The sequence below is a fragment of the Actinoplanes sp. NPDC051470 genome (assembly GCF_040682035.1).
In the GTDB taxonomy this organism is placed as follows: domain Bacteria; phylum Actinomycetota; class Actinomycetes; order Mycobacteriales; family Micromonosporaceae; genus Actinoplanes.
The window spans coordinates 323,487-406,061 of record NZ_JBFBAA010000005.1; the positions used below are offsets into that span (position 1 = coordinate 323,487).

The 82,575-nt window shown below is 68.2% G+C and carries 73 protein-coding genes, 1 tRNA gene, 1 rRNA gene and 1 pseudogene (1 of these 76 cut by a window edge); 35 read left to right on the forward strand and 41 right to left on the reverse strand.

Translation table 11 applies throughout. From position 1 onward, the window contains the following. The 7 genes from dndD to AB0M54_RS12630 all read left to right on the forward strand — a co-directional run. Window positions 1-208: the final stretch of a DNA sulfur modification protein DndD gene (gene dndD / locus AB0M54_RS12600; protein WP_364470722.1), read on the forward strand. It extends 1,808 nt beyond the left edge of the window; 208 of the gene's 2,016 nt are visible here — the last part of the coding sequence; its start codon lies beyond the left edge, outside the window; its stop codon occupies window positions 206-208. After that, complete coding sequence (gene dndE, locus AB0M54_RS12605; protein ID WP_364470724.1) at window positions 205-621, forward strand: DNA sulfur modification protein DndE; 417 nt, start codon at window positions 205-207, stop codon at window positions 619-621. The genes dndD and dndE overlap by 4 nt, the downstream gene beginning before the upstream one ends. A gap of 228 nt (window positions 622-849) precedes the next feature. Next, entirely contained in the window at window positions 850-1,227 is a 378-nt protein-coding gene (locus AB0M54_RS12610; RefSeq protein WP_364470726.1) for a hypothetical protein, read from the forward strand. A 198-nt stretch (window positions 1,228-1,425) separates the two neighbouring features. Then, window positions 1,426-3,444: a DEAD/DEAH box helicase family protein gene (locus AB0M54_RS12615; RefSeq protein ID WP_364470728.1), complete on the forward strand. Its 2,019-nt coding sequence runs from the start codon at window positions 1,426-1,428 to the stop codon at window positions 3,442-3,444. Further along, window positions 3,441-3,626 carry a hypothetical protein gene (locus AB0M54_RS12620; protein ID WP_364470730.1) on the forward strand — a complete coding sequence of 62 codons (186 nt, stop codon included), beginning with the start codon at window positions 3,441-3,443 and terminating at the stop codon, window positions 3,624-3,626. Before AB0M54_RS12615 ends, AB0M54_RS12620 begins: the two co-directional genes overlap by 4 nt. Continuing rightward, the gene (locus AB0M54_RS12625; RefSeq protein WP_364470732.1) at window positions 3,623-5,752 is read left to right on the forward strand and encodes an AAA family ATPase; all 2,130 of its coding nucleotides are present in this window, start codon (window positions 3,623-3,625) and stop codon (window positions 5,750-5,752) included. The genes AB0M54_RS12620 and AB0M54_RS12625 overlap by 4 nt, the downstream gene beginning before the upstream one ends. A 120-nt stretch (window positions 5,753-5,872) precedes the next feature. Then, a complete protein-coding gene (locus tag AB0M54_RS12630) occupies window positions 5,873-6,316 on the forward strand; it encodes a hypothetical protein (protein WP_364470734.1) in 444 nt (147 codons plus the stop codon). Between the two features lie 33 nt (window positions 6,317-6,349). Here the strand turns inward: AB0M54_RS12630 and AB0M54_RS12635 are convergent, their stop codons facing one another. The 14 genes from AB0M54_RS12635 to AB0M54_RS12700 form a co-directional block, all read right to left on the reverse strand. Then, window positions 6,350-7,006 carry a Sua5/YciO/YrdC/YwlC family protein gene (locus AB0M54_RS12635; protein ID WP_364470736.1) on the reverse strand — a complete coding sequence of 219 codons (657 nt, stop codon included), beginning with the start codon at window positions 7,004-7,006 and terminating at the stop codon, window positions 6,350-6,352. 8 nt (window positions 7,007-7,014) lie between these two features. Beyond that, window positions 7,015-8,094 (reverse strand): hypothetical protein, encoded by a 1,080-nt coding sequence (locus tag AB0M54_RS12640; protein WP_364470738.1) that lies wholly within the window; start codon window positions 8,092-8,094, stop codon window positions 7,015-7,017. Between the two features lie 162 nt (window positions 8,095-8,256). After that, window positions 8,257-9,012 carry a phytanoyl-CoA dioxygenase family protein gene (locus AB0M54_RS12645; RefSeq protein ID WP_364470740.1) on the reverse strand — a complete coding sequence of 252 codons (756 nt, stop codon included), beginning with the start codon at window positions 9,010-9,012 and terminating at the stop codon, window positions 8,257-8,259. 22 nt (window positions 9,013-9,034) lie between these two features. Further along, window positions 9,035-9,820 carry a creatininase family protein gene (locus AB0M54_RS12650; protein ID WP_364470742.1) on the reverse strand — a complete coding sequence of 262 codons (786 nt, stop codon included), beginning with the start codon at window positions 9,818-9,820 and terminating at the stop codon, window positions 9,035-9,037. Then, window positions 9,817-10,611, reverse strand: a complete 795-nt coding sequence (locus tag AB0M54_RS12655) for a methyltransferase domain-containing protein (RefSeq protein ID WP_364470744.1) — start codon at window positions 10,609-10,611, stop codon at window positions 9,817-9,819. Before AB0M54_RS12655 ends, AB0M54_RS12650 begins: the two co-directional genes overlap by 4 nt. Further along, on the reverse strand, window positions 10,608-11,744 hold the full coding sequence (locus AB0M54_RS12660; RefSeq protein ID WP_364470746.1) for an HAD family hydrolase: 1,137 nt from the start codon (window positions 11,742-11,744) through the stop codon (window positions 10,608-10,610). The genes AB0M54_RS12655 and AB0M54_RS12660 overlap by 4 nt, the downstream gene beginning before the upstream one ends. Continuing rightward, complete coding sequence (locus AB0M54_RS12665) at window positions 11,744-12,793, reverse strand: enolase C-terminal domain-like protein (protein WP_364470748.1); 1,050 nt, start codon at window positions 12,791-12,793, stop codon at window positions 11,744-11,746. Before AB0M54_RS12665 ends, AB0M54_RS12660 begins: the two co-directional genes overlap by 1 nt. Continuing rightward, window positions 12,790-14,838, reverse strand: a complete 2,049-nt coding sequence (locus tag AB0M54_RS12670; protein ID WP_364470750.1) for a hypothetical protein — start codon at window positions 14,836-14,838, stop codon at window positions 12,790-12,792. The genes AB0M54_RS12665 and AB0M54_RS12670 overlap by 4 nt, the downstream gene beginning before the upstream one ends. Beyond that, the gene (locus tag AB0M54_RS12675; RefSeq protein ID WP_364470752.1) at window positions 14,835-15,959 is read right to left on the reverse strand and encodes a hypothetical protein; all 1,125 of its coding nucleotides are present in this window, start codon (window positions 15,957-15,959) and stop codon (window positions 14,835-14,837) included. Before AB0M54_RS12675 ends, AB0M54_RS12670 begins: the two co-directional genes overlap by 4 nt. A 163-nt stretch (window positions 15,960-16,122) precedes the next feature. Further along, the gene (locus AB0M54_RS12680; RefSeq protein ID WP_364470754.1) at window positions 16,123-16,971 is read right to left on the reverse strand and encodes an SAM-dependent methyltransferase; all 849 of its coding nucleotides are present in this window, start codon (window positions 16,969-16,971) and stop codon (window positions 16,123-16,125) included. Between the two features lie 89 nt (window positions 16,972-17,060). Further along, window positions 17,061-17,813 carry a GPP34 family phosphoprotein gene (locus AB0M54_RS12685; protein ID WP_364470756.1) on the reverse strand — a complete coding sequence of 251 codons (753 nt, stop codon included), beginning with the start codon at window positions 17,811-17,813 and terminating at the stop codon, window positions 17,061-17,063. A gap of 32 nt (window positions 17,814-17,845) precedes the next feature. Beyond that, window positions 17,846-18,865, reverse strand: coding sequence for an acetamidase/formamidase family protein (locus tag AB0M54_RS12690; protein WP_364470758.1), 1,020 nt, complete (start codon window positions 18,863-18,865; stop codon window positions 17,846-17,848). Between the two features lie 5 nt (window positions 18,866-18,870). Further along, entirely contained in the window at window positions 18,871-20,283 is a 1,413-nt protein-coding gene (locus AB0M54_RS12695) for an APC family permease (protein ID WP_364470760.1), read from the reverse strand. A 151-nt stretch (window positions 20,284-20,434) separates the two neighbouring features. Continuing rightward, a complete protein-coding gene (locus AB0M54_RS12700) occupies window positions 20,435-20,578 on the reverse strand; it encodes a hypothetical protein (RefSeq protein ID WP_364470762.1) in 144 nt (47 codons plus the stop codon). A gap of 829 nt (window positions 20,579-21,407) precedes the next feature. Between AB0M54_RS12700 and AB0M54_RS12705 the strand changes: the two genes are divergently transcribed. From AB0M54_RS12705 to AB0M54_RS12715, 3 genes are all read left to right on the forward strand, one after another. Continuing rightward, window positions 21,408-22,286, forward strand: coding sequence for a helix-turn-helix transcriptional regulator (locus AB0M54_RS12705; RefSeq protein ID WP_364470764.1), 879 nt, complete (start codon window positions 21,408-21,410; stop codon window positions 22,284-22,286). Then, window positions 22,286-22,486, forward strand: a complete 201-nt coding sequence (locus AB0M54_RS12710; RefSeq protein ID WP_364470766.1) for a DUF397 domain-containing protein — start codon at window positions 22,286-22,288, stop codon at window positions 22,484-22,486. The genes AB0M54_RS12705 and AB0M54_RS12710 overlap by 1 nt, the downstream gene beginning before the upstream one ends. A 207-nt stretch (window positions 22,487-22,693) precedes the next feature. Next, complete coding sequence (locus AB0M54_RS12715; protein ID WP_364470768.1) at window positions 22,694-23,980, forward strand: XRE family transcriptional regulator; 1,287 nt, start codon at window positions 22,694-22,696, stop codon at window positions 23,978-23,980. Between the two features lie 21 nt (window positions 23,981-24,001). Here AB0M54_RS12715 and AB0M54_RS12720 read toward each other — a convergent pair whose 3' ends face one another. Next, on the reverse strand, window positions 24,002-24,718 hold the full coding sequence (locus tag AB0M54_RS12720) for an HAD family hydrolase (RefSeq protein WP_364470770.1): 717 nt from the start codon (window positions 24,716-24,718) through the stop codon (window positions 24,002-24,004). A gap of 521 nt (window positions 24,719-25,239) precedes the next feature. Further along, complete coding sequence (locus tag AB0M54_RS12725; RefSeq protein ID WP_364470772.1) at window positions 25,240-26,184, reverse strand: hypothetical protein; 945 nt, start codon at window positions 26,182-26,184, stop codon at window positions 25,240-25,242. Window positions 26,185-26,680: 496 nt separating this feature from the next. On the opposite strand from AB0M54_RS12725, the gene AB0M54_RS12730 reads away from it, so the two are divergent. The 4 genes from AB0M54_RS12730 to AB0M54_RS12745 all read left to right on the forward strand — a co-directional run bounded on the left by AB0M54_RS12730 (window position 26,681) and on the right by AB0M54_RS12745 (window position 31,677). Continuing rightward, the gene (locus tag AB0M54_RS12730; protein WP_364470838.1) at window positions 26,681-27,460 is read left to right on the forward strand and encodes a DUF2637 domain-containing protein; all 780 of its coding nucleotides are present in this window, start codon (window positions 26,681-26,683) and stop codon (window positions 27,458-27,460) included. A 543-nt stretch (window positions 27,461-28,003) separates the two neighbouring features. Further along, window positions 28,004-28,894 (forward strand): replication-relaxation family protein, encoded by an 891-nt coding sequence (locus AB0M54_RS12735; RefSeq protein ID WP_364470774.1) that lies wholly within the window; start codon window positions 28,004-28,006, stop codon window positions 28,892-28,894. Then, complete coding sequence (locus tag AB0M54_RS12740; RefSeq protein ID WP_364470776.1) at window positions 28,894-29,541, forward strand: hypothetical protein; 648 nt, start codon at window positions 28,894-28,896, stop codon at window positions 29,539-29,541. The genes AB0M54_RS12735 and AB0M54_RS12740 overlap by 1 nt, the downstream gene beginning before the upstream one ends. A 504-nt stretch (window positions 29,542-30,045) precedes the next feature. Beyond that, on the forward strand, window positions 30,046-31,677 hold the full coding sequence (locus AB0M54_RS12745; RefSeq protein ID WP_364470778.1) for a recombinase family protein: 1,632 nt from the start codon (window positions 30,046-30,048) through the stop codon (window positions 31,675-31,677). On the opposite strand, the gene AB0M54_RS12750 is transcribed toward AB0M54_RS12745, so the two are convergent. The 3 genes from AB0M54_RS12750 to AB0M54_RS12760 form a co-directional block, all read right to left on the reverse strand. Further along, window positions 31,649-31,723, reverse strand: a tRNA-Lys gene (locus AB0M54_RS12750). The genes AB0M54_RS12745 and AB0M54_RS12750 overlap by 29 nt on opposite strands. Window positions 31,724-31,785: 62 nt before the next feature. Further along, a complete protein-coding gene (locus AB0M54_RS12755) occupies window positions 31,786-32,742 on the reverse strand; it encodes a hypothetical protein (protein WP_364334157.1) in 957 nt (318 codons plus the stop codon). 24 nt (window positions 32,743-32,766) lie between these two features. Beyond that, window positions 32,767-33,906 (reverse strand): hypothetical protein, encoded by a 1,140-nt coding sequence (locus AB0M54_RS12760; protein ID WP_364334160.1) that lies wholly within the window; start codon window positions 33,904-33,906, stop codon window positions 32,767-32,769. A gap of 46 nt (window positions 33,907-33,952) precedes the next feature. Between AB0M54_RS12760 and AB0M54_RS12765 the strand changes: the two genes are divergently transcribed. Together AB0M54_RS12765 and AB0M54_RS12770 are read left to right on the forward strand one after the other, a co-directional pair. Beyond that, on the forward strand, window positions 33,953-34,465 hold the full coding sequence (locus tag AB0M54_RS12765; protein ID WP_364334163.1) for a hypothetical protein: 513 nt from the start codon (window positions 33,953-33,955) through the stop codon (window positions 34,463-34,465). Window positions 34,466-34,580: 115 nt separating this feature from the next. Further along, the gene (locus AB0M54_RS12770) at window positions 34,581-35,138 is read left to right on the forward strand and encodes a sigma-70 family RNA polymerase sigma factor (RefSeq protein ID WP_364470780.1); all 558 of its coding nucleotides are present in this window, start codon (window positions 34,581-34,583) and stop codon (window positions 35,136-35,138) included. Here AB0M54_RS12770 and AB0M54_RS12775 read toward each other — a convergent pair. Beyond that, a complete protein-coding gene (locus tag AB0M54_RS12775; RefSeq protein ID WP_364470782.1) occupies window positions 35,120-35,593 on the reverse strand; it encodes a hypothetical protein in 474 nt (157 codons plus the stop codon). The two genes, AB0M54_RS12770 and AB0M54_RS12775, sit on opposite strands and share 19 nt — an antisense overlap. Window positions 35,594-35,685: 92 nt before the next feature. Between AB0M54_RS12775 and AB0M54_RS12780 the strand changes: the two genes are divergently transcribed. Both AB0M54_RS12780 and sthA read left to right on the forward strand, forming a co-directional pair. Next, window positions 35,686-36,618, forward strand: coding sequence for an AraC family transcriptional regulator (locus AB0M54_RS12780; RefSeq protein WP_364334172.1), 933 nt, complete (start codon window positions 35,686-35,688; stop codon window positions 36,616-36,618). Window positions 36,619-36,689: 71 nt separating this feature from the next. Beyond that, the gene (gene sthA / locus AB0M54_RS12785) at window positions 36,690-38,093 is read left to right on the forward strand and encodes a Si-specific NAD(P)(+) transhydrogenase (protein ID WP_364334175.1); all 1,404 of its coding nucleotides are present in this window, start codon (window positions 36,690-36,692) and stop codon (window positions 38,091-38,093) included. A gap of 86 nt (window positions 38,094-38,179) precedes the next feature. On the opposite strand, the gene AB0M54_RS12790 is transcribed toward sthA, so the two are convergent. Continuing rightward, window positions 38,180-39,016, reverse strand: coding sequence for a peptidoglycan-binding protein (locus tag AB0M54_RS12790; RefSeq protein WP_364470784.1), 837 nt, complete (start codon window positions 39,014-39,016; stop codon window positions 38,180-38,182). A gap of 179 nt (window positions 39,017-39,195) precedes the next feature. On the opposite strand from AB0M54_RS12790, the gene AB0M54_RS12795 reads away from it, so the two are divergent. Beyond that, the gene (locus tag AB0M54_RS12795) at window positions 39,196-39,828 is read left to right on the forward strand and encodes a CGNR zinc finger domain-containing protein (RefSeq protein ID WP_364334181.1); all 633 of its coding nucleotides are present in this window, start codon (window positions 39,196-39,198) and stop codon (window positions 39,826-39,828) included. A 92-nt stretch (window positions 39,829-39,920) separates the two neighbouring features. Next, on the forward strand, window positions 39,921-41,372 hold the full coding sequence (locus tag AB0M54_RS12800) for an SMI1/KNR4 family protein (RefSeq protein WP_364470786.1): 1,452 nt from the start codon (window positions 39,921-39,923) through the stop codon (window positions 41,370-41,372). Here the strand turns inward: AB0M54_RS12800 and AB0M54_RS12805 are convergent. Beyond that, the gene (locus AB0M54_RS12805; RefSeq protein ID WP_364470788.1) at window positions 41,297-43,228 is read right to left on the reverse strand and encodes a fibronectin type III domain-containing protein; all 1,932 of its coding nucleotides are present in this window, start codon (window positions 43,226-43,228) and stop codon (window positions 41,297-41,299) included. The two genes, AB0M54_RS12800 and AB0M54_RS12805, sit on opposite strands and share 76 nt — an antisense overlap. A 207-nt stretch (window positions 43,229-43,435) precedes the next feature. Between AB0M54_RS12805 and AB0M54_RS12810 the strand changes: the two genes are divergently transcribed. Together AB0M54_RS12810 and AB0M54_RS12815 are read left to right on the forward strand one after the other, a co-directional pair. Then, on the forward strand, window positions 43,436-44,170 hold the full coding sequence (locus AB0M54_RS12810; protein WP_364334190.1) for an SDR family oxidoreductase: 735 nt from the start codon (window positions 43,436-43,438) through the stop codon (window positions 44,168-44,170). A 5-nt stretch (window positions 44,171-44,175) separates the two neighbouring features. Continuing rightward, a complete protein-coding gene (locus tag AB0M54_RS12815; RefSeq protein ID WP_364470790.1) occupies window positions 44,176-45,120 on the forward strand; it encodes an SMP-30/gluconolactonase/LRE family protein in 945 nt (314 codons plus the stop codon). Window position 45,121: 1 nt separating this feature from the next. Here the strand turns inward: AB0M54_RS12815 and AB0M54_RS12820 are convergent, their stop codons facing one another. The 4 genes from AB0M54_RS12820 to AB0M54_RS12835 are packed head-to-tail and all read right to left on the reverse strand — an operon-like array spanning window position 45,122 to window position 48,377. Next, the gene (locus tag AB0M54_RS12820; RefSeq protein ID WP_364470792.1) at window positions 45,122-45,427 is read right to left on the reverse strand and encodes a hypothetical protein; all 306 of its coding nucleotides are present in this window, start codon (window positions 45,425-45,427) and stop codon (window positions 45,122-45,124) included. Between the two features lie 12 nt (window positions 45,428-45,439). Then, a complete protein-coding gene (locus AB0M54_RS12825; protein ID WP_364470794.1) occupies window positions 45,440-46,225 on the reverse strand; it encodes a maleylpyruvate isomerase family mycothiol-dependent enzyme in 786 nt (261 codons plus the stop codon). 23 nt (window positions 46,226-46,248) lie between these two features. After that, window positions 46,249-47,370: a glycosyltransferase gene (locus tag AB0M54_RS12830; protein WP_364470796.1), complete on the reverse strand. Its 1,122-nt coding sequence runs from the start codon at window positions 47,368-47,370 to the stop codon at window positions 46,249-46,251. Next, on the reverse strand, window positions 47,367-48,377 hold the full coding sequence (locus AB0M54_RS12835; protein WP_364334202.1) for a glucosyl-3-phosphoglycerate synthase: 1,011 nt from the start codon (window positions 48,375-48,377) through the stop codon (window positions 47,367-47,369). The genes AB0M54_RS12830 and AB0M54_RS12835 overlap by 4 nt, the downstream gene beginning before the upstream one ends. Window positions 48,378-48,529: 152 nt before the next feature. Between AB0M54_RS12835 and AB0M54_RS12840 the strand changes: the two genes are divergently transcribed. Continuing rightward, a complete protein-coding gene (locus AB0M54_RS12840) occupies window positions 48,530-49,498 on the forward strand; it encodes a Gfo/Idh/MocA family oxidoreductase (protein ID WP_364334204.1) in 969 nt (322 codons plus the stop codon). After that, entirely contained in the window at window positions 49,491-50,576 is a 1,086-nt protein-coding gene (locus AB0M54_RS12845) for a zinc-binding alcohol dehydrogenase (RefSeq protein WP_364470798.1), read from the forward strand. Before AB0M54_RS12840 ends, AB0M54_RS12845 begins: the two co-directional genes overlap by 8 nt. 4 nt (window positions 50,577-50,580) lie before the next feature. Here AB0M54_RS12845 and AB0M54_RS12850 read toward each other — a convergent pair whose 3' ends face one another. Continuing rightward, complete coding sequence (locus AB0M54_RS12850) at window positions 50,581-51,606, reverse strand: acyl-CoA desaturase (RefSeq protein WP_364334210.1); 1,026 nt, start codon at window positions 51,604-51,606, stop codon at window positions 50,581-50,583. Window positions 51,607-51,722: 116 nt separating this feature from the next. Between AB0M54_RS12850 and AB0M54_RS12855 the strand changes: the two genes are divergently transcribed. Together AB0M54_RS12855 and AB0M54_RS12860 are read left to right on the forward strand one after the other, a co-directional pair. Next, window positions 51,723-52,988 carry a sensor domain-containing protein gene (locus AB0M54_RS12855; RefSeq protein WP_364470800.1) on the forward strand — a complete coding sequence of 422 codons (1,266 nt, stop codon included), beginning with the start codon at window positions 51,723-51,725 and terminating at the stop codon, window positions 52,986-52,988. Continuing rightward, on the forward strand, window positions 52,961-53,596 hold the full coding sequence (locus AB0M54_RS12860) for a response regulator transcription factor (protein ID WP_364334216.1): 636 nt from the start codon (window positions 52,961-52,963) through the stop codon (window positions 53,594-53,596). Before AB0M54_RS12855 ends, AB0M54_RS12860 begins: the two co-directional genes overlap by 28 nt. Window positions 53,597-53,666: 70 nt before the next feature. Here AB0M54_RS12860 and AB0M54_RS12865 read toward each other — a convergent pair whose 3' ends face one another. From AB0M54_RS12865 to AB0M54_RS12890, 6 genes and pseudogenes are all read right to left on the reverse strand, one after another. Beyond that, on the reverse strand, window positions 53,667-53,870 hold the full coding sequence (locus AB0M54_RS12865) for a cold-shock protein (RefSeq protein ID WP_364334682.1): 204 nt from the start codon (window positions 53,868-53,870) through the stop codon (window positions 53,667-53,669). 466 nt (window positions 53,871-54,336) lie between these two features. Then, window positions 54,337-55,212: a hypothetical protein gene (locus AB0M54_RS12870; RefSeq protein ID WP_364470802.1), complete on the reverse strand. Its 876-nt coding sequence runs from the start codon at window positions 55,210-55,212 to the stop codon at window positions 54,337-54,339. 262 nt (window positions 55,213-55,474) lie between these two features. Further along, complete coding sequence (locus AB0M54_RS12875; protein WP_364470804.1) at window positions 55,475-55,855, reverse strand: NUDIX domain-containing protein; 381 nt, start codon at window positions 55,853-55,855, stop codon at window positions 55,475-55,477. Further along, window positions 55,852-56,513: pseudogene (locus AB0M54_RS12880) on the reverse strand (XRE family transcriptional regulator). The gene AB0M54_RS12875 and the pseudogene AB0M54_RS12880 overlap by 4 nt, the downstream one beginning before the upstream one ends. Window positions 56,514-56,616: 103 nt before the next feature. Then, window positions 56,617-56,973, reverse strand: coding sequence for a hypothetical protein (locus tag AB0M54_RS12885; RefSeq protein ID WP_364470806.1), 357 nt, complete (start codon window positions 56,971-56,973; stop codon window positions 56,617-56,619). Then, window positions 56,973-63,932: an RHS repeat-associated core domain-containing protein gene (locus AB0M54_RS12890; RefSeq protein ID WP_364470808.1), complete on the reverse strand. Its 6,960-nt coding sequence runs from the start codon at window positions 63,930-63,932 to the stop codon at window positions 56,973-56,975. The genes AB0M54_RS12885 and AB0M54_RS12890 overlap by 1 nt, the downstream gene beginning before the upstream one ends. A 171-nt stretch (window positions 63,933-64,103) precedes the next feature. Between AB0M54_RS12890 and AB0M54_RS12895 the strand changes: the two genes are divergently transcribed. After that, window positions 64,104-68,516: an FG-GAP-like repeat-containing protein gene (locus AB0M54_RS12895; protein ID WP_364470810.1), complete on the forward strand. Its 4,413-nt coding sequence runs from the start codon at window positions 64,104-64,106 to the stop codon at window positions 68,514-68,516. On the opposite strand, the gene AB0M54_RS12900 is transcribed toward AB0M54_RS12895, so the two are convergent. Next, window positions 68,509-69,150 (reverse strand): LuxR C-terminal-related transcriptional regulator, encoded by a 642-nt coding sequence (locus AB0M54_RS12900; protein ID WP_364470812.1) that lies wholly within the window; start codon window positions 69,148-69,150, stop codon window positions 68,509-68,511. The genes AB0M54_RS12895 and AB0M54_RS12900 overlap by 8 nt on opposite strands. A gap of 77 nt (window positions 69,151-69,227) precedes the next feature. Between AB0M54_RS12900 and AB0M54_RS12905 the strand changes: the two genes are divergently transcribed. Continuing rightward, entirely contained in the window at window positions 69,228-69,839 is a 612-nt protein-coding gene (locus tag AB0M54_RS12905) for a MarR family transcriptional regulator (RefSeq protein ID WP_364470814.1), read from the forward strand. An 83-nt stretch (window positions 69,840-69,922) separates the two neighbouring features. On the opposite strand, the gene AB0M54_RS12910 is transcribed toward AB0M54_RS12905, so the two are convergent. Then, entirely contained in the window at window positions 69,923-70,318 is a 396-nt protein-coding gene (locus AB0M54_RS12910) for a PPOX class F420-dependent oxidoreductase (RefSeq protein WP_364334668.1), read from the reverse strand. 11 nt (window positions 70,319-70,329) lie between these two features. Then, window positions 70,330-71,022 carry a TetR/AcrR family transcriptional regulator gene (locus AB0M54_RS12915; protein WP_364334666.1) on the reverse strand — a complete coding sequence of 231 codons (693 nt, stop codon included), beginning with the start codon at window positions 71,020-71,022 and terminating at the stop codon, window positions 70,330-70,332. 82 nt (window positions 71,023-71,104) lie between these two features. On the opposite strand from AB0M54_RS12915, the gene AB0M54_RS12920 reads away from it, so the two are divergent. From AB0M54_RS12920 to AB0M54_RS12945, 6 genes are all read left to right on the forward strand, one after another. After that, the gene (locus AB0M54_RS12920; RefSeq protein WP_364470816.1) at window positions 71,105-71,833 is read left to right on the forward strand and encodes an SDR family oxidoreductase; all 729 of its coding nucleotides are present in this window, start codon (window positions 71,105-71,107) and stop codon (window positions 71,831-71,833) included. Window positions 71,834-71,873: 40 nt separating this feature from the next. Beyond that, entirely contained in the window at window positions 71,874-72,107 is a 234-nt protein-coding gene (locus AB0M54_RS12925; RefSeq protein WP_364470818.1) for a hypothetical protein, read from the forward strand. After that, window positions 72,094-74,544 carry a transglycosylase domain-containing protein gene (locus AB0M54_RS12930; protein WP_364334657.1) on the forward strand — a complete coding sequence of 817 codons (2,451 nt, stop codon included), beginning with the start codon at window positions 72,094-72,096 and terminating at the stop codon, window positions 74,542-74,544. The genes AB0M54_RS12925 and AB0M54_RS12930 overlap by 14 nt, the downstream gene beginning before the upstream one ends. A gap of 103 nt (window positions 74,545-74,647) precedes the next feature. Next, window positions 74,648-75,091 (forward strand): MerR family transcriptional regulator, encoded by a 444-nt coding sequence (locus AB0M54_RS12935; RefSeq protein WP_364334654.1) that lies wholly within the window; start codon window positions 74,648-74,650, stop codon window positions 75,089-75,091. 98 nt (window positions 75,092-75,189) lie between these two features. Next, a complete protein-coding gene (locus tag AB0M54_RS12940) occupies window positions 75,190-76,392 on the forward strand; it encodes a serine hydrolase domain-containing protein (protein ID WP_364470820.1) in 1,203 nt (400 codons plus the stop codon). A gap of 76 nt (window positions 76,393-76,468) precedes the next feature. Then, window positions 76,469-77,215, forward strand: coding sequence for a zf-HC2 domain-containing protein (locus AB0M54_RS12945; RefSeq protein ID WP_364334648.1), 747 nt, complete (start codon window positions 76,469-76,471; stop codon window positions 77,213-77,215). Window positions 77,216-77,224: 9 nt separating this feature from the next. On the opposite strand, the gene AB0M54_RS12950 is transcribed toward AB0M54_RS12945, so the two are convergent. From AB0M54_RS12950 to AB0M54_RS12965, 4 genes are all read right to left on the reverse strand, one after another. Further along, a complete protein-coding gene (locus AB0M54_RS12950) occupies window positions 77,225-77,464 on the reverse strand; it encodes a hypothetical protein (protein ID WP_364334645.1) in 240 nt (79 codons plus the stop codon). A gap of 68 nt (window positions 77,465-77,532) precedes the next feature. After that, window positions 77,533-77,988: a large conductance mechanosensitive channel protein MscL gene (mscL, locus tag AB0M54_RS12955; RefSeq protein ID WP_364334642.1), complete on the reverse strand. Its 456-nt coding sequence runs from the start codon at window positions 77,986-77,988 to the stop codon at window positions 77,533-77,535. A gap of 66 nt (window positions 77,989-78,054) precedes the next feature. Further along, window positions 78,055-79,209, reverse strand: a complete 1,155-nt coding sequence (locus tag AB0M54_RS12960) for a glycosyltransferase (RefSeq protein WP_364334639.1) — start codon at window positions 79,207-79,209, stop codon at window positions 78,055-78,057. 65 nt (window positions 79,210-79,274) lie between these two features. Further along, complete coding sequence (locus tag AB0M54_RS12965) at window positions 79,275-80,411, reverse strand: glycosyltransferase family 1 protein (RefSeq protein ID WP_364470822.1); 1,137 nt, start codon at window positions 80,409-80,411, stop codon at window positions 79,275-79,277. Window positions 80,412-80,555: 144 nt separating this feature from the next. Here AB0M54_RS12965 and AB0M54_RS12970 point away from each other — a divergent pair, with 144 nt between their 5' ends. Continuing rightward, window positions 80,556-82,346 (forward strand): LamG-like jellyroll fold domain-containing protein, encoded by a 1,791-nt coding sequence (locus tag AB0M54_RS12970; protein ID WP_364470824.1) that lies wholly within the window; start codon window positions 80,556-80,558, stop codon window positions 82,344-82,346. A gap of 142 nt (window positions 82,347-82,488) precedes the next feature. Here AB0M54_RS12970 and rrf read toward each other — a convergent pair. Then, window positions 82,489-82,575 (reverse strand): 5S ribosomal RNA (rrf, locus tag AB0M54_RS12975); the annotation flags it as partial.

An 82,575-nucleotide genomic window follows, 5' to 3' on the forward strand; every position in this document is an offset into this window, starting at 1 on the left:
CCAGAGCTACCTGCCCAACGCGAGTCACCAGGTGGTCGTTCTATCAACGGATACCGAAATCACCCCTGACATACTTGATTCACTTGACGGCGTCGTCAGTCACACCATTCGCCTTGAACACGATCTCGAACGCCGCGCAACGCGCGCCGTGGAGGGCTACTTCTCCCGCCCCCTCCTACCCGACCAGCGTGAGGAGATAGCTCGATGACACCGGCGACTCAGAAAGTCACCGCCGGCAGAATGATCGTGGGGCCGCCAGAAACCGTCCGCATCGGCTCCGACGTTCGCGAGCAGCTCATCACCATGAAGCGACGAACAGGCGTTATGAACTGGAACGTCCTTTGTCGGTGGGCGCTGTGCCGATCACTAGCCGAACCCACAGCCCCCATGACGACGGCGCTGAGCAGTGACACCGCGGTCGAGATGACCTGGAAGACGTTCTCCGGAAGCGCTGGCGATCTCTACTGGTGGCTCGTCAAGCAACGAACCAAACAGCTACAACTCCCACTCGACGAACAGACGCTCAGCGTCCAGCTGCGCGCGCATATCGCGCGTGGTACGCAGTACCTGGTCGGTGATGCGAGCATGCGCGACACCCCGGACCTCATCGCGCTCATCTGACAGGGTGGAGACCACGGGCGGCCCCAGGCCCTGACCGCCGGCCTGTGACGACCACTCGTCGGAGCGAATGTTCTCGATGTAACGGTCCTTAGGACCGACCCCGAAGATCTAGGAGCCGAGCAGGGAGTAGGTGTGGTGTACAAGCAGGCCATCTCCGACGTCGCAGGTGCAGACCTCGGAGTCGCACGCCGACACGCGGCGGTCACTTGGGCCCAGACTCTCGCGTCCGTGGACGAACCGGTCACCCTCGCCACACTCCTCGGCGAGCCCGAATACGAGGAAACCGACATCAGCCCGTGGTGTCGTACCCGCCGGGCTCAACGCATTCTGGCCAAGAACGGCCTGGCACTACTCAGCCAACTGATGGCCACGAAAGTCAAGGATCTTCGAAGAATTCCGGACTGCGGCGCCGTGAGCCTTACAGATATTCTGGAGGCAACGTTGCTTGCTGTAGTCGACGGCGCCGATTCCGGGACACAAGGCATTCTCCCTCTACCTGGTCTTAGCGGCGGCGAAACTTTTCTCACGGCCTCAGCGCCGGCACAAAAGACTTCGCCCGACGGGCCGGTATCAGATCCCCTGCTCGACATACTCGAGAGTAGGTAAAGAGTGGACATACTGCCGTCGTGGGATCCCAACTGGAAGCGTCGGTACAACTCTCCGCCCGACGATCTAATCAGTGACTTCTACATACCAGCCTTCGCTCGGTCGACCTCTTATGACCGAGCCGTCGGATTCTTCTCAGCTAGACTCCTCGCCTCCATAGCACCCGCCATCGACAGGTTCGTGCTTAACGGCGGCCGCATGCGCCTTATCACCTCGCCCGCCCATCTCAGTGAGGAGGAACTCGATGCGATGGGGAAAGGGGAAGAACTTCGGAAGCGACTACAGGAGGATTTTGCTGCCGCTGTCGCGAAGCCTATTCCTAACCCCGTCCTCGCCGACCGCCTCAAGCTACTCACGTGGATGGTCGCCAACGGCAAACTCGACGTACGTGTCGCCCTGCGCAAGCATTCGCGGGGGTATGGCCTTTTCCACGAAAAGATCGGTGTCTTCGTCGATAGCGAAGGCGACTGGATGACGTTCACAGGAAGTCCCAACGAGACGCTCGGCGGCGCCCGACTGCACTCAGAGTCCTTCCCGCTGCACCGTAGCTGGGCCAATGACGAGCAGCGCGCTTATGCACAGGAAGAACGCGAGCGGTTCGACCAGGTCTGGGATGACCAGGTGGACGGTATCACGCTGTGGCGCGTGAACGAATGGATCGAAGATCCGATGAGATCCACATTTGGGATTCGCGAGCCGTCGGCTGCCCAGGCGAGAATGCATGAGTCGGGCGATATTGAGCGACTGTATATGTCGCTACCAGACGATGCCACGTTCGTTCCGTCCCTTCCCGAAGATCTCACCCTCCGCCAGTATCAGAGGAACGCGGTCAACGACTGGCTCAAGGCTGGTGGCAAGGGAACCTTCGCAATGGCGACGGGAACGGGCAAGACGCTCACGGCACTCGCTGCTGCAACTCAGGCGTCCATCTTTATTGCAAAATCAGAGCGGCCACTTCTGATCCTGGTTATCGTCCCGTCGATCGACTTGATTGGGCAGTGGATGTCTGATGCGGAGCGTTTCAACTTCCGCCCCGCCGTGTGTCATGGCAATTTGAGGAGGGGGCAGGAGGAACATCTCAAGTCTGTCTTCTCGGCAGCACGCTCGAGTCACGGACGACGCACCGAAATGGTTATCACGACCGCAGACAGCTTAACGCCTCGGAGCGGGGGGAACGAGTCTGGCTCGGATCATTTTCTGCAGCGCCAGATTGCCCGCCACCGAGGCCATCTTCTGGTTATCGGCGATGAAATGCACTCTCTGGGAACATCCGGCCGGCTAGCCGCGCTACCGACCCAGGCCACGATGAGACTGGGGTTGTCGGCAACGCCGAAGCGACACGGAGATGAACTCGGCACCGAGGCGCTACTGGATTACTTTGGAAAGCCGGTGCTTTCCATCAGCATCAAGCAAGCAATCTACCAATACCACGCTCTCGTACCCTACGACTACCACCCGCTGCCGATCGAGCTCACGGACGAGGAGGCCGCGCAGTACCGGATAATCTCGCAGAAGATTGCCAGGGCGTTCGCCGCCGAAGACGGCCAGGCTGCCGAGACACACATCCGGGCACGCACTCGACTGACTCAACACGCTGCGAACAAGCGGCTCCGCCTCCGCGCGCTCATGAACGAAGGTCTCAAGAAAGAGACTCACCAGATCATCTACGTGGCAGAGGGCAAGGATCCCGAGTCTGATTACCCCCAGCTCGACGAGACCGAGCGCATGTTGCGGTCCGAGTTCGGCATGCGCATCGAACGCTACTACGGCGAGACCGACCAGCGGCGCAGGGAGCTGCTCCAGGCACAGCTGGCCTCCGGTGAGATCCAAGCGCTTCTCGCGATGAAGTGCCTCGATGAGGGGGTGGACATCCCTTCGGCGAAGATCGGCGTGATCACCGCGTCCACCCAGAACCCTCGGCAGTTCGTCCAACGCCGCGGGCGCTTGCTGCGTCGGGATCCAGCCAATCCAAAGTCCCATGCGGTGATCTACGACTTCCTCGTCATGCCGCCACGCCCGGATGGTCCACCGTCCGACTCCGAGAAACGCCTGATCGCGGTCGAGTTGTCACGCGCAGCCGAGTTGGCCGATGCGGCGCGCAACAGCGAGGCTCTATCCTCGGTGATTGCCTGGGCCTACGAGTACGGCCTACGCCCCGCCGAGTACACGTGGATGGACCTCACCGCCGAGGGTGACATGGAGGAGTGGGCCAAGTGAGTGCCTTCGAGCACTACATGAAGGAGCTGGGAGCGGGGCTGAGTCCTGCCGCGCGCGAGGTCACCAAGTTCGTGATCGAAGCGGAGCATAGACGCAGGTTTTCCGACGACCGCAGCGATCTCCATGAGGAATTCGCCCTCCGCGCACTGCAGTCAGTGCGACAGGCAGGGGACGAACAGTGAAGTTGACATCGCTGAGAATGAAGAATTGGCGACCCTTCCACGGCTCGCATCGGATCGACTTCTCCACCGATCCAGACCAGCCTGTAACTCTGATTCTCGGCCCCAACGGCGCCGGGAAAACCGGTCTACTGAACGCCTTCACCTGGGCGCTGTATGGCGATTTCACAGAGGGCTTCGAAATGCCGGAAAGCCTCGTAAACTTCGAGGCGCTCAAGAACGACCCAGACTCCGAGGCTCGCGTCGAACTGGACCTTGAACACGCGGGCGACAACTACTGCGTGACACGAACCACCGACGCTCGGCGGCAGCAGGAAGGCGACTACCCCGTAACCGTCACCAAGAACGGTGAACTGACGGTCATGGATGAAATCTTCCGAATTTTGCCAAAGCCGCTGAAAGACCTGTTTTTCTTTCCTGCCGAGACGTTCAACAACGCCACCGTACTCCAAGGCGACAGGCCCGGAGAGGGTGCTTCACTGAATATCGGCTCAGCTATCAGAGCGTTGCTCGCTGGGGACATTTATGATCACGCGGCCGAAGACCTCCGAGGCGCTATCGCCAGCGATGCTCTTCGTCCCACGCAGAAATACACCGACGAAACAGTCGAGAACGCCCGGCGTGTTTGGGAGCAAGCACAGATCGAGCTCAACAGCGTCGAGGACCGGCGGGACAAACTGCCCGGGCTGCTTGCGCAGGCTCGCGATCAGGCGAGCAAGGCCAAAAAGGAAGCGGAGAAGTACAACCCCGACGAGATTAAGAAGTGGGAGCGTCGATACACTAAGCTGAAGACCGCAGTCACCGATGCCGAGTTTTTGGTCCAACGCGCCCACGGACTTTACCTCGCTCTGGCCCGACATGCTTACCTTCATTTCAGTCAGCGCGCGAGTGAGTCTGCCCTTCAGCGGCTGGACATAGCCGAGAAGGCTGGGCTCATGCCTCCTCGAATTCATGACTCAGTGCTTCAGCAATCTCTTGCCGACGATCGTTGCGCACTCTGCCGGACCCCGTTCACGAGCGTGACCCGCACCCGGGTCGAAGAACTCTTCTCACACGTTACCGAGCACGCGATTGCTGTGTTAGGGCTAGAAACAAGGACCGAACTGAAGAGCCACCTTAGCCATGTCGACCGGCAAGTCGCCGAACTGCGCACGCAGATCACGACACTGGCCGCTGATCTCGGAGTTGCCGGACCGACGCAGGATGCTGACATGAGGATGCTTCAATCCGTGTTGCGGATGTGCATCGAGGCGGCTGACCGGACACAGACCAAATCCAGACGCGAGCTCAAGGAGTTCACGGAGGAGCAGGATTCGCCGGCCACAACGCACGGCAACAGTCCTGTAGACATTGCGATGTTTAAGCAACAGGCTGTCGACCGTCTTGAGCGGGAGTTCCGCGAGATTGACTCCATCATCGAAAAGGCTACTGCCCTCGAACGCGACAAGATGGCTGACTACACCAAAAAGGCTGCCAAGTGGGACACCTACAAGCGCAAGACGGCGGCAATCGAAACTTTACAAGACGCTAAGAGGTTCTTCGATGAAGCGCGCAAGGGCCTAAGCAGGTTCGGTCGCGAGGACTTCGAGAAAGCAATTAACGCCACCTACGCGGACCTAGTCGCGAAACAATATGAAATCCGAGTCGGTGAAGACTTTAGCATATCAGTCAGCGCGCAAGGCCGCGAAGAAGCCATGCCACTGTCCCAGTCAGAGAAAGTTCTCCTCCTGATCGCCTTCCTCGGCGCCATCGCGCGACTTGCGCCAAAATATGCTGAGATCGCACGCCGGAACGAGCAGTTTCTACGCGCAGGGGATGTGGATACCTCGAGGAAGATCGGCTTCCCCGTGGTCCTCGATTCGCCGACAAGCCCGCTGGACGACGAATATGAGGCTGATGTAGTCAAAGCACTGCCCCAGCTCCTCCCGCAAATTTTAATAATTGTGTCGGCCAAGTCCGTGGAAGCGTGGGAAGAAATATCACCCACCATTGGCAGCGTCAATATTATGGAGCTCACGTCTCATAAGGCCAGCAATCGGCCCGTTCGATGGAAAGGCAGAGACTACACTTATAGCACGCAGGACGACGGCGTAGAACCCGCGCGTACTCGAATGACCAAGATTGGCTGAGGAGCGGCTGTGGCGAGTGTCTTTGTTTACCCTGTGCATCAGCCCCTCCTAGATTCACTAATCGCTACTGGAAAAGCGAAGTCGGTTGCAGCCGGCACAAAAACGGGCCCTTTCCGGGAGATGCGTGACGCCTACATCTTCGTGGCGTCACTTGCGCTCGCGATGAACCAACCCGCACGAGCTGACGAAATGCCGGATTCAAAGAAGGATGCTCTCGAGATCCAAGATCGTGTGTTCCTTCGGGCGGAGGGCGCGCGAGAACTCGCTGCCGCAGTCGTATTGACCAGTGCAGACGGCGGTGATGTTGAGAGGGAAACGCTCCGATCGGAGCTGAACTTGCTTTCTGAACAGATGAGCGCGGATCGCCTCACCCTGCTGGATCGTTACGCCTTCGCTGGGTTTGAATGGCTGCGTGAGCACCAAAACGACGAGAGCGGCGTACGGGATCTGGTCTTGTCGGCCATCGACAGTGTCGATTGCGTCCAGAGGCAGGTCGACGACGACTCCGCCGTCCAGGATCCGCTGTGGTCCATGTTGACCGGGCTCGAGTCTGAGTCGCTGTAGCCTCCCTTCTGGGAGCGTCAATGTGGATATCCGCTACCCGCTCGACGCGAAGCTAACTGTCTGATCCGCTTCGGCCCAGCCGATAACGGCGAAGACAGCGCGCCGGTGCACCACTCCTTCGCGAGTTATTTCGGTGCCGGCGGCGGAACAGCGGACGATTGTGAGGTGGTTGGCGATGGGGCAGACGCCACCGTCAACCACGATGGGGATGTCCGCCTCTGCGCTGGTGACGAAGTCAAGCACCTCCTGGAGAGTGATCGATGGCCCAGGGCGTTCTGTGGAGAGGTTCGCGGAGGTTGCTGCGATTGGGACAGCGGCGAGGGTTGCCAGCTCACCAAGGATGCCCGGAGCAATGGTGACGAGCGCCTCTGGTGTGCCTACCGCTTGGTGGCGCTCTCCTTCCGCAGCGTCGCGCCAAGGCAGGAGTAGGGCGAGGTCGCCTGGCCAGAATGCTGCGGCAAGAAGTTCTGCCTCCTTGGCCACGGAGAAGCGCTGACGCACAGCTTCCGGGGATGGCGCGACGAACAGGAGAGACTTGTCCGGCGGCCTCTTCTTGGTGCTGAAGATGCGGGCGCAGGCGCCGGGGTTCGAGGCATCGCAGCAGAGCATGTACCAGCGTTTGGTCGGGACGACCACGAGTTCGCCAGCTTCGATGGCGCGTGCCGCGAGATCAAGGTCACTTGACGTCACTATTCGCATTAATGGTCTCCAGCCGGGGCAAATTGCGTGATTGACACGAAGCTTTTACTTGCAAGGCATAGCCGGGCGAGCCTCAGCCAAGCCGCTGGATCGGACGTGCGCACTGCCGACGTGGACAGCTTTTCCTGAATGCTGCGATGCCTGTCATCCAAAAGGCGAATCACGGGTGTTTGAATGCGGCGCAGGGCGGTAGCGAGTTGGTCAAGCCGGACCATGAGGGGATGCCCGGCTGGCGGCCGACGCTCTCGAACCACCAGGTCGACGGCGGCGAGCGGGATAGTGTCATCGCAGATGTGATCCAGTACCGCGAAGCCCGCGCAGACTCGCGGGTTGATTTCGTGGACGGAATATGGATTGGCCGAGACGACACCATCGGTGCCGAATGCGCCGGCATAGTCGATTCGCTGCTGCAACCGGCGTGCCGCTGCCCGGACAGCCGAGCGGGAGGCAGCCTCCTGGTCGCCGAGTTGTACGGGGCGGATGACCCCGGGCGCGTAGAGACGCCAGCTACGACGATCCCAGTAGACAAGAGCCTCGAAAGGGCCGAAGTCGACTACGTGATCCGACGTGAGGAATCCGTAGTAGGTACATGGAAGGCCGGTGTTCAGGGGTGCCAGTATGAGATCGGCGCAATCCTCGGTGATACGGTCGAGCATCTGGCTGATCCTGCTGCGCGAGGCATCTGCTGGTAGGAGATATGTGTGACTGGCGCCGATCGCGAGGAGCCCGCGCGGTACGCCTTGGATAACGGCGGGGCCATGGGCGACCTGCTCGGTGATCGCGTGACGAACGTCGGTGTGGTTCTCGATTCTGAGTAGTTGACGGTCTGAAGTTTCTACTCCAAGTAGTCGATATTGGACGTCTTTTCGCTCGGCGGCGAAGTGGGACTCAAGTCGGTAGCCGAGCACCCGCCGTCCGCAGAAGCTGCGGACGGCGGTGTAGGAACCGGCATACACCAGTCCGCGGCCGTCACGGTCGAGATCGTCAACCCTCCGGACGAGGGCTGCCGGCGGATCTGCCAGTAGCTGTTCCCCGGCGGCCAGACGGGACGCGAGTGGCCCCGCAGCTTCGGGAAGCACGAACGGTGCACGGCGTCAGCGCCAGCGTCGGTGAAGAAGTCCTCCATCCCCTGGCTGGTGGCCGCGTTGCCGGTGAGAAGTACGACGTGACCGGAGACCAGAGGCCGCGCCATCTCCAGCGCTGCATTCCGCACAGCCCGACTCGCCAGGCCCATGGGGTGATCAGGCCGTGACGGTGCGGATGGCTGGGTATTCCAGCCAGAGGTCTCGGAGGGCCTCCAATCGTTGGCGTGCGTGCTGGGCGTGGCTGATCCGGAAGTAGGCCATGATGCGGGGCGTCGGTGAGGTGTTGCGGCCGACGGCGTGGGGCACGAGGTGGTGCATGAGCAGTACGTCCCCGGGCGAGCCGAGCAGCGGGGTGCCCTGTTCGGTGTCGATGCGTGGGGGCACTTGGTCGGTCATACCGATCGACCATTCGGTCCGGAACCATTCCGCCATGTCCACATGGCCACCTGGTACGTATCGCAGCGCGCCGCCATCGGAATCGGCGATCTCAGAGAGCACGACGCCGACCAGCAACGTGAAGGTCCGCAGTTCGCTGGGGTCGAGATGCGGGCAGGCTACGCCGTCGACGTGCATTGCCTTCTCTGGCTGGGTGATGCCGGTGTCTGACTCGGGGACGCGGATCTGGATCTGTGCTGTGACGACTGGCTCGATCTCGGGTACGAGCGAGGTCACCAGATCCGCGACGCCGGATTCGTGGAACAGGGCGAGGACGTCGTGGTCATTGCCGAGGTCGGGGGCGAATGTGCGCTGGGTGTAGGAGCTGATGAGGGCGGGATCCATCTTGGTGCGGTACCAGCCGTCAATACTCGATCGGACGCGGTCGACGAGGTGGCCGGGGACGAAGGCACGGCGAACGACGGCGCCGTCTTGGACGAAGGCGGCCGTCTCCTGCGGGGTCAGTGCGGTCTGCATGTGTCCTCCCGGGGGGCGCGGATCACGGATCAGGCTTGTTCAGGCGAGCCAGGATGTCGGGGCACCGGTCGAGGGCGCTGGCGATTATCTGTTCGCCGAGTTCGGCGGTCGCTCTCCTCGCGTTGCCGCCGATGATGCCGAGCTGGGACATGGAGGGGTTGTCGGAGTTCCATGGCCACGTGGTGCCTCGATCGAGGACGAGCCGGCGGGTGCCCTCGGCATGGTCAGGGTCCGGCTCGTAGCTGTCCGGCAGACGTTCCAGGTGGACGTCGTCGGAGGCGAGCGCCAGCATCACCGATGTCTCGCGGAGGCCGGCGTGGACTTCGGGTAGTTCGCTGTCTGCGCGTACGGTGGCCAGCGAACTGGGGTGGATCACGCAGACGTTGACGTCGTGCCGTCGGTGCAGGTCGTAGATGACGGCTTCGAGGATGCCGCGGTTGCCGCCGTGCCCGTTGACGATGAGCAGGTTGCGGGCGGGCGTGGATCGGACGTATTCGCCGCAGGTGGCTTCGATGAGTTCCGTGAGCACTCTGACGGGGAGGGTGATGGTGCCCGGTGCCCAGTCGTGCTCGGGCGACAGGCCGTACGGGATGGTGGGCAGCATCCACAGGTCGTGGCTGTCGCCGTACTGGTGGACGAGTCTGGTGGTGAATTGCTCGGCGATCACCGTGTCGGTGTGCAGGGGCAGGTGGGGTCCGTGCTGTTCGTACGAGCCGATCGGCAGGCAGAGAACCGATGCGGAGGTCAGCGCGTTGGTGATCTTGTCAGTGGTGAGCCGGCCGAATTGCCGGTCGAGGACGTGGCTCACGCCTGGCTCCGACGGCCGATGCGGATGAGGAACTCGTTCTCCTCATCGAAGGTGTCGGCGCTGCTGAATTCGGTCAGCGTGCGGGTGACGGTTGCCTCGAAGTCGGCGAGCCGATCCCCGAACAGGTGGGGAGCGGCGAACGAGGTGGAGTAGAGGTAGCCGAGGATGCTCTCGGTGGACCAGACCCGGTGGACAGGTACGCGGAATTCGTCGACCTGGTTGAAAGCAGACTCTTGCATGATTTCGCTGTAGGGGCGGTTGTGGTGGTTGAAGACGCCCGCGCCGGCGCGGCGTTGTTCGCCCAGGAAGTCCTGGATGACGGAGCGGACCGCGGTTTTCCAAGGGCTGGAGGCCACCCAGAAGCTGTTGTCGCCGAAGATCGCCACCGCACCGTCTTCGGCCACCTGGGAGGACAGCCGCTGCAGCACCGCGGCTTGGTCGAGCCAGTGGAACGCGCGGCAGATGGTGACCAGGTCGGCGTGCCAGTAGTCCTGCGGCGGCGTGAATTCCTCCGCGGAGAAGCGCTGCAGAACCATTCGCGTTCCTTCCGGAACCATGGGGCGCATGGCCGTCTCGGCGGACGCCAGCATGTCGGCGTCGTTGTCGATCGCGATGATGTCGTCGAACTGGGTGAGCAGCGCCTCGACGACTAGCCCGGTCCCGGTGCCGATGTCCAGCAGACGCCGGGGGTGCCGGTCGGGCACGGCGGCGGCGAGGATGTCGGCGACCTCCTGCGGGATTCCGGGGCGGTACTTGCGATAGTGCTCGACGGTTCCAGCAAAGGCGCTCATCGGTATCTCCCTGCACAGATTTTCCTGACGTATCCGGTGGCAGCGGCAAGATCGGTTGCCACCAGAACATTGGATTTGACGGCCTCGCTCGCTTCGGGCACGGGGCGCCCACCGGAGATCCAGATGGCGCGTGCCCCGACTCGAGTAGCCCCGAGGATGTCGCACTCCCAATCATCCCCAATATGCACTATCTGCGTAGGATCGATACGTCGCTGGGCGGCAACAGCCTCGAATACGCGGGGGTCGGGCTTGGCGTACCCGATCCTGCACGACGGGAAATGGTCGTCCACCCACGGCGCCAGGAGCCGCCTCAACTGCGGCAGGTCCGCCTCCACACACGTGACGTTCGACAGCGTCACCACCGGCAGCAGGACGCTGATCTGTTCGAGTGCGGCAGCCGCGAACGTGAACAGGCGTAGTGGCGTGGCGGTCGCATGGCGTGGAAACGCCGTGACCGGGATCCGTAGTGTCCGGCACACCTCTTCGACTACCTGATCGGTGATGGCGGGTGCCGTGTGCAGTCGTTCGCGCAGCAGCCGTACGGCGTCGCGGCGTGCCAGCGGCGTCGCGGCGACCAGGGCGGCCGTGATTCCGGGGCGATCCGTGGTGCCGATCGTGCCGCCGACGTCCACCGTGACGAGCGCTGGTGCGGCGGCCGAATGATCGCCGTCGTTGCTTTCAGGTTCTTCGGCGGCAGGGCTGTCCACTGAGGCGACGGCGTCCGCGATGACGGCAATGCGGGCTTGGCGGATTGTTTCGGTGGTGGCTTCTTCCAGGAACGTCAGCGCGTAGCGCAACTCTGCCTCGTCGAGTAAGTCGAGCGTGCGGTGCCGGCGGGAGACCTCCAAGGCGAGGTCTTCAGGAATCGGGCGGCGCCGCGACCCGTGCGACAGGTGCAGAACCCCGGAGTACGTGTCCGTGGCGCCGGCCAGGGCTGTTGCTTCCACAGGGCGCAAGACGGTCACGTCGTCGAGGGTGATGATTCGTACGGGGATTCGCTGCTGACCGATGTCCAGAACACCGGTAAGAAAGGTGTCGTATCCGACGAGCCGTTCGGTGAGCACGACCTGCGGGGTCCCGTCGCCGTCGCTGATGGATCCCTTGATCGGCAGGCTGTGGGCGGTTGCGGGCATCAGCGTCTCCGTGGGGTCGGGCCAAGCCCAGGTGCGCTCGGCACTACTACCTGCCCGCCCTCGCATTCGAGCGGGTCGGCGAACAGGAGCTGTCGGTGGGGTTCCCATTGCAGCTGGTACTCGACAGCGGCAATCGCCTCGGGGAACGCCGCCGCGAGGTGCACAGCCGGAAGTAGCGACCGACCGTGCGGATACACCGGCACGCTGGCCACTGCTGCCTCGGCCACCAGCCCAGCCGCGACGGTGAGACCGCCGCAGCCGACGACATCGATCGTGAGCGCGCCGAGGTTGGGCAACAACAGCTCTTTCGGGTCGTCGCCGAGACGAAGTCGCTCGCCGAGAGCGAGGGCCAGGTACGGGCATGCCGTCGCGATATCGCTGTATCCGGTGCCGTCGTAAGACGCGAGAGGTTCTTCCAGCCAGATCATCTTCGTGTGGTCGACTTGTTCGCTGAATCCGAGCGCGAGTGTCGGGTCCCAGGTCCAGAGAGCGTCGAAAGCGGCAGGTGATCCCGTTGCCTCGGCGACTTGGTGGACGACGCCGGCCATGCGCTTGGCGTCGTCCGCGACGGGAAGGCCACGGCTACGGCGCAGGCTCCACTTGGTGAACTGCCAGTCCTGGCCGGCCACCCGCCGGATCGTCTCTGCGTCAGCGAGTTGTACGTCCAAGGTGAGCCAGGACGCGTACGCCGGGACGTGGCTTCGTGCCGTGGTGGAGAGCAGGGTTGCGACGGGTCTTTGCTCGATCCGTGCACGTACGTCCCATACCGCGCAGTCGAGGGCGCCGATGGCCCAGGACGTGACGGCATCGCCTGGCTTCGCGGAAGCTCCGTGGAGCGCGGACAGCAGGCCCGAGTGGTCGGTGACGTCCGTGCCGATAGCCGAGGCCGCCAGGCTGCCGTCGAGCGCGGTGGCGGCGGCTACGCTGACCGGTCCGTACCAGCCGACCTGACCGGCAGCATGAACAGCGACGAGGTGGCCGTCGTCTCCGGGCCCCACCAGATCTGTGCAGTCGATGATCTCGACCTTGTCGATGTTCAAGTCGTTCATGTCCGCACCGCCTGGAGGCGGTCTGCCGCAGCGCACACACCGGCGACGTCCATCCCCATCGTCTCGGCCAACTCTCGCTGGCTCATCGGCCGCTCAGGCTCGTGCCATCCGATGACCTCGACCGGTCGCCGGAGCCGATTCTCGATCAGCCCCCAAACGGCGGCCGGGTGGCCGAGCGTGACGATCAGTAGCGGCGTTCCGGAGTCGAAGTAGCGATCGATCTCCTCGGTCGACAGGCCCGCCGGCCATCTGCTGGGTTGCCCGAGGACCGTCAGGTCATGCACGGCCACGACGCGAACGCGTGTCCCGTTACGGCGGCGAATCTCCGGAACAGCCTCGCTGACCACGGCGGCGGGTAGATCGCCGACTATCACCAGGGTCAGATCGGGTTTGTCGAGGTCGCTCAGGTGAGGCCAGACGGCGAGGCCGCGTTCGAGTTCTTCGTCGATCGTCTCCATCGGTCGATTCGTAGTGGTGTGTTTACCCGCGAGGATGACATTCAGCTTTCCGGTCGAGCAGAGTGCGTCGTCGACGGCCGCGGCCAGCCTGCCGGGGTCGGCGGGCGTCAGCACCCGCACCGCCGGGTCACCGGTTGCGAGCAGTGCGGTGATCAAGGAGGGGTCGCCGTGGGTGTAGACGTTGTTCCAGCCGTACGAGGTCAACAGCAGGTTCAGGCTCGGTCGGCTGGGCGATGATCCGTTGATGAGGCGGCGCTGTTTGAGTAGTTGGACGAGCCCGGTCGTCAGCAGGGGCGCGAACGCTTCATAGGAGATGAGCAGACCGCGTCGGCCCGTGGCGGTCCAGCCGGCCAGCCAGCCCAGGAGAACCTCTTCGGCGAGGATTTCGCTGACCCATGGTTCGTCAACGACTTCACTGAGCCGGTTGGATCCCATCTCGTCGGGACTGAATACGCGGAAATCACCGGTGGCAGCATGCCGCCGCAGGACCGTGGTCACCGCCTCGGAGAAGCTGCGGCCGTCCTGAAGGCTTACCGGCCTGGCTCTCGATACACGGGGGCGAACGACGCGAGGTTGGGTGTCACGCCGGATCAGGTTGAGGGCGTCGGCCAACATTTCCCTTGGCGTGCCGTCCGTGTTGAACAGTTCAGCGGGCCGGTACGAGAACAGCCAAGCGGTAAGCGCAGCGAACTGCTCGGGCCGGTGTCGCGGGTCGGTGATAGGCGTCTTGTGGGCATTCGGCGAGTTCAGGACGGGACGTCCGGATACTTCTGACGGCCCGCTCCATCCCTTGACGCATCGCAGGAAGATCACCGTGCGTGTGCCCGCGACGGTGGCTGCCGCGGCGGCCTGGAGTACGCGATGAAACTCTTGGTGCTCGTCGTAGCCGGCCGCGTCGACTCTCACCACGGCAGGTTTCCAGCCGAGCCCGCCCGCATATGCGCACAGACCGGCATCGTCCATGCGGCCGAGTTGCGACCTCCCGCCCATCCGATAGCCGTTGACGTGCACTACGGGCAGGACGGGGCATGGTCCGGGCAATGCCTGCGCAGCCAGCCAGGAGGCTGCGGTTGTCGGCGTCTCGCATTCGCCGTCGCCCAGAATCGGCATCACCACCCGGTCCGGAATGTCGAGCGTCATGCCTTGCGCGAACGCGAGTGCGCCTCCAAGCTGTCCGCCGAGATAGGACCCGGCCGGCAACAGCGGCGACACCTCGGCGCCGAGTCCGCCGACGTCGGGGAAGGAGCGCACCAACCGGCTGAGGCCATCGGCGTCAGGTGAGAACTGGGGCCGGATGGCGGCCAGTTCTCCCGTCAGCCAGGCCATCGCGATCTGGACGACACCCGCGTGGCCTGCGCCGAGAATGGGCATGATCTCGACGGAACCGCCGAGTGAGCCGATGGCGGCATGGCTCAGCGCGAAGGCGGTCCCGGGGACCGTTCCCCAGTGGCCAGCAGGACGGGTTTTGACCTGATCAGGTGCCAAGGGCTCCAGCAACAACGGGTTGGAGTTCAGATGAAGCTGAGCCACGCTCACGTAGGTGACGGCGCGCCACAAGGCGTCCGCGAACCGGGCGGCATCCCTCATCTCGCGCTACTAGCGGCGACATAGGTGATCAGCGGCTCGTCGCCGAACGTGAAGTACCACAGGGGCCGATAGCACTCCCAAGCTACGGGGCGCAGGCCGGTCGGTCCGACACTCGTTTCGATGGCCCGGCGAGCCTCCAGGTAGAAGGCGAGGTCATCGGCGGCCGGTGCCCGCAGACCCGCCATCATCGAGTTGTGGGCCTGGTAGACCTGGAAGTTCGGGAACTCGGTGATGTGCGGCGCAAGTGCGTCGATGCCTTCTGTCATTGTCGGCAGCGAATCCAGTCCGACGATGTAGGTGTAGGAAGTATCAAGGCCGGCGCGACGAGCCAGCGCCAACAGACCCGGCATCTGCTCCACGAGCAGGGTGGCTTTGCTCGCCTTCAGCATCAGGTCGCGTCGGGTGAAGCACTCGGCGGTCAGCCGCAGAACGAACGGCGCAACATCTGCGGCGATCTGCTCGAATGCCTCGCCACTGCGGATGACCGAGGTGAGGAATCCGATCCGGGCCGAAATCCGATGACGAGAGCAAGCTGCCCGCAGCGCGACCAGGTGCTCGACAGCTGCCTGCTCCCGCTCGAAGCAGCCGGTGGATACCGTCACCTCCGCCAGTTCGGCGAGGCTTCGTCGGGGATGCTGCTCAACGAGCGCCGTGAACAGTTCGTCCAGGGCTCTGTCCTCGGCCAGGCGCGGATCAGCTGCGGCTTCGAGCGTGTTGGGGCAGAAAGCGCAGCCTGTGCAACGACTGCGGGCGTTCGGGTTGAGCGTGGCCGCACGCCCACCGTCGCGGAAATAGCCTCCCACCGCCTCGTCGGCATCGATGCGCTCGACGTGCCCGATCAGCCGGCCCTGGATGACCAGGTCTTCGCCGGCCAGCTCGAACGGTGACTCCTGAGCGTTGAGCGGCACGATGACCTGCCAGGCGACGCTGGGCTCGCTGACGAGGCGCACCGCGACCCTCGCCCGGTGCCGATCCTGATCTGATGAGATTCCGTACAGGTTGATGGCGATCAGTAGCACGTCCTCAAGGGGCACCCGGTGCTTCATGGCGAGCCGTTCGATGTTTCGGATGTCAGCTACCGGGTTGCCGAGCGGTCGGAAGTTGCGTGTTACGGGCACCATCGCTGCTCCTCATCTAGTCGCGAACCGGCCGATTTCTTCGTAGATCCGAGCGGGCATCTTCTCTGGCGCCGGGAGGACGATCCCTAGTCCAGGCGACGCGATACTTGCAGGACAATTAATTTCGCTTTTCGCAGCACCATTCCCCCTTGAATTGACTGCGTGGTCAAATAATCCGAGCTATCGCTCCGTACATTGCGGTATCCGCCACCGAAGCGGCGGCTTGTGGTGATCTATCGGGGCGCCATCGCACGATCGGAACTACGCCGGGATCTATTAGGTCCAGTCCGTCTATGAAGCGCGCAACGTCAACTCGTGTACGTGGCCGGAAAGTGCCTTGGTCGCCGCCGGTGCCGGTGAGCGCGATCAGTTGCTCGATGACGTCTTCGGGAAGTGGGTCCAAGGTGGCGTGTGACAACGCGATGTAGCTGCCGCTGGGCAGAGCATCGACGAGCCGAGCTACGAGGTCGTGTGGGTTCTCGCTGTCGTCGAGGAAGTGCAGGACGGCGATGAGTAGCAGCCCTACCGGTTTGGTCAGGTCGATGGTTGCTCGAACGGCGGGGTCGGCGAGGATCGTGTCGGGTGTGCGCAGATCCGCTTGTATGCAGGTGGTGGTGCCCTGCGGTGAACTGGTCATCAAGCCCCGGGCGTGGCTTACTACCATGGGGTCGTTGTCCACGTAGACAACCCGAGACGCTGGAATTATCTTCTGGGTTACTTCGTGAACGTTGGGCGACGTTGGAAGACCAGCGCCGATGTCAAGAAACTGTTTTACTCCGGCTTCGGTGGACAGAAAGGCGACGGCTCGGCGTAGAAATCTGCGGTTCTCCTGCGCCGCTGTGCGGATCTGCGGAAATGCCTTGGCGATCCGATCGGCGGATTCGCGGTCGGCGGCGAAGTTGTCTTTCCCACCGAGCCAGTAGTCGTACCTTCTGGCAGGATGAGGTCGCGAGGTGTCTATCGCCGTCTGCGGCGTGCCGCCGTTGGCCAGAGCGCCGGACTCTCGCATCGTCATCTGGTTCTTCCTACGATCTCGTTGGTGCCGTTCCGGTGGAGATATCCAGCGGTTCTGAGCTACGGGTGTTACGAGCTGTGGTGTGGACGTCAGTGCATGGCGGCCACGGCCAGGTCACCGCGGCCTGCGTCGACGGCGCGTACTACGGCGCTGATGGCCTGGTTGTCGCTGTTGTCGGCAACGTGCTCGAGCCACGGGTTCAGATCGCGGACGGGCATGGCGTCGTACAGGAAGTCGGCCAGTTCCAGTGCTGCGACCAGGCCGCACAGGGCGGCGCATTCATCGCCGGGCGGGGTGGGCCGGTAGCGGGCGGTCTCGGCGTAATGGGCGACAGCGTCACGGATGTGAGCGCGCGCCCGTACGGCGAAGCCGTAGTGCACGGGTAGATGGGTTTCGGTCTTGACCAGTCCGGCCAGTCGGCGCCGCGTGGTTCGTTGAAGCAGTCCCACGGTGACCAGCGCGGCCCGGACCCGCTCGTACAGGTCAGCGGCGGCGAAGGAGCGGAGGACAGCGCGTAGCTGATCGGCGTCCCGATGGGTGCGGGTGACCTGCTCGACGGTAGTCAGCGCGGCATCCCACAGGGTGTTGGCGGTGGGGCCGGACTGGCAGAGCGTCAACCGGCCGGGCTGGCGTTGCCATTGACGGCGGAAGTCGTCGTAGTGATAGCCGACCGCGACGTACTCCTTGAACGCAAGTTCCAGCAGCAGGGCGCCGGCCAGACCGAATTCGAGGGACTGCTGGTTGATCAGCAGGTTGCTAGTGTCATCGTCGTGGGCGAGTAGATACAGCTCAGCGTGCAGAGGCAGGACGCCGCGTGGGTCGAGTCGAAAGGTGGTAGGCACGGGGTTGGCCTTGTCAGCAGTCGCGAACATGGTCATGGCGCGCCGGTCCCGGTGGCATCGGGGTGCGGCGTGGCGCGTAGCCGCTCGTGGGTACCGCCGTAGAGATCAGCGCCTCGGAGAAGGTGTTTGGGCAGGCTGGCGAGCATGGTGTAGTTCGGATCGACGACGTTGCCGACCGGTGCGGTGCCGGCCTGCGCGACGAGCTGGTAGGCGTCGAGGGCGTCGAGGCCGGTCAGTTGGGCGGTCCATCCGACCAGATCGTGTTGGCTGATCCGGAACGCGTCTTCCAGCGGGCGGGCGCAGCCGACGGACATGATCGCGTTGTCGGACTCGATCCGCGGCCACAGTGTCGGCACGTCTTTGATCACTTCGATGGCGATAGTGGTCGTCATGGCGACCTCGATCGCGACCCCGCTGGACTCTCCTTGTCCTTGGCGGGCGTGTCCGTCGCCGAGGCCGAGCATCGCTCCGTGCATGTTGACGCCGAGGTAAAGGGTCGTGCCGGCGCGTAGCTCCGGGGTGTCCATGTTCCCGCCGTGAGCGTCGCAGGTAATGGTGCTGCGGGCTTCGAAGGCGCCCGGGGCGACACCGACAGTGCCGTGCATCGCGTCCAGCGGCAGGTCCGCTGTGAAGTCTGAGTTGCGGGCGCGGTAGCGCACCAGTCCGGCCTCGGCGTCAATGTCGTAGAGCCAGACCCGCTCCTCCAACGGCGGTTGCAGGGTGGCCGTGTGGGCAGTGGACGTGAGCGCCCCGAAGTGCGGGAACGTGCTTGAGATCCCGGTCTTGCGGGCAGGCACGATCGACAGGAAATGGACGGCGAGGGTGTCCCCGGGTTCGGCGTCCTCGATGAAGAACGGTCCCGTGACCGGGTTCAGGTACGGAAACGTGCAGACCTGGCTCGGAAGGTCGTCGACGGTGGTGACGGCGCCGCCGAAGCAGTCCTCGGTGAACAGCGTCAGCACGTGGCCGGAGCGTAGGCTGGCCACAGGCGGGACTCCGCCGAACGTGTAAGCCAGGTCTTTTGCCGTCGGGGTGTACGTGTGTTCTCCCATGGGCGTCACACCTCCTGACGTGCCGGGGTCGCCGGCTGTGACACGGACGCGAAGCCGGATAGCTCCGGTCGACGCCCTGCCAGGTACAGACCGATGAGCACCAGGACGCCGAGGCCGATCCACACAAACCCGAGGCGCTGGGCCGCGACGTTCGCGTTCCAGACCACGAACCCGAGGATCGTCGCCCCGACCAGCGGCATCAGCAGATGGGCGACCAGGTTGCGGCTGCGCTTCCGGATGACGTGGTAGACGATCACCGACAGGTACAGCAGCAGGAACGCGGTCAACGCCCCGAAGTTGATCAGACTCGACAGCAGTGCGATCCCGTCGCCGCGCTGGTTCATGTAGAGGCCGAGCGCGAGCGAGACCGCGGCGACGAGCCAGATCGCGTTGCGCGGCACGTTGCGCTTGCGGGACACCTTCGCCAGAAACGCCGGGAGTTGCTTGTCGCGGGCCATCGCGTACAACAGGCGGGAGATCGCAACCTGCGCGACCATCGAGTCCGGTAGGCCCCAGGCGATGGCGGTCGCGACCGCGCACACGGTGGCCAGCCACGGTCCGGACGCCACCTCGGCGGCTGTGTAGAACGCCGTCCCCGCCGGATCTCCGTTGGTGATCAGCGCCTGCGGGTCGGGGGTCAGGATCGCCGCCACCCACGTTTGGGCGATGAAAAGTAGGCCGGCGACGAACAAGGCCCCGGCCATCGCCCGGCCGATCGCCTTCGAGCCGCCCTTGGCTTCCTCGGCGAGCATCGCGATGCCGTCGAAGCCCAGGAACGAGAGCACCGCCACCGAGGTCGCGCCGAGCAGTAGCGACCAGCCGAACGTGTTCGGGTTGTACAGCGGCTCCCAGGTCCACCGGCCCGCCCCGGTGAGGATCGCCCACACGCCGAAGCCGAGGAAGACGAACAGGACGATCAGTTCGCCGATGAGCATGATCCAGGTGAACCGGGCGGTCATCCGGATTCCCATCGAGTTCACGATGGTGTTCGCCGCGACGAATCCGATCAGCCACAGCCACACCGGGATCGCAGGGAGGGTGGCATTCATCGCGACTGCGGCGACCAGGTACAGCAGCGAGGGCACCAGGATGTAGTCGAGCATGATCGCCCACCCGGCCACGAAACCGACCGGGGCGCCGATCCCCCGGCCTACGTAGTTGTAGACCGACCCGGACAGCGGGAACGCCTTCACCATCTGTGCGTACGAGAACGCGGTGAAGACCAGTGCCACCACACCGATCGCATAGGCCCCGACCACCATGCCGCCGGAGGCGGAGAACACCGCCCCGAAGATCGCCATCGGCGCAATCGGCACCATGAAGATGAGGCCGTAGGCAAGCAGGTCACGAAACCGCAGCGCCCGCCGCAACTCCTGCTGATAACCGAACCGCTGTAACTCCTCGACCGGATACGACACCGGGGATGTCCCTTCACTGGCTCTGTATGGGGGTTAGTCCGCCATCGGGAGATCGGGCGGACGCTGGTTGCAGGGGCACGAGGGCCGAGTCACACCGGGGTGGGCCGCGCTACCCGCCGCCGCGCCCGATGGCAACGACGGCGGGCGCGGCCTACATGCGGCGGACGAATCGCACGTCGTCGACCGTCCCGCCGACCTCGATCCGGGAATACAGGTGGAACAGCGCCTCGGGCGGTTTCATCGACCCGCCCAGCGGGGCCGCGCCAGGAGCGCGAGAGACCGCCTCCGTACGCACGAGCCGCTCGATGTTGTCCGCGTCGAGCGGGCGGAGGCGGCATCCGCATACCGACCGGTACTCGCGCTTCGACGTCGGTGAACTCGAGCGACAAAACCGGGCACCGCAGCGGCAGAAGAGCAGGCCACAAAGCGGATAGGACCCGGTCGACCCGGCCACCCGCGTGATCTCGTCATTAGTAGCGCCCACAGTCGACTCCTTCGCTGCCGGCGCCAGCGCGTACCGATGAGGCACCTGGGGTTCACGGCCGCGCGGCTGATCGCGCCGGGCAAAGGCGGACCAACCGCGCGACCGGGTCCGGCCGTCGCGCTCGGGGGAAGGCTGTGACCGGACAAGAGGGGAGAACGCGGCGCCTGCAGCTGTGCACCGGCTGACTACCGCAACGTGCGGGCCGTTATTGCCGAAGCGCTGGGGCATGTCGTCGCCAGCCGGGTCGACGTCGGGTACGGCGGCACCGATACGACATGGGGTCGGTGCCGGTGACCCGCTGGCAGTCATCACGTCCTCCTCGGTGGCAACCGAATCTTGGTATGCGGTGCTGCGACAGTCCGGCGACTACTCACTCAACAAGCCATCGATATGTCGCGTGTGGTGTGCCTACGATCACCGACAGTCGGCAGACTCGGAACCCTGAATTATCGGGAGTTTTAGTAGGAGAGTTACCGGGAGAAAGGCCCCCTGAGCTGCCCGTTTACGGCATGGGTTAGACCCACTTAGCGCTCCTAGGCGCAAATCCAGGGTTACGCTCTGGCCACACCGGACGACGCCGCACGGCCCCGACAGTTCCAGTGTTGTTCACCTTGCTCAGTCCGCACCGGAGGAATCCTCGATGGTAAGCCCCTATGTTCGACGGCGTCGCCTCGCAGCTGAGCTGATCCAATTGCGCGAGGAACACGGCTACTCGACGGTCCGGCTCGCCTCGGCCGTCCGAATGCCTCGGCAACGCATCAGCCAGCTCCAGAACGGGCACGTCCGTCCGGCTGACGACGAGATCGCCCGCATCCTCGACGTCCTCCGAGTCGGCGAACGCCGCCGGGAACAAATCATGTCCATAGCCAGGGACGCCCGGGAACGTGGCTGGTGGGAGAAGTTCCGCGACGAGATGGGACCGCAGCAGGCTCTGTACGCCGACTTGGAAGCTGGCGCCCGCTCGATCGCCGAGTACCACCTGACGCTGCTGCCCGGCCTACTCCAGATTCCGGAGTTCACCGAGGTTCGCGCTCGCGCCAATCGCGGCATCCGCCCCGAGGCGTTCGACCCGACCCGCGCATTGGAAGCCCGCGCTGTCCGGCAACGCATCCTCGATCGAGCGGACGGGCCCAGCTACGAGGTCATCATCGATGAGCTTGCGATACGCCGGCCTGCGGCACCGCCTGGTGTGACCAGAGCCCAGCTTCTTCACCTCGCTCGGATGGGACGTGAGCGGCGGAAGGTCACCATCCGAGTCCTGCCGCTGCCGGCCGCCTTGCCTGGCTACGTCGTGCCCAAGTCGGCCTTCTTCACATATCGATTCCCGGACCCGAAGGATCCCACCGTTGTCGCCGTCGATACCGACGGCGAGGATCTGGTCCTCACCACACCGGCCCAGACCGGCCACCACGTCGACCTGTATCAGCGCCTTCAACAGGCGGCGCTGGACCCCACCAGCAGTCTTGATCTCCTCGCCGCAGCGGCCGAGGATCTGTCCGACCATGCAGGGAGCAGATAATGAGTCTCAGCAAATTCGCGAACTGGTTCAAAAGCAGCTACAGCGACGGCGCCAGCAACTGCGTCGAGGTGGCCTACGCCGATGACGGGGCGGTCGGCCTCCGCGATAGCAAGAACCGCAAAGGCCCCGTCCTCGAGTTCAACCGGGGCGAGTGGGCCGCATTTATCGAGGGAGTCCAATCCGGGGAGTTCGAGCGCTGACGGTCCCTGCGGCTCAGAGGGTTGATTGATTCACCTTGGAGCATAGGCAGCTACGTACCCGAGACCTGCCGGGCCTTCGACCACCGGCAGATAGGCCATCATGAGGGTGGGCGGCAGGAGCGTGCCGCCGTCCGTAGGCCAGCGCCCGATCTGAGTCACCCGAAGATCCCATCGGCTGTTTTTCGACGTGCGGAGGATGGTGTCACGGTGAACCAAGGCAAGCCAAAGCCCAATTCGCTGCTGATGCAGACGCGACGACGGCAGCCGTCTCCGTCCGGGTCAGGGCGGCCGATGTCGCGGCAGGAACTCGCCGAGGCCATCAACATCTACCTCTGGCAGCACCACCAGATCGTTCACCAGTGGGACGAGACAGACATCGGCCGGCTGGAGCGCGGCGAGAATCGCTGGCCCGGCAGGCGGCGCAGGGAGGCATTCCGCGCGGTCCTGCAGGTGGCAGCCGACCATGAGATCGGCTTTTACATCAGGCGTTCATCAGCCGCCACATCCGATGCCACGGCGGTCGACCAACTCGTCCTGGCACAGCTGGAGCCGTCCGCCGAGGAACTTCTGCACGGGAGCGGCGCGGGACGCGGCGAGTGGAGCAGTTTCGCCCTGGTGACCAGCATGCTGGCCCAGCAGCGGCAGGCAGTCCCGCCCTCGGCCTTGCTGAGTCTCGTTGAAGCGCACCGCGACTGCCTGCTGACCCTGTACCGCAAGGCAGGCTCCGACTCGATCAAAGCCGACATCGGCGCCGTGCTCGGCGAGGCATCGATCGTCGCGAGCCGACTGTGGAGCGCACAGGGCAACCACGCCATGGCTCTCGCCCACTGCGGCTACGCCCGCACGCTCGCCGACCGGTCTGGGGACGTCCGCCTCGCCGCTGTCGCCCGGATCTTCGAAAGCAACCTGCACTCCGGCGCATCCACGCTGATTCACGCCGACGGCGACATCATGACCGGCCTGCGCCTACTCGACGAGGCCAGCGCCGCCGGCCCGCAGTTGACGGCGGCAGCGCAAGCGAGAATCGCGGCGGAACAAGCCCAGGCGTACGCGGCCCTGCGCCTCCCGCGTCAGGCCAAGGCCGCTCTCGATCAGGCACGACAGCATGCCGCCGCGATCACCGACGACGACCGGACTGGACTGTTCAGCGATTGGAACACCACTCGCGTCCAGGTCTACGAAGGCACCTGCTACCTGCTGCTTGACGAACCCACAGTCGCCATCGAACATCTTGAAAACGCCGCCGCCGCCCTCGGTGAGGACGAAGGGAATCTCAACGTCGCCCTCGCCGCCCGTGTCGACCTCGCCGCCGCCTACGGACTCACCGGTCACCTCGACGCCGCATGCACCACCCTCGGCGACGCCTACGAACAGCTACGCCGCATCGGCAACCTTCGTGGGATCGCCCGCGCCCAGCGAGCCCGCGAAAGCCTCAGCCCCTGGAACAAGGAACCGGTAGTACGCGAAATGGATCAGCGCATCGCCGCAGCCTGAATCACGAAAGGTCGGTTCTCCTCAATCAGCCGACGTGAGGCCGGCGATCGTCGACACCAGCAAGTCAGGGTCCAATCGGTCGAGCACCGCGTCCGGCTCGTAGCCCGCCAGTTCCTCCCGGCTGGCCCGGTGAGCAACCACCACAGCCCGGAACCCCGCGTTCCGGGCGCAGGCGATGTCGTTCGGCGCGTCCCCCACTACTACGGTCCGCGCCGGAAGCAGCGGCGTGCCGTACTTGTCGCGGTAGCGACGCGCCACGACCGCCGTCAGCTGGAAGCGGTCCCGATCATCCGATCCGTACGCGCCGATGTCGAGGTCCAACTCGTCGCCCACGCCCAGCGAAGCGACCTTGACCTCGGCCGCGTGCCGCAGGTTCCCGGTCAGCACCGTCTGCACGAAACCACGCCGGTGCAGCGCGGCGATGCTCTCGACGACCCCTGGATACGGCGGCTGAACCCGGGCCAGCTCGTCGCGGCCAGCATCCATGACCTCAGCCAAGACCACACCGAACCGAGGCACACCGGCTTCCGCATCCGCCGCGTTGATGCCGGACGTGACAGCAGTGTCGACAACGATCGACTCGTCGGTGTAGCCGTGAACCTTCTTCTCCGGAAACTTCACAGCCGACTCGTCGATCCCGTACGTCCGAGCCACAGCGCGCCGCAACCAGCGAAGATCCGCCGGAATCAGAGTGCCATCGACATCCCACACCACCACGCCTGCGTCCAGACCATCCACCAGGCCATCGTGCCACGGAATAGACGAGACGGAGATTTGGGCTCGGCATCTCGTCGGTTCATCCGGCACCTAGCTGAGAGAAGCGCGCTCAGCCGTTAACCGATTGCTCAAGAGCGCGGCATCACAGGTGACGATTTGTCGCCGAGGACCGCTGGCTCACCGCTACCCAGCTCGGGCGAATGCTGGCAGTCTTGGTCAGGTGAGCGCCACGCCTATCGACTCCGGCAGCGGGCCTCTCGATGCCCGCGGTACTGCACCGTTCGCCGCTACGGGCACGGCGAACGACCGCGAGGGCACGGCGGCTTCCTTGGCCTCGGAGCTGCGGGACCTTCCGGCATCGGTGTGGCCGGTTCGGTCGCGGGGTGCGGCGTCGTCGTTCGTGGTGTTCATCGAGGATGAGATCGCGCTGGCGGAACTCGTGGCGACGCTGTGGGACATCGCGCGGTCGCGGCCGTTTCCACCGGAGGTGACCGTGCAAGCTGGTGTCGCGGGTGTGGTGGTGCTGGTGCACGGGCCGGATTTCAGTCTGGCGGGACGGTCGGGTGGTCCGGTGCTTGTGGTGTCGGATCGGATCCGTGGGGTGTTGCGGATCGATCGTGATCCGAGCTGGCAGCAGGAGCTGTCGGTCTTGATCGGCGAGTTGATCGCGGTGGGGCAGGGAGCGGAGCCGTTCGATGAGTCGGTGGTGCCGCCGCCTCCGCGGATGCCGTGGCATCGCGACCGGTAATCGCCTTTCCACGTGCCTTGGTGACCGGATCCTCGTCGTCTTCCCGGCCGGGCGCGGCGAAGTATCGCTGGAATCGTGCTTGGACGCGTTGGCGTCGTTTGTAGGCGGCTTCCAGACCGATGCCCAACTGGTCGGCCGCTTCCTTTATGCTGACCTGGTCGAACCCGGTGATGGTGAGCAGTTTGATGTCTCGCTCGGTGAGCGGCTTCCCGGCTTCGGCGAACGCGGCCAGAACCGTGTGGAACAGGGTGTTGACGTCCTCGTCGGGGGTGTCAGCGCTGACCGGTTCGGGTTCGGCTGCGGGTGACCGGATGGTCTTGGGGCGTCGACGTTGTTGGCCTTTGGCGTAGGTGACGCCGCTCTCGATGAGCTTCATGCCGAGGTTAGTGGCGCGGACGTCGATCGTTTTCAGTCGGTTCAGGAAGCCGTGGATGAGGTCGTGGTCGACGTCGGCGGTGTCGTCGCGGTGGGCCAGTTTGATGCGTTTACGGGCGGCCCGTAGTCCGCGGGCAGCGAGGCCGATCGCGAGGATCCGGTACGGCTCGGCGGTGGCGGGCCTGCGGGCGCCGGTGATGACGGCGGCCCAGATCTGATCGCGTTGCTGGTAGTCGGCGTCTTCGAGCAGGAACCGCTGGAGCATACGGGGACGCATGTCCCGAGGCGGCAGGCCTGGAGAGAGGTGGCCGGCCGGGATGGTCCAGTCGAGAAGGGCGAAGCGGTCCAGGAACCAGTCGAACAACGGTCCGTGCCGACTTGTCGTGCCGTCTCGGCTGCCCGGCAACGTGAGTGGCGTCAGGTCACGGAAGGCCAGCTCAGCGCTGTCCGATGGCGGTGTTGATCGGTTCGGCTGCACCACCAACCCCCGTCGCCGGTGTGAACGCTGCAAAAAATCTTGCTGGGCTCGTGTCCAGAACGGCGTACCGCCGTCCCTTTCTCCTGTAGCAAACCCGCAGTCTCTTGCGTGCTTGCCTGCTGCCGTCGCCGTCCTCACTGGGCCGCGACGGCTGCTTCGTTCATCCCCCGCTCCGCTTCCTGGGGCGGACTCGTCATCTTCTATGGAGAGTGAAGCCATGATTATCGATCACTGTCACGCTGTTTGGGGAGAGCACGATACGCGCTGGATCTGTCACCAGCGCCGGTCCGCGTCCGTTCGCGATCTGTCACGGTCTGTCACCGCGCACGGAATCTTTCCCACCGCCCGGCACGGCCGGGCCCCACCAGTGCGGGGGCCGCCGGTGAGTGAAGCCCGTAAGCCGCCCTTGGCCCGTGCGGACCGTGCCGCCAGGGTCGAGGGCGTCGTCCAGGTCGTCATCATGCTGGCGATCGGGGCGGCCGCGGCGGCGGCCTCATTCACGCACGTGCACGACGTCGCTCAAGCGCACGGCCAGCCGGGATGGCTGGCGTGGGCCGACGCCGTGGTGCTGGAGCTGATGTCCGTGGCCGGCGGCCTGGAACTACGGCGCCGTAAACGCCTCCGTGCTCATCTGCGGTTCCCGGCCGTCGTCCTGGTCGTCGCGGTGGTGCTGTCGCTGGGTGCCCAGGTCGTGGAGGCCGAGCCGTCGGTCATCGGCTGGCTCGCGGCAGCGCTACCGGCGGTCGGGTTCCTAGCCATGGTGAAGATCGCACTCGGACAGACAGGACCCGGCCCTGCCACCACGGTCCCGACCTCGGCGGCCGTCCCGGACGGTCCCGGACGTCCGCAACACCCTCCCACCATCGCGGACGACGGTCCGCCGCCTGGGACGGTCGATGGCGAGATCCGCGACCTGCTCCCCGTCGCCCGCAAGGTTGCGGGCGATCTGGCCCGCGAGGGGCGCCCGCTGTCGCGGGAAGCCTTGGCCGAGGTGCTACGCGGGCAGGGGTATGCGATGTCGAATGCGCGGGCGTCCGCGCTGGTCAAGCTGATCCGCGACCGGCCTACCCACGCGGAAGCGCCAACCGGAAGCAGCGACGAAACCCCGACAGCGGGGAGAGCCGACCTGCCGGTTGCCGCGGTCATTCGCTCGCCGCCATGACCGGCGCCGCCACGGTCCCAGTCCCGTGCCCGTCGGCGGCGCCGCGGTAGGCCGTGTCCCGTTCCTACCAACCAGAAGGAGTGTCCATGAACCGGCCGTTCTCTCATCGAGTACCGGTAGGCCTGCGGGGGTTACCTCCGCGCGCCTACCGGAGTCCGTACCCGCAGCACGCGGTCGATCTGTCAGAACCTGTCGCGCTCGCGGCCACGGGTTCGTCAGCGCCGTTGCTCGCCTCACCGGCACCCAACTGGTGCCCGGCACAGACAGCACGCCCCAGACCGCCGACTGCACCGCCGCCAGGTCGGCGGGCCGGAGCATCCCGGCCTCGGACCGGAACCACCACGACTCTCGGCACGGGTCGACCGGCCGGATGCGGTCGGGGTGTCGGTGCCAGGGTGCGTCCGGGTGTCGGTGTGGGAGTCGGTCTTGACACAGACCCCCACACAGACCCCATCGTCTGCCTGTCAGTGCAGGTCAGCCGCTATCCGGCGGTGACCGTCGGGTGCTGCGACAGACCCTTCTCTGGGGTCTCCCCTGGGGGTGATGCCTATCCGTACCAGCAATGAACAGCGCCTGCTGCGGGCGCAATCGGCCCTCACCGGCCGTGATCTGCGGCTGCTCGGCTGGCTCTACGACCACGGTGTGCTGACCACCGACCAGATCAACACCGCTTTGTACGGCTCGTTGACGTTCTGTCAGCGGCGGCTGCTCAAGCTCCTCGCCCTCGGCGTGGTAGCCCGGTTCCGGCCGCAACGCTGGCAGGGCGGCTCGTATCCGTACCACTACCTGCTCGATCAACTCGGCACCGAGATCGTCGCCGCCCAACGCGGCGACCCGCTACCACGCCGTGATCAGGCGCGGCAGCGACGCCAGCACCTCACCTCCCGGGCCAACCTGCCGCACCTGCTGGCCACCAACCAGTTCTTCGCCGACCTGGCCGCCCACGAGCGCACTCACCCCGGCAGCCGCCTCATCTCGTGGCGGCCTGCCTCCGCCCTGCAGGAGAGAGGAGCCTTCTTCCGTACCGGCGACGACCCGAGCCTGATGCTGCTCAAGAACCTGCCCCGCCCCGACGCCCACGGCGTCTGGGCCGAACACGGCCGGCAGGTGCCGTTCCTCCTGGAGATGGATCTCGGCACCGAAAGCCTGCCTGTCCTCGCCAACAAGATCGCCAACTACGCGCAGCTCGCGGATATGACCCGCTGGCGGTGGCCGGTGCTGTTCTGGCTGCCCTCCGCCCGCCGCGAGCTCAACCTGCACCAACTCCTGACCGGCACCGACGTCCCCAACCTGGTGGCCACCGCCGCCGGAGATCACGCCGCAGCGACCGGGCAGTCGCCTGCCAAGAACGTGTGGTGGCTGCACGGCCACCAAGGTCCCCGGCTACGCCTGTCCGAACTCCCGTACGACGACGAGACCACGGAGCACACCTGATGAACGCCCACCACAGCGAACCGGCCGAAGTCATCGAGAACACCGACACCCCCGCGGACCAGCACGCCGGCGACTCCGGTGTGCAGCCCGAGACCAATGAAGTAGGAGACAACGTGCACGCCACACGCTCCCTCGCCGAGCTGCTCGGCGAACCGGAACCGATCCGCCAACCTCACGACGTGCAGTGGTTCACCGCAACCCTGCTCGAGCACCCGCACAAAGCAGTCCAGAGCGCCCCGGTGATCGCCATGGTCGCCGAACTGCTTGACATCCTGCGCGACGAATACGTCAGCGACCAGCAAGCCCACCACGCCCTACGCCGAGCCGTCCGGTGGCTACGCATCTTCACCACGGAACCGCCCGGCCCGACCAATCGACACCACCCAGCCACCGACGGCCGCGACTACACGGTCTCCGCGACGGGCCTCGCCGCCGCAGCCGCCTCCCGGCAACTCGCCACCACCTGGCTACGCGGCACACCGCAAGCCGCCATCCGCACCGCCCCGGTCATCGGCGTCGTCGACCAACTGCACGCTGACCTGCAGTACTCCGTCAGCAACCGCGACGCCCAAACCCGGCTACGACACGCCGTCGCACTGCTCGACGTCTTCATCACCGACGACCAGACAGCCCCGCAAATCCCGTAGCACCCGCACGCCCTCACCATGGCCGGCACCCCATCGGGTTGCCGGCCACCGCTTTCCGTACACAGCCGCGCCAAAGCCGCAACTGCAACTCCGGAAATCGAAACGAGAAAGGAATCCGGACACATGATCCGTAACGCAAAACACTCAATCTTGCGCATCTCCTGTGGAGGCATATGCCGCACGACCCCGACCATTCAACGACAGAAATCGGGTATCATAAAAATGCGCCTACGCAAACCGGGTCGCGATCCGCGAATGACAGAAAATCACGGAACGCATCGGGCCGGGGACGGGCCGCAATCACCGAAATCCGTATCGCTCACGTGGAAACGACCCCCATGACCGCCACCGAATACACCGACGCCGTCGAAGCCCTCGCCGTACTCATCGCCCGCTACGAACGCCGCCACCCCGAAGAACCCACCGCCGCCTGACCGCATGCCGGGTGGACGACACCATCACCGGTGCCGTCCACCCGGCCATCACCCCTCGAAGGACCTCGCCGTGGCAGCCACACCCAGCAGAGCCAAGCGCCGCCGGACCCGCACCGGGTTCGGCGACACCCCGACCGGCACCCGCCGAGTAGCTCTCTACCTGCGCCGATCCACCGACGACGAACACCAGCCGTTCTCCATCGACGCCCAACTCGCCGCGCTGACCTCGTACGTCAACTCCCAACCCGGCTGGATCCTGGCCGCCGAACCCTTCACCGACGACGCGTCCGGAGCCACCACCGAACGCCCCGGCCTGCAACGCGCGCTACGCGCCGCGAAGGCCGGACGCTACGACATCCTGCTCGTCTACCGCGTCGACCGGTTCTCCCGCCGCCTGTCCGACCTGCTCGATCTGCTCAACGAACTCGACGACGCCGGAGTCGCGTTCGCCTCCGCCACCGAACCCTTCGATACCTCCACCTCCATTGGCCGCATGCTCGTCCAACTCCTCGGTGTCTTCGCCGAATTCGAACGAGAAACCATCATCGACCGCGTCATCAACGGCATGAACGCCAAAGCCGCCAAAGGAAGATGGGCCGGAGGAACCCGCCCCTACGGATATCTAATCGACCCCGCAACACAGAAACTCGTCCCCCACGAAAACGAATCACCGATCCTGCGGGAAATCGTACGGTTCTACACCGACCAACGTCTCGGCACACGTGCCATCGCCGCCGAACTCAACCGCCGCGGCATCACCAACCGCACCGGCAAGAAATGGTCCGGACTCACCATCGGCCGCATCCTCGACAACCCCGCCTACACCGGCGACATCGTCTACGGCGACACCCACGTCACCGACGCCCACCCCGCACTCATCGACCGCGAGACCTGGCGCCGCGTCCGCGACATCGCCGACGCCCGTTCCGACACCCACCACCAGCGAGCCATGAGCGACTCCGACTACCACCTCACCGGCCTGATCACCTGCCCGAGGTGCAAGAACAGATACATCGGCACCTCGGCCAAAGGCCGCACCCGCCGCTACCACTACTACACCTGCTACTCCCGCACCCGGTACGGCGCCGACGGCTGCACCAGCCCTCGCCTCGACGCCCCAGCCCTCGACGAAGCCGTCCTGCAGGCCCTGCACGACTTCTACCGCAACGCCGACACCCTCATCGCCGACGCCATCACCCGCGCCCAAGCCCACCACCGTGGCAGCAACACCGACCGCCAAGCCGAACTCGACGCCGTCGAAGCCGCCATCACGGCCAAAACCTCAGCCCGCGACAAATACCGCACCGCGTTCGAGAACGGCACCATGGATGAGGAAGACACCGGACCCCGGCTCCGCGAACTCCGGACCGAGATCGAAGCCCTCAAGGTCCGCCGCGCCGAGATCACCGATCTGATCAGCGACGAACCGACCGCACCCTCACCCAGCACCCTCGCCCGAATCCGCGATCACCTGCACCACGTCATCGCGGACGGCACCTCCGCCGAGCGCAAGGCCACCATCGAGAAACTCGTCGCCGAAGTCCGCATCACCGACAACGACGAGATCATCCCGGTGTTCCGGGTACCGGGCGACGTCCCGGTGGACGCGGATGACACCGCTACGTCCACCGGCGACGCCAGCGAACCGGATCCGGTTCGCGCAATGCTTCACCTGGTGGGCCGCCAGGGACTCGAACCCTGAACCTATGGATTAAAAGTCCACAGCTCTGCCATTGAGCTAGCGGCCCGCTGGCCCACAGGTTACCGGAGGCCCGGGCCGGACCGCCTCTGGCTTTGGCTGTGGCGCGGGCTACACCCGGGAGTCGACGATTGCGCAGGTCACGTCGATGTCGCCGGTGAAGCTGACGATCATGGTGGGGCCGATGGGGTCGGTGCAGAGGAGGTCGGCCAGGTTGGCGGTCAGGTCGCCGGCGAAGAGGTGGCCTGAGCGGTCGGCCAGGTTGAGGGGGGTGGCGGTCAGGCCGGCCCGGGTTACGCCGGCCACCAGGACGTTGGCGATCGCGGGGCGGACTCGGCTCAGCAGCACTGTGCGTACGGCAGAGGGGTTGAGGTTGGCGTCGGTGAGGGCGGCCTCGGCGGCGTCGCGGACGGCGGCTCGCAGCAGGAAGCCGGCGTGCGGGGCGGATTCGTCGGTCGGGCCGGCCGGCACGCCGGGGCGGAACGGGTTCCAGGCGGGGTAGTGGGCCTCGTTGGCGGGGCGGCCGCTGCTGGCCACGGCGAGGAGGGCCATCGGGCTGGGGCGGCGGGACAGCAGCATCGCGGTGGCGCCGTCGCCGTAGCCGAGGTACCAGCGCCGGGGCCAGTCCGCCCCGAGCGCGTCCGAGGTCACGACCAGGCAGTTCTCGGTGCGTGGCTCGGTCATCAGGTGGGCCGCGGCCAGTTGCAGGCCGACGCCGGCGCCGTTGCAGTTCTGCCGCAGGCCCAGGGCCACGGCTCGGTCCGCTCCTAGGAGGCGGGCCAGGCGAGGGGCCAGTTTCCATTCGTACGAGGTGTCGCCGACGCAGGCGTGCACCAGGAAACCGACGTCCTCGGGGCGGACGGCCGCCTCGCCGAGGGCACTGCCGGCGACGGCCAGCGCGAGCAGTTCGGTGCTCTCCGCGGGGGTGGCCACCGGCAGCTCGTCGACGGGAAAGGACGCGGCGTGTTCGGCGGTGACCAGCCCGCGCCCGACCGCCCGCCCGGCCGGCTCGCGCCCGGGTGGCAGCAGCACCTTGGCCGCGTTGACGAACAGGCCGTCGACTCGCATATGGCGATCAACGCGCGGAGCAGGTCAAAGTTCAGACGGCTCGGCGACCCAGGCGGAGAAGACCGGCAGGTCGTGCCAGGGTCCGGCGTCGTCGGGCGAGGCCACGGCGACCACCGCGTACGGGTGACCGAACCGCAGTTCGGCGACCCGCGCCGTGCCCTGCGGCTGCCACCGGGCCCCGGCCAGCGTCATGAAGCCGGTCACGGCCGCCGCCTCGAACCCGTACCGGTCGTAGCGGGCGGTGGCCGACTGCGCCGCCTTGAATCCGGCGGGCGGCACCCGCAGCAGCGGGGCGAGCACGTCGGCGGCCACCCCGAAGCCCAGCTCGGGCGCGTCCAGCTCGTGCTTGTTGGTGGCCGACCACGCGGGCAGGTAGGCGTGGTGGATCTCCCGTTCCGGCTGGTCGGTCTCTCGTTCCTGGATCCGCCACAGGTCGGTCTCGCCGAGCGGCAGGTCCCAGAGCGAGACGGGGGTGAGGTCTTCGTGGGCCGCGGCGAGGACCCGGTCCGGCGCGACCTCGGGGCCGGCCACCACCGACACCACGTCGAGCCCGCCCTCGGCCGCCGCGACGTGCACGGCGACCTGCCCGGCGCTTCGCGACTCGGCGATGAAGGCCCGGTGTTCCCGGGGGCTGCGGAGGATCTCCTTGACCTGGCCGGCCCACGGGCTGTGGGGGCCGAGCCGGGCCACCGAGTCTTGGTCGAACGGCTTCTGCCAGGTCACCTTGGTGGCCAGGGCGCTGCCGAGCACCAGGGCGACGTCGGGGGTGATGGTGATCGGGAAGCGGTCGATCAGGCCGTACGTGTGATCGGACGCCCACCGGTCGAGACCGGCCTGGTCGGGCAGCGCCGCGACCTCGGTGGCGCCGGGCAGCCGGTCGCGCCAGGACGCCAGGCGATCGGGCTTGACCCAGTGCGTGGACCAGACCGCGGTGGCCGCCGCGACCAGCGGATGTGGCTCCTTGAGCAGCGCCGCGGCGTGGTGTCTGGCCTCGCCGGGCGGCATCCCGAGGGCGTCGGCGAGCCGCTCGTCGCGGGGCGCGGCCGAGGCGGCGAGCGCCAGCAGGAGCCACGCGCCCAGCGGCGACGCGACGTGGTGCTCAGTCTCGACGGCGGCATGGAACCGCCCCGCATACCGGCCGATCGCGCCGCGCAGATCCGTCATCGGCCCAGATTACGCGGCCGGTCCCGGCCACGGCCGACCGTCCAGCGTGGATCGCGACTACAAAACGCTTATGCGTACGCCTCTCGTCATCGCCTGTTGCCTTGCCCTCACCGCATGTTCCGCGGCGCCGCAACCGAACGCCGAGCCCCCACAACCCGCGCCGTCGACAAGCGGGCCATCCAAGGCCACGCCATCTCCCGAGCCGTCTCCGACAAAGAGCTACAGCACGAACTTCAAGGACTGCGCCGACGGCACCTGCGAGGTCCTGCTGACCAGCTCCGGCGGCCTGACCCCGGCCAAGAAGTTCGGCATCGGGCGCATCACCCTCACCCACATCCCGCCCAACCGCCTCAACTTCACCGTCGTCCGCGCCAACGATTCGACGGTCACGGGTTATGTCGGCGGTGACGGCTACCTGAGCCTGTCGGCCGGCCCGACCATCACCATCGAGCGCCACGACGAGGACGGCGCCGTGCTCCGCTTCGAGCCCAAGGGCCGCGACCGCAAGAACGACACGGCCTCGGGCAGCGATGGCGTCAGCCTCTACAGCAAAGGCTGAGGCAGGAACGGCTGAGGAGAGGGCGCCTCTTGCGCGAATGGCACATCGTCGGTGAACCTTTCCAGCACGGCTTGCGTACCACCGCGCGGAGCAACCGACGAAGGGACCGGGGCCGATGCCCGAGCAGGACCTGACCGCGCTGGCGTTCGCCGCCGCGCGCGGCGATCGGGACGCTCTCACCGACCTGATCCGGGCCACCCAGCGGGACGTGCTGCGGTTCCTCGCCCCGCTGACCGACGCGGCCGACGTCGAGGACCTGGCGCAGGAGACATTCCTGCGGGCGGTGCGGGCGCTGCCCGACTTCGCCGGCCGGTCCTCCGTACGGACCTGGCTGTTCGCCATCGCCCGCCGGGTCGCCGCCGACGACGTACGCCGGGCCACCCGCCGCCCGCGGGTCGCCGCCTTGGCCGACTGGCAGTCCAGCGCCGAGTCGGCCGAGGCCGCCGTGCACACCCGTTTCGACGAGCAGCACGCCCTGCACGACCTGCTGGGCGGCCTCGCGCCGGAGCGGCGCGAGGCCTTCGTGATCACCCAGGTGTCGGGCCTGTCCTACGCCGAGGCGGCCGAGGTCTGCGGCTGCCCGGTCGGCACGATCCGATCACGCGTCGCGCGGGCCCGGGAAGACCTGGTCGAGGCCATGCGTGACTCGCGCCGCTACTCGCAGCCCGGGTAGCCGTCGCCGCGGAAGTGCTTCTTGACGTCGGCCGGAACGCCCTCGCAGTAGCCGCCGCTGCCGCCGACGAACATGTGCCACTCGCCGCCGGTGTAGCGGAAGGTCTCGACCTCGGTGTCGGCGTTCGGGTCGGCGGCCCGGCGGGTGGACATCGCGTAGTCCTGGTAGCAGCGGATCTTGCTCAGCTCCGAGGCGCCCCAGCCGGGGTGCTCCTTCTTGATCGCCGCCAGCAGGGTGGTCGCGGTGACCGGGCAGTTCGCCGCCGCGGCCCTGCCACCAGGCTTGCCACCGGGCGCGGTCGGGCTCGGGGTCACGGTCGCGCTGCTGGTTGAGGCTGCGGGTGGTGTGCCGACCGGCTGGGCGGCGCCGGTGGATTCGGTGGGACTGGTGCAGGCGGTCAGGGCCGCGATCAGGGCACCGCCGAGAACAAGAAATGAAACGGAACGCGTGGACATCCGGTCTGTCTCCCCCGTACGACATCAATGGTTCTCAAAAGGTATTCAGCCCGGAATCGCGTGTGCTCCCGCTTTCGTGCCAGCATCCGTGCATGGACGCGTTGTCCCACGTGCTGGCCGGGCCGAGCGCCCGGGGCGCCTTCGTGCTGCGCAGTTCCCTGGACCCGCCGTGGTCGATGCGGATCGAGGACGAGTCGCCCCTCTCGGTGATCACGATCTTGCGAGGCGAGGCGTACGTCTGCCCGGCCGACGCCGAGCCCGCCCTGATCCACGCCGGCGACGTGGCCATCGCCCGCGGCCCGCGGCACTACACCGTGGCCGACCAGCCGGCGACCGAGCCGCAGGTGCTGATCGGCCCGGGCCAGACCTGCACGATGCTTACCGGTGACGTCCCGCGGATGACCGACGTCGGCGTCCGCACCTGGGGCAACGCGACCGACGGCGCCACCCTCATGCTCACTGGCGCCTACGAGTCGCGGTCCATGGTCGGCCGCCGCCTGCTCGACACCCTGCCCGACCTGATCGTCGCCCCGCGCGACCACGTCCCGGTGGCGCTGGTCGACTACCTCGGGGTCCAGGCCACCGACGACGCCCCGGGTCAGGACGCGGTGCTCGACCGGATGCTCGACCTGATCCTGATCGCGGTCCTGCGCTGGTGGTTCGCTTCTCATCAAGCCGGGTGGTTCAAGGCGCAGACCGATCCGGTGATCGGGCGGGCGCTGCGTCTGATGCAGGACGCGCCGGCCGAGTCGTGGACGGTCGCCCGGCTGGGCAGTGAGACCGGTCTGTCCCGGGCCGCGTTCGCCCGCCGGTTCACCGAGCTGGTGGGCGAGCCGCCGATGGCGTTCCTGACCGGGTGGCGGCTGTCGCTGGCGGCCGATCTGCTGGGCGAGCCGGGCGCGACGGTGGCGTCGGTCGCACGGCGGGTGGGGTACGGAACGCCGTTCGCGTTCAGCACGGCATTCAAGAGGTTCCATACGGTCAGTCCCCAGCAGCACCGGGAGCGTACGTTATCCACAGGATGATCAACTTCCTGTGGACAGAGGTTAAGAGGGAAGGTCTGGCGCGGCGGCCGACATCTTGCGACGCTAAGCCGGTGTATGACTACGACCTGTTGGTAGTGGGCTCCGGGCCCAGTGGGCAGAAGGCCGCGATCGCCGCGTCCAAGCTCGGGCGGCGGGTCGGCATCGTCGACCGTCGCGACATGATCGGTGGGGTGTGCATCAACACCGGCACCGTCCCCTCCAAGACGTTGCGTGAGGCGGTCCTCTACCTGACCGGCCTCAGCCAGCGAGATCTGTACGGCAGCAGCTACCGGGTCAAGGACGAGATCACGGTGGCCGACCTGGCGGCGCGCACCGATCACGTGATCAGCCGGCAGACCGACGTGATCCGCAACCAGCTGTCCCGCAACCGCGTCTCGATGGTCACCGGGACCGGCCGCTTCGCCGACGCGCACTCGCTGTGGGTGGACGGCGGTGACGGCCGCGACCACAAGGTCACGGCCGACAAGATCATCATTGCCGCGGGTACGCGTCCCGCGCGGCCGGACAGCGTCGACTTCGACGACCGGACGATCGTCGACTCGGACGGCGTGATCAACCTGCAGTCGGTGCCACGGTCGATGGTCGTGGTCGGCGCCGGCGTGATCGGCATGGAGTACGCGTCCATGTTCGCCGCCCTCGGCACCAAGGTCACCGTGGTCGAGCGGCGCCCCCAGATGCTCGACTTCTGCGACGACGAGATCATCGAGTCGCTCAAGTACCACCTGCGCGACCTGTCCGTGGCGTTCCGCTTCGGCGAGGAGGTCGCCTCGGTCGAACGGCACCAGACCGCGGCGCTGTGCATCCTGAAGAGCGGCAAGAAGATCGTCGCCGACACGGTGATGTATTCGGCCGGCCGCCAGGGCCAGACCGAGGACCTCGCGCTCGAGGCGGCCGGGCTCGAGGCCGACAAGCGTGGCCGCATCAAGGTCGACGCGAACTTCCGCACCGCGGTCGACAACATCTACGCCGTCGGTGACGTGATCGGCTTCCCGGCGCTGGCCTCGACCTCGATGGAGCAGGGCCGGCTGGCCGCGCACCACGCGTGCAGCGAGCCCACCCGGGACATGGGCGCCCTCCAGCCGATCGGCATCTACACGATCCCGGAGATCAGCTTCGTCGGGAAGACCGAGGCCGAGCTCACCGACACCAACACGCCGTTCGAGGTCGGCATCGCGCGTTACCGCGAACTGGCCCGCGGGCAGATCGTCGGCGACTCGTACGGCATGCTCAAGCTGCTCGTCTCCCCCGAGGACGGCAAGCTGCTCGGCGTGCACATCTTCGGCACCGGCGCCACCGAGATCGTCCACATCGGCCAGGCCGTGATGGGCACCGGCGGCACGGTCGACTACCTGGTCGACACGGTCTTCAACTACCCGACCCTGTCGGAGGCGTACAAGGTCGCGGCCCTGGACGCCTCCAACAAGATCCGCAACATCTCCCGGATCGACGGGTAGAGCCCCATCGACGGGTAGAGCCCCTCAGCCTCGTTCCACATTCGCCGCCAGTGACATGCGCCCCGGAAGCGAAGGTGAAACGAGGCTCAGTACACCCAGACCTTGGTCTTGATCGGCATCTTGTCGTTCGACCACAGGTAGTTCATCGCGGAGATCGACAGGCGGGCGCAGCCGTGCGAGGCGGCGTACGGCGGAATGCTGTTCGCCCCGTGCACGGCGATGCCGCCGTTGAAGTACTTCGGCCGCCACAACATGCCGAGCGGGGCGTCGCGCCAGCCGTCGATCTGCCGGGACACGGTGAACTTGCCCTTCGGCGTGCTGGCGATCGCCGTGCCGCCGTCCTTGGTCTCGTACCGCTCGCCCGAGCCGGTCGACGTGTTGAAGACCAGCTGGACCTCGCCGTCCTTGACCAGCATCAGCAACTGCTTCTTCTTGTCGATCTCGACGACGTTCCCGTCGGAGCTCTTCGCCTTCGGGCGCACGCCGGACTCCAGCGCCTTCCTGGTCTTGCCGCCGACCACGCCGTCCCGGCCGAGACCCGCCGCCTTCTGCAGCGCGTACACCGCCTGCTGGGTGGTCCCGCCGAACTTGCCGTCGGCCTTGCCGTTCCAGTAGCCCAGCTCGGTCAGCCGCTGTTGCAGCGCGGTCACCTCGGCGCCCTTGGCTCCCTTGCGAAGCTTGTCATCCTTCGCGGGCTTCGTGGGCTTCGTAGGCGTTTTGCCGGGCTTGGCGGTTCCGGACGGTGCCGTGGACGGCTCGGCCGGGTCGGACGGCTCCGGCTCGGTGGTCGGTGCGCTGGCCGTGGTCGTGGGTACGACCGGCGCCGGCGCCGCCGTCTTGTCGCCGGAATCGGACCCACACCCCGCAACGAGCGTCACCGCCACGGCCAGTGCGGCCACCCAGCTTCCGGTTCTTCTGATCATCGGCCACCTCCCCGTGGCCCAGCTTGCCACCGCACCGCCACGGATAACCGGTGAAAAGCGCCTCAACGTTGCAACGACGCACATCGTTGCCGTCCGACTGCGGAGCGTCGGAACCGCATCACGCGAGGTCAGACTCCGGGCCGATGCGGCCGGCAAAAAGAATCAAGTAGGCTTCGGCTATGTCGTGGAAGGCCAGCGCCCGGCACGGCGTGCGGGAGGCGCCCGCCGGTCTCGCCCTCGTTCAGGAGCTGCTGAACACCCGGGCGACGATGACGTACGCCCCCGATCTGCTGGCCAATCCCGACGACGGCCAGCGCTGGATCACCGACACGCTGGCCACCTGGTCGCGGGTGGCTGGGCTCCCGGCGCCGGTGATCCTGCTGTCCTCCACCGACATGCGGTCGCTGCGCCGGCTGCGGACGACGTTCGAGAACGTGATCCTGGCCGGTGGCCGCAACCAGCCCGACGGCACCCTGCCGCCGGCCGACGTACCCGTCAGTCTGGTGCCAGACGCCGACGGCTGGGTCCGCATCGTCCCGGCCGGCCGGGGCACCCGCTGGCTGGCCTCCGCGCTCTGGGCCGAGGCCCTGCTGGCCCAGCAGGCGGGGCTGTGGCCGCGGCTCAAGCTGTGCCACAACGTCGACTGCCGGGCCGCCTTCTTCGACGCGTCCCGCAACAACAGCGGTGTCTGGCACGACGTCAGCACCTGCGGCAACACCGCCAACCTGCGCGCCTTCCGCGAGCGTCGGCGGCTCCTCGGCACCACCGGCGACCAGCAACGCTCCATGGTGGACCGCCCCGACCTTCAGTAGTTCGTCGCCTGTCGAGGGTCGCCCGCCGCTACCATCACCGAGGATGTCGGGGGTGTGCGGTGAGTCAGGATTGGCCGGACGGTGGTCCGTGGGTGCTTGTTCCCACCTCGGCCGCGGTGGGCTGGGAGGTCGTAGCCACGACGCTGGCGGCGGCCGCGGCGGTGCGGGTCGCCGTCGTCGCGCTGGGCGCTGAGGGTCCGCCCGGCGAGGGGCTGCTCGAACACCTGGCGACGTGGGCCGAGCTGCGCGACGGTGCGGCCGATCCGCTGAGCCTGGACGAGGCCACCGAACTGGTGTCCACTCTGGCCCGCACCCACGGCCTGGTGCTCGTGGCCGGGGCCAAGGGCCTGCTCGTGCCGGCCAGTCGCGCCGGATGGACGGTGGCCGACCTGGCCGTCGCCCTGGGCGCGCCGGTGGCGGTGATCGCCGGCGACGGACCCGACGCGGCCAACCACACCACGATGGCACTCGGCGTCCTCGACGCGCGTGGCCTGACCGGCGCGGTCATCAGCGTCGGCGCCGAGCCGGTCGACACGCCCCTGGAACCGGCGGGCCACATCCCGACCGGCGCCGCCCGGAAAGACGAAGGCGATCCCGCCGCCGCCGCGCGGGCGTTGCTTCACCCGATGTTGCACGCTTCCGCGGGCCGGCCCAAGTCGGCCAACCCGCCGCCCATGGCACCGCCGCCACCACCGACCGTCCCCGGGCCGGCCACCAGCGGCAAGCGCGTCATCCTCCTGCTCGGCGCCGTCTTCGTCACGATGTCCCTGGTGGTGACCGGTCTGGCGTTCTGCGAACGCTCGGCTCCCCGGGACGAGGCCACGATGGTCACCGGCTTCGACGCCCCCGCCCCCGCCAGGACGAGCTGGACCGGCCCGTTGCCCATGCCGCGGCCGCCCCGGCCACCGGCCGTCATCTGCCCCGAATACCGGACCGGCGTCACCCCGGCCAAGCCCGTCCCGGCCGCCACCGCCCGCGTCGACGCCGCGTGGCGACGCATCGAGAAGTGGCTCGCCGCGAAGGCGCCGGCCGCCCGCAACTCGCTCCGGCCACCCGCTTCCGCCGAGGCCGTCCAGGGCGCGCAGCAGCGGATGTCCGTCGCGTTCCCGCCCGACCTGGTGGCCTCCCTGCTGCGCCACGACGGCGCCGAGGCCGGCGGCTTCGACCTGCCCTTCATGCACCGGCCGATGTCGGTCGCCGAGATCCCCGGCGCCTGGTGGGAGATGTGCGGGGTGACGGGCCGGATATCGGTCGAGGATGACGAATGGTGGAACAAGGGCTATGTGCCGTTCGCGGCGGCCGGCGACGGCGGTTACCTGCTCGCCGACCAGCGCCCGGGCAGCCACGGGCGGGTCGGCGAGTTCTACAACGAGAGTGGCGTCGACTTCACCCGCTGGCCGGCGTCGATCGCCGACCTGCTCGAGCTGACCGCCACCTCGCTCGAGACCGGCCGGCCGTTCGCGGGCCGCTACCGTCCGGTCATCACCAACGGCACCGTCGACTGGGAGGTTCTGGTCAGCCCGTCGAGCAGACCGAGCCGTTGAGGGTGAAGACGCGGGGCGGGACGTTCGGGCCGCTGTAGGCGCCGGTGAAGCCGACGGTCGTGGGCAGCGGGCCGGCCGCCGGTGACCCGCACGGTCCGGCCGGTCTGCTCCCAGGTCGCGTTCCAGCCGCCGGTCATCGACTGCCAGGTGGTGGGCCAGGTGAAGGTCAGCGTCCAGTCGGCCGCGGGCCCGGCGCCGCTGAGGTCGAGGTTCCAGACGAAGCCGTTGCCCCAGTCGGTGGCCCGGGTCAGCTTCACCGCGCAGGTCGACGTGGCCGGCGCCGGGGTGGTGAAGGTCAGCGGCGGCGACGGGCGGGACTGGCGGCCGGCGGCGTCCCGGGCGACCACGTTCACCGTGTAGCGGCGGCCGGGTTCGAGGTTTCGGGCCGTCAGCTGCGTACCCGTCGTCTCGCCCCACAGCTCGCTCGCCCCGCCGTGCTGGCGGTAGACCTCGAACTTCGCGCCGGCCGGTCCGCTCCAGCCGATCGTCGCGGTGCGGTCGGTGACGGCGGCGGCGGTGGGACGGCCCGGCGCCGGCGGCCCGGCTTCGGCGCGGGCGGGTCGCAAGGTCAGAAGAGTCAGCGAGTACGCCGGGAGCACGTTCGCGCTGCCCGAGGTCACCGAGGTGGCGCCGTTGGCGTACGTGGCCACGACCGGCGCGGCGGCCGACGGCGTCCAGCCGTGATAGCTGACCGTGATCGGCTTGGCGTTGGCCGGGTCCTGGTTGACCAGCAGCACCGCCAGGCTGCCGTCCGGCCGGCGCGACGCGTGCGCGCTGACCAGCGGATCGCTCGTGCCGGCCCGGACCAGCAGGTCGCCGGGCCGGGCGAAGTCCCCGATCAGCGACAGCGCGTGGTACGGCGCGAACGGCGTGTTGAGCGGCGGCTCGCAGACCGTGTTGTCGGCCGTGCAGGTGCCGCTGGACAGCAGCCCGAAGTCGCCGTAGTCGCGCTGCCCGGCCACCTCGGACACGGTGCCGATGCCGTTGTGCACGTTCCACCACTGCACGGTGAAGACGCCCTGTTCCAGCAGTCCACTGTAGATGTCGGCCAGGAACAGCGCGCCGGGCTGGGTGTTCGGGCCGACGCCGACGTTGGTCTCGGTCAGGCTGACGGCGGTGCCGGGTTTCCCGTACGCGTCGATCTGCTCCTTGAGCAGCACCATCGCGTCCTCGATCTGCTCCGCCTTGCCCACCGCCTCGGCCGCGTTGCCACCGCCCGGATACCAGTGCACGTCGACGAAGTCGATGGCGTCGCCGGCCCGGGTCAGCACCTCCTGGTTCCAGGTGCCGGTGTCGCCCTCGCCGACGATTCCGTCCGGCCAGTTGCCCGGCATGGTCAGCACGGCGCCGACCTTGATGTCCGAGTCGACGGCCTTCATCGCCCGGCTGTACGCGACGACGTTGGCCGCGTACTCCCGGGGGCTCTTGTCCGCGTGCTCGTCCGCCTCCCACGCCGCGCCGTAGTGCCCGTTGCCGTAGTTCTCGTTGCCGATCGTCCAGTACCTGACGTCGTAGCCCTTGGTCACGTTGGCGTCGCGAACCCAGTCGGCCGCCTCCTGCGCGGTCCCGGTCCCGTAGTTGGCGATGATCATCGGCTCGGCGCCGGTCCGCGCGGCCCCCGCCATGAACGTGTCGAAGTCGGTGTCCGGCGCCACGTAGCCACCCGGCGCGGTGTGGTCACGCCAGTGGTAGATGTCCGCGTACGACCCGCCCGGATAGCGCACCATCCCGACCCCCGCGTCGCGCAGCAGGTCGGCGACGTCGTCGGTGCCGAGCTGGCTGTCCCAGATCGCGTGATTGACGCCGATCGCCGTGCTCGGCACGGTGGCCAGCCCGGCCCGGACGTCAACGTCCACGGTGGTCGCCGCGTCTCCCACCGCGGCGCCGGCGTGACTCGGTACTCCGACTGCAACGGCAAGAAACAGAACCACGACGGGTACGCGCATCACGAACTCCTGACGACGGCCATTGGGAGCGCTCCCAGAATCCTCATTCCAGTGACGGATGTCAATGGTTGACGCTCTTATCCGGCCGCGCCGCTGAGCGACCTTTAGGCTGGGTCGATGCGGATCGCGGTGATCACCGGTGGTGGCAGTGGCATCGGGGCGGCGGTGGCCCATGAGCTGGCCGGCGACGGCTGGCGGGTGGTCGTCGCCGGGCGGCGGCGCGAGGCGCTCGAGGCCGTAGCCGCCCGCCACGCCGAGGTCGAGGCGGTGCCGGCCGACGTGACCGACGAGGCGAGCGTGCGCCACCTCTTCGACCACACGGTCGAGCGGCACGGCCGGGTCGACCTGCTCTTCAACAACGCCGGCATGGGCGCGCCCCCGGTCGCGATCGACGAGCACCCGCTCGACGTCTGGCAGCAGGTCGTCGCCGTGAACCTGACCGGCGTCTTCCTCTGCACGCGGGAGGCGTTCCGAGTGATGCGGCGCCAGGAGCCGCGCGGCGGGCGGATCATCAACAACGGCTCGATCGCGGCCCACACGCCACGGCCGCTGTCGATCGCGTACACGGCGACCAAGCACGCGGTCACGGGGCTGACCAAGCAGACCGCGCTGGACGGGCGGGCGTGGAACATCGCCTGCGGGCAGATCGACATCGGCAACGCGGCCACCGCGATCGGTGGCGGCGCGGCCGACGGGGCGCTCCAGCCCTACGGCGAGGTGCGGCCCGAGGCGGTGATGGACGTGACCGAGGCCGGGCGGGCGGTCCGCTACATGGCCGGGTTGCCCCTGGACGCGAACGTTCTGACGATGACCGTGATGGCGACGACGATGCCGTTCGTGGGGCGGGGGTGACGGCCATGGAGCACGGCCGCGCGTGGGAGACCGACCGGACGATCGTGCGCTTCCCGGACCCGGCGATCGAGATCGTCGACGAGCGGTTCCGGTCGCTGGTGGTGGGCCACGAGGTGGTCGAGCGGCTGTGGACCGGCGGGCGCTGGCTGGAGGGTCCGGTGTGGTTCGGCGACGGGCGTTACCTGCTCTTCTCCGACATCCCCAACGACCGCATGCTGCGCTGGAGCGAGTCGACCGGGCGGGTCGACGAGTTCCGCCGGCCGTCGGGCAACAGCAACGGCAACACCCGCGACCGGCAGGGCCGGTTGGTGACCTGTGAGCACCTGGGGCGGCGCGTCACGCGTACCGAACATGATGGTCGTGTCTCGGTCTTGATGGATGCGTACGAGGGGAAGCGCCTGAACGCCCCCAACGATGTGACCACGCATTCGGACGGCTCGGTGTGGTTCACCGATCCGGGCTGGGGCATCGCCTTCCACTACGAGGGTGACAAGGCCGACGAAGAGATCCCGCGGCACGTCTACCGGATCGATCCGGCCACCGGCGCCGGCGAACCGGTGATCACGGGCATGGAACGGCCCAACGGCATCTGCTTCTCGCCGGACGAGTCGCGGCTCTACGTGGTCGACGTCGGACACATCAAGGTCTTCGAGATGCGCCAAGGCCGGCCGGTCGACGGGCGGGTCTTCGTCGAGATGAGCCCCGGCGGCCCGGACGGCATCCGGGTCGACACCGACGGCAACCTGTGGGCCTCGGCCGGCGACGGTGGGCCCGGCTTCGACGGGGTGCACTGCTACCACCCGGACGGCACCCTGATCGGCCGGATCCACCTGCCCGAGACCTGCGCCAACCTGTGCTTCGGCGGCGTCAAGAAGAACCGCCTCTTCATGGCCGCCAGCCGCTCGCTCTACAGCGTCTACGTCGAAGCGCTGGGCGCCCAGCAGCCCTGACCTACGGCGTCGAAGGGTGGGGCCGGAACCCGATCACGCCGATGGCGCAGAGGGCCAGCGGCAGCCAGCCCAGCCAGAAGGCGACACCGAGCCCGATCAGGCCGGCCTGCCCGCCGGCCCGCAGGAGCCCGCCGACCAGCGGCCCCGACCCGATGAGCAGCCAGAACGCGGCCGCCCGGCCCGGCGTGGGCCAGAACCGCCCGGTGCTCCGGATGACCAGCGGTCCCCCGCGAGCCAGCACCCACAGGCCCCGGCCTACGAAGCCGAGACCGAGCGCGAGGGAGACCGCCATCAGAACGACGTCCATGACCGGGCGCGGTCAGAAGCCGGGGAAGACGACGCGCAGCTCGTCCAAGGAGATGTTGCCGGTCACCTCGACGCCGGCCGGGGTGCGTTCCGGGGTCAGCCGGCCGTAGACCAGGCGCAGCGCGGACTCCAGCGGGCCGGCGAACGTCGCCGTCGCGGGCAACTCCTCGGTGGTGAACCGGGCCTTGTCGGTGAGAACGATGCGATACGGCGTCCCGCTGATCTCGATGACGGCCCGGTCGCGGTCCGCCTCGGGCTTGCCGATGAAGCCGACCAGGAAGCTGACGCCGCCGGCGAGCTGTTCGGCCAGCGTCGCGGCCGCGGGCTCGGCCAGGGTCGCCGCCGGGTCGACGCCGACGCGCGCGTCCCACCCGTGCTGGACCATCTCGCTCAGCCGGAGGCCGGCGAACGACGCCAGCGGGACCGGCTCGGGCAGGAAGATCTTGACCTTGAGGTCGTCATGCCGGTCCTCAGGGACCGCCTCCAGGGCCGCGACCAGGGCGTTGTCCGACTCGAGCCAGCCGGCCGCCTGGTCCTGCGGGCTCAGCGCGTTCCACCGGTCCCAGACGCCCTGGTTGAAGTCGGGCCCGGGCGCCTCGGCCTCGCCCAGCGCCGCCCGGAAGCCCGCCAGGTTGATCTCGGCGCCGCTGCCCAGGTGGGAGAGGACGTCGGCCACGGTCCAGTCGGAGGCGCCGGACGGGCTGATGAGCTGCTCGGCCGAGAGCCCGCGAACGATGCTGGCCAGGGTGTCGTGCTCACTGCGCAGGGCCGCGATGGTGCGGCCGGCAAGGGTCGTCATGGATCGAGCCTAGTTCGGGACGGTCAGGCCGGGACCGGGGCGCTGATCCTCTCGTAGAGGGCGAGGTACGCGGCGGCCATCGTCGCCGGGGTGAAGCGCCGGACCGCCTCGGCCCGGCACTCGGCCTCGTCGATGTGCCGGGCCGCGTGCACGAGGTCGCCCAGCTCCTGCTCGTCGGTGGTGATCAGGCCGGTACGGCCGTGCTCGACCAGCTCGGGCAGGCAACCGCGGGCGATGCCGACGACCGGGGTGCCCAGCGCCAGCGACTCGACCACGGCGGTGCCACCGGGCTCGTTCCAGCGCAGCGGGAACAGCGCCACCGCGGCCGAAGCGACCAGGCTGTCGCGCTCCGCGCCGGCGACCGTGCCCACCCAGCGGACCCGGTCGCCGTCCACCTGCGGCGCCACCTGCTCGCGCCAGAACCGCACGTCGGGGTTCTGCGGGTCGGCCGCGGCCAGGTCGCCCGGCTGCTGGTACGGGCCCACCGGACCGGCCAGCACCAGGTCGAAGCCGGCGCTGTGGGCAAGCTGCGCGGCGAGGTCCTGTCCCTTCCCCGGCGTGATGCGACCCAGGACCACGGCGTACGGGCGCTTCTCCGTACGCGGGCGCCGGTCGGCCCCGTCGGCCAGCGGGGTGCCCAGGTGCACGTGGCCCACGGCGTGCGCGCGCAAGGCGTCCGGGGCGTGGCTGAGCTGGTCGGCGGACACCCCGTTGACGCGTACCCGCGAACCGCCGTCGAACGTCCCGTACAGCTCCGGATGTTTCCGCAGGTCCCAATGCAGGGTGTGCAGCCCCGGCGGGGCGTCCGGCCCGAGCCCGGCCAGCATGGTCAGGCCGGCCGCCTCGACGTGGTCGTGCACCAGGTCGATGTCGCCGCGGGCCAGCCGCCGGGACACCGCGTGCTGATGCGCCGGCACCACCCCGCAGACCTGGTTGTACGGGCGTTGCAGCAGCTTGAACTGCCCGCTCGGGTAGACCGCGAGGCGCTCCTCGACCGGCAGGTCGCTGTCGCCCACGGTGGCCAGCACCACCTCGACGCCGAGCCGGCGCAGTTCCGGCACCAGGGTGGCGATGACGTTCTCGATGCCGCCGTAGCCGCGGGGCGGCACGGGAAGCCACGGGCCCGCGTTCATCAGCACCTTCATGCGATCCGCACCTCCGCCGGCACCGGCATGGTGGCCAGCGGCGGGCGCTCGCCGACCCCGACGTCGGCCGTGCTGATCTGGCGGTTGAGGTGGGGCAGCGGGTCGGTGCCGCCCCGGCTGAACTGGGTGAGGGCGGTGGCCGGCGGCAGCGGCTCGGCGACCAGGCCCCGGCGGTGCAGGCGGCTCCACGCGGTCACCATGATCTGCGCCGACATCCGGCCGAGCGCGTCCAGGCTCTGGTGCCGGTGGTGGCGCTCACCCAGGTCGACCTGGGCCAGCGCGTCCAGGCCGACGAGGTCGAGCAGGTCGATGAGCATGGCGATCTCGACGCCGTAACCGGAGACGAACGGGATGCGCTCGAGGGTGGATCGGCGGCCCGCGTACTCGCCGGCCAGCGGCTGCACGAAGCCGGCCAGCTCGGGCCAGAACAGGTTGAGCAGCGGACGGGCGCTGATCTCGGTGACCCGGCCACCGCCGTCGGCCTCCACACCGGACGCGCCGACCAGCGGCCGGTGGTAGAAGCCCTTGACGAAAGTTACCGACTGGTCGGTAAGAAGGGGGCCGAGCAGCCCGGTGACGAAGGTCGACGAGAAGTCGCGCAGGTCGCCGTCGACGAACGCGACCACATCACCGGTGCTGGCGGCCAGGCCGGCCCAGAGCGCGTCGCCCTTGCCCTCCATCCGGGGCAGTCCCCGGGTGATCTCGTCCTGATCGACGACCCGGGCGCCGGCGGCCCGGGCCACGATCGCGGTCTGGTCGGTGGAGCGCGAGTTCACCACCACGATCTCGTCCACCAGCGGGACCCCGGCGACGAGCTCGCGTCGGATGGTGTCGACGATCGCGCCGATCGTCTGCTGTTCGTTGCGGGCCGGGATGACCACACTGACCCGGGCGCCACCCTTGGCGGCGGCGAGGGTGCGTGCGGACCACTGCGTCGCGTTACCGGTGCGATAGGTGGCCCACGCCTCGACGACGGGCGAGACGGCGGGCGGAGTCAGCTGATGCATGGGCGGATCCCCCGATTGCTCGTGACGACTGGAGATCGAACGCATGCCCGTTCCACGGGCAGGCAATCTTTCCGGTGGGTAAACAAGATCCCCTCGATGTTTCAGCCGGCTCAAGCGCGGAAGACAAAGCAGCACGAGGAACGGGAGGTCGCATGTCGGCGACAAGGGTCGGACTGGTCGGCGCGGGCGGGGTGGCACAGCGGCATGCCCGCGTCCTCTCCGGACTGCCGGATGTGCAGATCATCGGGGTTACGGACGTGCAGGAAGGGGCCGCGCGGAAGCTCGCCGGCGAGTACGGCGCGAGCTCCCCGCCGGACGTGGCGGCGTTGCTGTCCGAGGGGGTCGACGCCGTCTACGTCTGCGTCCCGCCGTTCGCCCACGGGCCCGCGGAACGGGCGGTCATCGAGGCCGATGTTCCTCTCTTCGTGGAAAAGCCTATAGAGATCGAATTGGATAAAGCACGCGAGACGGCCGAGTTGATCACCCGGCGCGAGTTGCTGACCGGGGTCGGGCATCACTGGCGCTACAGCGCCGTCGTCGACCGGGCCCGCGAGGTGCTGGCCGATCGGCCGGTACGCCTGGTGACCGGCGCCTGGCTGGACAAGGTGCCGCCGGTGGCGTGGTGGCCGCGTCGCGACCGCTCCGGCGGGCCGGTCGTCGAGCAGGCCGCGCACGTGCTCGACCTGCTCCGATACGTGGTCGGCGAGGTGACCGAGGTGAGTGCCATGAGCAACGGCATCCCGCCGGCGGTGGACGGCGCCGACATCGACGGCGCGACCGCGGCCACGCTGCGCTTCGCCAGCGGCGCCGTGGGCACGCTGACCGCGACCTGTGTGCTCGGCTGGAAGCACCGGGCCGGGCTGGAGATCTACGCCGACGGCCTGGCCCTGGCGATCACCGAGGACCGGCTGACCGTCCGCGACGGTGACGGCGAGTGGAGCGTGGACACCGACCCGGACCAGGCCCGGGTGGCCGTCGACCGAGCGTTCGTCGAGGCGGTTCGCGGCGACGGCATGGACGTACGGGTCCCGTACGCCGAAGCCGTACGCACCCATGCCCTGGCCACCGCCGTGGCCGAGTCCGCGGCCGCCGGTCGCCCGGTCACGGTGCCGCATGTCTGACCGCAACCTGGTGGTGGCCGGGCCGGGCCGGTTGCGCATCGTCGACGAGCCGGAAGAGCCCGGACCGTTCCGGGTCCGCACCCTGTTCAGCGGCGTCTCGGCCGGCACCGAGCTGAGCTTCGTCAAGGGCACCAACCCGGCGCTGCGTGAACGCTTCGACCCGGCGCTCGGCCTGTTCCTCGACGGCGACGCCCCGGATCCGTACCCGGTGACCCGGCTCGGCTACATGGAGGTCGGCCGGGTCGAGCGCAGCGACACCCCGGCGGTCACCGAGGGCGACGTGGTGGCGATGACGTACGGCCACCGCACCGGCTGGACCGGTGACCCGCTGCGTGACCGGGTGGTGCCGCTGCCCGGCGGCCTCGATCCGATCCTCGGCATCTACGTCGCGCACATGGGCCCGATCTGCGCCAACGGCCTGCTGCACGCCGCGGCCGATCTGCACGGCGCCGATGTGCGCCGGCTCGGCGACGGGGTCGAGGGCCGCCGGGTCGCGGTCGTCGGCGCGGGGGTGGTCGGCCTGCTCACCGCGCTTTTCGCCCGCGCCCACGGCGCCGCGTCGGTGGTGGTGGTCGACCCGACCCGGTCGCGCCGGGCCATCGCCGAGGCGCTCGGCCTGGCGGCGCTCGACCCGGAGGCGGACGATGTGGCGGCCGCCCTGAAGACGGCCTGGCGGCACACCGCCGACGATCGCGGCGCCGACGTGGTGTTCCAGTGCCGCGGTCAGGCGTCCGCCCTGCATCTGGCCCTTCGCCTGCTCCGCCCGCAGGGCGCCGTCATCGACCTGGCCTTCTACCAGGGCGGCGCCGACGCGCTCCGGCTCGGCGCCGAGTTCCACCACAACGGTCTGACCATCCGCTGCGCCCAGATCGGCCGGGTGCCGCGCGGGCTCGGGGCGACCTGGGACCGTGAGCGGCTGTCGGCCGAGACCGTCCGCCTGCTCCAGCGTGACGGCGACGCGATCCGCCGCCACGTGATCACCGCGGTGGTGCCGTTCGACGAGGCGCCGGCGCTGCTGGACGATCTGGCGCAGCGCCGGCGGCACGAGGTTCAGGCCGTGTTGACCTTCCCCGGTTGAGGGCTCAGGCCTGGGGCTTCCGCAGCGGCGCCCCGACCTCGTGCAGGTGGCGGAGGGCCTGGCGGTAGGACTCGATCAGACCGGTCTGCTCGTACGCCACACCGATCTCGGCGCAGTAGTCCCGCACGATCGGCTGGGCCTTGCGCAGGTTGGGCGACGGCATGCCCGGGAACAGGTGGTGCTCGATCTGGTAGTTCAGCCCGCCCAGCGCCACGTCGACGAACCAGCCACCGTTGACGTTCCGCGAGGTCAGCACCTGCTTGCGCAGGAAGTCCTCGTCGCCGGTCGGGTGCGGCATCCCCTTGTGGTTCGGCGCGAAGGTCATGCCGAGATACACACCGAAGAGCCCCTGGTGTACGAGCAGGAAGGCGATCGCCTGCAACGGCGAGAGGAAGATGAACAGCGAGCCCAGGTAGGCGACCACGTGCGCGATCAGCAGGGCGGCCTCCAGGCCGGGGCGCTTGACATGGCCCGCCCGCAGGGCCTTCACGCTGGACACCTTGAGGTCGGTGCTGAGCAGCGTGAGCAGCGGGAAGAACAGCCCGGCCTGGTGCCGGGTGACGAACGCGGCCAGCCCACGGCGGCCGACGGCCGACTTGGTGGCCCAGATCAGCACCTCCGGCGCGACGTCCGGGTCGAGATCGTCGTGGTTGGGGTTGTTGTGGTGGCGGGTGTGCTTGTCCATCCACCAGCCGTAACTCATGCCGACGCCGAGGTTGCCGGCCATCCGGCCGAAGATCTCGCTCGGCCGCTTGGTGCGGAACACCTGGCGGTGGGCCAGGTCATGCGCGACGAGCGCCATCTGGGCGAAGGCGATGGCCAGGAACGGCGCCACGGCGAGCACCCACCAGGACGACCCGACCAGGAAGAACGCGGTCCAGGCGCCGGCCGCCAGCAGGGTCACGAGCGCCATGCGTACGACGTAGTAGAGCGGTTTCCGCTGCATCAGACCCTCGGCGTTGATCCGCCGGTTGAGTTCCGCGAAGTCGCTCGATGGCCGCACTCTCGGTGCTGTCGTGGTAGCCGTCATGCCACCAAGTATTCGCGTTCCCGGACCGGAATGTCTGGAGTGCCGAGCCCCACCTGCATTGGGGTGCCAGCACCCTTGTGACGGATAGCCGGCCCTGGCGAGGGCATGATTAAGGCATGAGAAGCTGGCTCCGCGTACGTGCCGGTCTGTCCGCCACGGCGGACGGCCTGTTCGCGGCCGGCCTGGCCACGCTGAACCTGCCCGTGCTGACGATCTGGCTGGCCGGTCTGATCCTGAGCCCGCTGCCGGTGCTCGGCACCGACATCCTCACCGTCGCCGTGACGATCGTCCGGTGGCGCGCCGACCTCGAGCGGCGGCTGGCCGCGCGGGCCGGCCTGCCGATCCGCCGCCCCTATCCGCCGCCGCCGAAGCGTTCCGAGGTGGGCGACCGCCTCTGGGTGCGGTGGATCATCACCGATCCGGCGACCTGGCGGGACATGGCGTGGCTGCTGCCCGGCGCGCTGGTCGCGGTGTGCCTCGGCGTCATCACGCTGGCGATCCCCGCGTACGGGCTGGTCGGTGTCGGGTTGCTGCCGTTGTGGCTGCATCTGGGCGAGGTGCGGTTCGGGTACGGCGTGTTCTGGCCGACCATGACCACCGCCGAGGCGTGGCTGTCTCTCCCCCAGGGCCTGGTGATCCTGGCCGTCGGCCTGGTCCTGGCGCCGCTGCTCCGCACGACCGACGTGCTGTTCACCCAGCTCTTCCTGGCCCCCACCATGTCCGCTGAGCTGCGGTTACGCGTTGCCCACCTGACCACCACGAGGACCGACACCATAGACGCACAGGCGGCCGAGCTGCGTCGCATAGAGCGTGACCTGCACGACGGCGCCCAGGCCCGGCTGGTCTCGGTGGCGATGACGATCGGGCTCGCCGAGCGTCTCGTCCGCCGCGATCCGTCGGCCGCGCTCAAACTGCTCGCCGAGGCCCGGTTGTCCAGCACGGCCGCCCTGGTCGAGCTGCGACATCTGGTCCGCGGAATACATCCGCCGGTGCTGGCCGAACGGGGCCTCGAGGGCGCCGTCCAGGCGCTGGCGCTCAGCCTGCCGGTGAAGACGCCGGTCGCGTCCCACCTGCCCGGCCGGCTCGAGACGTCGGTCGAATCGGCGGTCTACTTCGCGGTGGCCGAGACGCTGGCGAACATGGTGCGGCACAGCCGGGCCCGGTCGGCCTGGGTGACCATCGGTCACACCGGCGACGTGCTCGCCGTCGAGGTCGGCGACGACGGCGTGGGCGGGGCCGACCCGGCCCGTGGGACGGGTCTGATCGGGATCATGCGAAGGTTGAACGCGTTCGATGGGACGATGGCGGTCTCGTCCCCACCGGGCGGTCCCACCGTTGTGACCATGGAGCTGCCGTGCGCGTTGTCATCGCCGAAGATCTGACGCTGCTGCGGGACGGTCTCACGCGTCTCCTGCAGGCGTTCGACTTCGAAGTGGTCGCGGCGGTCGACAATGGACCCGATCTGCTGCCCGCGCTGCTCGGCCACCGGCCCGACGTGGCGATCATCGACGTACGGTTACCGCCGACCCAGACCGACGAGGGCCTGAAGGCGGCCATCGCGGCCCGCGCCGAGATCCCCGGCCTGCCCGTGCTGGTGCTTTCACAACACATCGAGCCGCTGTACGCCCGGGAGCTGCTCACCGACAGCACCGGCGGGATCGGCTACCTGCTCAAGGAGCGGGTCTCCGACGTCGAACAGTTCATCCAGGCGATCCACCAGGTCGCGGCCGGCGGCACCGCGTTCGATCCCGAGGTGGTTTCCCAACTGCTGGCCCGCCGGGAACCGCTCGCCGTGCTGAGTCCCCGCGAACTCGACGTCCTGCGGCACATCGCCGAGGGCCGGTCGAACGCGGCCATCGCGGCCCGGCTCTTCATCACCGAAAAGGTGGTCAGCAAATACATCAACAACATCTTCACAAAACTCGGGATGCCACCGTCGGATGACGACAACCGCCGAGTTCTGGCCGTGCTGATGTTTCTCAACGCCTGACAATGACCTTTATTTACACAAAGAGGTGGCGACCCACCGAACCGGCGGGCCGCCACGTCAACCTGTTCGGTCAGGCCGGGCGGATGTTCGCTGCCTGCGGGCCCTTGTTCCCCTGGGTGATGTCGAACTCCACCCGCTGGTTCTCCTCGAGGTTCCGGTAGCCTTCGGCCACGATCGCCGAGAAGTGGGCGAAGACGTCGGGGCCCCCGCCATCCTGCGTGATGAAGCCGAAGCCCTTGTCACTGTTGAACCATTTGACAGTTCCGGTGGCCATGATTCCTCCTTGCATGCCGAGACGACCATCGCACGGTACGAAGGCCGCCGTCGCTGCGTTGATCGACCCGCGTGCACGGAGATAGCAAAAAGCGCCCGATCGGCTTTGGATACCCATCAGGCGCCGGTACGCGTCAACGGAAATCAAACTGCAACTCGTGAAACGATAACACGCGACGGAAGCCGGCCAATTCGAACACGGACGCCCGGATCACCGGAGCGAGTGACCCCGCGGGCGTGTTCCGGGTCAGCCCCGGAACGGCATCTCGGCCCGCACCACCGTGCCCGCCGGGACCGGCTGCGCCCCCCACGAGCGGCTCACCGCCGCGACGACGAGCAGGCCGCCCCCACCGATCCGGCGCGTCCGGGCCGAGCATGTCCACACTACGGTCGGTGACTTCGACGAGGACGCCGTCCCCGGTGTGCCGCACGACGTAAACGGCCCCGCGACATGGCCGCGCTCTCGGTCAGCGAGGCGCCGGCACCCGGCCGTACGAGATGAGCGTCCGCAACGCGTCCAGCGTCCACATGCCCCGCCACTCCAGCCGGGCGGCCTCGCTGGGCGGCGTCCACGCGATCGGCCACCCACCGTCCGCCTGCTGGTCGGCGAGCAACCGGTCCAGATGCGCGCCGATCCGCTCGGCCCCGAACAGCGCCCGCCACCGCGAGCTCGCCAGCGGCGCGATGGTGAGCGGCGTCAGCCCATATCCCTCGGCCCCCGCGTCCAGCTGGAACAGCTCCGAGCCGCCCAGCCGCTCGACCACCGCGGCCGCGTGCCGGTCGGCCCGCTCCCGATCGGGCACATGCTCGAGAAAGACCATCAGCTCGGCCAGCAGATGCGCCTCGTCCGGAAAGTCGCCGGCCTCGAGCTTCCCCCAGGTGTACGCGGTGGCCGCGTCCCGCCACGCGTGCTCGAACCCCAGCCAGTGCAGCCGCCCCGCCAGTCCCGCCGTCGGATTGAGTCCCCGCTCATAGGTCCAGGCCGACCAGTGCTCCGCCCGCGGATAGTCCTCAATCACCGGCGAAGCCAACGCCACCGCCCCGTCCCCATCGGACACCGACGCCAGCTGATCACAAGCCGGCCCGAGCAGTTCCGCATCGGCGACCCCCGCGACGGCCAGCGCCTGAAACGCCACCTCGGTATAGATCGGCAGACTCGCCGGGCACCGGGTGTCGGGCTCCATCCCGTGCCCGAACCCACCATCCGCATTCCGATAGCCCCGCACAGCATCGGCCACCCCCGAGGCCGGCGCCCCGCGAAACAACGCCCCGAACAGCCGCCGTTCCACCAGCCGCCCGTTACCCAGCAGAAACCGCTCAGCAGACCCGAAGACATCGATCATCCCGTCAACCTAAGCCCGTCCCAGCCTCGCGTGCACGTCAGACATCTCCACATTCCGCAGTGCCGCCGGGTACTCCCGCCCAATCCAGTCCAGCCGATCGTCAACAAAGCCCGCGATGGACTGCGGTGATCTCTTTACGTGTGCAGCAAGTAAATGACATCGACCGTGACAGCAACCCACGCGACCCGCCACGCCCCTGCGCGCCCATCGCCACACGGCGGCCATGTCAAGGAACACTAGAAAACGGGAGCATCGGCCCCGGTTACTTCTTCTCAATCTCTATCCGAATTGCAGCCGATCCCCCCTCCAGCCATCCGCAGTAGCTATCGAAGTCCAGGTGGCGACCATCCGGAACTGTGTCCTGAGCAAGAGTCAGCAGGTGCCTGGCAAGGGACACCAGACCGGCCGGGTTCCCAGAAATAACGACAGTCTTTTCCGGCGACTCCCAGACACGGACGATGCAGTCGCCGAGGGTTTCGCCGACGTCCATCGTGCCGCCGGGTAGCGCCCAGTTGCCGGAGTCGGTGCGGCGTTGCAGCAGCACTCGGCCTTGCTCGTCGACGACCAGGGCGGAGCCGCCAGGCACGAGGCTGTTGGCTCGCGGTGCGGCCGGGTCGTGGTAGTAGTCGCGCCGGCCGCTCACCGGGGCTGCCCGTCCGGGTAGGCGGTGGTGGTCTGCCAGACCTGTTCGAACTGGTCGGCGAACGAGGCGAAGATGCCGTACGGCGACAGTTCGCGCAGGTGCAGGGCCGGGGTGTTGATAGCCGCGGGCGCGGTACAGGTGCGGGGTGACGATCATCTGGTTGTCGAAGCGGAACACCGAGTTGTACAGGTGCACCGTGTGCAGCCCGATCGCGATCCCGTCGACCTGGTGGAGGGGTTCGCAGAAGTTGAGGGCGTTACGGATCCGGCCGGGCAGAGTGCCACCGATCTGCTCCAGAGTGTCGCGTTCGACCACGTGCGCGCTGTCCGGGTCGCCGAACGCCAGCTGGATGCGCGCCCCTGCGGCGGCCTTGTCGGTCAGCCGTTGCATGGTGTCGGGCAGCAACTCCAGGACGAACGGGGTAGGCGTAGCCGAGGATGTCGATCCGTTCAGTCGCACCGGACAGCAGCGAGGTCCACAACGACTGCGGGATGTCGGCGCGGTGGGCCCAGGCGCCGACGACTTCGGCGGTGGCTTCCGCGCCGGGAGCCTGGTCGGGCCGGGTCTGCGGCCACAGGTCAATCTCGGTCTCGCCGAGCACGTCGGCGACGGCCAGCCGGGTGCGCTGGCGGGGAATGCGGCCGGACAGCACCGGCATCCATGAGCGCCTGCCCGCCACGGAACGTGACCGTGGCGGGCAGGCGGGAACCCTCCGGAGGCACCTCGTTCGGCGGACGGAATAGGCGGCCTACCGCGTATCTCTATGCCATTAGCAACCTGTCTTGCACGACAATCTCATCCCCAATTAGCACGTCCATTTCACCCGTCAGGTCCGCAGCTTCAAGCATCACGCGCACGCGGATATCGCGACCCTCGGCGCTGACCGAAAGGTGCGTTGCCGACTCTCTCAGTAGATCAAGCCGTAGCGCATCGCCAGATGAAATCTGAATCCGAAAGGAACGACCTAACACGTCGTAGGAAAGTAGGACCTTATCGCCAACGGCTGAGGTCAAGCTAAGGCTACGAACCGTCGGCTCACCCTCGACCATTTCAGGAGAAACGCCCAGCGTGTCGACCAGTTCCGCATCCGACGGAACCACAAATTGCCTATACTCCATTACCCGCCCCCACGAGGAATAACCGTCGTCAACCGAAGTCCGTCGCCAGTCACCTGCCAGGTAGTCTCAAGGTGCAGGAAACCACCCGGCCCAGCAAATAACGAGTCACGAATCTGGAATTCGCCATGGTCGTTCGTGAACGTGCGCATAACGTTTGAGTCAGATCCCACTACCTCATCAAAGTGCGATTGAAGAAGGCCGCGGCCCTCGGCGTTGTTGTATACGCCAACCTTAGCAAATTGCGCTTGATTCTGGGCCGACCGGGCCGCGTTGTGCGAGTTGGAGGCGACCTTGCCGAACATGTAGTCGAACTTACCGGGGTCAACGGTTGCGCCACCGCAGTTGTGAACAAGCACGGGCGTGTTGCCGGCGAGCACATAGTACGTGTGGAGGTCGTCGACGGTGAGGTTGTACGCAGTGCCGGGATGGGCCGTTCGTACCATGAGGCCCTCTACCGTGCCGAAGCCGGCGCGAGTGACGACTCGGTCGCCGCGGTCCAAGGCGTCGGCCCGCTCCCAGAGCCGGTCGGTGGCGTTCCAGAAGGGATGATTGATCGTGGTGGTTACGCTGCCTACGCTGAGCTTCAGGTCGAGCAACTCATCACCGTGCGCCCAGGACGCGGTGACCGTGCGACCGCCTTGCGCACCCGTTTCGGGGTCGGCGGCGTAGACCACTTCGCCCGGATCGATCTCATCGATCGGCTCGGTGGTGCCGTCGGCCATCAGAACTTCGGTGTCGCCGCTGAAGCTGCACGCTTTGCGCAGCGCGCTCGCTATGCCGCCGCCCTTGCCGGCCGCGCTGGCGCCCTTGCCCGCCAGATTCAGCAGGCTGGCCCCACCGATCATGCCTGATGCGCTGATCAAGCTACCGGTGCTCGCCGCGGTGACCTCGCCGGCGGCGTAGTCGTAGATGACGGCCGCGCAGATGTACGGCACGATGATGCAGGCGGGAAGCGCCACCGCCGCCATGATGCCGGCGCCGACGAACAGGACCTCCTTGACGTTCTTGTTCAGGTAGGGGTTCGTGTTCTCGCACTGCTCGGTCGTTCGCCCGGATTCGCTGCTGCACAGGAATTCCCAATTGTGGGTGCTGCGCATCGCGAATTCTTCGAGCGAGCCCAGGGTGATCGCCTTCGTCATCAGGCCACCACGGGCGTTGATGCCGTCCATCGTCTCCTTGCGGAGGCTGACCCGTTCGTTGCGGACGTCGTTCGCGGTCTGCCGCTCGTGCCGGGCGGTGTTGTTGCCGCGCCGCTGGGAAGGATGGCCGGTAGGAGGACTGGAGGGCGTACGGGTCGGCGTGCCGCCCGAGCCGGCGTACTGCTCGTCGGTGATCGGGACCATGCCGCTGGGGTCGGCGTAGGTGATCGGATTGTTGGTGGCGTACGAGTAGCCCTGCCACTGCTGAGGATTTTCTTTGTCCTGCAGCGGATCCAGGGAGATGAAGGTGCCGGTGACCGGGTCGTAGTCGCGGGCGCCCATCCGGGTCAGGCCGGTCGTGGCGTTGGCCGGTTTGTTGAGGAAGCCCCGGTTGTCGGGGTAGGTGCCGGCCGCGCCGCGGGCCTCGCCGTACGGGCTGTACTGGCGCCACTTCGGGTTCAGGACCTGGTTGTCGAAGTACAGGGTCGGGCTGCCATGGCCGTCGGTCAGCGCGAAGGTGTAGTTCGTGCCGGAGCCCGTACGGATGGCCAGCGCGCCACCGGGGACCGCCAGATAGCGCGTCCCGGTCACCGTGCCGGTCGTCTTGTCCAGTACGTGCTGCTGGCCGGGCAGGTAGAGCGTCGTGTTCGTCGGGTCCTTCTGGAGCAGGAGCTGGCCGTCGCCGGTGTAGATGCTGGTCGTGTCGCCGGCCGGGCCGCTGACCTTGGTGAGCTGGCCGGACTCGTTCCAGGTGAGGGTTTGCGGACCGTTGCCGGCGTTGCGGGTGGTCATGTTGCCGGACTTGTCGTACGCGAACGAGGTGCCCGGGTCCGGCGCGGTGCTGGTCGTGCTGGTCAGCGTGTGTGGCTGATTGGCACTGTTCCCGTCGTAGGCATAGCTCGTGGTGCTGTCCGAGCCGCCGGTCAGATTGTGCTGGGTCTGTCCGGTGCGGTTGCCGAGGGCGTCGAAGCTCCAGCTCGTCCAGTAGGCGCTGCCGCCGCCGATGGTGTTGTCGACCATGCCGTGCTGGGCGGCGGTGGGCCGGGTCGCGCAGTCGTCGGTCGCGGTCCACGCCTGGGTCAGCCGCACCAGCTCGTCGTAGTCGAAGCACTGCGTCTCGCCGACCCCGCCGGCCGCCGTCCGGATGGTCCGCTGCTTCTCCAGGTTGCCGGCCTTGTCGTACTCGTAGCGCTGCTCCTCGGCCGTCACCTTGGTCGTCGTGCCAAAGGTGACCTGCTGCTCGGTCAGGCGTCCGGTATGTGGGTCGTACACCTTGGAGAACCGGCCGGATTGCGGATCTTTGCCGATCAGGACCGAGGAGACGCGGCGGTACGCGTCGTAGGCGACGCCACCGCTGTACTGGTAGGTGCCGCCGTAGACGGTCGGCATGTCCAGCGAGTCGTAGAAGTGGGTCAGGTTCTCCGCGGGCAGGCCGCCCTTGCTGGGCCAGGATTCCCGGAAGAGCAGGGATCGGTTGGTCGTGTACGAGCGGGAGAACTCGTAGGTGCCACGGAGCGAGCCCTCCGCCTCCGGGATGGTGATGCGCTCACCGGTCGAGGCGCCGTTCACGGCGTACCCGAGGACTTGGGTCTTGTAGGCGTTGCCGTCCCAGTACGCGGTGCTGGAGGTGAGCCGGCCCTTGGCGTTCGGCACGGTCAAGGCGGCGTCGGAGTTGTCGTACACCCAGGACGCGGTGCGGTTCGCATCGGACTGGGCGTCAGTCGCCGCGGCGTGGGTGGCCGTCTTCCGGTTGAGCGCGTCGTACGTGCTGGAGATGGTCCGGCCACGGGCGTCGGTGCTCTCCAGCAGGTTGCTGTTCTTGTCGTACCGGATGCCGGTGGTGCTGCCGCTGTCCGGGTCGGTCTTCTTGCTGACCTGTCCGAGCAGGTTGAACTCGGTGGTCCAGGTGTTGTCCTCGGCGTCGGTCACGGTGGCCTGATTGCCGCGGGTGTCGTACCCGTACCGGCTGGTCGTGGTGGTTCCGCCGGAGACCGTGAACCGGCCCAGGAAGGTGTCGGCGGGCACGGTCAGGGTTGGCCGGGCGGTGTACTGAACCAGGGCGGCGGTGCGATCCACCGGGTCGGTGATCGTGGTGGTGGCGGTGGCGCCGTCGGGCGGGATGACCGTGACGCGATCGCCGTCGTAGACGGTGGTGACCTTCGAGACCGGGATGAGCTGTGCGGCTTTGGTGACCACGACCGCGCGACCCAGTCCGTCGTACGTGTTCATGGTCTGGTCGTAGGACTCGGTGCCCAGCGTGTCGGACGAGACGATGGCGCCGCCGCTGGGAGTGTTGTCCTTGTCATGCCACGCGTTGTACGTCGCCCGGACCCAGCCGCGGCTGTCGTAGAAGGTGTCGGTGACCAGCCGGCCGCTCGCCGGCGTCGACGTCTGGGTCTGCCGTGGACGCAGCTGTCCGTCGTAGAGGACGACCGAAACGTCCCGGTACGCGTTGAGGTCGTTGAGTTTTCTGGTCGTCGTCGAGCTGACGCCGGTCCTGGACACGACGTAGTCGTACGTCTCGTGGGCGGGCAGGTTGGTCGGCCGCGACCCGAACCACACCGCGGTCGTGCGGCCGAGCGCGTCGTACGTCTGTGTGGTGATCTCGTTGTTGACCCCGACGCTGGTCAGCGTGACGCCCCGGGACGGTTCGATGGTCGTGCGTACGACGTGGCCGAGCGCGTTGGTGACGCTGCCGCCGATGGTCAGGCCCGCCGAGTTGGCGGTGTAACGGGTGACGGTGTGGTAACCCTCGCCGTCGTACGAGTCGACGGGGCGGCCGATGCCGTCGAAGGTCGACCGTCCACCGGTCTGCCACACATATGCGCCGTCGACGTAGTCCTTGGCCTGCTGTGTCATCGTCGTCAGGCCGCGGGTCGGAGCGGTCCTCTGCGGAAAGGTCGTGCCCCAGTCGGTGTCGTCGTAGAACGTCCGGGTGGCGCTGACCGTCTGGGCCGGCCGGGACACCTCAGCCGGGGCCCGCAGCGTGTTGAGTGTGCCCGGCACGGTCGGCGGGGTGCCCCTGGTGAACCCGGCGCACGCCTTGGCCAGCGTCTCCGTCTGACTGACCAGGCCCACCAGGTTCTTGTCCCGGTTGACCGGCGCGTAACCGGTGAGCGTGCACTGGTCGTAGGCCGGGTCGGCGGGCACGGTGTGGCTGTAGGAGGCCTCCAGCAGCCCGAAGTACGGTGACGACACGTCGTCGTTGTAGGAGTTGTCGACCTGGGTGTACCGCCAGGTGGGCGATCCGGTGCCGGCGATCGCCTGCCGGCTGTAGGTGAGCGCGGTCGCGACCTTGTTGGCGGTCAGCGCGGCCAGCCCGGTGCGGGAACGGGTGGCGGTCGCGCCCGACACCCAGTACGCGTTGACGGTGGAGCTCTCGACCGCCCCGTTCTCGCCGCGGTAGGTGGTGTCCTCCAGGACGGATCCGGCGAGCTCGTTCCGGTCGTCGTGGGCGCCGCCCGCGGAATCCGTGACGGTGGCGGCGGCGCCGCCGTTGTCCCGCGACATGCCGCGGTAGTAGGTCGTCTCACCCATCGTCCGGCGGTCCACGGCGCCGTCACCGGTGAGGGTCCGGACCTTGGCGTAGCCGCGGAACTGCCCGTAGGTGCGGTGTTTCGCCTTGATCAGCTCATTGTCGTCGTAGTGCCATGCGGCGCCGTCGAGATAGGCGTAGTCGGTGACGGTGGCCGGCGCCCGGCCGGTCGGGTCGTCCTGCGTCACACGCCCCACGGCGTACTTGTTGAACCAGTCGAGGATCGGTTCGCTACGCCCGGCCGGCGTCCACCGCACCGGGAAGCAGGACCTGGTGTTCGACGCCGGTGCGGGCTTGGTGGCGCCGCAGGGCTCCGGCAACAGGTACTCGGGACCAATCGTCGACCCCGTCTCGGTGGTGACCTTGAAGATGCGGTGCCGGTAGAAGGAGGGGTAGCCGCTCAGCGTGTCGACCCGGTTGGGCAGTTTGATGCTGGCGAACGTGATCGGCGGAAGCTGGGTCGAGGTGCCCTGCTCGGGCGGCGCGTACCCGGTTCGGGTGATCGACTTCAGCCATAGGGTCGGCGAGGTGCCGTCCTGCGTCGACGGGAACGACTGGTCGAACACGTAGGCGTCGACCGGTGCGGCCTTCTGACTCGTCGCGTTCCACTGGCTGGCGGTGATCGACGCGAGCCGTTTGGTCGAGAAGAACGAGGGCGCGAAGGCGTCGCAGTCGGTCTTGTCGGGGCAGACGAGGTCGAAGGGCACGTCCGGGTACTTAGCCTTGGTGCTCTCGCTGAGCGCCCCGCACGCGCTCTCGCAGCGGTTCTCGACCGCGAACTCCACCTTGTCCGGCGCCGTGGCATAGACGTTGCCGCCGGTGAAGCCGTACTCGATGCGGGTCAGGAAGCTGTCTCGCACGTAGTCGTCGTCGGTTGCGCCCAGGTTCCGTCCGTACCGGTTGACCTCCTGCGTGTAGTAATAGGTCATGGCGTTGCCATGCACGTCCTGGACGTAGTCGAGACTCCACCGGCGGGCCATGTCACAGAACGAGTCCGCGAAACCGGACGACTGGTAGCACGGGCCGGACGCGTGCGGCGAGTACACCGGAACCAGATCGACCGAGTTCGTGACCGGCCGGTCGGCGTTCCAGCCGGGCAACCGGTTCCGGCCGAACTGGTAGACCATGCCGTCCCGGGTGATGACCTGCCAGTAGCGCTTGTCGTTGGCGCGGGAGCCGTTGTCGAAGGTCGCTGGGCCGCGGGTGATGAGCTCGCCGCTGTCGGACTCGGGCCGCCACTCGTCGGTGTCCTTGTCGTACACCAGCCGGCTCGTGCTTCCGTTCAGCGACAGCGTCAGCACCGGCCCGGCGTAACAGAGGTCGTCGGTCGCCTTCGGCGAGTCCCGGCCTTCGGGCTTGTCCCGGCAGGAGGCGAAGGTCTGCTCGATGTACGACTGCGGCGTCGCCCAGCCGTCGCCGATCCAGGAGCTCTGCGCCTGGGTGGACGCCGTCTGCCCGTCGGTGGCGCCGGAGTCGTAGGCGACCGCGAGTTTCGGCGCCACCGGCGACGGGCCGGGCGGGAGGTTGACCGGGACCTGGTAGGTGAAGGTGCCGGAGCTGCCGCCGCCGGACCACGAGCCGGACGGCTTGAGGTCGCTCGCCGCGTAGGTGCCACCCGCGCCGCCGTCCGAGCCCGGATCGGTCGTGGCCGCGAGAACGGTCGGGCCGGTCAGGGCGACCTCCGCCGACACCGACCGGGACCGGCTGTCGTTGGTGGATCCGAGCGCGGTCGGCACCCGGCAGGCGGCCGTCTCGGGCGTCGTTGTCGCGCAGGCCGGCAACGTCACGAGGCGGAGGCGGGAGCCGAAATTGCCGCCGTAGGCCTCGGCGAAGCCGGTGTAGTCCAGCCCGACGCGGGTCTTGCCCTTCTCGGTCGGCGTGACCACCATCATCGTGCCGCGCACGCCGGCCCGCTCGGCCGACGCGTGGTCGATGACCCGGACCTTCGCCGACCCACGTCCGCCCTCCAGCCAGACCGGCGAGGAGGCGACCTTCGCGCGGCCGCCGGCGGCGAGGGTGACCGTCGCTTCGGCCGCGCTGGGCCAGATGGTGGCCTTGGCCTGATAGCTCGACCGCGCGGCATCAGGCGGTTGCTGGAAACGGGCCGGCACCGGCCGGACGTTGCGGACCGAGGGCGTCCGCGCCGCCTCCAGCCGGGTCGGGCCGGGGCCGGGCGCGGCGTACGCGGGAGCATTCATCGCCAGCGACAGCGCGCAGACCGCGGCAGAACCCGCCGCGAGAGAGCGCCGGGAGACGGCCCGCAACCTGCTTCGTCGACTGTCCACAGTGCTGTGCACCCCGATCGCCCTGGAGCCGGTCCGCGCCGGATCCAGCGCGAAGCAGCGTCACTTGACCACGCCCAGATATCGGTCTGCAACCACGCGCTCACGAAAGGTGAGTTACGGCACTCCCATTGACAGCCCACTATGGATGCGGGACGCCCTAGGGTCGTCCACATGACGGGGACCCTCGGACGCGGTCGGCTGGCCGCGTTTCTCGCATCCATGCTCGTCACCGCCTCAGCCTTTGTGGCGACGGCCGGGCGGGCGGTGGCGGCTCCACCTCCGGGCGCTCCTCCGGCCACCGCGGCTCCACACTCGCTGAGCGCGGACGAGGCCAGCGAGCGGGCGACGTCGACCGGCAAGGCCGTCGAGGCGACCCAGGCGGCCAACAGCACCGACACGCTGATCGCCAACCCGGATGGGACCATGACGCTGTCCCGGTCGGCCACGCCCACCCGGGCCCGGGTCGACGGCGAGTGGCAGGATCTCGATCCCACGCTGGTCCAGAACCCGGACGGTAGCTGGTCGCCGAGGGTCAGCAGCACGCCGCTCGTGCTGTCGAACGGCGGTCCGGGCGCGATGGCGACAATGTCGGGCACCGGGCTGTCCGCGGGGATCGTGCCGCCGGAGCCGCTGCGAGCGCCGACGGTCGTGGGCGACACCGCCACGTACGCCCAGGTGCTCCCGGGCGTCGACCTGAAGGTCACCGCCAAGCCGCACGGCGGGTTCGCCGAGGTCTTCGTCGTGGCCGACGCCGGTGCCGCCGCCAATGACGAGCTCACCGAGCTCGTCATGCCGACCGAACTGTCCGGCGTCACCCTCACCACGGACGACGCGGGCAACGTCACCGGCACCGACCGGACCGGCTCGACCGTGCTCACCGCGCCGACCCCGAAGATGTGGGACTCGACCATGCCGGCCACGAAGGTTCGCGGTCCGGCCACGACGAAGTCGTCGTTCCGCGGGCCCGGCGCGGGCGCGCGTACCGCTCTGGTCGGCACTCGCGTCCGCAACGGAAAGATCGAGCTGACCCCGGACCGGAAGCTGCTGGACGGGGCCGCCACCCGCTACCCGGTCTACATCGACCCGGCCTTCACCTGGTCGGTCAGTGGCGGCAAGTACAACGGCTGGTCCACCGTCCCGGAGCAGTTTCCGCGCACCAAATACTGGAAGGCCACCCCGGACCCGCTCGGCCGGATGCAGGTCGGCAATCCGAGCGGCCGGATCAAGTCGCGCACGTTCATCAACTTCCCGCTGTCCACGACCAACCTGGCCGGCGCCACGATCCACACCGCGACTATGAAGATCACCCAGACCAGAGCCTGGTCGTGTACGCCGAGCCGGGTCAACCTGTACGCGCCGAGCGTCACGCTGAGCTCGGGCAACGCCACCTGGGACTTCTGGGCCGGACAGAACCTGGGCCCGGTCATCGACAACAAAACGGTGGCACACGGTTACTCGGGTTGCCCGGCCGGCGGGGTCGCGTTCGACATCAGGAGCGCCGTCGAGGCCGACCTCGCCGCGAAGCGTGGCACCCAGACGTTCGCCCTGGTCGCCGCGGATGAGAACTCCGACAACGGCTGGAAGGAGTTCCTCGAGACCAGCCCGACTTTCGAGGTCACGTACAACCACGAGCCGAATACTCCGACCGGTATGAGCACCTCGCCGGCCACCACCTGCACCGCCGCCACGCCGACCCTGATCGGCCTCGGGGACGTGAGCCTGTTCTCACCGGTCTCCGACCGGGACGGTGGCACCCTCGGCGTCACCTTCCACCTGTGGCGGACAGACACACCGGGCAAGCTGATCGCTTCCTCCGACCCGGCCCGCACGACGATGCCCTCCGGCGGGACCGGGGTCCTGCCGATCGGCTTCGCCGCCCTCGAGGACGCCGCCGACGAAAAGATCACGCAGTTCTCCTGGCGGGTCCGCGCGACCGACTTCTACGCGACCGGGGGATGGTCGGCCATCTGCAGCTTCCGGTTCGACCCGACCCGCACGGGGACTCCCGAGGTGCAGCGGCCGGCCAACGGCACCACCAGGATCGGCCAGTCGGTCGGGATCCAGATCGCCCGTCCACCGAGCGGCACCGTGCCGACCAACTATGCGTACCAGATCAACGGCGGAGCCCACGGCACCGTCCCGGCCTCGGCGACCGACGGATCCGCGTCGATCACCGTGACGCCGACCCGCTCCCTCAACACGCTCACGGTCACCGGCCTGTCCCCGGCGGGGAACGTGGGTCAGACCACCACAGTGATGTTCAACTCCGACGCGGCCGAGCCGGCGCTGGAGGGCGATCTGGACGGCGACGACATCACCGACGTGCTGACCCCGGGCGGCCGGAACAATCTCGCCTCCGGCCTGTGGTTCGCGCAGGGCAAGGACGCCACCGGCGCACTGGGCCCGGCAGCAGTGAACGTGGGCGCCCGGGGCAGCGGGGCCTCCGAGAACCACCTCCCCTCGGAGTTCGACGGTGCACAGACCCTGGCCGGCCGGTTCAGCGGCACCGGTGTCCAGGACGTCCTCACCTACTATCCGTCCGGCGTGAACGCGGGCTCCGCCATCGTCCTGCGTGGCACCGGCGACGGATCGCCCCTCCAATCCCAGCTGTCCGAAAACGTGGTGAGCCTGCCGGTCGACACGTTCCGCGACCGCAACCAGTTGACGCCGCTGCAGATCGCCAACGCCGGTTACGCGGCCGGCAACACGATGCCGGACCTGGTCGGCATCACGGGCAGCGCCGAGACCGGCTACTACCTCAGCCACCTGGACCAGAACGGGACGCTCGGCGACTACTGGTCCAATCCTCTTCCTGAGCAGCTCACCCCGACCGGTGGCGTCGACTGGGACACGTGGACCATTGCCGGCACACCGAACAAACAGGGCAAGGCGACCGTCTTCCTATGGCAGAAGACCACGGGGCTGCTGTACGCCTGGCGCGCGCTGATGTACGACGACGACCTGACCGCGCTGACCTACACCCAGCAACGGCTCGCCACCTCGTGGAACGCCGGGCAGAACCTCACCCTCGAGGCCGCGGACGTCAACAACGACGACCTCGACGACCTGTGGACGGTCGGAGCCAACGCGATCGCCACCGCCTACCTGGCCGGTGACACCGGCGTCGCCGCGGCAGCCGGCCAGAAAGTGCTGACGGCCAACCACGCCTGGCTGCTCAAGGACGGCGCGAGTGGCACCGTGACGGGGAGCAACGCCGCCAAGGACAGCGTCGGAACCATGCCGCTGACCGGCGCCGGGGGCGCCCGGTGGGACAGCGGCGATCTCTTTGACCGGGTGGTGTCCTTCGACGGCACGAACTCCATGCTGACGAGCACCGGCCCGGCGGTCCGCACCGATGCCGACTTCACGGTCAGCCTCTGGGTCAAACCCGATCGCGCCGGCGGCACCATCCTCGCCCAGGACGGCTCGCTGACTCCTGGGTTCAAGCTGTGGATCAACTCGACGAACCAGAGCTGGGAATTCTCGATGGCCACCACCAATGCCGCGAACCCGGCGTGGGTCTACGCCTCAGCTCGCCCGCGCAGCGTCACGACCGACGTCTGGACACACCTCAGCGCGAGCTATCAACGGTCCACCGGGGTCATCGACCTGCATGTCAATCGGGTCGATGTGGCCAGCGCCGTGAACCCATCACCATGGAACGCCTCCGGCGTCCTCCGCGTCGGTGCCGAAGGAGCGACGAACGGTGCCGTGCGGGGCTACTTCCAGGGTCAGATCGCCGAGGTGTTCACCTACAACTCGATGGTCATCTACGACAAGGGGAACACTCGGATCCGCGACTACAACGGCGACCACCGCACCGATGTGATCGCCGCCTACCAGGATGGCTCCCTGCTTCTCTACCGCGGCAACGGCGCCGGCAACTTCCGCCCCGGATACGCCATCGTCGACAGCAGGTGGAACGAATACGACGCGATGCTGTCCCCTGGCGACTTCGACAACGACGGCAACAACGACCTCATGGGCCGTAAGCCGGACGGAAGCCTCTGGCTCCTGCGGGGCAACGGCGCCGGCGGCTGGCTCACCCCCAAGGGTGGCGACCGCATCGGCAGCGGCGGGTGGAACACCTTCAACGTCATCCTCTCGTCGGGCGACTTCGACGGCGACGGCAACAACGACGTCATCGTCCGCCGGCCCGACGGCTTCCTCTGGATCTACCGGGGCGACGGCCGCGGCGGATGGCGCAACGGCGATGGCGGCACCCGCATCGAGGACGGCGGCGGCTGGGGTTCGTACCGCCGGCTCTTCTCCCCCGGCGACTTCGACGGTGACGGAAAGGCCGACCTCATGGGCGCCGAGAGCGACGGGATCCTCAAGCTCTTCCGCGGCAACGGCGCCGGCGGCTGGCTCAATCGCACCAGCCCCAAGGAGTACGGCGGCGGCTGGGCCGCGCCCACCGCCATCTTCTCGCCGGGTGACTTCACCGGTGACGGCTACTCGGACGTCATCACCCGCGACGCCGACGGTTTCCTCTGGCTCTATCGCGGCAACGGCGCCGGTGCGTTCCGCGGTGCCCGGGAGAACATCGGCAAGGGCTGGAACACCATGTCCAAGATCACCTGATGGCGGCGCGGCTGGTGCGGCGGCCGGTCGCCGGTCGCTGCGTGACGACGCCGGCTCGCATGGCGAAGGCGACGGCGTGGGTGCGGTTGCGGAGGTTGAGGCGGGTGACGACCTCCTGCTCGATCTTGCGGATGGTGCGGACCGACAGGTCGAGCCGGCGGCCGACGTCGGCCGCGGTGAGCCCGTCCGCGTACAGGCTCAGCACCTCGGCCTCGCGCTCGCTCATGGCGCCGACGCGCTGGGTGCGGCGGAACTCGTCGTGCAGGGCCTCCAGCACCGAGGCCGGCAGCACCGGCCGCAGCGAGCGGGACAGGCCGACGACGTCGCTGACCCGCTCGGGCGCGGCCGAGGCCCGTTGCAGCAGGCCGATCAGCCCGAGGTCGGCCGCCGTCGACAGCTGCGGCTCGGTGATCTCGTACGCGATGATGACGCAACTGATCCCGCCGGCCCGCGACCGGTAGGCGTCGCGCATCACCTCGAGCAGCGCGTCGTCGACCGTGTCGGCCAGCAGGATCAGCACGTCGCAGCTCGCCACGTCGGTGACGGTCAGCCCTGGGCGCCGCGCGAGGATCGCGGCGAGTCCGGAGCCGGCGACGGGGTCGGCCGCTTTGATGCAGACGGGCGTGTGCTCCACGTCCTAACGACGTCTCGGACCGGCGTGGGTTCAAGCCATTTACTTTTGACTGCCAACTATCGAGTACGCTCGCGCCGGTGAGCAGCGAGTCCACCGGGGACGTGCCGGGACCACCGCCGGCCAGTCAGCTGCTGATCGGGCTCGCCCGCCTCGGTCAGGCCGTGCGCATGGAGGCCTGGCGCAACGCCGGCCCCCACAACCTGTCGCCGCTGCAGGCCGACATTGTCAGCCTGCTCGCCGGCAGCCGCGCCCCGCTGCGCCAGGGTGAGATCGTCGAGGCGCTGGCCTCCACCGCGCCGACCGTCTCGGATGCCGTGAAGGTGTTGCGCCGCAAGGAATTGCTGGACGCGTCCCGTGATCCCGGCGACGCCCGCGCGCTCCGGGTCACCCTGAGCGAGTCGGGCCGGGCCGAGGCCGGCCGCCTGTCGGTGGTGTCAGAGAGCCTGGGCGGCGCTGTCGCCGCGCTGACGCCGGACGACTTCGCGGCGATGATGCGCGGCACCGTGACGCTGATGCGCGAACTGCAGGAGCGGCGCGCCATCCCGGTCTCGCGGATGTGCCTGACCTGCCGGTTCTTCGCGCCGAAGGCCCACCCGGTGAAGACCGGCCGCGCGCACCACTGCAACTTCGTCGACGCGCCGTTCGGTGACGCCGAGCTCCGGGTGAGTTGCCCGGACCACGAGCTGTAGCGCACACCACAACCCTCTTGCGCGGCCCGGTCAGGCCCTCAGCAGCCTGGTCACGGCGCCGAAGTCCGTCGGCGGGAAAAGCGCTATCGGGGACTGTGCACGCGGTCGGGCTTGATGGTGAGCACGACGCGCTGCTGGTCGCCGGCGCCCCAGCCGGGGTAGGGCCGCCCGAGGTACTTCTGGGACAGCTTGTCGATGTGCTCGCGGGCGTGGTCGGTCGTGGCGGCGACCACGCTGCCACGTACCGCCCAGGACCGTGACGGCGAGGCCGGGTCGCTGATGCCGATGGCCACCCGCGGGTCTCGCTCGATGTTCCGGTTCTTCTGGTGGGTGTCGACGGTGTTGATGATGATGTGGTCGCCGTCGGTGTCGACCCAGGTCTGGCTGATCTGCGGCGAACCGTCGGGCATGACGGTGGTGAGGAAGCAGATCGCCTTCGCGTGGAGCACGTCGAGCAGTTCGGGGGGCAGGTCGGGCATGGTGCCCGAGCCTACGTCCGGCTGAGGCGTTCCAACCACCGATCAAGCAGCGCCGTTTCGACCGGTTCCAGCTCGGCCGTGCCGGACACCGCGAGCTGGGAACGCAGCTGGAGCGCGGCCCGCCCCACCGGGTCGGCGCCGTCGGCGCGGGCGGCCGGCGCGGTCAGCACCGCGGCGAAGATCGCGTCCCGGGTGCGGTCGGACAGGGCCGGGTCGTCGAACAGTTCGGGCTGGGCGATGCAGCTGAGCACCAGCCCGACGTTGGCCGGGAGGATCAGCTGGGCGGCCGCGTTCGGCGTGGTCCGCAGGGCGCCCACCGCCGCCACCCGCAGCAGCGTGGCCTCCAGCAGGTCGAGGATCTTGCGCCGGGCCTGGGTGTGCGAGCGCGGCCGCGGCGCGAACATCAGCTGGTAGAGGGCCGGGTTGTCGCGACCGAAGGCGATGTGGTCGTCCCAGCCGGCGACCATGTCGGCGACCGGGTCGCCGGTCTGCTTCTGGGCGGCCTTGTGCTCGGCGTACCGGCGCAGCCCGTCGTCGGCGAGCGCGTCGAGCAACCCGTTCTTGTCACCGAAGAGCCGGTAGAGCACCGGCTGGGTCACGCCGACGGCCTCGCACACGGCCCGGGTGGCGATGTCGCCGTCGGTCGACGCCACCAGCTGCCGCTCGGCGGCGGCGATCATCGCGGCGGCTAGGTCAGTGGTCACGAAATCAATGATACGGCACCCAACTAGCGTCGCTACGTAGCTGTGCTATGTTTGAGTCATAACACCGATAAGGGAGATCGACATGGAACGGGTAGCAGTCGTCACGGGTGCGTCACGCGGCATCGGCCGGGCCGTCGCGCTCACTCTGGCCGCCGAGGGCAACGCCGTCGTCGTGGGTTACGCGGGCAACGCCGGAATGGCCGACGAGGTCGTCAAGGAGATCACCGCGGCCGGCGGCCAGGCGGTCGCGGCGCAGGCCGACGTGGCCGACGAGACCCAGGTGGCCGCGATGTTCGACCTGACTCAGGAGCGGTTCGGCGGCGTCGACGTGGTGGTCAACTCGGCCGGCGTCATGACGCTCGCCCCGGTCGCCGACACCGACCTCGACGCGCTCGACGCGATGTGGCGTACCAATGTCCGCGGCACCTTCGTGGTCGGTCGCGAGGCCGCGCGCCGGGTGCGCGACGGTGGCTCGATCATCGCGATGTCCACCTCGATCGTCGGTCTCCAACTGCCGGCCTATGCGGGGTACGCCGCCAGCAAGGCGGCCGTCGAGGCGACGACCCTGATCTTCGCCCGGGAGATGCGCGGACGGAATATCACGGTGAACACCGTGGCGCCCGGCCCGACCGACACGAGCTTCTTCACCGACGGCAAGGACCCCGAGGCGATCGCCCGCGCGGCCAAGCAGCCGCCGCTCGAGCGGCTGGGCACGCCCGAGGACGCGGCCGCCATGGTGGCGTTCCTGACCAGCCCGCGGGGCCATTGGGTCAACGGCCAGACCATCCGCTCGAACGGAGGAATCATCTAAGCGTCGCAAGCAACAGAAAGTGGCCGACCGAATTCGATGCGTGATCGTACTTTCCCCCGGCGACCGTCCGTTCCGTACTCACGTCAATCCGATCCGTGACGGCAGCGAGGTTGTTTCGGCGGTGGCCGACCGCATCAGGCATGACTTCTATCACCGAATCGGCATCGAAGACCTCCTGGCGGGCAATTCGGCACTGCAAGGCGTTGCGATACACGGGTATTCTCCGGCGCGTCCGCCCTTTGCTCGATTCAGAGGTACCGATGCGCCGGTCTGATCGACCCTTCGTGAAGAACGCGGGACTGCTCGTGCTCGTCGGGCTGCTCTCGGGATTCGTCGTGGCGGCGGCCGCCTTCCCGGCGATCGCCCTGCCCGGCCTGGCCGCCAAGGCCGGTGGCGACACGTTCGCCTCGCTGCCCGGCGAGTTGAAGAAGGCGAGCACGCCCCAGGCCAGTTCCGTGGTGGCGGCGGACGGTAGGACCGAGCTTGCGGTGTTCTGGGACGAATTCCGCAAGGACGTCCCGCTGAAGGACATCTCGCCGAACATGCTGAACGCGATCGTCGCGGCCGAGGACCACAAGTTCTATGAGCACCGCGGCGTCGACGTCAAGGGCATCGCCCGGGCGTTCGTGAACAACAACAGCGGCGCCAACGACGGCCAGCAGGGCGCATCCACGCTGACCATGCAGTACGTCCGGATGACGCTGTCCTATTCGGCCTCCTCCCCGCAGGAGGTCGTCGACGCCACCAAGGACACCAACCAGCGCAAGCTGGCCGAGATGAAGTACGCCATGCAGGTCGAGAAGGAGATGAGCAAGAAGGAGATCCTGCTCGGCTACCTCAACCAGGCGCCGTTCGGCAACGGGGCGTACGGGATCGCGGCCGCCTCCCAGGTCTACTTCCAGAAGCGCCCCAAGGACCTCACGGTCGCCGAGTCGGCGCTGCTGGCCGGCATGGTCAAGGCGCCCACCGGCTTCAACCCGGCCACCACCGACGGCTACCCGCGCGCGCTGAACCGCCGCAACTGGGTCATCGGCAACATGAAGGACCTGACGTACATCACCCCCAAGCAGGCCGAGGACGCGGTCAAGGTCAAGCTCAAGCACACGGTGACGCGCAGCCGCAACGGCTGCGCCGAGGTGAAGATCAACAGCTGGGGCTTCTTCTGCGACTACTTCTATCGCTGGTGGCTGAGCCGGCCCGAGTTCGGCAAGACGGAGTACGAGCGTGAGCGCGCCCTGAAGGCCGGCGGCTACCGCGTGCAGGCGTCGCTGGACGTTAAGGCGCAGGAGTCGGCCCGCAAGAACATCGCAGCCAAGGCCGGCATCAACGACAAGGACGCGCTGCTGCTGGCCGGCGTCGAGCCGAACAGTGGGCGGGTCCGGACGCTGGCCACCAACCGCCGGTACAAACTGGACGATCTGGCCGATCCGCAGAACAAGATGTCGTCCGACCCGAAGAAGGCCGACAAGGGCATCCGCGCCACCTACCCGAACACCACCAACCCGCTGATCACCGGCGGCGGGGACATCCGCGGGTACCAGGCGGGCTCGGTCTTCAAGATGTTCACCATGGTGGCGGCGCTGGAGAACGGGCTGCCGCTGGCGTACCCGATCAACACCGTCCCCCGCTACGTGTCACCGCTCTACCGCGACCCCGGCGGCAACTGCGGCGGCCGGTACTGCCCGGCCAACGCCTCGCTGAACACAAAGGGCCCGTACAACATGTGGACCGGCTTCGGCAGCTCGGTCAACACCTACTTCGTGCCGCTCCAGGAGCGCATCGGCGCCGAGAAGGTGGTGAAGGTCGCCGAGAAGTTCGGCGTGCGGTTCCGGGAGCCCAGCGACGCCGAGCGGGCCAAGACCGACGCCCACATGTGGGGCTCGTTCACCCTCGGCGTCTCCGCGTCCACGCCGCTGGACATGGCCAACGCGTACGCCACCCTGGCCGCCGACGGCATGTACTGCGAGCCGACCCCGGTGCAGCAGGTCACCTCGATGGGCGGCAAGAAGCTCGACGTCGGCAAGCCGCACTGCCAGAAGGCCACCGAGCCCGACGTGGCCCGCGCCGCCCTCGACGCGGCCCGCTGCCCGCTCGGCGACCAGGCCCAGACGGGTTCCTGCGGCGGGCACACCACGGCCGGCGACACGAGGGCCATTGTCGGTCACTCGATCTTCGGCAAGACCGGCACCACCGACCAGGGCCGCACCGCCTCGCTGATCGCCGGCACGACCTCGATGGTGGTGGCCGGTTACCTGGTCAACCCCGACTACCAGAACCACCCGTACAAGATGGACCACGGCGTCGTGAACCCGGCGGTGGTGAACACCCTGCGCGACATCATGAAGGGCAAACCCAACAAACAGTTCAAGAAGCCCAAGGGTACGAAGCTCACGATCGGCGAGCAGCGGTCGATCCCGGACGTCAAGTGCGTGAGTCTCGCCGAGGCGAAGAGCCGCGTCCAGGGCGCCGGCTTCGTCGCCTCCGAGGGCCCCGAGGTCCCGTCGGCGTGTCCCAAGGGCCAGGCCGCGGGCACCGACCCGGGCGGGCGCACGGTCAAGGGCGGTTACGTCGCCATCCAGGTCAGCTCGGGTGTCCCGCCGGCCGGCACGACACCGCCGATCACGCCGGGAACCCCCGGGAACCCGGGTAACCCACCGGGCTTCCCCGGGTTCCCCGATCTCCCGGGCTTCCCCAACCGGCCCGGCGGCTGAGCGAAACCGGCCGGCCCGGCGGCTGAGCGAAACCGGCCGGCCCGGCGGCTGAGCGGGGCGGAAGCTTGACCTCAAGCGCTTGAGGTCTGCTTCGCTGGGAGGCATGGCCACGCTGACGATTCAGGACGCGTCGCGGCACACCGGCATGAGCGAGCCGACGCTGCGCTACTACGAGGAGGTCGGGCTGATCGGCCCGATCACCCGGGACGACCGCAGCGGCCACCGCCGCTACGGCGACGACGACATGCAGGCGCTCGAGGTGCTGGCCTGCCTGCGCGCGGTCGGCGTCGGCATCGAGGAGATGCGGACCTACCTGGCCAACCGGACGCGCGGGCGGTCGGCCTATCTCGAACAGCGCGACCTGCTGCTCCGGCACGCCGAGCGGATCGAGGCGGAGATCGCCGCCCAGCAGGCCCGGCTCGGCTACCTGCGGATCAAGGCGAGCCTGTGGGACGCCCGGCACCGTGGCGACACCGAGGCCGCGGCCGAGGCGTCCAGCCGCGTCGCGGAAGCCGTCGACCGCATGGGGGTACGCCAGCGGGTCTAGGCCGTGTTTGAAACACGGCCTAGGTAGTGCTAGCTGTACCCCCGGCCGGGCAGGTAGCGGGATGGGTTCGAGGGTCGCCGATCAATAGCGTTCTCGGCATGAGGACATCGACGAAGATTGCCGCCGTGATCGCCGCCGCCACCGCGGTGACCGCGGTCTCCGTGCCCGTCGCTTCGCCGGCCGGCGCGACCCCGACCCGCGACGCACGCGCCGTTCTGCAGCGGGACGCGGACGCGATGCTCAGGTACGGCGCCCCGGGCGTCCTGGCCGAGGTGGACACCCCGCACGGCGACATCCGCGTCCGCAGCGGGTACGGCAACGTCGAGGCGGGCACACCGGTGCCGTGGGACGCGAAGTTTCGGATCGCCAGCTTCACCAAGACATTCGTCGCCACGACCACGCTCCAGCTGGTCGGCGAGCGGAAGCTGGCCCTGGACGACACGGTCGACAAGTGGTTGCCGGGCGTGGTTCGCGGCAACGGCAACGACGGCCGGCGGATCACCGTACGCCAGCTTCTGCAGCACACCAGCGGCCTGCCCGACTACCTCGGCGGAATCCCGGAGCTGTTCACCGAGGAGGGCTTCCAGCGGCTGCGCTACCAGACCCTGACGCCCCAGCGGGCGGTCGCGCTCGCGGTGAGCCAGCCGTCGGAGTTCCAGCCCGGCACCGACTGGAACTACTCGAACACCAACTACGTGCTGGCCGGCCTGATCATCGAGAAGGTGACCGGACAGCCCTGGCAGCACGAGGTCCAGCAGCGCATCATCAAGCCGCTGCACCTGACCCACACCTACACCCCGGTCACCCGGCGCACGATCCCCGCCCCGCACGCGACCGGCTACGAGCGCTTCCCCGGTGAGGGCGCCACCCCCGACGACCCGAAGTACGGCGAGCCGGTCGACGCCACCGAGCTGAACCCGTCCTACGGCGGCGCGGCCGGCGAGATGATCAGCACCACCGACGACACCAACCGGTTCCTCCGCGCCCTGCTCGGCGGCCGCCTGCTGCGCCCGGCCCAGCTCGCCGAGATGAAGCGCACCGTCCCGGCGACCGCCTTCCAGCCGCACTGGCCGGGCGTCCGCTACGGCCTGGGCCTGATGTACACGCCGAACGACTGCGGCGGCGCCTGGTCCCACGGCGGCGACATCATGGGCTTCATGACCCGCAACGGCGTCACCGCCGACGGCTCCCGCAGCGTCGTCATCTCGATCAACACCGACTCGCTGAAGCCGGACCCGGGCGTCCAGCTGCCGGCCACCGACATCACCATCCCGCTGATCAACCACGCTCTCTGCGGCTGACCGACGAAGGCATCTGGTTCCCGCTCACCTCAAGGTGGGCGGGAACCATTGCGCCCGATGGGGCGACCATAGGGGTATGGCGTGTGAACGGTGGCGCGAAATGCTCTCCGCACAGTTGGACGGCGAGGACGACCCGGCCGACCGGCCGCTGGTCGACGAACACCTGGCCGGCTGTGCCGGGTGCCGCGGGTGGCTGGACCAGGCCGCCCAGGTCAACCGGCTGGTACGCACCGGTCTGGCCGCCCCGATGCCCGACCTGAGCGCCGCGATCCTGGCGGCGGTGCCCGAGCGTAAGCCGTCGCTGCTCGCCCGCGCCCACCTCTTCGTCGCGCTGGCCGTGGTCGGCGCGGTTCAGCTGATCCTCGGCCTGTCCCAGGTCGGCGGGGTGGCGGGCAGTCACACCGAACACGCCGGCCTGGACGCCACGCCGGGGCACCTCTGGCACGAGTCGGCCGCCTGGAACGTCGCGGTCGGCGCCGCGTTCCTCTTCATCGCGTTGCGCCGCTCGCGCCCGAGCGGTCTGGTGCCGATGCTCACGGCCTTCGTCGGCATGCTCCTGCTGTTGTCGGTGAACGACCTCTCGGCCGGTCGGGTCGACGCCGAGCGCCTGGTCAGCCACGGTTTCGTGCTGGTCGGCTATCTGCTCGTGGTGGCCCTGAGCCGCACCTCGGCAACGCCCGCCGCCCCGCCCGGCTCACGCGCCACGGACGGCTGGCGGGCCCACTTCGAGGAGGCGTCCTTCGACGAGGAGAAGCCGAAGCTCCGGCTCGTCCCTCGCACCGGCCCGATGACCGCGCGCCACCACGACCGCCAAGCGGCCTGAAAGCCGGCCTCAGAACGCGGACGAGGGCCGGACGGACAGCTCACGCCAGTCGTCGTCCGGCCCCGCCAGAAGTGCACGCACCGTGTCGATCGCGGCGTCCTCGCTGTCGAACTCGAAGAAGTGCGAGACGCCGTCACCGCCGCCGGTGCGCTGTTCCACGTACCACTGTTCGCCGTTGACGCGAAGGTAGACATCCTTCCGCCCGAGGCGACCCCACTTGCCGTTCCACCAGTGCTTTCGCTGCTCCATCGGGCCACTGTATCGAACACGTGTTCGAACAGCGCAAGGCCGGGTGGATCTTTTTCCGCCCGACCGGGCTACTGGTGCCGCGGCGGTTCCTGGTCGCGCCGGGAGTGCTCGTTGACGTCACTCACCGCACCGGGCCCGGCACGATTGGCCACCAGCGCGTCGCGGATCTGGGTGAGCAGCACGATGTCCTCGCTGGGCGCGGCCGGCGGCGGCTCCTCGCCCCGGGCGCGGCGCTCGGCCAGCTTGTTCAGCGGGAAGACGACGAGGAAGTAGAGCGCCGCGGCGGTCAGCACGAAGGTGATGAGCGCGTTGAGGAAGCTCGCGTAGTCGAACACCACGCCGTCGCGCACCTTCCAGGCGCCGGCGCCGACGCCCGTACCCCCGCCGATCAGCTGGATCAGCGGCTTCAGGAAGCCGTTGGTGAATGCGGTGACCACCGCGGTGAAGGCCGCGCCGATGACGATGCCGACCGCGAGATCGACGACGTTTCCGCGCATGATGAAGTCTTTGAAGCCTTTGAGCATGTGCCCACTCCTGATGAGAGCCGAGGGATTCCCAGCAGCAGGTGCCCACCGCCGGTCAGCGACAAACTACGCCGAACGCCGAGGTTGTGGCAGAGCCGACATCGGGGCCAAGTCGTGTGCCACGAGGAATCCGTCCACCGCGCCCCGCCAGGGGAAAGTCTCCGCCCGCAGGCGTGCCGCCCGCCGCCGGTCGGCCTCCGGGCGCTCGAGCAGCTCACGGGCCGCCGCGGCGAACTCCGCCCCGGTTCCGCCCGCCGCCAGGCCGGCGTCCCCGATCACCTCGGGCAGCGCGCTCGCCGCGCTCACCACCACCGGCGTCCCGCTCGCCAGCGCCTCCAGCGCGGCCAGCCCGAACGTCTCCACCGGGCCGGGCGCCAGCACCACGTCGGCGGTCGCCAACAGCGTGGCCAGCTCGTCCCGGTCCCGCAGATAGCCGGTGAACCGAGCCGGCAGCCCTCGCGCCGCGGCCTCCTCCTGCAACGATTGCCGCAGCGGCCCGTTACCGGCCACGACCAGCACCGCCGGCACCCCCTCGGCCCTCAGCGCGGCCAGCGCGGCCAGTGAGCGCCGCGGCTTCTTCTCGGCCGACAACCGCCCGCAGTGCACCAGCAGGACGTCTCCGTCGGCGGCCCACTTCCGGCGCGCCTCGCCGTCCCGCCGGTCGGGTCCAAACCCTTCGAGATCCACTCCGAGGGGTACGCGGAGCAGGTTCTCGACGCCGATCCGCCGGAACTCGGCAGCCGCCCAGCCGGTCGTGCACACCACGATGTCGTGCGCGGCGGCCGTGCGGGCGTTCAGCAGGTCGGCCGCCCGTTTCCCGAACCGCTGCCACGGCCCGAACATCCGCACCAACCCGTCCAGGCTCTCGTGCGAGACCATCATCGACCGGATCTCCCGGCGCCGGGCCCACGAGCCGATCCAGCGCAGCGTGGTCCGGTCGGACACCTCGAGCCGGTCCGGCGCCAGCCAGGACAGCACCTTGCCGACCCGCCGCCGGTCGACCAGCGCCCGGTAGCCGCCCAGCCCCGGCACCCGCGGCCCGGCCAGCGTGATCACCCGGCCCTGCTCGGTCTCCCGCTCGCCGTCCCGTTCACCGGGCACCACCAGGACCGCCTCGTGGCCGGCCCGCTGATAGCCGGCGCCCAGTTCCCGGAGCGCCGTACGCAACCCGCCCGACGTCTCGGTGACGAAGTTCGCCACCCGGACGATCCGTACTCCCATGCCCCACCCTCCACCGAATACGACAACGGCCCGCACCATGAGGGTGCGAGCCGCCAGAACGAAATCTAGGCCGCCGCGGCCAGGACGGGCGCCGCCGCCGTCCCCATCACCGCGCGGTAGTGCCCGATCAGTTCGTCACCGACCGCCGACCAGCTCCGTCCTTCGATCGCCGCCCGACCGGCCGCACCGTACGCGGCCCGTCGACCCGGATCGCCGGCCAGCACCGTCACCGCGTCGGTGAAGCCCTGCTCGACGAAGGGCGGCGCCAGCAGCCCGGTCACCCCGTGGCGCACCAGGTCGAGCGGTCCGCCCGCGGCCGGCGCGACCACCGGCACCCCGCTGGCCATTGCCTCCTGGATCGCCTGCCCGAACGTCTCGTACGGTCCGGTATGGACGAAGATGTCCAGCGAGGCGTACAGGTCGGCCAGCTCGTCGCCGTGCTTGAGGCCGAGGAAGGTCGCTTCCGGGAGCGCCTTGTGCAGATCGCCGGCGGCGGGTCCGTCGCCGACCACGACGAGGCGTACGCCCGGCAAGCGGCTCACCCCGGCCAGCAGCTCGACCTGCTTCTCCATGGCGAGCCGCCCGATGAAGCCGACGATCAGCTCACCGTGGGGCGCCAGCCGGCGACGCAGGCCCTCGGTGCGGCGCTCCGGGTGGAAGCGCACGCTGTCGACGCCCCGCCGCCACAGGTGGACGCGCTCCACGCCGTGGGCGGTCAGCGCGGCGGCCGACTCGGTCGAGGGCACCAGGTTCCGGCCGGCCTTGTTGTGCACCTTGCGGATCCAGCTCCACGCGGCCCGCTCGGTCATACCGTGGTGGTAGAGCCGGGAGTACGCGGCGATGTCGGTCTGATAGACGGCCACCGTCGGCAGTCCCAGCGACCGGGCCGCGGTGGCGCCCCAGGCGCCGAGCACGAAGGGACTGGCCAGGTGGACCACGTCGGTGCGGTGGGCGCGCATGGCCGCGGTCATCGTCGGTGTCGGCAGACCGAGACGGATCTCCGGGTAGCCAGGCATCGGCACCGAGGAGATCCGGTACACCGGGTACGGGAGGTCGAACGGAACCCGACGGTCGGTGGGCTGCGGCGCGATGACGATCGGCTGGTGGCCGCGACGCAGCAGATGTTCGGCGGTCCGGACGACCGAGTTGGCGACGCCGTTCACCAGCGGTAGGAAAGACTCCGTGACCAAGGCGACTCGCATAGTGCAGAGGATGATCGGAGGCATTGACCACACGACTCGTGAGTTGATGACATCAAGCCGAACGCTGGGCAACATGATCGGTTTTCGCCGGTTGTTTGCCCACAGGCCGTCAAGCGGTGGTGGACGACCGAGAGAGTGATGCGCGTGGATCGACGAAATCTTCTCCGGACGGCTGCGGCTGCTCCGGTCGTACCCCTGCTTCTCGGATCTGCCTCGACACCGGCTCAGGCGCAAGCCGCGCCGGCGGGCAAGAGCCCCGACCGCTTCGCGATCGCCGTGCTGCCGGACACGCAGTATCTGTTCGACGCGGACAGCGCCGACCCGGCGCCGTTGCGCGAGACGTTCCGCTACCTGGTCCAGGAACGCGCGGCCGTGTTCCTGACCCACCTGGGCGACGTCACCGAGCACGGCACCGCGGCCGAGATCGCGCTGGCGTCCAAGACGTTCGAGCAGATCGACGGAAAATTGCCGTACAGCGTGCTGGCCGGCAATCACGACATCAACGGCGGCACCACCGACGAACGCGGCGACAGCCCGTACCTGCAGGCGTTCGGACCGCACCGGTTCGCCGGCCGGCCCACCTTCCTCGGCGCTTCACCCGGCGGCTACAACAGCGCCCACCTGTTCACCGGTGGCGGGCGCCAGTGGATGGTCCTCGCGCTCGACTGGCAGATCTCGGACGCCGGGCTGGCCTGGGCCCGCGCCATGATCGCGGCACATCCCCGCACGCCCGTCATCGTCACCACCCACGACCTGGCCTTCCCCGACTACGCCGGCCAAGCCGCGCTGTCCGTTCGTGGTCAGCGCCTGTGGGACGGCCTGATCGCCGGCCACGACCAGATCTTCCTCACCCTGAACGGGCACCACTGGCCGCCCGCCCGCACCGTCCTGCCGAATGCCGCTGGGCACGACGTCCACGTCCACATCACCAACTACCAGGACCGCTACTACGGCGGCGCGGCGATGATCCGGCTCTACACGTTCGATCTCGCCCGCAACGTGATCGACGTCGAGACGTTCTCCCCGTGGTTCCTGTCCCGCAAGTCGTCCTCTCCGCTGCAGGCCGAGGTCAGCCAGCTGACCGGCCCCCACGACCGATTCAGCCTGGCCGTCGACTTCCGCTCGCGGTTCGCCGGCTTCGACCCGCCGGCCCTGCCCGCCCCACGCCCGGCCAGCACGGTGATCAGCCGGCCGACGGTCGCCTACTGGCGGTTCGACACGGCCGGCCAGTCGGTCGGCGACGGCGCCGCGGTGCGCGACCAGACCGGCAAGGGCAACGATCTTTCGGTACGCCGGCTCGCCAACAGCGGTCCGGAGATCCTGGAGCTCACCACCGACCACCACGAGAACGCACCGGCCCACTCGAGCCTGCGCTTCGACGGCGGCAAGAACCCCGACCGCGGCGCCATCCTGCAGACCGGCGCCAACGCCCCGCTGAACAGCATGAAGTTCCTCGACGGCTACACCATCGAGACGTTCCTGAAGCTGCCCGACCCGTTCACCGGCGACCACGCGTTCATGGGCATCTGGAGCTTCGAGGGCCGCAACGGCGACGCCGGAAAGACCAACGGCTGGTCGCGCCTCGAGTGCACGTGCAGCCTGAACTTGTCGTCGGAACGCTTCCTGCAGTACGTCGTCTACCCCGGGACAACGGACGCGTCACCGACCTCGTGGAGCCACGCCCTCCCGATGGGCAAGTGGATCCACGTGGCCGTCGTCAACGACAGCCGTCACTCGATCGTGTACGTCGACGGCGCCCCGATCGTCCGCAATCCCGGCCAGCTCGCCTGCGGCATCGCCACGCTGGGCCGGCCCTTCACGATCGGCGCCACATCCTTCGACCTCAAGTACGGCCAGGGCTTCTACGGCTGGCTCGGCGACACCCGCATCACCGCCAAGGCGCTCAGCCCGAAACAGTTCCTGACGTCGCTCTGAACGTGGCCCAGAAACGCGAATAGCCCACCCGCGCGGTTCTTACCCGCGGGTGGGCCAAGCAATTTTCAGGGGGCAGTAACGAGTTAACCCCGGAAACAAGTCGAGGCCCCGCCAGTAATGGCGGGGCCTCGACAAACGTTTAGTCCGGCGGCGTCCTACTCTCCCACACCCTCCCGAGTGCAGTACCATCGGCGCTGGCAGGCTTAGCTTCCGGGTTCGGAATGAGACC

Excerpts from the sequence above, each read along its gene's own strand:
- dndE (WP_364470724.1), top strand. The coding sequence starts at position 205 with ATGACACCGGCGACTCAGAAAGTCACCGCCGGCAGAATGATCGTGGGG.
- AB0M54_RS12615 (WP_364470728.1), top strand. The coding sequence starts at position 1,426 with ATGCGCCTTATCACCTCGCCCGCCCATCTCAGTGAGGAGGAACTCGAT.
- AB0M54_RS12630 (WP_364470734.1), top strand. The coding sequence starts at position 5,873 with ATGCGTGACGCCTACATCTTCGTGGCGTCACTTGCGCTCGCGATGAAC.
- AB0M54_RS12645 (WP_364470740.1), bottom strand. The coding sequence starts at position 9,012 with ATGCAGACCGCACTGACCCCGCAGGAGACGGCCGCCTTCGTCCAAGAC.
- AB0M54_RS12655 (WP_364470744.1), bottom strand. The coding sequence starts at position 10,611 with ATGAGCGCCTTTGCTGGAACCGTCGAGCACTATCGCAAGTACCGCCCC.
- AB0M54_RS12660 (WP_364470746.1), bottom strand. The coding sequence starts at position 11,744 with ATGCCCGCAACCGCCCACAGCCTGCCGATCAAGGGATCCATCAGCGAC.
- AB0M54_RS12665 (WP_364470748.1), bottom strand. The coding sequence starts at position 12,793 with ATGAACGACTTGAACATCGACAAGGTCGAGATCATCGACTGCACAGAT.
- AB0M54_RS12670 (WP_364470750.1), bottom strand. The coding sequence starts at position 14,838 with ATGAGGGATGCCGCCCGGTTCGCGGACGCCTTGTGGCGCGCCGTCACC.
- AB0M54_RS12675 (WP_364470752.1), bottom strand. The coding sequence starts at position 15,959 with ATGGTGCCCGTAACACGCAACTTCCGACCGCTCGGCAACCCGGTAGCT.
- AB0M54_RS12680 (WP_364470754.1), bottom strand. The coding sequence starts at position 16,971 with ATGACGATGCGAGAGTCCGGCGCTCTGGCCAACGGCGGCACGCCGCAG.
- AB0M54_RS12690 (WP_364470758.1), bottom strand. The coding sequence starts at position 18,865 with ATGGGAGAACACACGTACACCCCGACGGCAAAAGACCTGGCTTACACG.
- AB0M54_RS12705 (WP_364470764.1), top strand. The coding sequence starts at position 21,408 with ATGGTAAGCCCCTATGTTCGACGGCGTCGCCTCGCAGCTGAGCTGATC.
- AB0M54_RS12710 (WP_364470766.1), top strand. The coding sequence starts at position 22,286 with ATGAGTCTCAGCAAATTCGCGAACTGGTTCAAAAGCAGCTACAGCGAC.
- AB0M54_RS12735 (WP_364470774.1), top strand. The coding sequence starts at position 28,004 with ATGCCTATCCGTACCAGCAATGAACAGCGCCTGCTGCGGGCGCAATCG.
- AB0M54_RS12740 (WP_364470776.1), top strand. The coding sequence starts at position 28,894 with ATGAACGCCCACCACAGCGAACCGGCCGAAGTCATCGAGAACACCGAC.
- AB0M54_RS12755 (WP_364334157.1), bottom strand. The coding sequence starts at position 32,742 with ATGCGAGTCGACGGCCTGTTCGTCAACGCGGCCAAGGTGCTGCTGCCA.
- AB0M54_RS12760 (WP_364334160.1), bottom strand. The coding sequence starts at position 33,906 with ATGACGGATCTGCGCGGCGCGATCGGCCGGTATGCGGGGCGGTTCCAT.
- AB0M54_RS12770 (WP_364470780.1), top strand. The coding sequence starts at position 34,581 with ATGCCCGAGCAGGACCTGACCGCGCTGGCGTTCGCCGCCGCGCGCGGC.
- AB0M54_RS12775 (WP_364470782.1), bottom strand. The coding sequence starts at position 35,593 with ATGTCCACGCGTTCCGTTTCATTTCTTGTTCTCGGCGGTGCCCTGATC.
- AB0M54_RS12780 (WP_364334172.1), top strand. The coding sequence starts at position 35,686 with ATGGACGCGTTGTCCCACGTGCTGGCCGGGCCGAGCGCCCGGGGCGCC.
- AB0M54_RS12790 (WP_364470784.1), bottom strand. The coding sequence starts at position 39,016 with ATGATCAGAAGAACCGGAAGCTGGGTGGCCGCACTGGCCGTGGCGGTG.
- AB0M54_RS12795 (WP_364334181.1), top strand. The coding sequence starts at position 39,196 with ATGTCGTGGAAGGCCAGCGCCCGGCACGGCGTGCGGGAGGCGCCCGCC.
- AB0M54_RS12810 (WP_364334190.1), top strand. The coding sequence starts at position 43,436 with ATGCGGATCGCGGTGATCACCGGTGGTGGCAGTGGCATCGGGGCGGCG.
- AB0M54_RS12815 (WP_364470790.1), top strand. The coding sequence starts at position 44,176 with ATGGAGCACGGCCGCGCGTGGGAGACCGACCGGACGATCGTGCGCTTC.
- AB0M54_RS12820 (WP_364470792.1), bottom strand. The coding sequence starts at position 45,427 with ATGGACGTCGTTCTGATGGCGGTCTCCCTCGCGCTCGGTCTCGGCTTC.
- AB0M54_RS12825 (WP_364470794.1), bottom strand. The coding sequence starts at position 46,225 with ATGACGACCCTTGCCGGCCGCACCATCGCGGCCCTGCGCAGTGAGCAC.
- AB0M54_RS12830 (WP_364470796.1), bottom strand. The coding sequence starts at position 47,370 with ATGAAGGTGCTGATGAACGCGGGCCCGTGGCTTCCCGTGCCGCCCCGC.
- AB0M54_RS12835 (WP_364334202.1), bottom strand. The coding sequence starts at position 48,377 with ATGCATCAGCTGACTCCGCCCGCCGTCTCGCCCGTCGTCGAGGCGTGG.
- AB0M54_RS12840 (WP_364334204.1), top strand. The coding sequence starts at position 48,530 with ATGTCGGCGACAAGGGTCGGACTGGTCGGCGCGGGCGGGGTGGCACAG.
- AB0M54_RS12845 (WP_364470798.1), top strand. The coding sequence starts at position 49,491 with ATGTCTGACCGCAACCTGGTGGTGGCCGGGCCGGGCCGGTTGCGCATC.
- AB0M54_RS12850 (WP_364334210.1), bottom strand. The coding sequence starts at position 51,606 with ATGACGGCTACCACGACAGCACCGAGAGTGCGGCCATCGAGCGACTTC.
- AB0M54_RS12855 (WP_364470800.1), top strand. The coding sequence starts at position 51,723 with ATGAGAAGCTGGCTCCGCGTACGTGCCGGTCTGTCCGCCACGGCGGAC.
- AB0M54_RS12865 (WP_364334682.1), bottom strand. The coding sequence starts at position 53,870 with ATGGCCACCGGAACTGTCAAATGGTTCAACAGTGACAAGGGCTTCGGC.
- AB0M54_RS12870 (WP_364470802.1), bottom strand. The coding sequence starts at position 55,212 with ATGATCGATGTCTTCGGGTCTGCTGAGCGGTTTCTGCTGGGTAACGGG.
- AB0M54_RS12885 (WP_364470806.1), bottom strand. The coding sequence starts at position 56,973 with ATGGAGTATAGGCAATTTGTGGTTCCGTCGGATGCGGAACTGGTCGAC.
- AB0M54_RS12895 (WP_364470810.1), top strand. The coding sequence starts at position 64,104 with ATGACGGGGACCCTCGGACGCGGTCGGCTGGCCGCGTTTCTCGCATCC.
- AB0M54_RS12910 (WP_364334668.1), bottom strand. The coding sequence starts at position 70,318 with ATGCCCGACCTGCCCCCCGAACTGCTCGACGTGCTCCACGCGAAGGCG.
- AB0M54_RS12920 (WP_364470816.1), top strand. The coding sequence starts at position 71,105 with ATGGAACGGGTAGCAGTCGTCACGGGTGCGTCACGCGGCATCGGCCGG.
- AB0M54_RS12930 (WP_364334657.1), top strand. The coding sequence starts at position 72,094 with ATGCGCCGGTCTGATCGACCCTTCGTGAAGAACGCGGGACTGCTCGTG.
- AB0M54_RS12935 (WP_364334654.1), top strand. The coding sequence starts at position 74,648 with ATGGCCACGCTGACGATTCAGGACGCGTCGCGGCACACCGGCATGAGC.
- AB0M54_RS12940 (WP_364470820.1), top strand. The coding sequence starts at position 75,190 with ATGAGGACATCGACGAAGATTGCCGCCGTGATCGCCGCCGCCACCGCG.
- AB0M54_RS12945 (WP_364334648.1), top strand. The coding sequence starts at position 76,469 with ATGGCGTGTGAACGGTGGCGCGAAATGCTCTCCGCACAGTTGGACGGC.
- AB0M54_RS12950 (WP_364334645.1), bottom strand. The coding sequence starts at position 77,464 with ATGGAGCAGCGAAAGCACTGGTGGAACGGCAAGTGGGGTCGCCTCGGG.
- mscL (WP_364334642.1), bottom strand. The coding sequence starts at position 77,988 with ATGCTCAAAGGCTTCAAAGACTTCATCATGCGCGGAAACGTCGTCGAT.
- AB0M54_RS12960 (WP_364334639.1), bottom strand. The coding sequence starts at position 79,209 with ATGGGAGTACGGATCGTCCGGGTGGCGAACTTCGTCACCGAGACGTCG.
- AB0M54_RS12965 (WP_364470822.1), bottom strand. The coding sequence starts at position 80,411 with ATGCGAGTCGCCTTGGTCACGGAGTCTTTCCTACCGCTGGTGAACGGC.